Source organism: Marinifilum sp. D737, assembly GCF_026672275.1.
GTDB lineage: Bacteria > Bacteroidota > Bacteroidia > Bacteroidales > Marinifilaceae > Marinifilum.
On record NZ_JANQCD010000003.1, the window covers coordinates 1 to 115,343 of the forward strand.

Sequence of the window (115,343 nt, forward strand, 5' to 3'; positions counted from 1 at the left end):
GGGAAGCTTCGTCCCGAAATAGAATTTGTAAGCATTTGGGAGCCAAATGCAACAAAATTCATAATCGGGAGAGAAGATCACCCCGCCGCACTTAAGGTTTTCAAGTAGAAGTAGTTTGGGCTTACACGCCCTAGTCCCGATAGCTATCGGGATTTTGCTGACTTTTTTATCAATGAAAAAAGTCAGAGCCTGTCCGGCTTGAGGACTATAAATAACTAAACCAATACAATAATGTTATCACAAATACTAAAAAACAATCAACACCTCTTTACCGATATTTTCCCATTCAACTTAAATCAAGAGAAGCATCACCTGCTCGATCTTTCCATCGATAATGAATTCCTCTATTCCATAGACTTAAGTTCTGTAGAGACATTGCAGCAATACATTTCGGATTGCTTAAGGCAGACTGGCGCCAAATATGCCATTGGCGGATACAACGAGGACAGGTTGATTTATCGCAAGAGCAAACACTTTGGCGAGGGCGAAGATGCACGAAGCATTCACCTGGGAACCGACGTTTGGTTGGCAGCCAATACCAACATTGCAGCACCTTTGGATGGTAAAATCCATAGCTTTAAAAACAACCATGCCTTTGGCGATTATGGCCCAACCATCATATTAGAGCATTGTGTAGAAGGAACAACTTTCTATACCCTGTACGGACATCTCTCTGTTGAATCGCTGAAAGGGAAAAGTGTAGGACAAGAGATAAAGCAAGGCGAGCTTTTTGCCGAACTGGGCAACGACCAGGAGAATGGCAATTGGCCAACCCACCTGCATTTCCAGATCATAGCCGATATGAATGGGTGTGAGGGAGATTTTCCGGGCGTTTCCAATCAAGCCGATCGAGAAAACTACCTCAACACCTGCCCTGATCCCAATTTGATTTTGAGATTGAAGTGATTATATCACCAATGGGGAGCGTATTAAGTGCTTGATTCACTGTTTTTCTGACAAAAGGAAATGGCAAGTAGTCGATTGCCCTAAAAATTAAGTTTATACAGAATGTTAAGTTTTGTCCTGTGCTACGAATTATGGGGTGTGTAGCACATTTATTTTCCTGTATTAAGAAAACCTTAATAATATGGTAAAGTTGAAAATCAACCTTACATTCTATATAATTGCTATAAATGATTCTTAATAAATGATAAAGTGTTTGTTAATCCTGATTAAAGGTTTTGAGTAGTGAAACCGTTATGGAATTTATTGGTTAAGTGCGAATTGATAGGGTAGTTTTGTAATGGTCTTATTTGGAATTAGGATGGATTGGTGAATGGGGTTGGGTGTTTTTGTTTATATGGTTAATTTAGAATGATTTAATTAAATAGATGATTGCTAGTTGTTTCTTCTAAAATTGTACAAATGAAAAGCGTATTAATCTCGATTGTTTTCTCTGTGTTTGTATTCCAATCCGCAACAGCACAAGACTACAAACCCACTTACTTTGAAAAAGCGGAATTGATTGAAGACTTATGGTTTTTACAAAACAAGGTGGTGAACATGCATCCCTTGATTTTAAATGAAGTATTTGCATTTGAGTGGAGTATGCATGGAAATATTGTAGAAAAACAAATGCCCGATAGTATGTCGATCAACCAATTTTATGTGCATATGGCCAGGTTGTTGGGCGAATTGGAGGATACTCATACTGGCATTTCATTCCCATACAGCGAAAGAAAAAAGTACATGATTGATGGAGGAGGGCTAAGCATGCCTTTTTCCATAACAGTCAAGGATCATAGGTTGTATGTAAACGAATATTTTGCTGAAGATCGCTCGCTTGATATTGCAGGCAAGCAAATATTGGCAATTAACAACATTGCTTCGGGTCAGATTTTGCAGGACATGAGAAATACAGTAGGAGTGAGAGGTCGGGAATGTGGAGATCGATCTGTAGAGAAGATGTTTGCCATGTCTTTCTGGGCTTTGTATGGCGAAAGTAATGTTTATCGCCTAAAGCTAATGGGAGAGGATACACCGCTTGCCATAAATGGAGTTAGCAATGCCAAATACTTCGAATTGAAGAAAAAATACGGATCTTGGCAAAATCCCGAGAAGTATCACCTGGCTTTTTCAGATGATCAACAAATTGCAAAAATGAGCATTGCCTCTTTTTATGGTGATGCGCAATACAATCAATTTTTGAAAGATGCTTTTCAAGAGATAAAAAGCAAAGGCAGCAAGCAGTTGATTATTGATGTTAGGAATAATCCGGGAGGCAGAAGTCGCGCGGTAGATAGTTTGCTGAATTACTTAACGGATAAAAGCTACTCACAATACAAAAGCATAGGAATTAGGGTAAGTGAGGAGCTGAAAGCAAACTACAAGCAAAAGCGACCTGAATTATATACTCGTATCGAAAAACTGCCCAACGATACTTTGTTCTATATGGATAGTACTGCCTATACCTACAAACCCAATTACAAGGAATCGGCCTTTACCGGGGAGGTATATGTTCTGATCAACGCACGATCGAATAGTGCTGCAGCAACCTTTGCAGGTGTGGTAAAAGAGAAGGGTTTGGGAAGCATTGTAGGCAACAAAGCTACAGGTGAAAACATACGTTACTATGGTGATTTCCTGATGTACAAACTGCCTAACACGAAAATCACTTTTTATGTTTCGCCAAAGGAATTTATACAGTATGGTGGCACAAATCTGAACAAGGGAGTTCAGCCTGATGTATTGATTCAAGATTTTGAGTTTAGAGATGAGATTAATTGAGAACATGCTTAGCATGTATTGAAAATAGAACTTTAAAAACCGCCACAAGATTTAATTCTTTGGCGGTTTTTTTGTGTCCAGCTCTCTCACCTCATGTCCCTAGCCCCTTCTTCTCGAGTAGAAGGGGAGTATACTGCAAAATCTTGGCAGCTCCAGTTCCCTCTCCTCGGAGGAGAGGGGTAGGGTGAGGAGATTAAATGGAATGTAATAAGAATCCAAACCATGTTGAACAACATGAATTTACATCTTTCCATTAAGAACAGAATGTCGGAATTTTAATAGTGTAAAACCCACCTAAGAAAGGACCGTGAAGTTGAGACGTTTTACGAGTGTACCTCATAGCTTCGTCTATTAGTCCTCTTTATCTTGCGTTCTGCAAGCCTGCAAAATCAAAAACAATTGCGCTCAAACTAACACTTATCATGGCAAAATTTACCAAAGAGGATGCACTTCGGTATCACGAAGGCAAACGTCCCGGGAAAATCGAGGTGATCCCAACCAAACCACATTCCACACAATTGGATTTATCGCTTGCTTACTCTCCGGGGGTGGCAGAGCCTTGCTTGCAGATCGAGGCAAATCCAAACGATGTTTACAAGTACACGGCTAAAGGTAACCTGGTAGCTGTAATTTCGAATGGTACAGCTGTTTTGGGCTTGGGCGATATTGGTGCTGAAGCAGGTAAGCCAGTGATGGAAGGGAAGGGCTTGCTGTTTAAAATTTTTGCAGATATTGATGTATTCGATATTGAGGTGGACAGCAAGGATGTAGATGAGTTCGTGAAAATTGTAAAAGGGATTGCTCCTACTTTTGGCGGTATTAACCTGGAAGACATTAAGGCACCGGAATGTTTTGCCATCGAGGATCGCTTGAAAAAGGAATTGGACATTCCGATCATGCATGATGACCAGCATGGTACGGCAATCATTTCGGCAGCAGGTTTGTTGAATGCTGTTGAGATACAAAAGAAAAAACTAAGCGATATAAGAATTGTAGTGAATGGAGCAGGTGCATCGGCAGTTGCCTGCACTCGTCTTTACATTGCATTGGGTGTGAAGAAAAAGAACATCATCATGCTCGATAGCAAAGGAGTAATTCACAAATCGCGTACTGATTTAAGTGATATCAAAAAGGAATTTGTTACATCGATTAATGTGAAAACCCTGGAAGATGCCATGGATGGTGCCGATATGTTTTTGGGCTTATCGGTAGCCAACGTGCTAAAACCAAGTATGGTAAAAAGCATGGCCGATAGACCAATCGTTTTTGCACTGGCCAATCCCAATCCTGAAATTGCCTACGAACTGGCAATGAAAACCCGTAAGGATCTGGTGATGGCAACGGGTAGATCCGATCACCCGAACCAGGTAAACAATGTGTTGGGATTCCCATTTATTTTCCGCGGAGCATTGGATGTTAAAGCTACGGGTATAAACGAGGAAATGAAAATTGCTGCCGTAAAAGCATTGGCAAAACTGGCCAAAGAGGATGTTCCTGATATCGTAAATACGGCATATCACGAAATGAATCTTAGCTATGGTAAGGATTACATTATTCCGAAACCACTTGATCCGAGATTGCTGACTGTGGTAGCTCCTGCTGTGGCCAAGGCAGCTATGGATTCAGGCATTGCAAAAGCTCCAATTCACAATTGGGAGGAGTACAAAACTCAGCTGGAACAAAGGTTGGGCAGAGACAACAAGTTGCTGCGAGCTTTAACTGACAAAGCCAAGCGAAATCCGAAACGTGTTGTATTTGCCGAAGGTGCTAATTTTAAAGTTTTAAAAGCTGCACAAACAGTTCTTCACGAGGGAATTGCAGTGCCAATATTGTTGGGTAATCCGGAACACATCCACAAAGTAATTCAAGAGAATGATTTAGATTTGGATGGTGTACCAATTATCAATTGGAGAGGGGCGGAAGAACGCTCAAGAAGAGAGGAGTATGCGAAAATATTGTTCCGAAAGCGCAATCGTAAAGGACTTACCTACAACGAGGCAGTTGATAAAATGACCAACCGAAATTATTTTGGTGCCATGATGGTAGAAACTGGTGAAGCTGATGCTTTCATTAGTGGATCAACATCGAAATATGCCGATACCATTAAGCCTGCAATCCAAACTGTGGGAATCAAATCCGACATCAATCACATAGCTGGTATGTATTTATTGATGACCAGGCAAGGACCAATCTTCTTCTCGGATACAACGGTAAACCCTCGTCCCGATGCTCAAACTTTGGTGGATACCACCTTACTAACGGCTGAGGCAGTGCGCAAGTTTAATATTGAACCTGTAATTGCAATGGTTTCATACTCCAATTTTGGTTCCATTAGAGATGGCAGTCCGGTTCGAGTGCAAAAAGCAGTGGAGATTCTTCATCACGAACATCCGGACTTGATTGTGGATGGTGACATTCAAATGAATTTTGCTTTAAATCCTGAGCTTAGAACCAAAATGTTTCCTTTCTCGAAATTGGGTTGGCGCAGGGTGAATACCATCATATTCCCGAACCTGAGTAGTGGTAATATTGCCTATAAAATGATGCAGGAGATTGGCGGAGCAGAAGCCATTGGACCAATTCTTTTGGGTATGAACAAATCCATTCACATTGTACCATTGGAAAGTTCGGTTCGCGAGATTGTAAATATGGTAACCATTGCTGTGGTAGATGCGCAATAAGTTGAATTAACCCATTAAGCATACTCAGCTTATTAATATTATTTAAACCTGTTGGAATATTTCTTTCTAACAGGTTTTTATTTGCAAACCGTCGGTGTTTCGTTTGAAAAATATTATAGATAAACTGTCTAATGTCATGATAAATAGTGGGTTTAAGAATTGTTAATACCTATATTGTTTAAGGAAAAATAAAACAATACGCTATGTTTAATTTTTCTTAGCTACTGATTGTCAGGTTAAAGTGAAGGTTGATCATGCGAGAAGATACTCTTACCAAAATAACTTAGACTCAATCTAAGTAATGAGGGGGTATATTTGTTCAACTCAGAAAATCTTACGAAATTTTATTTACCGTTTTAAAAATACGAGAAAGAAAAATCTGGTGTTTTTTCGGTTTACATGAAGACAGGACCCAGCTTTATGTAATGAAATTAATTACTACCCAAACCAACTATCATCCGCCCAGGAAAAGCTTTGAGCTTTTCGAGTTTTAATGTGCAAAAAATGAATCGGCATAACTGTTTCCTGTGACCGAGGAAGCGAAGCTGTGCCGAGACATCATATAAAATGAACCAGAGCGCTATACGCTGATGAGATGATTTTAGGGCTTCAACCACCCTACAACCAGAATCATTTTAGATGCAGATCTTTTAATTCACGAGTATAAACCTTAAACTCAATCAACCATGCAAGCCTTAAGAAGGCCTTACTTTTGGCACGCGATTTATACCAAATCGCGTGCAGAAAAGAGGCTGTACAAAGAATTGTGCTCAAAGAATATTGAGTGCTACCTTCCTTTAAAAAAAGAGCTTCGTCAGTGGAGCGATCGAACCAAATGGGTTGAAGAACCATTGATTCGATCTTATTTGTTTGTGAAAGTCAGTGAAAGGGAGTATTACAACGTAATCAATTCTGCTTACGCTGTTGGATATGTAACTTTTGGTGGCAAAGCTGTGCCTATACCTGAACATCAGATTCAGGCTCTTCGAATTTTTCTGGAGGATGAAAATCGCAAAGTAGATTTAAGTCATGAGAATTTGGAAAAAGGAGAATTGGTAGAAATAATGGGTGGTCCTTTCAAGGGAATCAAAGGCGAGATCATTCAAATAAAAGGCAAGGATCGTATTGTAATCCGATTCGATTCTTTGGGAACTTGTGTTTATACTGATATTTCGTTAGACAAGATTAAACAAGTTCAACCCGTCGCTTGATACAAAGAAACTGTTTAAAGTTATCCTTCAGTTTTTTTATATGAATAAATGAAGTCTAACTTCGTTAAATTCTATTTAAATAAAACCACTATTTAAATAAAATTTGCCTGGTTACTCTTCTTTTTCATCGATAAAAAACTCTAAAAACAAATTTAAACAGCTTCTGATTACAGTATCGCAGAAATCAGAAAATTTTATGAGTAAGTTTGAAGTAGTTACCACAATTGGATTGGGGTATATCGGACTTCCTACGGCCTCACTTATTGCTAGAAGTGGGATTCGTGTGCAAGGAGTAGATGTAAATCCAAAGGTAGTAGAGGCAGTAAATTTGGGTGAAATTATTATTGTAGAACCCGATTTGGATGAGTTGGTGCATCAGGTTGTAGAGGACAATTTGCTTTCCGCTTATACCGAAGTTCAGGAAGCTGATGTTTATACCATTGCGGTTCCAACTCCTTTTAAGGGAAATCACGAACCCGATATTTCATATGTAATGGATGCCACCAAGGCAGCAATTCCGGTATTAAAAGAAGGCGATTTATTCATTATAGAATCCACGTCACCGGTTGGAACTACCGAGAAGGTGAGAGATTTAATATATGCCAAACGCCCTGAGCTGGAAGATCGAATATTTATCGCCTATTGTCCGGAACGTGTACTTCCAGGGAATATCATTTACGAGTTGGAGAACAACGATAGGGTAATTGGTGGAATTGATGAAATGTCGACCGAAATGGCATGTGAATTCTTCCGAAACTTTGTGGTAGGAGAACTTCACAAAACAAACTCTCGAACTGCCGAAATGTGTAAGCTGGTTGAGAATTCTTCTCGCGACGTACAAATCGCATTTGCCAACGAACTATCAGTGATTTGCGAAAAGGCAGGAATTAATGTTTGGGAGTTGATTGAATTGGCCAACAAGCATCCAAGGGTAAATATACTTAGTCCGGGTTGTGGTGTAGGTGGTCATTGCATTGCTGTAGATCCTTACTTTATTGTTTCTGAATATCCTTTGGAAAGTCAAATCATTGGTAAAGCACGCGAAATCAATAATTACAAGGCATTTTGGTGTGTCGAGAAAATTAAAAATGCACGATTGCAGTTTCAGTTAGATCGTGGGTATGAACCCAAAATTGCAGTAATGGGATTGGCTTTTAAACCTAATATCGATGATTTAAGAGAATCGCCAGCCATGTATATCGCCAATAAAATTACGCAATCGCAACAGGATGATTACTTAATTGTTGAGCCTAATATTGAAGAGCATCCAAGCTTCCAGATTTGTGATTACCAGATTGCTTTCGATATGGCAGATATGATTGTTTATTTGGTGGCACACAATGAGTTCAAAAACCTTCCATTTTCTGATGAGAAAGTAATTCTCGATTTCTGCGGAGTTACCAATCACCAGGAGAAAATCTTTAATGAAATTCCTGTTGAAATTCCTAAGCCAAGGGAGAACAAAAGGAAGAAGTTAAGATAATACGGCTACTACTTTTTTACCATCTAATGATTAAGAAAATGAGTGATAATAATAAATATAGAGTATTGTTGGTTTTTGGTACTCGGCCAGAAGCTATTAAAATGGCACCTTTGGTTAAGGAGTTTCAGAAATATCCGGAACAGTTTGAAACCATAGTATGTGTAACAGGCCAACACCGCGAGATGTTGGATCAGGTGTTGAATCTTTTCGAAATCGTACCTGAATATGATTTGCAAATCATGAAATCAGGTCAGGATTTATACGATGTTACCAGCCGAGTTTTAATAGGTATGAGAGATGTATTGAAAGTGGCAGATCCAGATTTGGTTCTGGTTCATGGCGATACTACCACATCATCCACAACGGCTTTGGCGGCTTATTATCAGCAAATTCCTGTGGCTCATATCGAGGCAGGTTTGCGTACCAATAATTTGTATTCTCCTTGGCCCGAGGAAGCCAACAGACAGATTACAGGTCGTTTGGCTCAGTGGCATTTTGCACCAACCATAATGGCACAAAAGAATTTAATGGATGAAGGAATTTCAAAAAGCAGAATTGTGGTTACTGGCAATACTGTGATTGATGCGCTTCAGCTTACGCTTACAAAAATACATCGCTCTTCGAAAGTGGTTATGGATATTGTGAATGTGTTGCAAGCCAAAGGAATTTCTACCGGTCGGGTTGCCGAGTGGGTATATCGAACCCGCAAAATGGTATTGATTACAGGACATAGAAGGGAAAATTTTGGAAGAGGATTTTTAAATATATGTGAGTCAATTAAGTTTTTAGCTGAGAAACATCCGGAAGTAGATTTTGTATATCCGGTTCATTTGAATCCTAATGTTCAAAAACCAGTTTATGATATTTTAGGACAAGGAGCAGATTCAGAAAGCAACTCAAATAACAATATCTTCCTAATTGATCCGATTGATTATCTGCCATTTGTTTACCTGATGGATTTATCTTACTTGATACTTACCGATTCGGGAGGCATCCAGGAAGAGGCGCCATTCCTGGGCAAACCAGTTCTTGTAATGAGGGATACAACGGAAAGACCGGAAGCTTTAACTGCTGGAACAGTAAAGTTGGTTGGTACGGATTCTCAGAAAATCATAGAATCGGTTGACTTGTTGTTCCATGAAGATGCAACTTATCGAAAAATGGCTCAGTCCATCAATCCATATGGTGATGGGAAAGCTTGCATCAGGATTGTACAGGAATTGAAAAAAGCATCATCCATTCGGGAACGTATTGTTGCCTAGCTTTACAAAAGCATGTCTGATTTAAAGAGCAAAACCATTAAAGGCGTTTTCTGGAGCTTTGTGGAAAAGTTTGGGAGTCAATTTATCCTTTTGATATCGCAAATTATTTTGGCCAGATTGTTAGAGCCCCGGGATTTTGGTTTACTTGGGATGCTTGCCATTTTTATCGCGGTATCGCAGGCCTTTATCGATAGTGGTTTTGATAATGCTTTGATACAGAAAAAGAATGCTGATCAGATAGATTTTTCAACGGTATTCTTCTTTAATATTAGCATAGGAATAGTTCTTTACCTGATCTTGTTTTTTGCAGCTCCTTTGATTGCTGATTTTTTTAGAACCCCTGAACTGGTGGATCTTACAAGAGTAGTTTGCTTGATTTTGGTGATCAACTCTTTTGGCTTGATTCAATTTGTAAAGTTCAAGATCGACATGAATTTTAAAGCCATTGCACAAGTTGTTGTAGCAGCAAATATTTTGTCGGCAGTATTAGGAGTTAGTTTGGCATTATTGAACTTTGGAGTATGGGCTTTGGCTGCACAGGTAATGGGTATATATGTATTTAGAACCCTATTGTTTTGGATCAGGAGTTCCTGGCGACCAAGTCTGGTTTTTTCAATCAAGTCATTTAAAGGTTTATTCAATTTTGGATCGAAGTTGTTGTTGTCAGGATTGATTAGTCAGACGTTTGAAAACATTTATTTGCTGGTAATTGGTAGAATGTTCTCAGCTACGGCATTGGGATTTTACGATCAGGCTAAAAAATTTCAGCAAGTACCCGTTGCTACTTTGGCACAGGTTGTTGGCAACGTTACATTTCCTGCTTTTTCAAAAATTCAGGATGAGGATGAACGCCTTCGAATGGGATTCAGAAAACTCATTAAGCTTTTGGTCTTTATCAATTTTCCATTAATGATTGGACTGGCTGTAATGGCTGAACCATTGTTTTCAATTGTTTTGGGAGAAAAATGGATGCCATCTGTTCCTTACTTTCAACTCTTGTGTATTGCAGGTATGATCTACACATTGCATTCATCAAACCTGAACATTCTTAAGGTAAAAGGACGATCCGATTTATTTCTTTACCTGGAAATCATTAAAAAAATATTTGTTGTATTGGCAATTGTTATTGGCTTGCAATGGGGAATAATGGGATTAATTATTGGACAAATAGTAACCTCTTTCATAAGCTTTTTTATCAATGCATATTATACGGGGAAATTAATTTCCTACTCAACCATCAACCAAATTAAAGACGTGAGTCAAACCTTTTTAATCACTCTTGTGACTGCTGCAGTTATGAGCATTGGTTGGTTAATACAAAATCAGATTCTTTCACTCTCTTTTCAGATACTGGCAGGTATCGGTACATACCTACTATTGGCTTGTGCTACAAAACAAGAAGCAGTTAGCGATGGTATTTTAATTCTTAAAGAACTTAAAACCTGAATTTGATTTAAAATCAGTTTAGGATAATACCGACACGAAGATGGAAAAACGTAAAATATTAGTAACAAGACCTCAATTGCCACCTCTTAACGAGTTTATTCCTTTATTGGCTGACATTTGGGATAGCAGATGGCTTACCAATAATGGAAAATATCATCAGGAATTTGAAAAGGCGTTGGCAAACTACCTGGGAGTTCCCTATGTTGTATTGTTTGCAAATGGCACCTTGGCTTTAATGGCTGCGCTGCAGTGTTTAAGAATAAAGGGAGAAGTAATTACCACACCTTATAGTTTTGTGGCCACAACGCATTCATTATGGTGGAACGATATCAAGCCTGTTTTTGTAGATATAGAGCCTGACTATTGCAATTTGGATCCCGAGAGAATTGAGGCTGCCATAACACCGGCAACTACTGCCATTCTTCCGGTTCATGTGTATGGTAATCCTTGTGAGGTAGACAAAATTCAGGACATGGCAGATTACTATGGCTTAAAGGTAATTTATGATGCAGCTCATGCCTTTGGAGTTCGATTAAAGGGGTCAAGTGTTCTGAATTATGGAGATTTATCCATTGTTAGTTTCCATGCTACCAAGGTATTCAATACCATTGAAGGGGGAGCAATTATTTGTCATGATATCAAGACCAAGAAGCGATTGGATTACCTTAAGAATTTTGGAATTGCGAACGAAACCACAGTAGTTGCTCCGGGAATTAATGCTAAAATGAATGAATTGCAGGCGGCTTATGGATTGTTACAATTGAAATATTTCGATACCGTAATTGATGGACGCAAGCATATCACAGAAAAGTACAAGAAAGGATTGAAGAATATTCCTGGAGTAAGATATCTGGATGAACCACAGGAGGTAGATTACAATTATTCTTATTTTCCAATATTTATTGAGGAGTCGGAATTTGGCAGAAGTAGAGATGATTTGTTTGAAGAATTAAAGAAAAATGGAATTTATGGACGAAGATATTTTTACCCATTGATAAGTGAGTTTCCAACCTATAGAGGTTTGCCTTCGGCCAAAGGCTTAGATATTGCCTATGAGGTATCAAGGCAGATTATTTGCTTGCCTTTGTATCCTGATTTGGCAGACGAAATCGTTGATTTGATCATTTCCATTATTTCTGAAATGGTACAAGTTGATTCAAATAAAGTACCAGTAAAGGTTCTGAAAACCTATAAAGAGAAAAGAAAATTCCCTAAAGAAAAATAAACGAGTCTTATGGACAAGCCTTTGGTAAGTGTAAAAACCATAACCTACAATCACGAGAAATACATTGCTCGGTGTATTGAAGGAATCTTGAATCAGAAAACAGATTTTGATTTCGAATATATTATCGGCGAAGATTGCAGTACGGATAAAACTATGGAGATAATACAGGAATATGCTGTGAAATATCCTGATATTATTCGAGTAATAACAAGTGAGCAAAATGTAGGAGCAACTATTAATGATCAAAGAACGGATGATGCCTGCAGAGGGACATATGTAGCTTTTTGTGAGGGTGATGATTATTGGACTGATCCTTATAAATTGCAGAAGCAGGTTGACTTTCTGGAAGCAAATCCTGATTATGGATTGGTCCATACCAATTTTTCATGTCAAAAAGGAGATAAATTCTTAAGAGGGGTTAGAGATGGTAAGAATTTGCCGTGTGGAAATGTTCTTTCAGATTTAATAAGAGGGAATCACATTGCCACAGCATCGGTTTGTATGCGAAATGATTTGTTGCAGACCATTCGAATTGGAGAACCAATCAGGAAGCACAATTGGAGAATGGGTGATTATCCTTTGTGGATAGAATCTGCTGCCAGGATGAAAGTTCATTATTTGGCCGATGATACCATTACCTATCGTATTCATGGAACGTCTGCTACTCATGGACTGGATGTAATGGGAGATTTCAGGTTCTTTAGTGATCGATATGAGATTAAGAGACACTACATCAAGAAGTTTGGATGTGAAGATTTAGAACCATTTATCAACAAGATGTATCATCGTGAACTGCTAAAATTTGCGATATTCTTGAAGGATGAGGATTTGAGAGAAAAGTGTCATCAGTTTTTTAAGGATTCATCGGTTGGAGAAAGCTTTCCGTATTTAATGCTTTCGCAATATCCAATATTCGATTCGCTGTATTGCTTTGTATATACTACCCGTAAAAAATTGAAAATGGTAGTTTGATATCTTATGAGACCAAATTCGTATCAAAAATTGGAGAATCAGGTAAGAACCTGCGAATTTCCACTTCCGGGAAGTGTTGCGATTATTCAACCTTATGTATTTCCTTATTTGGGATATTTTCAATTGCTTCACGCTGTTGAGAATGTCGTTTTTTACGATGATGTAAACTTTATTAAACGCGGCTGGATCAACAGAAATCAAATACTGGTGAATGGAAAGGAATTCATGTTTACCATTCCTTTGCGGAAAGCAAGTCAAAACAAACTCATCAATGAAATTGAGCTGGTAGAAAAGCAATTGTTTATTCAAAAATTTCGTCATCAACTAAAGTTAGCATACGCAAAAGCACCCTATTATCACGATGTTAAGGAGGTAATAGAATCTGTATTTGTTGGCGATTATTCAAATATAGGAGATCTTGCCATTGTAAGTATTCTTGCCGTTTACAGGTATTTGAATATGGATTTGAACTGGATGAAATCATCCGAAGAGTTTCGCGAAACAAAAGGACAAGAAAAAGCGGATAGATTGATTCATATCAGTAAGATGCTTGCTTGTGATACCTATATCAATCCGGTTGGAGGAAAATCTCTTTACCACAAAGATTATTTTGCAAAGCATAGCATAGATTTGGGCTTTATAGAATCGGGAAAAGTGAATTATAAGCAATTTGAAAATGACTTTGTTCCATACCTTTCAATTATTGATGTACTGATGTTTAATAACAAAGCCGCGGTGATAGAATTGTTGAACAATTTCAAAATCGGATGATTTAATTTCTGATCACATCATGCAAAATCAAACAAAAAAAATACTAATTCTTGGGGGAACCTCCTTTCAAATTCCTTGCATTAAATATGCAAAGGCCAAGGGCTTTCATGTGATTACTTGTGACTATAATCCAGATAATCCCGGACACAAATATTCCGATGAGTTTTATAATGTTAGTACCACGGATTTGAAGGCGGTTTTAAAATTGGGACGAAAGTTGGAGATAGATGGTATTTTGGCTTATGCATCAGATCCGGCAGCACCTACCGCAGCTTATGTGGCAGAGAAAATGGGATTGCCGGGAAATCCATACAAATCGGTTAAGACACTTTCCGAAAAGGATTTGTATAAAAGCTTTTTAAGATTAAAGAAATTCAATACGCCATCGTACGGAGCTTATGGAAGTTTAAAGGACTTTTCGGGTTCCAGTGATGAATTCAGGTATCCTATTATTGTAAAGCCAGTTGACTCCAGTGGGAGCAAAGGGATTAGTGCTGTAAATGACTTTTGGGAAATGGATAAGGCAATTGATTATGCCATGAAATTCTCGCGATGTAAGAGGTTTATTGTAGAAGAGTTTATTGAAAAGAAATATCCGCAATTGGATGGGGATATTTTTGTATATGATGGTAAAATTATTGCATACTACCTGGGAGACCAGCGGAACGATGTTGAGGTAAATCCCTTTGTTCCTTCAAGTATTAATTACCCATCCTTGTTACCGGAACACATTCATGCTAAAATACAATCGGACTTGCAGCGAGCTATTGATTTGCTGAAAATAAAGTTTGGTGGCTTTAATATTGAAGTGATTGTAGATGAAAATGATGAGGTGTTTTTGATTGAGATTGGCGCGAGAAACGGAGGCAATTGTATTCCGGATATCATTAAATGTGCCAGTAATGTTGATATGATAAAAATGAGCGTGGATGCTTGTATGGGAGAAGAGCCCAGAATCCACAACCGTAAGGATATTGATAAGTTTTATACGACATATGTAATTCATTCCAATGTGGATGGAAAATTCAAATCGGTTAAGGTTCATGAAAATATAAGCGACTATGTTCTTGACATCAGGTTGATGGTTGAAAAGGGTGGGGATGTCTTCACGTTTAAGGGATCGAACTGTACAGTTGGAATTGGACTTCTGGAATTTCCAAACCTTGAGATACGCAACGAAATGATGGATAAGATTGAAGAATTTATAGCAGTTGAACTCGAATAGGATATGGTTAGGGCGATTGGTGGATATTTTGAGTTGGAGAACCGATTCGAATCGGAGTACTATCCGAATTTAATTCGTTTAAATACCGGACGAAACTGCCTGGAGTACATCCTAAGAGCTCGAGCATATCAAAAAATATATTTGCCTGAATATTCTTGTGATGCAGTCATGGAGCCCATTTTAAAATTGGGACTGGAATATGAGAAGTACCCAATTAATATGCAGTTGGAACCAGATCAACTTATTGATCCGGAAAAGGATGAGGCCTTTTTGGTAATCAATTACTTTGGATTAAAAGGGAGGTATGTGAACTTTTTGACAAGGCGTATGCACAATTTAATAGTGGACAATTCTCAGGCTTTTTTTGAAGAGCCAGCGCAAGGCTTCGATACCTTTTATTCGGCAAGAAAGTTTTTTGGAGTAAGCGATGGAGCCTATTTGAGTACCGATAGTGCACCATATATGGATTTTAAGCAAGAGGTATCGTGGAAAAGAAGTGAGCACTTGTTGCGAAGACTGGAGAATGGTCCTAATGATGGATATCCGGCATTCAAAAGAAATGAAGCGTATTTGTGTGGTCAGGAGATAAAATTGATGTCGGATTTAACCTACAGAATTCTATCGAGTATCGACTATGCTGCAGTTAAAAGCAGGAGGAATCGTAATTTTCAATATCTACACTTAAAGTTGAAAGGATACAATGGCTTAAGCATTAATGATGCGGATATTGATGGACCAATGGTTTATCCTTTTTATGTGGAAAATGATGATTTGCGAAAAGAATTGATGCTGCAGGAAATCTATACTGCAAGCTATTGGCCAAGTGTAACCCAAAATGTTGAATCGGATAAACTAGAATATAAATTGGCCAAATATCTCATTCCACTTCCTGTAGATCAGCGCTACGGCTTATTAGATATGGATAGGATTTGCAAATTGATCATACAATTGTTGAAGCAATGAAGTATATCGAAATCGCATTTTGGTTTCTCATCTTTTTTGTAGCTTTTTACCTAAAAGGATTTACAGTTGGGGGACAGGAGTTGGTTTACTTGTGGAAACTGCCTTTACTGTTGTTCTTGATCTCGCGAGTAGTTGGTCAGGAAACAAAGCATGCCTTTTTAGTGCTGGCCTACTTATTTGCAGCTAAGAATTTGGTGAATGTATCATTCTTTAAGTTCCCGGTAGATTCTATTATCAATTTTATAAAGTATTTAACCATACCGATTTTTGTGCATTGGATTTACCTTAATATTAATAGTGCGAGTACATTAAAAAAGTTAAGGTTGGTACCTGTCTACATGGCAGCCTTTTTTATCGTGTGCAACATTCCCTACTACCTGGGAGTGTTTGCTGCACCAGTAACCACAATGTTGTGGATGGAGGACACACAAATTGATGGATTAATTGGAATGCTCGGAGCACCACATTATACGTCGGCAGTGCTGGCAGTTGCAAGTGTAGTGCTTCTTGATTTTGTGGTTAATAAAAGAGGGAACTTTAAAGTGAATTTTATCGTGATTCCCATCCTGATTATAGGTGTGTTTTTTCTTTTTAAAACCTATACAAGAACAGGTTGGATGATGTTTTTGGTTGGTGTTATCGTTTTATTTGCCAGAAAAGTATCTTTTAAAAACTTAGGGAAAATTGCTGTTTTTGGAGTACTGATGGCAATTGGTTTGTCGGTATTGTTTCAAACCAACGAGGGATTTCGAAGAAGGATCATGGATGAACGGGCAGGGCAGGAAGACAAATCGGCTTATGAAACTGTAGGATCTGGTCGTATACAAATAGCTGATATTTATCTGACCAATCTTTATGAAAGCAACTTTGTTACCTATCTGTTTGGCATGGGAATGGAAGAATCGATGCGAAGGTATGAACAGAAAGATGGCATGCCTTTATTTGCTCACAATGGATTTATTCAAACTTTAGTTGACAATGGAATTATTGGTTTCGTGTTGTATATGTTATTTCTGATCACACTTTACAGGGCCATTGCAGGGGCCGAAAGTAGTCACAATCAATTGACAATGGCAATGTTTTTTATGTTTCTGTCATGTTTGGCTACTCAGCAAGCCAATTATTTTCTGGTGGATGTATTTCTTTCCATTTACATTGGAATTGCTTTGATTGAATCAAGGGTAAATCATTATATCGATTTTAAAAGGAAATCTGACATTTACAAAAACATGAAGCCCTCATATCCTTTCTATAAAAGATAAGATCACATAAATGTATAGCTTTAGTTTAATTACATTAGAAGACCTTCAGCAGATTGAGTATTCCAGTAAGTTTCCGGGGACTCAGACTTCTTGGATTTCAGATTGGTATCATACTTTCAAAAAGCATAACGATAATCATTTCGGGCTTGATAAAAAAGCTTACATCCTTACTGCTTATGAGGGAAATAAGTTGGTTGCCATTGTACCTTTACTGAGGCTAACGCGAACCTATTTCAAATACTTTAAATTACAGTTTCTTGAATTTCTTGGGCAGCAATGGTCAGGAATGGGGCATGATATTATTGTAATCAGGGAGCTAGAAGCTGGTTTTGTTGAAGAGCTGTTCTATTGGATCAAAAGAAACATTTCCTATCATTTTATATTTCTTAAATATCTACCATCGGGTAGTAGCTTAAAATCTAAGTTTCGTTTTTATCGATATGCGGGAGCTCCGTTTGTTCAAACATCTTCTTTTTCCGATTACGAAAGGTTTCGATTAAAAGTGTACTCCAGAAAATTCAGAGAAGATCTTCGCAGAACCTATCGAAGAATTAAAAGAGATGGATTTAAAATGGAGGTAGAACAACATGAAATTAATGAATACAGTTTAGCGGCCATTAGAAATATTTCTGCAAGTAAAACTACTGATGGGAAAAGTGATTTGTATGAGAACAAACTCAAGGAAGATTTTCATTTAAAGATATACAGGCAAAACCCATCAAAAGTGGTTTTTATAAAGTTTAATGGTGAAGCTGTAGCTTATGGTACTTTGATAGATATTAATGGACAAAGGATTGGTGTTGATTCGGCTTTTGATAGAAAATTCAGAAAATATGGAGTTGGAATTCATTGTATTGACCAGATAATTCGTGATGGCTTTGATGACAAGGTTCAAAAATTATCATTCGGATTAGGAATGGATACCTATAAGTTTCAGTTTACCAATTGCATAGAAGAGTTTTTTATGTGCTATGACTTTAAAATCAGATTGAAGTCGTTATTTGTGTTGCCTTATTTTCATTACCGTATAAAAAAAATGAATCAGGATGTTTCTGCAGTTATGGAGAGAAATAAGCAGCAAGCAAAACCTGGATCAGAGAATGATAAAACCTCTAATGACAAATTCAATTTTGTTGAAAGTGTTGAGATATAGATTATTTATTGCTCGCAACGAAGTTTAATGCCCTAGGTTCTAATGTATCGTTTCGAAACCATTTCGATTGAAGAACTCGAAAATTTTGAATACAACACCAATTGTCCTAGCTGTAGATTCGAATGGATTTATAGTTGGTATCAGGTTTTTGAGAAAGTGGAAAACAATATTGTTGGGTTCAAAAAGAAGCCCTTCATCATTCTTGTTTATAAGGAGAACAAGTTGGTTGCAATTGTTCCATTATTAAAATTAGTAAGGATATACTTTAAGTGTATTCGCATATCCTTTCTTGAATTTTTTGGTCAGCAATGGTCAAGTTTAGGGAATGATATTTTATTAGTGGGGGAAGTTGATAAACTCTTATATCGTGAATTAAAGCGTTGGATCAGTAAAAACATTTCCTATGATTTCATTTTCTTAAAGTACATACCAAAGCAGTCCGAATTGGTCAAGAGTTTCCGATTGTTTCATTATTCAGTTGCTCCCTGTCTGCAATTAAATAGATATAAAGAATATCAGGATTTCAATAAACAAGTATACTCTAAAAAGTTTAGAGAAGAACTTAAACGTACCTCAAGAAAGTTGGCAAGAGAAAATTTAGAGTATACCATAGAGGTTAAAGAAATTAATAAGGAAAATTTAAAATTGATTAAGCACATCTCAAAATCAAAGGAGATAGATGGCAAAAGCTTTTTATATGCCAACTCAGAAAAAGAAGCATTTCATTTAAGTATTTATCAGAGTTTTCCATCTCAGATGATATTGCTAAAGTTAAATGATGAGATTGTTGCCTATTCTACCTCAATTGATTGGCAAGGGAAACGATTGGCAATTGATTCATCTTTTGATAGGAGATTTCGAAAATATGGTATTGGAATACACTGTGTTGATTCTTTTATCAGGAATGCATTTGATGATAAGATGAAGAAATTATCATTGGGTATGGGACATGATTCTTACAAGTTTAGGTTTTGTGACGATATGGATCAATTTTTTATGTGTTTTGATTACAAAATCAGTTGGAAATCATTATTGGCTTTGCCCTACTTTAAGTACAGATTAATTAAAATAGACAAAGAAGTACAATCAAAAATCCAAAAGATATCCGCAGTCATACAAAAAAATAAGCAAAAGAGTAGAAGCAAGGAAGAATTAGAAGTAAAAACGAACAATCAAACCTCTAATAATAGAAAAAATATTACTGAGCGTATTGAAATGTAGAATGGTATAATATCTAAAGAGTTTAAACCCTAAAACCTAATGTATAATTTTAAAACCATTTCAATTAAAGAACTTGAGAACTTGCAATACAAAGCAAATTTTCCTAGCAATAGATTCGAATGGATTAATAGTTGGTATGAGGTTTTCGAGAAAGTGGAAAACAATGTAATAGGCTTTCAGAAGCAGGCTTATATTGTAACTGCTTATGAAAACAACCAATTGGTAGCCATTATTCCTCTTGTAAAGCTAATTCGTAAGTTTTGTAAATGTATAAAGCTCGAATTTGTTGAGTTTCTTGGACAGCAATGGTCCTGTATTGGACATGATTTAATTGTGCTAAAAGAATTAGATTCTAGTTTTATAAAGCAGCTTCTTAGCTGGATTAAAAAGAACATTCGCTATCACTTCATTTTTTTCAAGTATGTTCCTAAAAAATCGATTCTGACAAAAGACTTTAAAATGTATCGATATTCGGGAGCTCCCATGATTTGTATTTCGGACTACAAGGATTATAATGAGTTTGCCGAAAAGGTTTATGCAAAGAAGTTTCGGAAGAAGTTAGACAGAACCTTACGAAAGATTGAAAAAGATGGATTTCGTTTAAGCTTGTCCTACGAGGAAATCAACTCATCCAATTTTGAGACCATTAAAAGAATATCGAAATCAAAAATGCTGGATGGAAAAAGCTTTGTATATGATGATGTAAACAAGGAAAAGTTTCATAAAAGTCTGTACAGTAAGTTTCCATCGCATGTAATGTTTGCCAAGTTTAATGATTACCCGGTTGCCTATGTAGCAAATATAGATTGTGATAATGCAAGGATTGCCATTGATTGTGCTTTCGATCGCGATTATAGAATTTATGGAGTAGGCGTTCAGTGTATGGATTGTAACATTCGAAAGTCATTTTCGCTGAACAAGGAGAAATACTCTTTCGGAGTTGGCATGGATGTATATAAGTTCCAGTTCACAAAAACAGCAATGCCATTTTACATGTGTTTTGGCCTGCAGAATAGACTGAAATCATTTTTAGCAAAGCCATTTGTTTTGTATAGAGCAAAGAAATCAGATATAAAAGCCAAACAGGAATTTGAAGGAGTAGAGGAATACATATGAAGAAATTAATTGCCAACATATTGGGATACCTATTGCTGTTGATATTTGGTAAAACCGCTTTAAAACAGTTCGATAAGCAAGTGTTATCCATCTATTTTCACGATCCGTCGCTTGTCCTTTTTAAAGGAATCATCGGTTTTTTATTTTCGAAAGGCTTCAGGTTCATTTCGGAAGAAGAATATTTTCAGATCATAAATGGAGAGAAAGATGTAAAAGGAAGAACTGCCTTTATTTCCTTTGATGATGGCTGGAAAGGCAATTTAAAATTGATTCCAATTCTTGAGAAATATCAAATACCAGCAACTTTCTTTATTCCCGTTCGACCGGTAATAACAGGAAACTTTTGGTGGGAGTATGCAGCTAAAGTGGTAGAGGAAAATCAGCAATTTAAATCAGTTGAAGAAGTAAAGAAATTACCAAATGATAGTAGGATGCAGTTAATCCGAGGTGCAGCTGCCAGATATGATTTAAAGAGATCTTGTATCGAACTTTCGGAATTAAAACGCTTGAGTGAAAATCCATTCATTACAATTGGATCTCACACCTATCATCATCCGATTACTATAAAATGTTCGGATGAGGAGTTGGATTTTGAGTATCGTGAATCAAAAAAAACATTGGAAGAGTGGTTGTCGGTAGAAATTAATTCATTTTCCTTTCCCAATGGCGACTATAACCAAAGAGATTTGGATTTGCTGAAGAAGTACAATTACAAGATGGCTTTTACTGTAAATCCTGAATTGAATTCGAACTTCATTTCTGAGTTTCAGATTCCAAGAGTCTCCATCAATTCGAATGGAGGAAAATATGAGAACATTGCGCGCATGCTTCGGGTTTGGCACAAATTTGTTCAGCCGCTGCAGCAAAAGCAAGCATTGCTATTCAATCCTAAATTATCAGGAAGTTAAAATCATTTAAGCGGATGAAAGAGATTCTATACATAGCACCAGGGAATCAGAATTCAAAAGGGGGAATTGGATTGTGTGTAAACAATTATTCAAAACACATGTCCAACTTTAAGGTTTTGGTTACGCATCGGTTTAAGTCCAAATTGATAAATTCCTTGTGGTTCCCAATTTGTATTGTGGAGTTGTTGTGGATTTTGATTAAAGATCGGGATATTAAAATTCTTCACATTCATGGGGCATCGAAAGGTAGTTTTTACAGGAAGTACATACTTTATGCATTTGCAAGAGCATTTTCCAATAAGAAAATCATCTACCACATACATGGAGGTGGGTTTCGGGACTTTTACCTGGGATCGTCAAGGTTTATTCAGCGTAGAATACGATATGTAATTAATACTGCGGATATGGTGATTTGCTTGTCGGAAAAATGGAAGCACTTTTACACCAGTGCCTTTAAGCCAAAACGGATTAGAATCTTAAATAATATGATTCTTCCTCCGCTTAACACAGAGCGAAAGCCATCCAATGATAAATTTAGCTTGTTATTCCTGGGATTAATTGGTGACAACAAAGGCATTTTCGACTTGATTAAAATTATTGCAAAAAACAGGAGCCAATTTGAGGATAAACTGGAGCTCGTGATCGCTGGAAATGGGGAAGTGGATCGATTGACCAATACCATTTCGAAATGGAAGATGCAGGAAATCATTCATTTTAAAGGTTGGGCCAACGAAGAAAAGAAAGAAGAGTTGTTCCGATCATCGGATGCATTTATTTTGCCATCCTATAAAGAAGGTTTGCCTTTGTCCATTCTTGAAGCCATGAGCTATGGTTTGCCTATAATATCAAGTAAGGTGGGAGGGATTCCAGATTTGATTCACAAAGGGAAAAATGGAATACTTGTGGTTCCCGGTAATCAAAGAGCCATTAAAAATGCAATCGTCAAGTTGATGACAAACCAAGCTCTTTGCAAAAACTACTCACAAAATTCAACAAGAGCAGTTGTTGATTTTTATCCAGATCATGTATTAAAAACATTATTCTCAATCTACCATGAATTACAGGGGAATAAGGGATTACTTTTTGAGCAAAATTAAATTCGGTATCGGGTTTGAAAGGGAATTGAAAAGAATAGAGAAGCTATACTCAATTAGTGAATCCCAATTGTCAGAATTAAAAAACAAAGAATTTGTAAAGCAGTATCGAAATGCCTACCTAAATTCCAAGTTCTACAATGAGTTGTATCGAAAGCATGGCTTAAGTGTACATTCGGTAAAATCGATTGACGACGCAGAAAAAATACCAATCATTACAAAAGATGACATTAGGCATTGTGTTGATGATTTGTTGACTACAAACCGTTTGTTTGTATACAAGGCCTTCACAAGTGGAACCACTGGTTCGCCATTAAAATTGTATCGCGATTATCAGTCGGTTTGCAAGGAATACTCCTACGGATACTATTTTCAGAATATCCATGGATACGAGCTGGGCGATAAGGTGATATCCATAAAAGGAGATTTGGACAAGGATAAGATTTCGAGGTTTGACAAGGCCTTGAATACATTGCATTTATCGAGTTATAATCTGAACGAAAAGAACATCCTAAAGTATTATGAATTGATTAAGGAGTTTGAACCCAAAGTGGTTAAGGCTTATCCTAGTTCATTACAGATTTTATCGACAGAACTGTACAAAAAAGGATTGGATTTGTACATTCCGATTGCATTTACTTCATCTGAAGTATTGCACGATTGGCAACGACGAATTATTGAAAGGATACTGCATTGCGAAGTGATAGATTGGTATGGAAATTCGGAGCAAACCATTGCTTTGGGACAGGTAAAAGAAAACTTGTATCAGGATGTTCCATTGTATGGGCATATTGAGGTAAAAGAAAATCACATCATCACTACGGGATTCATCAATAAATCATTCCCACTAATTCGTTACCAGGTAGATGATATCATCGAGTTAAAGTGTGATGCGAGTTGTATTCGTTGTTGCACCGAACGAATAATGGGTCGCGACAATCAATATGTAAGGTTAAAGAATGGGCAGCAGGTTGGCTTACTCGATCATGCATTTAATTTCAACAACATTAAAAATATTCTGGCTGCACAAATTGTTCAGAAAGTGCCAGGTGAAATCGATTTGAATATTATACCTGATTACAATTTTACAGAGCAAGATAAGGTAGAATTGCTAAAGAATCTTACACAGTTGGTAACAGAAGATTGTAAGATTCATTACAATGAGATAACAGAGGATCAGATCATAAAAACAAAGGCTGGTAAGTTTAATTTGATGGTTTCCTATTTGGATACCAAGGATAAGGATGCTACGGCAAAGGAGATTTTGAAGGCGATAGATACAGCTTAAAAGATTTGTAAACCACGAATTTTACAGATTACACGAATAGATTCATATTTTGGTTTATGTGAATTGTTTGATGATTTATAATTCGTAAAAATTAGTAAAATTCGTGGTTCATACAAAGATAATTCGTAATTAGTTGATGATATGGCAGTACAGTTAATAAAAGATTTGATTGCCTATAAAATAAAATTTGGCAGAGCATTCGAGCGTGAATTGCGACGGATTATTGAACTGGATCAAATGTCTAAAGCTGAGATTTTAGAATTGAAAAGTGAGGAGTTTGTGAAGCAATATCGTAATGCTTATACCAATGCTGAATTCTACAAACAATTCTACAAAAAGCATGGATTGAATCTTTATTCAGTAAAAGATTTGTCTGATAAGAACAAACTACCAACTATTTCGAAGCTGGATGTTCGTAATCATGCCAAAGCGATGTTGACTAAACCAAAATTGTGCGTATTTAAAGCTTATTCGAGTGGAACAACAGGTACACCATTACAGGTTTACAGAGATTTTTCATCTACAATAAAAGAATATGCTTATGGTCATTTTTTCCAGCAAATGCATGGCTATCATTTGGGTGATCCGGTTGTATCCTTACGGGGAACTTTAAACCGAAATACATTTTCCTATTTCGATAAAAGCAATAATGTATTGTATTTGTCATCCTATCACTTAAAGTCGGAAAGAATTGATGAATACTACAAGCTGATAAAAGATTTTAATCCCAAGGTAATTAAGGCCTATCCGAGTTCCATGCACATTCTGGCTACCGAATTGCACAAGAAAGATTTGAGTTTAGGCATTCCGATTGCATTTACATCATCGGAAGTATTGCATGGATTTCAGAAAGAGATTGTCGAGAAAACACTGAATACAAAAATATACGATTGGTATGGCAATGCAGAGCAAACAGTTGCGCTGGGGCAGTTCGAGGATGAATTGTATCGTGAGTTTCCATTGTATTCCCATACCGAGTTCGAAGATGATCATTTGATTACCACAAGCTTTATCAACTCTGCTTTTCCATTGATCCGTTATCGTGTTGATGATGTGGTGCAATTGGCTGATTGTAGCAATGGTATATGTGTGATCAAAAAGATTGAAGGCAGAGACGATGATTACATTGTTTTAAAAGATGGTCAACGAATTGGTCGACTTGATTTGGCCTTTAAAAAAGCTAAGAATTTGTTAGCAGCTCAAATTGTGCAAGATGAACCTGGTATTATTCGGGTAAACCTGATTCCGGATAAGAGATTTGATAAGAGAGATTTGGATGTAATAGAATTGAACTTGCGCGATTTACTTGGGGATGAATGCATGATTCGTTTTGATAAAATAGAAACAGATCAGTTGATTAGAACAGCCAAAGGGAAATTTAACCTTGTAGTTTCCCAGCTTAAATGATTGTAAGGAAATTTTTTGAAAAGGATTAAACGCTAAGGCGCAAAGACGCAAGGATATAAATGTTGCAGGTTAAAACTAATTTTCTCGCAGATCAGCGCATTTTACAAGGCAGATTTACGCGGATTGAATTATGATGCGGTTCATGTTGAGTTATAAATATTGCACAGCGCTGCTGCTTAAAGCATTAAAAAAGGCCAACTAAATTGTTATAGGTGCAGAGCATCGTAATATTTATAGAAAGCAGATTTTGTAGAAGAGATAGGTACAGCGTACCGTTATATTCCGCCATCAATATCAATGAAAAATTATTCAGAGAAAATACTAGTTATAGGTGCAGGACCCCAGGCCTTGTTTTTGGTACGGGAGTTTAGCCGTTTGAATTATCATGTAATTCTGGTAGGCAGAAAAAACGAAATTGCCATGCATTCGAAGTATGGGGAGAAAAAAGTAATTCGTAGCGAGGAGCATTTGGTGTTGGAACTAAATTCATTGGCAAATACTTATCCCAAGTTAAAAGCCTATATCGCAAGCGGATTTTACTTGGCTTTTTTGATGAACCATTTCCCGCGCTTCTTTCAGTTGTACAAGGTAATGCCGGGACATAAAGTGTCGATAGAACAATTGATGACCAAAAGCAAAACTTACAAGCTGGCAAAAAAAGTTAAGGTATTGTTTCCCCGGACTCATGTATTGATAGATGTAGAAGATCAGAAGCTGGTAAATCAACTCAATTACCCACAAATTGTAAAATGGAACAGGGATATCTTTCTATTCACAAAGCCAAGGTTTAAAACCCAATTGATTGAAAATGTATCAGAGATGATTGATTTGCTCAAAATATTAAGTGAGCAGGAAAAAACATCGCTAATATCACAAGACTTTTTAGGTGCGGATTTAAAAAACAATTTTTCCTATGGCGCTTATGTATATGAGGGAGAGGTGAAACTGGATATTTGTGTAAACGAGGTTCGTCATTTCCGATCGGGCGTTTCATCGGTGGTTGAGGAGTATCTTGGAGCTTATGCCAGGGAAATAAAACAACAAGCAGAGGCAGTTCTGCAGCAAACTAAGTTTACCGGCTTTTTAGATGTTGAGTTTAAAATAAGAGATGGACAATTGTATTTGCTTGAAGTGAACCCTCGACCTTTTGGTTTCATTAAAATCATGAAGAAGAAATATCCTGAATTGATTCCTTATGTAATGGGGCATAAGTTGATTGCTTATAAAAATCCGAAACCAGTAAAATGGATTAATGTACTTCGCGATATGGTATTAATTCTAAAGAATCCAGGTGAGGGCTTTCATATGTTAAAAGTTCTGTTCGATTTTAACAAACGAACCTTCGATGTTTGGGATATTCATGATCCTTTGCCATTCTTTTATCAGATGAAGAGGTAGTTAATGTTCATGTAATGAATGTTTTATGTCTTTCTGGAGATGTGGGTGGAATTAAAATGAAACAGACATTTAATGCATGAAACGGAAGTGTTAAAGGATAAAACGGCAATGTAAATGAATGAAACGAGCATGAGAAAGAATAAAACACAACGTGAAGAGGACAGGATAGAACATGAAATGTATATGTAGCCAATGTAAGAGGGTAAAACGAGACTGAGAGAGAATGAAACGAGCATGTAAAAGGACCAAATAAGAGATGAAATGAAATGGATCAGGCGTTTAATGGATCGGATGAATGATGAAATGAAACGGATTAGATTGTAAATAGATCCAGCACGAGATGTAAAGGTATGGTATGAATAAGTTAATGTATTGGTTCGAACTTGAAGTGTACTTGTTATTGAGTACAAAATGTGTTTTAGAGGTAAAGATTGCAGAGATTGTCCATTGAGAAAAAAAATATACAGGAATGATATCATTGTGTTTGACCTTAGACTATGAGTTATTTGGATCGGGAAGAGGCAATGTGTTTACGCACATTATAGAGCCTACCAACCGTTTGCTGGCCATTTGTTCTACGTATGGAATGAAGCTTACCATATTCTTCGAGGTGGTAGAATATTGGAAACTGAAGGAAGTTTATGAGAGTGGTGAATCGATGGGATACGAAAGAAACCCTGCCGAATCCATGGCCAATCAGATTAAGAAAGCTCATCAGTTGGGACATGATATTCAACTGCACATTCATCCGCAATGGGTTGATGCCCAGTATGAGGACGGAGAGTGGAAATTGAATATGGATTACTGGAGATTGCCAGAAGTGCCGGATCAGGCCAATGAGCAAATTAGTATGGGCTTAAGCGAATTGATTCGCAAAGGGAAAGAGGAATTGGAGGGGATTCTTCAACCAATAAAACCTGATTACAAGTGCAATGTGTTGCGGGCAGGTGGATACAATATCGATCCATCGGAACGATTGTTGAAAGCATTAAAAGAGAATGAATTTATAGCCGATAGCTCGGTTTATTATGGAGGCAAAGCCGAGAGTGAGCTGTCGAAATACGATTATACCTGTGTAAAGAAGGAAACTCCTTATTGGTTTACCAATGGCTCTTTGTTAGCTGTCAGCAAGAATGAAAAGGAGTTTGTAGAGTTGCCTGTTTTTGCAAAAAGAATCAGAAGAATTTCAAAATACGATTTGGTGAGGATTTGCTCTGCTTTAAAGAACAAGGCGAATTCTATTGAAAAGTTTAAGAACAACAGTACTAAAAAAACGAAATGGGAAACCATCCAATTCTTAATGAATAAAGAAGCCGTTACCTGGGATTTTTGCCTGTTCTCGAAATCGAAAATGCGGAAGTTCTTTAATGCAGCTATCAAGATCAGGGAAAACTCTAAAGCATCCTTTCATCCTTTTGTATTGGTAGGACATCCAAAAGATTTCTACTACTCCGATGCCATTGAGTTTTTGGCCAAAAAAGCATCAGGAGGAAAGTTAAAGTTTTTAACGATTGGTGAAGCCATTGTTCAAATTAAAGAAACACACAAGCAGAAATGATAGCACAAAGTCTCGAAAAACTACGAGTATATATAGAAGACCAAGAATACAAAGGTTGGGATCCGTATGACGGATTAAACTCCAAACTTTTTCAGTCGATTCCTTTTTTGAACAAGAGTCGACTAATGAGGTTGATATGGATTCAGGCCTTTAAAAGAAATCCAATGAATTTCCGGGATCTTGCAGGGATTAAGAAAGCTTATAATCCTAAAGGTCTTGGTTTATTTCTTAGTGGTTATTGTAAGCTTTATCAGCTTGATCGCACACAGGAGGTAAGATCCCGGATCCTTTTTTTAAGTAAAAAGATATTGGAATTGCAGTCGACAGGATGGTCGGGAGCATGTTGGGGATACAATTTTGACTGGCAAGCCAGGGCATTTTTTCAGCCCAAAGGAACACCTTCGGTTGTGGTTACTTCATATGTTACCAACTCCTTATTGGATGCCTACCAAATATTGGGCGATAAAGAATTATTGGAAACAGCCATTAGCGCAAAAGATTTTATTTTGAACGATTTGCATCGCAGCTACGATGGAAATGGCGATTTTTGCTTTTCCTATTCACCTCTGGATGAAACAAGAGTATTTAATGCTTCATTGCTGGGGAGTAAAACTTTAGCTCGAATTTATTCCATTACCAAAGATGAGGTATTGGCTGAGGAAGCAAAAAAGTCAGTTCAGTTTAGTATTAATTATCAGCACGCAGATGGATCGTGGGCATACGGAACTTTGCCTTATCATCAGTGGATTGATAATTTCCATACTGGATTTAACCTGGAGGCCTTAGCCGATTACCAGAAATATACCGAGGATGAATCCTTCCATGAGAATATAGAAAAAGGGCTGGAATATTACCTGAATCATTTCTTTACCGAAGAGGGTATTCCTAAATACTTTAACAGTTCTACTTACCCTGTAGATATCCATTGTCCCGCACAGTTGCCAATCACCTTAAGCAAGATAGGTGCTTTTCAATCGCAGAAGGAATTAATAGATCGGGTATTGAATTGGACCATTTCAAACCTGCAAAGTTCTGAAGGATATTTCTATTTCAGAGCAGGGAAAAGCTTTAAAACCAAAATACCATACATCCGATGGGCTCAGGCCTGGATGTTTTTGGCCTTATCAACCTATTTATTAGAAACCTTAAAAACACCGGAATATGAGAAAAAGAGTTACAATAATGAATTCGCCGGTTGATGTTTTAACAATGCGCGAAACCATTGATATTATCGATGATTCGATTCGCGAAAAAAAATCAATTCAACACATTGTGGTTAATGCAGCCAAGCTGGTTAACATGCAAGAGGATGAAGAATTGTATCAGTCGGTAGTTGATAGTGATATTATTAATGCTGATGGAATGGCTGTGGTATGGGCTGCGAGTTTGTTGGGTAAACCATTACCCGAACGTGTGGCAGGGGTTGATTTAATGCAAGAGCTTGTCATTCTTGCTTCTGAGAAAAAGTATAGGATTTTCTTTTTTGGCGGAAGGGAAGAGGTCGTTTCCGAGGTAGTTAGAAAATATACTACGGTATTTGGAAAGGAAATTATAGCAGGATATCGCAATGGATATTTTAAAAAAGATCAGGAAGCCAATATTGCAGCTCAAATTGCAGAATCGAAAGCTGATATCTTGTTTGTAGCCATTAGTTCACCAACCAAAGAGATTTTTTTAAACACCTATAAAGACAGATTGAAAGTTCCTTTCATCATGGGTGTTGGAGGATCGTTTGATGTTGTTGCAGGCAAAGTAAAAAGAGCACCTGTTTGGATGCAAAAAACAGGTTTGGAATGGTTCTACAGATTCTTGCAAGAACCCGGAAGAATGTGGAAAAGATATCTGGTAACCAATTCGCTATTTATTTACTATGTATTGAGGGAGAGATTTTCAGTGAACAGTAATCAGTAATCAGTAAACAGTGAACAGTAATCAGTAATCAGTAAACAGTAAACAGTTATCAGTTGCACGATTAAAATGCAGCTGCCAAAGCGTAAAACAATATAAAACAAGCATAAATAAATTCACTTTATAACCTTAAATAAACCGAGCATGATCAAAGGAAGAGAAAAAACACTGGCAAGGATAAGCACCATAGTTCAGGTTGCTTTATCCTTAGGCTGCTATTGGTTTGTTGCCTGGGCAACAAACAATTATATGCGGCCAGTTGAAATAGCTGCTCACGATACCAATATTGTTTATTTAATGATTATCGCAATATGGTACACTCTTATTAAAGAATTCAATTTGGGAAAGATGCTAAGGGTAAAAACCTACTCCGAATTGTTTGCTGAATATTTTGCAATGGTATTCATCAGTTCAGGCTTGTTGTATCTGGGAAGCTTGTTTTTAACCGATACTGTTCCTGTATTAATTCTGGCTTTGTTTGCTTGTTTGAATATGGCGGTTTTGTTCAGTTTTAGAATGTTGAGCTATACCATTTTCAAGAAAATTAGAGGAAAGGGATATAATACGCGGAATGTATTGATTGTAGCTGATGATGAATCATACCTGCACTTTATTGATAGAATGTTGTTTATTCGCGATTGGGGATATCGTGTTTGGGCAATCATGTCTGATGGGAAGCACATCAAAAACAAATACGATTCGCATGTAAGAGTACTGCATGAGCATTTTCAATTGAATGAGATTATTGATGCCAATGTAGTAGATGAGGTGATTTACTGTAAGGGAAAATTTAATAACGACGAAGTGCGTGCTTTAATCTATGCCTGTTCGGAAGTTGGAGTAACCTTTAGGGTATATTCCGAGCTATTAAGTGTAGTTAGTATGCGTTCTCATTTGACTTACTTTAAGGAACTTCCATTTTTGACTTTTGCGAACAATACCAAAAACTACTTTGCTCTAAAAGTAAAGGAAATTCTCGATTTTGTATTCTCATTCTTCATTGTTGTTTTGATTTCTCCGGTGTTACTAGGCATAGCCATTGCAATTAAAATTGAGGATGGCGGTTCCATCTTTTTCAAACAAGAAAGAGTTGGCTTAAACGGTCGATTGTTCAAGTGTTTAAAATTTAGAACCATGGTTGAGAATGCAGAAGCTCTTCGAGTGAAACTGGAAAATATGAATGAACAATCGGGACCTGTTTTTAAGATTAAAAACGACCCCAGGGTTACTCGTGTAGGAAGGTTTCTGCGCAAAACTTCACTGGATGAACTTCCACAATTCTTTAATGTATTAAAGGGAGAGATGTCGATTGTAGGTCCTCGTCCTCCAATTCCTTCTGAGGTTCAGCAATATCAACGTTGGCAAAGACGCCGTTTGAGTATGAAACCAGGAATTACCTGTATCTGGCAGGTTTCAGGAAGAAACAACATTCCTTTTGATGAGTGGATGAGATTAGACATGATGTACATCGATACCTGGTCATTAAAGCTTGATTTAATGCTTTTCCTTAGCACTATTAAAGTGGTTCTTACTGGGGATGGGCAGTAGGCTGTTATCAGTAATCAGTTTGCAAAAAATTGCAGCTACCCTGATTTCCCTTTCAGGGGGGATTCAGGGGGGTGTAATTCATTCGAAATATTATTAGTTACCAGAGAGAATTTAAATAAGATCTCCTGCTGTTTATTCTCTCAATTCTTTTTGTAAGGCATCCTTTCTTACCAGTATGATCAGGTAATATCTGATTCATAATTTAATCCCGATAACAATCGGAACCTAAAGAAATACATAAAAACCAAGACCATGAATAAAAAAATTATTACCCTAATGAGCCTTGTTATAGTAATGGGTCTCATTTCCTGTCGATCAAATCAAGATCTCGTTTATTTGCAAGATGTTGATGCTGAAGTTTTGGCTCCTGAATTTGTAATGAAGGTGCCTGAATACAAGATTAAAACCAACGATAACCTGTTCGTTAGTATAAAGTCGATGAACCCAGAAATAAGTCAGCTTTACAATCCTGCTCAGGCCATAGGAGGTCAGCAAGGAACACAAAACCTTTATAGCCAATTGCCCGATCAGTATTTGAATGGATACCAGGTAGATTCCAATGGGAACATATCCTTGCCTATAATTGGAAGCATTGGTGTTGCAGGATTAACACAGAAAGAAGCTCAGGAAAAAGTGCAAGAACATGCCGATGAGTATTTGAAAGATGCAAGTGTTAAAGTGAAGCTTCTGAATTTTAGAGTGACTGTTATGGGAGAAGTAGCAACTCCCGGAGTTTATTACAATTATAATAGCAGCTTAAGTATTCTGGAAGCACTAAGTATGGCCAATGGAATTACCGATCATGCCAGAATAAACAGGGTATTGGTAATTAGAACCAACAATCAGGAAAGTAAAACTTACCGATTGGATTTATCGAGTAAGAATTTCCTAAAATCGGAAGCCTTTTTTATACAGCCCAACGATGTGATTTACGTTGAACCTCATAAGATTAAGAATACCGACATGAACTCTAATGTATACAGTTTGCTGCTTTCAACAGTATCAACAGCTGTACTGATTACCAGTTTAATAATTTCCAATTAAGATAGAATTGTTATGAAACGAGCCAAGGAAAACTTCTCACACAGAGGAGTAACCAAACTGGCGAGTTCCTCGCGATAGTTATCGGGATGGCAATTAAAAAGTAAATTTAAGACATATGAAATACGTAGATGAAGTAATGGACTATTTCGACAAGAAGGATAGTCCTGACGTAAAAGATTTCCTCTACAGGATTTTATCTAAGTGGAAGATATTTGTAATCTGTGGAGTATTAGGGATTTGTATTGCCTATTTGGTGAGTAAATATTCAACCTCTGTTTATATGATGCGAAGTAGCTTGTTGGTGCATGTCGATCCTGATGAGACAAGTGCAAAGCAGATGTTTGAAGGGTATCAACTGCGAGATAAGGCAAACATTCAAAATCATGTAGAAATCTTAAAGTCCTTTACCATAAACCGTAAAGCAATGGAGAACCTTGGCTGGATAGAGTCCTGGTACAAGAAAACGTGGTTTATGGACAAAGGATTGTATCGAAATGAGCCTTTTGAAGTCATTCAACACGAAGGTACAAACCTTACCGATATACCTGTTTTTATTGAACAGGTTGATGGTCATACCTATAAAATAATAGTTGATGGCGAATCTGAATACAAAGGTGATGAAGTGAAGGTGAAGTTTGAAAAGGAAGGGTTTTTTAATCAGGCTTTTAAAAACAAGTACTTTCATTTCACGATCAAGCCTAAGAAAAAGAAAGTAGATCAGGAAGCGAATCATTACTTTGTGTTTAATGATTTGGATAAGCTTACGCTGAAATACATGGAGAGTATGGTAATTACGGTTGCCGAGAAGAAAGCCGAATTGATTCATCTGAGAATAGATGATTCAGAACCTGCTCGAGGTGTTGATTTTCTGAACGAACTGAATTGGGTATACCTGCAGTTTAGGTTAATAGAGAAAAACAAAAAGTCAGAAAATACAGTTCGATTTATCGATTCACGATTGGAAGGGATTGTGGATTCCTTGCAGTTAGCTGGTCAGAGTTTTACCAATTTCCGTTCCAGAAACAGGATCGTAGACCTTGGACAAGAAGCAGGGGTGGTAGTGGCTAAGATGGAGGAGTTGGAAACCCAACTCTCTCAAGCACAGATCTCATTGGAGTATTATAAAAATTTACTTCGAAACTTGGGAGATGCCAATCAGATGAAACAAGTGGTTGCTCCTTCGGTTGCAGGAATAACCGATCCAACTCTGGATGCTTTGGTAACAAAATTGACGGATCTTTATGGAAAGCGTGAGGTGCTTTCATACAGTGTTCAGGCAAAAAATCCAAGTTTGGTTATTTTAAACAAGGAGATAGATGTGATTCGCCAAAGTTTGGATGAAAACCTAAAATCTTTGGTTGCCAATTCCCAAATTGAGGTTTCTAGCCTAAGTGAACGAATGTCGAAGGTGAGAGATCAGTTGGCTAGAATGCCTAAAAATGAGCAGAAGTTTATTAATATGAAGCGCAACTTCGATTTGAACAATGAGTTGTATACATTCTTGCTCAAGAAGAGAGCTGAAGCTGCTATTGCAAAGGCTTCGAATGTTTCTGATACTCAGATTATTGATCCTGCACGATTGGCCACGATTATAAAGATTAAACCGAAACTTGCCATTAACCTGTTAATTGGGATGTTTTTGGGTTTGGGATTTCCTTTTTTGATTATTATCCTACAAGAGTTTTTCAATGATAATATTCAAAGTAGGGAAGAGTTGGTGAAGAAAACACATTTACCTCTTTTGGGAACCATTGCTCATAATCGTTATCCAAATAATTTGCCTGTTTTCCATCAGCCACGATCGGCAATTTCGGAGTCGTTCAGATCACTTCGAACCAACTTGAACTATGTTCTTCCCGATCAGCCAACAAAAATAATTGGGGTTCATTCAACCATTCCTGCGGAGGGTAAATCATTTGCCACGGTTAATTTGGCCAGTATTGTTGCCATGAACAACAAGAAAGTATTGTTGATAGGTGCGGATATGAGGAAGCCTAAGGTAGAGAAAATGTTTGATTTAGAGAATAAGGTTGGTTTAAGTACGTATCTAATTCGATACAATAAATGGCAAGAGGTGGTGCAAAATACACACATTAAGAATTTGTATTGCGTAACTTCTGGTCCTGTTCCTCCTAATCCTGCAGAATTGCTTGAAAATGGACGTTTGGAGATGTTTTTAAATGCGGTAAAAGGTAAGTTTGATTATGTGTTTATCGACAATGCTCCAATATCAATGGTAACAGATGGCTTTATTACTGGAAAGTTAGCAGATGCCAATCTGTTTATACTTCGACAAGGATTTAGTCATAAAGAGCAAATCAACTTTGTGAACCAAATCGCTGAAAGAGGAAGCTTGGATAATGTATCCTTGATTCTAAATGATGTAACATCAAATGGAGGATATGGGAACTATACCAATGGGGAAGGATATTATTATGAGGAACCATCGCCAGGAATTGTTCGAAAGCTATGGGAAAAGGTAAGCAACAATTAAAATAAACAAAGGTTCGAAAATTTTCGAACCTTTTTCTTTTGCATAATCTTAGAAAGCTAAGATTAATTCTATAAATTTAAAGGGAGTATTATTCCCTTAATAAGAAATTCATGATTATTGCTGTTGATTTTGATGGAACCATAGTGCAACATAAATACCCTCAAATAGGAGATGAAATTCCTTTTGCAATTGAAAGTTTACTTGAATTGCAAAAAGAAGGACATCAGCTAATTCTTTGGACATACCGAACAGGTGCTTTACTGTATGAAGCTGTGGATTATTGCGAAAGCAAGGGTTTAGAGTTTTATGCTGTTAATAAGAATTATCCCGAAGAGGAGTTTGATGAAAGTGTAAGTCGTAAAATTTATGCCGATTTGTATATCGACGATAGAAATATTGGGGGAATTCCTGATTGGGGAAATATCTACAACATGATTTCGACAAAAGAAGAGGTATACCCACCAGAGAAAAAATCAGGTAGTTCGTTTACCCGATTTCTTGATAACTTATTTGGTGAATAGAAGACAGAAAAAAACTTAGACTACTTTAGAAAATTTTCATTTGACGAATGTTTTTGCTGATGGCTGTCTGCTGAAGGCTATAATTTATCTTGAAACTTGAATCTTAATTTTCTTCTTCTTTACTCTTTCGTTCTTCAGTTTATTGGCAAGCTTATTTCCTAAACCTCTCTTTACAGCAACGAAAGAAGTATGATCCAGCACATCAATTTTTCCAAGTTCGTCTTTTTGTAAGTTTCCTTTTTTAAAGAAGAATCCAACCAAGTCTACTTTGTTGATTTTCTCCTTCTTACCTAAACCAATATAAAGGGTTTCCCAAATGGGAGCGTTGGGGATTTGCACTTCACTTTTAAGAGAGAAAAACGGAATGTCATCAGAAATAAATTCTGGAACTTTTTCTTCTTCGGCCAATACAATAAATGAATTGCCTTTTGCATGCATTCTGGCTGTTCTACCATTTCTGTGAATAAATGCTTCCTCTACTTTTGGCAATTGGTAATGAATAATATTTTGAATTTCAGGGATATCCAAGCCTCTTGATGCCAAATCGGTAGTGATTAACAAGTGGTTGCTACCATTGCGGAACTTGATTAAAGCACGTTCTCTGTCCGCTTGTTCCAGCCCTCCATGAAATATATCACAACTGATATTTTGTTCCTTTAACAAATCAGCAATTCGTTCAACTGCATCTCTGTGATTGCAGAATACCAAGCCAGGTTGATCTCCAACAGTACAGATTAGTCTGTACAAAGCATCCAATTTGTCTTTGTCATCAGCTAACACCTTACGTTGTGTTAAGGCAATGGCCTTTTGCTTTGGCAGAAAGTTAATTTCCTTAGGAGAATTCATTCGTGCAAACTCTGGAATTTCAATTCCCTGAGTAGCCGAGGTAAGAACCTTTTTAACACTTCGAGGCAAAGATTTAATAACCTCAGTCATTTCTTTTTGGAATCCCAATTCAAGGGCCTTATCAAACTCATCAAGAATCAGAAACTTAATTCCTGAAGTGTCAAAATTCTCTCTGCGAATGTGATCGGCAACTCTACCAGGTGTTCCGATTAGAACAGAAGGTGGATTTTGCAAATTGTTCTTTTCAATTCGCATAGAGTGACCGCCGTAGCAGCAATTCACCTTATAGGAAGTTCCCATATCTTTAAAAACAGATTCAATTTGCAGAGATAACTCTCGAGCAGGTGAAAGAACAAGTGCCTGAACTCCTGTTTGATCGGAATTTAGATCTTTCAGCATTGGCAAAAGAAATGCTAGTGTTTTTCCGGAACCAGTAGGAGATAATAGAACTAAATCATTCGATTTAACCCACGATTTGGCACAAACATTTTGCATCTCATTCAGTTGCTGAATGCCCAGCTTTTTTAAAATATCCTCAGTTTTTATTTGCATGGCGCAAAGGTAATAACAATTGGCAGTAAACAATGATCAAAGAAGAGTTATCAGCTTAAAGTATAAAGTATAAAGTATAAAGTATAAAGTATAAAGTATAAAGTTGCGCAGCGTGAGGAAATATAAAACTTTGCCTACTCATTGCCTTTTCTACCTTTCTACTGTTGAACTTTTCAACTATGCCTGTAACAATTAAATCAATTTTAATTAACTTATTTGAAACATCTTCAGGCAATGTCTTTTGTAAATTGGCGTCAACGAAACTACAATTAAAAAATTATGAAAGCGTATAAAGAAGGAATGTACAGAATTGAGGTAATTAATCTTGAAGGTGATGTTGTTTACTTGAGTCTTGACTCATTAAAACGATTTTGTGAAGAATCTTTGCCCGGAAATTTACCTGAGGATGCTTACACAGTAAGAATTACTGGCAATGATGATTATTTATTTGAGAAGTTGTTGTTGGCTGAAGAGAGCTAGGTTTCGATACAATCAAATTTTTTTACCAATGGGAAATGTGTTAGGTTTGCGTTATAGATTATCGCTTACCTAAAACATCATGACCAATAAATCATCACTTTTAAATTCATATAAAAAGCAAAAGCAATTAAGAGAATTAAAGGCAATTTTGCCAGAGGTTTTTGAAGGAGGAGTACTGGATATTCAAAAGTTGAAAGCTTTTGTTGGTGAAGATGCTTTTATTGATCATGCAAACTATGAACTTTCATGGTACGATAAAAAGTTAGCACTTGATTCTGCCAAAGCAAATTGTGATGCAGAGCTTGTTTACGTAAAAGATCGATCGGTTTTACCTAAAAAATCGAAGAACCTGTTTATTGAAGGGGATAATCTGGATGCTCTCAAGCTTCTTAGGAAGGATTACCAAGAGAAAATAAAATTGATATACATCGACCCTCCTTACAATACGGGTAAAAACTTTGCATTTAGCGATAATTACCATTTGGCAGCAGATGATTATCTTGAATACCTGAACCAATTTAATATTGGTAGGGTTGATGAACTTACCCAACACAGAATTGAAAGTGGAGAAGTTCATACCCAATGGTTGAATATGATTTTCCCTAGATTGATACTTACCAAAGACCTTTTAACCGATGATGGAGCCGTGGTAATTTCGATTGATGAATCGGAGAAAAATAATTTACAGTTGATTTGTAATGAGGTGTATGGGGAAGAGAATTTTGTAGCTTGCTTTATTTGGGAGAACAGAAGTATTAGCAATGATTCGTCCAACTTATTCTCAACAATTCATGAGTACATTCTTGTTTATGCCAAGGATAAATCAAAGCTAAAGTTCAAGGGAGAAGAAAAGGATTTTTCGAATTACTCCAATCCCGATGATGATGCAAATGGAGAATGGATTCCCGATAACCCAAGCGCTGCAAGTGGAAATGAAAATTCAAGATTTCCGATTGTGAATCCCATCACCAAGGAAGAATATTTGCCGCCCAATGGAAGGTATTGGGCTTTTTCAAAGGCAAGAGTGGAAGAGTGGACGAAATCAGGAAAAATGGTATTTCCAAAAGAAAAAGGAAAGCGATTTTTACTGAAGAAATATCGCAATGAATTGAAAAGTGAGAAAAAATCACTCTCATCAATCATTACCGATATTCCAGGCTTAAAGGGAACAAAGGAGCTGAAGGAATTGTACCCCGAAGAAATACCATTTAAACATCCGAAACCTACTGATTTATTAATATTTCTTTTCGACCAGTTGTCGGGCAAGGAAGATATTGTGTTGGATATTTTTGCAGGCTCGGCCAGCACAGCTCATGCGGTTTACAAAATGAATCAATCACAGGATTCAAATCGAAAGTTTATCTGTATCCAAAAGAATGAAAAGCTTGTTGCGAATACTGCAGGTTACAAATTGGGATTTTCTTCGATTAGTGATATTGCAATCGACAGAATTGGAAGAGCAGGAAAATTGCAGTCTGTGAATAATTCTGGTGTAAATTATTTTAAAATCGAATATTCAGAGTAAATATTACTGGAATATTTGAACATTCTCCGCAATTTCGACTAAATCTTAAGCTGCAATTCAGAACATTCAGTTTTATTTACTTAATAGGTAATGCAAGGCTTGAATTTAAGGTCAAGTTTTTTTACTTTGTGTGAGGCTTTTTTACAGATGTCTATTAATTAAATCTGTAGAAAAGAACAGTTTAGATTTTCAACAAAAACAACAAACACATACATCATCATGGCTAAAATGAAAGCTCTTGTAAAATCCAAGCCAGAAAAAGGTCTTTGGATGGAAGAAGTAGATATTCCTGAAGTAGGAGTAAACGACGTTCTTGTAAAAATTAAGAAAACTGCAATTTGTGGTACCGATTTACATATTTATAAGTGGGATGAATGGTCACAGAATACCATCAAACCAGGAATGATTATTGGTCATGAATATGTGGGTGAAGTAGCACAAATTGGAGCAGGTGTTACTGGTTTCGAAATTGGCGATCGTGTAACAGGTGAAGGTCATATTGCTTGTGGACACTGTCGTAACTGTAGAAGAGGTCGTAAGCATGTTTGTGAAAATACGGTAGGTATCGGTGTAAACATCGATGGTATTTTTGCTGAGTATGCTGCTATTCCAGCATCGAATTTGATGAAAATGAGCGACAAAATTCCTGATGAGATGTTAGCCATTATGGATCCATTTGGAAATGCGACTCACACAGCTCTTTCATTCTCTTTGATTGGTGAAGATGTATTGGTAACTGGTGCTGGATTAATTGGTAGCATGTGTGTTGCTGTAGCAAAATTTGCAGGTGCACGATATGTTGTTGCTACGGAAACCAATCCTTTCAGAATTGAGTTGGCTAAGAAAATGGGTGCAGATCGCGTAATCAATCCAATGGAAGAAAGTTTGGATGATGTAATCAAGGATCTTGGTATGATTGGTTTCGATATAGGTTTGGAATGTTCTGGTGCTCCAGCTGCTTTTAACGATATGGTTGGTCACATGTACAACTCAGGTAAGATTTCATTATTAGGAATTTTACCATCACAAACTACTGTGAACTGGACTGATATTATTTTTAAGAGTCTTCAGTTGAAAGGAATCTATGGTCGTGAAATGTACGAAACTTGGTACCAAATGGAACAAATGTTAATGAGTGGTTTAGATCTTTCACCTATGATTACTCACCGCTTTAAAGCTGATGAATTCCAGAAAGGTTTCGAAATTATGGAAAAAGGAGATTGCGGAAAGGTAATCTTGGATTGGGAATAAAATTTACCATCAAATGATATAGAGAAGCTCGGTTTTATGCCGGGCTTTTTTTTCTGAAAGTCTTGAAAAGTTTGAATAGTGGAAAGGTAGAAAAGTGGTAAAATTCAATGGACAATACAGTGATGAACTGATGTTTAGTTCCAGTTCCACATTCACACAATAACAAAATTACACAATCACGAAAACTTTCATTTCTGATGGTGATTCGCATTTCATCATGAAAGTTTTTATGCATCACATTTAGCTGTCAAATTGTTGTAAAGTCAAAAAAAATCTGGAGAAGTCGAATGGTTGAAAAATACAATGTTTGAGATGTAAAGAGCAAACTATCTACATTTATTGGGTGTATTACTTTGCAATTAAGCTTTCTGTACATAGCTGTTGTAGAGAGTTTGCAGAAACCAAAAAAAATTACAAGCTTTGAGCACCTAATTCAAGCATGAGAACCACCGATAAGTACATATGCCAATTGTTATCTACTGATAATAAGCAGGGAATGAATCTACTCTTTAAAAAGTATTTTGAATCTTTAGTGATTTGGGCTGATACTTTTTTAAACGATATGGATCAATCTCAAGATTTAGTGCAGGAACTTTTTGTTGGCATATGGAGGAAAAGAACTTACCGAAATTGGAATCCTGATAAACTACCTTCCTATTTACATGTTGCTGTCAAGAATTCATGTTACAATAAGCTTAGAAAAGTAGATGTACTCAAGAATACTACCGAGATTGAGAACTTTGATAAAGTCTATGAAGAATTTGAATCCAATAAAGAAGAAATTGTAGCCAAAATTCTGGAAGAGGTAGAAAAATTACCAGAAAGAGGGCGAGAAGTGGTGAAATGCATTTACCTGAAGGGAATGAAATATCAGGAAGCTGCAGATGAGTTGAATGTCTCGATACAAACGGTAAAAACCCATTTGGTGCGCTCTCTTAAAACACTTAGATCCAGTTCTGAAAAGCTTGGAGATTTCTTTCTTCTTTACTTTTTTTCAGAAAAATAGAAATTCTTGTCAACCGTTTTTCGTTTTTTCCTGTACTTGTAGTGAAAGTGCACTTAATTTACAGGAAAACAAATGAATATTACCGATCAAAAATATCAGGAAATTGTAGATTACATTTCAGGAGAACTCAATGAGGAGGGTAGGAAATCTATGGAAACATGGATCAATTCTTCTGAAGAGAATCAAAAGATCTACGAAAAGATTCTGAAAAAATCTTTGTTTGTGCTTTGGAGTTTAAAATCCAACCAGATTGACACGGATAAAGAATTGAAGAAATTCGAGAATCGACTTAATTCTCGTGTTCGTCGTATTTTCTGGTTTACAGCAGCAGCCAGCATTGCAATTATTTTAGGTTTTTCAATTCCATTTCTGTGGAATGAGTATCAGGAAAATCAAGAGTTGATTTCTATGAATCAATCGATTCAACCAGGAAAGAAAGGAGCTCAATTGATCTTATCAACAGGAAAACAGGTAGCTATTGAAGATCAGAGCAAAAGGATTAAAGAAAAGGATGGTTCATTTATTCACCTGGATGCGAAAACTGGACTGGAATATTCTAAAGGTGAAAGAAGCTCGGGTAAGTTAATTTACAATACACTAAAAACTGATCGGGGAAATGAGTTTAGCATGCAATTGGCCGATGGAACCAGAGTGTGGCTGAATGCAGATTCAGAGTTGCGTTACCCGGTTCAGTTTACAGGTAATATTCGAAAAGTATACTTAAAAGGAGAAGCTTATTTTGATGTAGCCCATGATGAAAAGAAGGCATTTATTGTGAATTCGTATAATCAGGAAGTAAAAGTATATGGTACGGAGTTTTGTATCAATGCCTATAAGCAGAGAGAGATAAAGACAGTATTGGTAACAGGTTCGGTTGGTTTAAGAGCCAATCCTACAGGTGAGGAATCCAAACTAAAACCCGGAGAGTTGGGCCTGGCAGATGTAAAAGCAGGAACAATCGAGATAAAAAAAGTAAATGTACGACCATACATTGCCTGGAAAGATGGCGACTTTGTTTTCGAGAACGAATCCTTGGAAAATATCATGCTGCGATTGGAGCGTTGGTACAATGTGAAAGTGTTTTACATGAACGAAGAATGTAAGGATTTCCGTTTTTCCGGTGATATGAAAAGATATTCTAATGTGAGAAGTTTGTTGTATTACATACAGGAAACCTCAAATGCTAAATTCGAAATCAATAAAAATACCATTGTCGTAATGGCTAAACAGTAATAAAAAAACGGAAGGATTTGCAGATCTTTCCGTTTCGAAATCAATAATCGAATAGATACTTGGCGGTCTCTATTCAAAAGTTAACTCATTTCAATACAAAATTATGAAAAAAAACCAATTGTTGGTGCATTTCCAGAAAAGGAAATGGCTAAAAATCCTATTGGAAATGAAACTTGTACTTTTTTTAACATTGGCACTCTCCCTAAGTGCAACGGCAGGAGTTTACTCGCAAAACCAGCGAGTTAGTTTCGAGTTCGAAGATGCTACAATTTTAGAGGTGCTTAACGAAATTAAAACTCAAACAGGATTGAGTTTTATTTACAACGAAGACAAAATTCAGGAGCTGGATCGTGTTACTGTTGATGCTTCAGGTGATACTGTAGAAAACATTCTGGATGAAATCTTTAAAGAAAGCAATTTAGAATGCCGTTTTGAGGAAAATGTGATCATGCTTGTAGATCGAAAACCTCAACCTGTAATCGAAGTAGAACAAGAAAAAAAGGAAATCAAAGGAAGGGTAACCGACAATCAAGGGGTGCCACTGCCTGGAGTATCTGTTGTAATTAAAGGAACTTCGGTTGGTGTTGCAACTGGTATTGATGGAAACTATGCTATCGTAGTTGAAAATGACAATGCAGTATTGGTATTCTCATTTGTGGGCATGATGCCACAGGAGGTTGCTTATACAGGGCAGGTCGTTCAAAATGTTACCCTTACTGTAGACTCAGAGCAAATGGCTGAGGTAGTTGTAACCGGATACCAGTCTATTTCGAGAGAAAGAGCTTCAGGAGCTTTCGAAAAAGTTGATTCGGAAGTTTTGGATCAAAAGTCAACTTTAAATGTAGTAGATAAGTTAGAGGGACAGGCTTCAGGTGTGCTATTCGACAATGAAGGGAATATTACCATTCGAGGAATTAGTACAATGAAAGGAAACAACAAACCTTTATATGTTGTTGATGGATTTCCTATTGAGGGTGATTTGGAAACCTTAAATCCAAATGACATTGAAAGTATGACTGTTTTGAAAGATGCTGCTGCGGCATCTATTTGGGGAGCTCGTGCTGCGAATGGTGTTATTGTAATTGTATCAAAGAAAAATGCGAAGAAAGGGAAGCCTGTGGTAGAATTTTCTTCAACTTTATCCATTGCGGATCATCCTGATTTAAACGAGTTGCCATTTGCTTCAACTGAAAAGTTTTTAGAAGTAGAGAAATTTCTAGCCGATAATGGCTGGCAAAATCTTCCATCGGGCGCAAATCAATATCCTATTACGCAAGGAATGGATACTTACTTAAAATTGAATGATGGTCAGATTACCCAAAGCCAGGCAGATGCTATCATTAATCAATTTAAAGGAGTTGATGTAAGAGATGAATTTGCTGATTTGTTCTTAAGAAAGTCTGTTCGCCAGCAATACAATCTTGCAATTAGTGGAGCAAGTGATCATAGCAATTATCGTCTGTCATTGAGTTATGATGATAACAAAACATATTCCAAGGAAAATAAAAATGATCGTTTAATTGCGAATTTAAGAATCAATACGAAAGTTACTGATCACATTAATGTGAATGCTGGAATTTCCACTACCTTAAGAAATCAATACAACAATGGAATTGGAATTCAAAGCGTTCTTGGTGCTCCACAGTACCAAACAATTGTAGATGCCAACGGAAATTACATTCCTCAGCCACAATCTTACTATCAACCAACGAAGGAAAGTTTGGTTGCACAAGGTTATCCATACAACTGGGATTATAATTTGTATCAAGAATTTCAGAATAAGGACAATACTGTACAGCAAAAGGATATTCGTATGAATGTTGGTGTAAATGTGAAACTTATAGATGACCTTGATTTTGAAGGAAGATATCAGTATGAGTGGGGAAATGAGGAAGGTGAGAACCTATATAACGAAGAGACTTACAGGGTTCGAAGTCGAGTGAACTCATTCACTTATATTGAAGACGGAAATATCATCAGCAATTTCCCAAAAGGTCATATTTTTAGTCAGTCTTTTACAAAGTATAAAGCCTTTACTACCAGAGGGCAGTTGAATTTTAATCGTGCATTTGATGATAACAAACATCAGCTAAATACTCTTGCAGGTATGGAGATCAGAAAATATACAAGAGAGAGATCTTCATACAGTAAATATGGGTACGATCCGCAAAGTTTGCAATATATCAGTGTAAATCACAATGAGAAATATACAACTGCCATTAGCGGAAGAAAGAGAAATATTGGGGATGATACTTCATTTGGTCATTTGGAAGACCGTTTTGTATCCTATTATGGAAACATGGCCTATACCTACAACGATAAATATACCTTAACGGCAAGTGCACGTTTGGATGATTCGAACTTATTTGGTGCAGATTCGAAATATCGTAATGTTCCACTTTGGTCAACAGGTTTGAACTGGCAGATGCATAAAGAAGATTTTATCAATCTGGACTTTGTGAATCGTTTGAATTTTAGATTAAGCTATGGTACTAATGGTAATGTTGATAAAAACACCAGTCCCTATCTGATTGCTGAAGTTGCAAAGGATTATAGTGATCAGCATCAATATGCATACTTGAAAAACCCTAAGAATCCGAATTTGCGATGGGAGAAAACAGCGGTTGTAAATGTTGGTATTGATTACTCATTGTTTTCGAATAGGTTATCTGGTTCGATTGAATATTATTCAAAAAATAGTACCGACTTATTGGGGAATGTATCATTGAATTCAACTTATGGATTCTCAAGTGCATTAATGAATTTTGCCGAAATGAGCAATAAAGGGATTGATGCCAGTGTGAATGTAGGTGTTTTGAATAAAGGTGTAAAATGGAATAGTATTCTGAATTTTAGTTACAATAAGAACAAAGTTGAAAAGGTTGAAATGCCTGATGAAACAGTGTCTAGTTATATTGGGGGAGTCGCCAGAGTAGGAAAACCATTGCATTACATGTATAGCTATCGTTGGGCTGGATTGTCGAATGAAGGAATGCCTCAAATTTATAATGAGAATGGTGAAGTGATTAATCATGAAACCCCATTAGAAGATCCAAAGGCCTTAAAATATGAAGGAAACTTGATTCCGAAGTTTTATGGAAGTTGGACAAATGTGATTAGTTATAAAGGTTTTTCTTTAAGTACATTGTTCACTTATAAGTTTGGTCACAAGTTTAGAGTGCCTACCATTAACTACTCAGATTTAAATTCTTCTTTAAATAGAAACTACGTACATGAGGATTATGTGAAGAGATGGCAAAAGCCAGGAAATGAGGCTCAAACAGATATTCCTGTTCTGCCAACAGATTTTAGTCAAATAGGTAGTTACTTTAATAGTTATACCCAATTATCAAATAATAGGGTTGAGAGTGCTTCACACATTAGATTTAAAGAAGTGATTTTGAACTATGAATTGCCTAAGAAGTTTGTGGAACCTTTAAAATTAAGAGCTCTGAATATTGGTGTGCAGGTTAGAAATTTGGGGGTTATAACATTTAATGATTCCGGTTTAGATCCTGAATATGTACCTCGTGTTGTACGCAATCAAAGTCTTTCAGGTATGCCTTTAAAACCAGAATATACCTTTAGCTTGAAAGCTACATTTTAACTGTTAATTAAGAGGTCAATATAATCGATCTTTTAAAATAGAAAAAATGAAACGAACATGAATTTTATCAAACTAAAATACTTACAGAAGTAGGAATAAAATTCATCGAGAGTTCCTCCCGATAGTTATCGGGATGGCAACGAAAGAAAATTTTAACAGATGAAACGATCATGTAAATTTTAATCTTAAAAATTACACACAGGGTAATGATTAAAATTTCTTGAGATCCCGAAAACTTTCGGGACCATGTGACAACTAAAAGATAATTTAAACACATGAAAACATACATATACATATTCGCATTACTGATGCTATTTACATCATGTGATGATTGGTTGGATATCAAGCCAAAAGGAAAAATCATACCACAAAAGGTAGAGGATTACAGATTGTTAATGGATCAAGCAAGATCAAGAGGAGAGTCGGTTGGTGTAGTTGAGAGTTTCGGAGGAGATCTATACTTGAGTGATGATGTTGTTATTACCGATGATCGATTCGAAAGCAAGTTTAGTGAAAGTATAAGGAAAGCATACACTTTTGCCGATCATATTTATTTGGAAGAACAGGAAGATCCAGATTGGTCAACAATTTACAATCAGATCTACATGTGTAATATTGTTATTTCGGAAGTGAAGACCTCAACAGGAAATGAGGATGAAAAGAATCAATTGTATGCTGAGGCAATTGTGCACAGAGCTTATGCTTACCTAAACCTGGTAAATTTATATGGGAAGCATTATAATCCATCAACTGCCGCAACCGATTTAGGAGTTCCTTTGCTTCTTGAGCCATCTATTGAAGGAAGTTTGGAAAGATCAAACGTGAAAGAGGTGTATGATTTAATTTTAAGCGACTTAGATGAGGTATACGCTGATTTGCCTGATGTTCAGGGACAATCTTACCGTCCATCAAAGGCTTCTGCCAGTGCACTTTTGGCAAGAACATACTTGTTAATGGGGGATTTTAACAAAGCATTCTCGAATGCGGATGCATCTTTATCGTACTATGATTTCATGTACAATTACAATGAATTGCCAAAGAATGCATGGTATGCCAATATGGTTGATTTACCAGACAACTATGAGAACAAAGAACAAATCTTGTGGAAAGAACCACAAAATTCGTATCAATTGATTTATCCAAGTCAGCAATTGAAAGATTTGTATGATATGGATAATGATTTGAGATTTGCGGGTATGTTCGAAACAGAGTGGTTTCCGCCTTATGCCGATAAGATATTTTTGCAAGAGTATTTGGTAGGGAGAACATGTGGATTGTCTGTTCCTGAAATGTTACTAATTAGAGCAGAATGTAATGCAAGAAATGGAAATGTTGGTGATGCAATGTCTGATGTGAATTTAATACGTCAAAACAGAATAAAGACAGAAGCTTATACCGAACTAACAGCTACTGATGCTGCAGATGCTCTACAAAAAGTAAAGCAGGAGAGAAGAAGAGAGCTTGCCTTTAAGGGGGCAAGATGGTTTGACATTAAGCGTTACAATGTATATGATGATGCAAACATCTCTATCGATCATAGCGTAGTGGGAGAGTCGCATATTTTATCACCAGGAGATAATAAGTGGGCTCTACCAATCGCAAGAAAGTACATCTTAAAAAATCCTGAAATAGAACAAAACCCTCGTTAGTAGAAAACCATAGTAGCCCCGAAATGAATCGGGGCTAATTCTCTACACCCTACCTGCCTAAGAAAATTTTGACATTAACTAAGAATAAATGAGTTGAGTTCATTTGCCTCGGAATTCTTGTAATAAATTATTATAATGGTAATGAAAAAGATTTTAATACTACTCGTAGCCACATTCATGTGTGGTGGCCTATTTTCACAAGGTATCGAGTTCGAACATGGAACTTTTAATGAAGCTTTGGCAAAAGCAAAAAAAGAAAACAAGTTGGTTTTTATGGACTGCTACACCAGTTGGTGCGGTCCGTGTAAGTACCTTGCCATAAATATTTTTCCACAAAAGGAAGTTGGAGATTATTTCAATAAGAATTTTGTGAATGTAAAAATGGATATGGAAAAAGGAGAAGGCATTCCTTTGTGTAAGAAATATGGCGTTAGTTCTTTTCCAACACTACTTTTTATCGATGCCAATGGTAAAACGGTACACAAGTTAGTTGGAGGGATGCCAGCCGAAGATCTAATTAAAGGTGCAAAAGCCGCATTGAATCCGGAAATGCGCATTGGAGTACTTAGAGCCAAGTACAAGAGCGGGAACAGAGATCTGAAATTCTTAATGACATATTTGAATGCGGTAAAAGCCATATATGACAGGGAGACGATGTCTGTTGTTGCCAAAGAAATAATCAACAAAACCTCTTTGGCGAAATACATGAACAAAGAGCAGTTCTATGTGATTTCGGCAGCTAAATTTCCTTACGGATCAAAAGAGTTTGAGTACCTGTTAAAGAATAAGGATAAAGTAAAAGAGCTGACAGATGATTACGGATATGCAAGGCTATATGGAGGCGTTTACCAAAAGCACTTCCAACAGTTTGCCAAGGAGTGTAAGAGCTTAAAAGAATTGAATGATGAAATCGACAGATGTCATAAGGAATTTCCTATTGATAATTTAGAGCATACAAAGAACAATTTTAAGTATACCTATTATATAGCAAACGACCAATTGCAAACATGGTATGATCTTAAAATCAAAGAAGCAGAAGCATCAAAAGGCAATAAGGGAAATATTTTTTCTTATCATAGCATATGCGATGAGATTTTACGAACTCCAAAATTGGCTGCATCAGAGAAGATTGTAAATGATTTTATCAAGATTGCTCAAACATTTGCCGCCGACAGAGAAAGTGGAATCATCATGGGGAATTTAATGTTGGCAAAACTTTATCTGCAGAAGAAGGACAAAGAGAAAGCTACAAAGGCTTTTGATATTTTCATCGCTGAAAATGACAAAGCTGGTGGTAACAATACACATCCTACTGTAACGCGGTTGAAAGAAGCAATTGATAAATTGTAATAAGGGGGTGTCTATCTTATCGACTACTTGTAAATGATATAGAGTAAACTCAAAATTATTCTGAGAGTATAGATGAAATAGATAAGTTGATTAGTATATCGAGCAGCCACAATTAGGAGTGGCTGTTTTTTTATGTTCTCATGCAGACGGGATTAATCCTTTCTCTGCTTATGGAGTAAGTTCGTGGGACAGTGCCATAAAAAATATCCAACAAAATTACTGTCTTCATTTTGTTGGATATCGTCAAATATTATATTTCCAGTTCCAGTTTACAATTTATTGAAATATAAAACTGGTAACTCTTTAATTTTTAAGTTCTCTTTCGAAAGCCAAACTAAAATTAAGCGCTCGGCAATAAAGCCATAAATGCGTTGGTGATAAGAGCTGTATCCCGTTAGGTCAACTCTTTTCTCTAACTCAAACAAGATTTCGAATAACCATTCCATATAGCGATCGAATTCTGGCTTCTTCATTAAAAACATGTTACAAGCATAGATTTCATTCTTATTCATCATACTATTAAATGCTTCGCTGTATTCAGGAAACTTTTCCTTGATGATATCGCCCACGATATTCAAATCATTATTGGGTCTTCTAATTGCATATTGCTCACTTACGCTTCGTTTTAACAATCGCAACTCAGGTAAGATAATGTCATGGTCTTTGAATATCTCCTTGGCAGTGGCAAGATCAAGAATTTGATCTCTTCTTTTTTGAGAATCTTTGGCGTAAATTACTCCTTTTCTCTTTTTACCCAAGCCAATCAGGAACATCATTTTTTGCATTAACTTCTCGCACCACGATTTATCGGTTTTCGAGAAATATCTGCGGTAATGTGACAATCCAATATAGTCATCTTTGGCATTTTTCCACATCCAATACATGCCTGTAGCTTCGCAAAATGAGCCATTTTTATCAGAAATATTATCACCTGTATCGTCACCAATCATTCCCAGGTCAACTTTCGACATTCCTTTTCCTACATGTAAAGGTTCATACAAGCTATCCTTGCTAAGTTGTTTGGTTGCTTTGTGGTAAGCTACATATATCTTCATTTAACTATTCTTTATTTTGACTTCTAATTTTGTATAGATTCTTAAGCAATTATAAAATTTCTTCTGCCTTATTCAAGGCCGAGGCAATTACCTTATCCATGTCGTAATATTTATACTCTCCAAGGCGGCCGCCGAAAATTACTTTCTCATCTGCCTCACCTAAGCTCTTGTACTTTTCGTATAAGGCATTATTGCGATCATCGTTGATTGGATAATATGGTTCCATTCCTTTTTCCCAATCCATTGGATATTCTCGGGTAATTACAGTCTGAGGCTGAGTGCCAAACTCAAAATGTTTGTGTTCAATGATACGGGTAAATGGCACTTCTCTTTCGGTATAGTTCACTACGGCATTTCCCTGGTAGTTATCACAATCCTCTTTTAATTCATGCTCAAACTTTAAACTCCTATACTCAAGTTGACCGTACTGATATTCGAAATACTGATCAATTTCGCCGGTATAGATGATTTTATCAGCAATGGATTTGTAATATTCTTTGTTTTCCAGGAAATCTACTCCCAGTTTTACTTCAGCTCCTTTTAGTAAATTTTCAACCAACACATTGTAGCCTCCTTTAGGGATTCCCTGGTATGGATCGTTGAAGTAATTATTGTTGTAAGTAAATCGGAAAGGTAGTCTTTTAATAATGAATGCAGGAATCTCTGTAGCTGGTCTTCCCCATTGCTTTTCGGTGTATCCTTTGATCAGTTTCTCATAGATATCTTCACCTCCAAGAAACAAAGCCTGTTCTTCCAGGTTGCTTGGTTCAGTATCCTTATACTTTGCTCGCTGTTTATCAATTTCAGCTTTTGCTTCATCAGGTGTGATGGTTCCCCACATCTGGTAAAAAGTATTCATATTAAAAGGAAGATTATAGATCTTTCCTTTATAATTGGCTAAAGGAGAATTTACATAGTTATTGAAACTCGCAAATTGATTCACATACTCCCAAACTTCTTCATTGCTGGTGTGAAATATGTGAGCACCGAATTTATGTACATTAATTCCGGCACGTTTTTCGCAATAGGCATTACCTGCAATATGGTCACGTTTTTCAATGACCAATACTTTTTTCCCTTTTTTTATCGCTTGCTGAGCAAATACTGCACCATAAAGGCCTGCTCCAACAATTAGAAAGTCATACATCCGCATTCAATTTATAAACCGTATAGTAAGTACCATTTGATTTAAGCAAATGACGCATTTTACGGTCTGAGTCTATTAATTTCGTCGCAAGATAATCATAAAAAGGTTACCTACCAGTAGGTATTCAAAAAGATCACCTGCCAACTCTCTATTTTTAATGGGAGGTATCCAAAAGAATCATAAAATTCAATAAAACAATGAAGTCTGACTACAGTGATTTTTTTAAAAATTACATTTTTACCTATTACTTCCCATAATGGGATATACATGATGATTGCTTATAATGACTTTGTGCTTACTAATTAAATGTTATTATAAGTTCATATTAGTAGAGTAGATTTTGAAATATAAGAGAAGTGAAAACATAAAAAAAGGAAAGATCTCCCATTTCGAGGTCTTTCCTTTTTAATTCAAACACAAAATGATTTATTGTCAATTCAATTGCCTATTTCTTTTGCGGCTTTTGTGTTTTTACTGAATCCACTTTGTGGGTTTTATGTACTTTCTTCAAACTATCAATCGAGATGTAATTGATTCCGGTAGAATCTACAATAATACGAATACCAGTAGTTTTTGAACTTACAATGGTATCGGTACTTGCACCCAGAATTAACTTACTGCCATCCGATAGAATCAGTGTAGCTTGTTTTTTTCCAGGTTTAATTTTTTCTTCCCTATTTGCCAGCACATTTTTGCTTAGTGGCATACAAAAGGCTAATAGAATGAATACAACAGCAAGTCTTTTAATACTTGTTTTGCTGCCTTTACTCGCATTCTCATTGTCGCCTTTAAAACCCATTGCACTATTTGCTGCGGCAATCTCACTCTTCTTCATTTTTCCCCCTTAGCGATTAAGCTGTTTATTTCTTTTTAATAATTACAATACAATAACAGTCGATTGTTAGAAATGGGTGAACGAAAAGGAAAATTTATTTGTTAAAAAACCTTTAATTTTATTTTTTGAAAGTAGATTGTGCGATTTAAGTAACAATTTGATAGTTGTTTGAGTGATTTACACACGTACAAGAAAACTATTTCTTTGATGAATATTTATACTCATTTCCATTCGTATCTACCATAGGAAGTCTTTTGTTTTTCCAAGCTGCCAATCCTCCTTGTAATTTTAACTTATGCTTAGATTTTGGTTTGAGTTGTGAATATATACCAGGTTCAAATATATATAACTTCTTTTGACTTAAGGGGGTGTTAATCAGGAGATAATAATGGTTTTGCAAGGAAAGGTTTTGTTTATTAGGTTAATGTTTATATATTAGCATTCCCCCCTTCCCAGATAAAGTTTCTTGACAACAGGTTAATCTAAACTTGTTAAAAGCTTAGAGAAAAAGAAACCCGTGACAGATGATTACAGAAGAGAGATTACTTAACCAAAGAATTGCTGAACGTGACAAAAACGCTTTTCGATTGCTGTTTGATACATACCATGCACAATTGTTTCGTTTTGCCGAATGTTATGTGTGTTCTCCAGATATAGCTGAGGATATTGTTCAGGAAGTATTTATAAAACTATGGGAAAATCCTAAAATAAAGATCTCCAGATCGCTTCGTTCTTACCTTTTTTTTATGGTGAAGAATGCTTGCATTGATCATTTACGATCTATGAAGCTTGAAGATAAAAAGAAGTTGAAATTGGCAGAAGCACAAATTGTATCAGAATCAATAAGTGTTAATATTGATTCTGAAGTAAGTTTAAAAATTAAGCATGCTATTGATGAGTTGCCAGCACAATGCAAAGAAGTTTATTGCTTGTCAGTATACAGTGGATTAAAACATGCCGAAATTGCCGAAGAAATGGGTATTTCGGTAAATACTGTAAAAGTGCATGTATTTAGGGCAAAAAAAATATTAAAGGAGAGACTGTATCATTTAAAAGAATTGTTGATGTTATTTACTCACTTAATTACCAAGAATAAAAAATAGGTTTAATATATATTCACAACAATACAAGGGTTTACAAGTTTTTAAATTTTATTTTAAAAACTTGTAAACCCTTTTTTTTTTTCTTCGTCTTAAGAGTAATCTAACATTACCAACCATTTGTATAAGATTTTAAATCAGTAAAAATTTTAAATGAAAAATCTGGATTTAGACATTCTTCGAAAAAAGTTGGATGGCAAATTAACTTTCTCAGAAGAGAAAGAATTTCAAGAATGGTTGATGGCATCGAGAGAGAACATTGCGTTTTTCAATCATATGAAAAACTATCGAGACAAATCAATGGAGGAAGTGAGTTTGGAATCAGTTCCGAATACAACAGATTTGTTTATGAAAAGGTTGAATCGAAGGTCGCATAAAGCGTTCATTAATAAAATGCTTAAATATGCTGCAGTTGTTCTATTGCCATTATCAATTGGAGTTGGACTTTGGGTATACTCCAATAATGAAATGAATCAATCTTTGGTTGATCAAAATCAGATTAACAAGGAGGATATAAATCAAACGATTTTAATAACCTCCAATGGGAATACATATAAATTGGAATCGGGTGTAGAACAGGCTGTTGTGGAAGATCAGGGAGTTAAAATCAGAAAATACCTGAGAGCAGGTTTGAAGTACGAAGAGCAAGAAGGCATAAAAGCTAAATCAGTTGCTTACAATATGCTTCATACATCAAAAGGAGATGATTATCAGCTTGAACTTTCTGATGGGACGATAGTTTATCTGAATGGCGACTCTAAATTAAAATATCCTGTAAGTTTTGGAGATAATGAAAGAAGAGTTCAATTACAAGGAGAGGCATTTTTTGATGTGAGTAAAACCGGGAAACGATTTGTTGTTGAGGTAGATGATATGGAAGTAGAGGTCTTGGGAACTCAATTCAATGTAATGGCATATGAGAATGAAAATTCAATACAAACCACATTAGTTAGTGGTAAAGTAAAAGTTTCAATTAACACTAATGGTATTGATGAAAGTTTAATGCTTGAGCCAGGAAATCAGGCAATTTGGAATCATAAAGAAGGGGAGTTAGGATGCAAGAAAGTTGATACAAAACTATATACCAGTTGGGTTAATGGATATTTTAGATTTGAGGATCAACGATTGGAAGATGTTCTGAGAACAATAGCCAGATGGTATGATATAAAAGTATTTTATCATAATCCTGATTTAAAAAACAAGAGGTTAAGCGGAAGATTGAATAAATTGAAAGGATTGGAAGTGATTTCTGATATGATTGAAAAGGTTTCTGATATAGAAATAGAAGTTAACAACAAAGTTATTGTAGTAAGTATGAAAGAATAAAAAGAAAAACCGGAAACTGCGCCAACACTTTCCGATTTATACTCAGATAATGAATACCGTGTAGGGTATTCCATGTTTAATTACCTATTTACAAATGTATGAAAAAAAACCTTTGTGAGAATCCATTTGCCTTTTTTATAAGGTGGATGAGAATGTTACGTACAATGAGAAATGTGATGGTGTTAATTGTTGCATTTGCATTTCAAGCGAATGCAGGCATTTTTTCGCAGAGTCGGATTAGTGTACATCTTACCAATTCCGACATTGAAGACTTAATTAGAGCCATTGAAGAGCAAACCGAATTGGATTTTTTGTATGATGCATCTAATTTTAAAGGCATTAAGCCAATTTCGGTGAATGCTCAAAATGAATTGGTAGAAAGAGTGCTGGATAAAGCACTTGAAGATACTGGTTTATCTTATGAGGTGGAACACAAAACCGTTTTGATTAGAGTGCAGGAACGAAATGCAAATACTGCTGCTCAAGAGAAAAGAAAATTGAAAGGTAAAGTTGTAGATGAAAACAATGTTTCTTTACCTGGGGTTTCAGTAATCATTAAAGGATCAAGTATTGGTACCACTACCAATATTGATGGAGAATATGAAATCTCTTTGGATGATAAACCAGGTCAAGTTTTAATTTTTTCTTTCATTGGATTGGAAGCTCAGGAAATTAACATTACCAACCAAACTTTTTTAAATGTTACTTTAAAATCCTCCACAGAGGACTTGGAAGAAGTGGTTGTGACCGGTTACCAAAAGATTGACAGAAAATTATTTACCGGATCGGCAGCTAAAGTAAAGATAGAAGAGGTTAAACTTGATGGAGTACCTGATGCAAGTAGGGCATTACAAGGAACTGTTGCAGGTGTTGAAATTGAGAATGTTTCAGGTACTTTTGGAGCTGCTCCGGTAATACGCGTAAGAGGTAATGCTTCTATTAATGGTTCCAATAAACCGCTTTGGGTAGTCGATGGAGTTGTAATGGAAGATGCCGTTGAAATTACTAACGAAGATCTTACTTCAGGGAACCTCAATACTATTCTTAGTTCAGCTTTAGTAGGTATAAACCCTGAGGATATTGAATCTTTTCAGGTATTGAAAGATGCTTCAGCTACGGCATTGTACGGTGCAAGGGCCATGAATGGAGTAGTTGTAATAACTACCAAAAAAGGAGTGGCGCAAAAAACAAGGGTAAACTACACATCAAGTTTTACTGTAAAGAGCAAACCAACCTATTCGCAATTCGATATTATGAATTCCGGGTCGGAAATGGAAGTTTACCAGGAATTAAATGAAAAAGGATGGTTAGGCATTGCCGAAGCTGCTATAGCACGTTCTCATGGTGCAATGGGTAAAATGTATGATAAAATTGCCAAACGTGAACTGGAATGGGGGCCAAACGGATCAATCAATTATGATTATTTACAGTCATACGCCGATGCCAATACCGACTGGTTTGATGAATTGTTCAGAAATTCTTTGCAACAGCAACATTCGGTATCGATTAATGGAGGGAATGAAAAATCAAAAGTTTATGCTTCGGTTGGATACCTGAATGATAGCGGACAAACCATTGCCGATAATGTAAAAAACTACACAGGGCAAATTAAAGCTGATTTTAAACTTTCCGATAAAGTAAGAGTGGGTTTAAAATTATCGGGTAATGTGAGAGATCAAAAATTGCCGGGATCGAAAGATAGAGAGTTTAATGCTGTTGACGGGGTATATGAAAGAAACTTTGACATTAACCCTTTCAACTATGCCCTTTATACCAGCAGAAGTACCCGCCCAAGGGACGAAAATGGGAATCCTGAATTTTTTAGAAGAGATTATGCACCTTTCAATATTTTGCATGAGTTGGATCACAATTATGTGGATGTTGATGTGAATGAATTGATTTTCCAGGCAGATTTAACCTACAAGTTCACAAAGAACCTGAATTTTAAATCTGCAGTTCAGGGGCGTTGGTACGGAAGTAAGGCTGAACAGACCATTCATGAAAACTCAAACCAGGCTGCTGCCTATCGTGCTGATGATCCGTTGTTTCGGGAAAAAAACAGATACTTGTTTAGCGATAGAACTCATCCCGAGAAGTATCCATACTCTGTATTGCCCCAGGGTGGTTTCCTGAAAACTACCGATCACTCCCTGAACAGTTATTACATGAGAAACAGTATCGACTGGTCGTTTACAAAGAATGACAGTCATGTGTTTAACTTCCTGCTGGGACACGAGATTCGTTACAACGATCGTGTGAAGAGCTATAATGAAGGCTGGGGATATTTGTTCGATAAAGGAGGTTTGGTTGTTTCTCATCCCGATTTTGTTAAATTCTTAGATGACAGAGGTCTGGATTATTTTTTTAGAAAACCTACCAGGGGACGCTATGTAAGTTTCTTTTTAACCGGGGCTTATTCGTACATGGGAAAATACATTTTGAATGCTACAGCAAATTATGCCGGCGACAACAGAACAGGAAAATCGAGAAATGCCAGGTATTTACCAACCTGGAATGTGAGTGGAGCCTGGAACATTAGCGAAGAAAACTGGTTCGACAAAAGCGGTATTGTTGACATGCTGAAAGTAAAAGCAACTTACGGTTTATCGGGCGATAACCCGGTAGGAGCCAGTGGTGCCTTAACTTTATATGGAAGTGAACCATTGCGCCCAACTCCTGCAGACAGGGAAACTGTATTGGTAATCGATGATCTTGAAAATGGTGAATTGACATTTGAAAAGCTTTACGAATTCAGTGCCGGTATAGAAGTGGCTTTGTTAAAAAACAGAATTTATGCCGAGTTTGAATACTACAGAAGAAACTCGAAGGATCTTTTGGGAATTGTTGAAACAAATGGAGTTGGTGGTATTCAATACAAGTATGGTAACATTGGCGAGATGAAAGTGAATGGATTTGAAGCAACCTTAAGAACCATGAATATTGAAACGCCTAACTTCAAATGGTCAAGCATGTTTACCTTCAGTTACGGAAAAGATAAAATTACCAAGTGGGAAAACCGTGCACGAATTGGCGATGCAGTTCAAATGTTGGGAACCAATCTGAAAGGTTACTCACGTGGTAGTTTATTCTCCATTCCTTTTGCGGGTTTGGACTCAAACGGTGTGCCCAGGTTTTATGGCCCCGATGGGAAAACTACGCAGTATGTAAACTGGCAGGAACGCGAGGATATTGAAAAATACCTGAAGTACGAAGGACCAACCACTCCAAGGGGATATGGTGGTTTGACCAATAGCTTCTCGTATAAGAATTTGTCATTGAGTTTCTCATTAATATACAGGTATGGAAACAAAATAAGGCTCGATAATGTGTACAGTAGTTCTTATTCAGATTATCAGGCTTTACCTGGCGAATTGATTAATCGCTGGCAATTTAAAGGCGATGAGAAAATAACTAAGATTCCTGCTATTCTTGATATCTCAGAAGCGGAAAAACTCGACGAAGCCGGCTTAAATCCGTATGAGCTTTATAACATGAGTACCGAGCGTGTCGCTGATGGAGACTTTATTCGGTTGAAGGATGTGAAAATCAGCTATTCTTTTCCTAAAAGAATGTTGAAAAAAACATTCATCGAAGGAGCCAATCTTAGTCTGCAGGCTTACAATTTATGGTTGTTGTATTCCGATGATAAACTAAATGGAATCGATCCTGAATTCTACCAGTCGGGAGGTATTTCCTTGCCATTGTCGAGAACCTATACTTTTTCTTTGAATCTTAAATTTTAATCAATTATGAAGTTCGTAAAATATATATTGATTATTGCAGTAAGCCTTATGGGATGGAGCTGCAATGATTACCTGGATACAGCTCCTGATGAAAGGCAGGAGATAAAAACTCTTCAAAATGTTGAGGAGTTGGTGGCAAATTCATACTCTGATGCTTCTTATTTGTTTTTGGAATGGATGACCGACAATGCAGTGGCACTTGCCAAAAATGATCAGGAAGAATGGATGACTCAAAACTTTATGTGGCAACCTGTTACTGCCAACGAGGGTCAGGATACCCCAACTTGGTTTTGGACGAGATCCTATGCCGCAATTGCCCATGCCAACCAGGCATTGGCTTCCATCGATAAAGTACCTGATACCAACAATGCCTATAAAAAAGCAATTAAAGGAGAGGCTCTTTTATCGAGAGCATACAACCACTTTTTGCTGGCAAATGTGTTTTGCCAGGCTTATGAGGAAAGTACAGCAGCTTCCAGTTTGGGAATTCCTTACATTACAGCTCCCGAAACAAATTTGGTTGTAAGCTACGAGCGGGGAACTTTAAAAGAGGCTTACGACAAGGTGGAAAAAGACCTTTTGGAGGGGCTTTCATTAGTGTCTGACGAGTTTTATTCCGGATCGGGAAAGTACCATTTCAACAAAGGTGCTGCTTATGCTTTTGCTTCTCGTTTCTATTTGTTTAAAGGCGATTACGAGAACTGCATAAAATATTCCAACAAACTTTTGGGCGAAGGTGTTGTGGCACCTGTATTTGTACGTAATATGGAGCAGGTGTTTACAGGTACAAACTCTACTCAAATTGCAGACAAGTTTACCGATCCCAACAACGTAGCCAACCTGTTGAATGTGAGAAAGGAATCCTTTGCACTGAGAGCTTATCGCGGCTATCAGTCAAGCTACGATGTGATGGATGAGGTATTTGTCAACATTTGGGGAGTTACAGATTTTAGAGATTCCAGATGGGGATGGGGAGATGCCAGGGCACAACCCAAATATAAGGAGCGATTTAAATTCACAACTGCAACTACAGGTTATGGATATCACATTCAGAATGAGCTCAGGACTGAAGAGGTGATATTTAATAGAATGGAAGCTTATGTAATGACTAATGTTGCCGGAACAAGCGAAAATTTAGACAAGGCCCTTGCTGATTATAATGTTTTGGCAGCCAAATGTTATGAGGGTTCCCCGGTTTTAAAAGCCGAAGACATTACGAAAGAATATGGTGCATACGATGCTGCTAACATGATGAAATTCATCATTGCGGAAAGAAGAAAGGAATTGCTTCGCGAATCTATCCGCTGGTTCGATATCAAACGATTTAAGATGAGTATTACCCATACATCAGTAACCAAAGAAAGCAGCACCCTGGAGGCCGAAGATCTAAGAAAAGCAGTACAGATTCCGCAAGGAGCAATTGCCAGGGGAATTCAGGCAAATCCCCGTTAACATTTTAAAATGGTTCAATTATGAAAAATTTACGATACAAAATAAAAGTTTGGGGATTGGCATTGTTGCTGTCTCCCATATTCTTTACCTCATGTGACGACGATGAGAATACCAAATTTATTCCGCCAAAGCCTGAGGTATCAAACGATACCATTGATGTTTACCTGCAAAAAAACATGCTTGATAAATACAATACCGCAGTTCGCTGGAAATGGGAAGATCGCTTTATTGATGACGATTATTCTGCTACTCCCGTTAGAAGAGATGTGGTAATTCCGGTTACCAAACTGGTAGAATATTTATGGATTGACCCTTACCGTTCGCTGGGAGAAGGTGGTAAAGCCTTTGTAAATAAGCTGTTTCCTCCTGAGTTGGTTTACATCGGATCATATATTTATAAGGAAGATGGTTCAGTACTTCTTGGCTATGCTGAAGGAGGAGCTCGTATTACACTCCTGAATCTGAATGAGTATGATTTAACGAATAAGAATTGGCTGATAAATCCGGGTGGAGGGATACTCTCAACAGTTCACCACGAATTTACTCACCTTGTTCACCAGAATTTTGGTATGCCCGTGGGCTTTAATACCATATCGGAGAAATACAATGGCGAAGGCTGGCACAATGGAGTGAGTTTGGATGATGCCATTAAACTGGGAATGGTACGAAATTACGGTACTGCCAATGAGTATGAGGATTTTGCAGAAATTGTTTCTCATTTCCTTACCATGCCTAAAGCCGATTTCGAAACAAAGTTTATCAAGCAACAAAGTACCGATGGAATTACAGATCCCAATACAATTGCGAATATCCGGGAGCTGAACGCAGGAAGAAAACTGATTGCAGAAAAAGTGAGCCTTGTAGCCGATTTTTATAAAAACAAGTTTGATATCGACTTGTATACCTTGCGTGATACTATGGAAAAGCGGATCAATTACGTAGTTACAAACAATAAAATTCCGGAATAATGAAACAGAAACTAATATACCTATTGATTCTTATGGCAGGAGTTTTTAACGCTTGCGACAATAAGGATACCGAGTACATCTTCGATAAAAGCATTAACGAACGTTTTGCCGAACTAAAGGCAAATTACAATGCCAAATTAAGAGCACCCGAGAACGGATGGGTTGGCTATTACAATGCAAATGAAAAGGCAGGAGCTTTTACTCTTCTATTAAAATTCAGAGATGATGGTACAGTAATTATGAACTCCGATTATAGAGGTGGGACAACCAACGATACCATTACGTACAAAATTGTAAAGAAACAGGACATTACACTGGTATTTGAATCGTGGTCGGTGCTTCATGCAATTTATGAAACCAATAACAACGACTTTGGTGGTGAGTATGTGTTTAACATTAGCCAGGTTAAGGATGATGAGGTGACACTAACCAGTAAAACCGATAATGGATATGGCGACGATGAAGTGACTGAACTGGTTTTAAAACCCGCATCCGTGAAGAATTGGGATCTGAGTGATGTGTATCAGAGCGAGAAAAATTTGATTGGTGGATCAAAATCGGTTTTCAGAAGTTTTAAAGCTGCAGAAACTCCTATTGCTGCGTTTACTTACCTGGCCTCAGAAAGATCAGCATTTATCTCCTACATTGAAAATGATACTACAAAAACGGTAACGTCTCCCCTTAGAATTACACCCAACGGATTTTGTTTTATTAAAGCCCTTACCATTAAGGGCAAAACGCTTGAATGTTTTACCTACGATACCGAGCAGGAAGTTTTTGTTGATAAAACAAGTGGTGTTAGCCTCGGACACGATTTGGTCCCGAAACTTCCTTTGACTCCGTATGAGTTTGGAAAGAAAGGCAATGCCAGGTACAATTATTTGGAAGAAGGGAAATCGAGTATAGCATTCGTTAAATTTTATAAAGAGTATACTGCCTCTATGGAAAAACAAGGTATAACCATAAGCAGAGTGTACATGCGATCTTTAAACAAGAATGTTTCATACTTCCATATCTATACCAATTTAGGAAATGTTTGGTTCGATTTTACTTATAAAATAAAGGACGATGGACGTGTGTATTTTACCTTAACGGGTGATACAAATGCCGGAAGTTTGGCTCCTTTGTTTCAACCACTACTTGATAAGTGGTTGAATACGAATGGACATTATATTGAAGGAACAGGTGGTTTATTGAATTATCCAAATGGAACCTTCTCCTTAATCAATGCAGACGATCCTTCATTGAAGATTAATTTTTATGATTTTTAGATTTAGAAATTAGTAATGTGGTTAATTATTTAGACTAATGCCTCTGCAAAGCCCCTGCTTTCTGCAGGGGCATTTATTTGGAATTGAAATTATACAAAATACCCACTGCTGGTGCCAGTGTTTTTTCCCTCGTACCTGTTTACAGAGAAAATATAAATTGTTTATGCTGCATTGATCTGTGAGTGGATATTTTTCTTTTGGCCAGGGGCTAATAGCTAAAAGCTTGTTCGATTGAGATTCTTAGGCCGAACTCAGGTTAATATATAAACTCACATTGAATGGTTTTGAAGTGGTATTTTTTCATCTGTGCTTTGGATACGGGCTTATCAGCGCCTATTATCAGCGCTTATAGTAGGCACAGATGTATTCATCGTATTTTTAGGTAGTGGATGGTACCGATTTTTTGAACAATGATGTTTCGGAATTGATCTGACAAAACATCTATAATGCTACTTTGCTTTTGGTAACTTTAAGGCGCTTCTTTAATTATGTAGGAGGGGTGCAGGTAAAGTTTTCTTAGTGAATTAAAGTTTAAATGTGATGTATATTCGAGTTTACCAATCTATCAACTCTTTTTTGGTTTGAATAAGTTGATTTCTTTCTCGAGAAATTAATTTGATTTCCTTCTTCAAAAAAAACTTCTATTTTTGCTTGCGATAACCCACTATTCTAAATAACCACATGCCCGAATCAAAAGACATTTTGGATGAATTGTTGCGTAGCGGAAGTCGCAAAGCTTACGAGGCATTCTTTAAGCATTACTACCAGGATTTGTTCTTGTGGGCCAATAGCATACTAAAGGATAGCGAGGCAGCAGAGGATGTGGTTCAGGATTTTTTCATCAGTTTTTGGGAAAAGAAAAGATACAAATCGGTTACCTCTAACCTACAATCATACATTTATCGTGCTGTTAAAAATGCGTGTTTGAATTATTTGCAACGCGAAAAAAAGTTAATTCACGATATCGAGTATCTGGAAGAAAAAGAATCAGCTCCCAAAGCCAATGAGCAAAGTATTGAGAATTCCCAACAAATTTATTCTGCCATAAACGAACTTCCTGAAAAATGTAGAGAGGTGTTTATGCTTTGCTGCGTAAGTGGTTATACCTACAACGAAGCCGCTGAAGAACTGGGAGTATCCATGAATACAGTCAGAACTCATATGGTTCGTGCATTTAAGATGTTGCGTGAAAAACTAAAATCTCCGCATTTGTTCTATATGCTTTTCTTTCATAAATAGCAGTCAGCTACAAGCTACAAGATGCAAGCCTTAAGAAAACAAACTGGTGACAATTGTTCAGAAGCTAAAATATAAACCTGAGTTCGATTAAAAATATATGCCACAGAAAGTCAGATTTATTCAAGATTTGATTTAAAAATTAAGATATAATATCGGGATATTTTGAGGGATTTTTAAAGTAAAGATTGGATGAAGATGACTTTTTAAAGAATTTGTTTGCTTTTGGCATAAATTCCCTCAAATTCTCTTTAAATATCCCGATACTCATTCGAAAATTTGAGGAAATTTCTACTCAAAATCAATTCAAACTGTGACCATATTTATAATCGAACTCAGGTTATAAGAATGAGGGACTGTGTTAGGACTTTTAACCTTTGCTCTGCGATTCGATAGCTGTCCAGAAAGCTTTCGGGAGAAGTTGAAGCCATTCCTTTTTTACCATACCATTCATAACTCATCATTTATAATTCATTATTGGTTTATCTTTCATCTAATCAGAATTTTATATCTTATGTATGGCCTTTTTTTGAGAAAGTCAAAAAAAAGTTCTGAATCTTTTCACATCAATTCAAAACAGCCTTGTCTTAAGGGTGTATACAAGATATCTATAGATTGATTAAAAACTACAAATGGAAGAAAGAATTATTGATATTATTTCCAGGTCACTAGGGGGACAAGCCACTACCAGCGAAGAGAATAAGGAGTTGGAAGCATGGTTGAGTGACAATGGAAATAAGCGCTTTTACAAAGGTATGCAGCAGTTTTCTGCAGAAGCCAAGGAGTCGCTAAAAGCTCGGGAGGCCAATGTTGATCGTGCATTCGAGAAGCATTTGGGCAAAATGAAGGAAAGCCGAAAAATATTACGTTTGCGTACATTCAAAAAAGTGTTGCCTTATGCTGCGAGTATTTTGTTAATGGTAGGTTTGTTCTCGGTGATGATGTATCTTGGACATGAAGATTCCGGGATTTCTCAGGAAGAACAATGGTTGACAGCCATGGAGCCAGGTTCGAACAAAGCTGAGCTGGTTTTAGCAGATGGTAAAGTCTTGGATTTGGATGCTAATCGCAAGAAAAATTCAATTAAAGAAAAGGATGGAACTGTAATTAATAATACAGGTACAGGTTTGGTTTACGATGCCAGCAACAAGGCAAACGAGTTGATAAGTTACAATAGTTTGGTTGTGCCGCGCGGGGGAGAGTTTCAGTTGGAATTGGAAGATGGAACCAAAGTGTGGGTAAACTCGGATACCCGATTGAGATATCCTACAAAATTTCCAAAAGATGAGAGAGTCGTTTTGTTGGAAGGTGAAGCCTATTTTGAGGTGAGTAAGGACAAGAATCGACCATTCATTGTAAAAACACAGGGAGTGGATGTAAGAGTACTAGGTACTCAATTTAATGTTTCTTCTTATGTTGATGATGAAAGCATACAAACCACATTGGTAGAAGGTAGCGTGGCTGTAGTGGATCGTAAAAATCCGAAGACAAATTTATTGCTTGATCCCGGTTATCAGGCAGTATTTTCGAAGAATGCAAGAGACATAGAAAATAAGAAAGTTAAGGTTGAACTGTATACTTCCTGGAAAGATGGAAAATTTGTATTTGAGCAGTCAAGTCTATATGATATTATGAATAAAGTTTCACGTTGGTACGATGTAAAAGTGTTCTACCAAAATAACGAAGCAGGCGATATCAATTTTACCGGAACATTAAAACGATATGAAAGCTTAGACCGATTGTTGGGCATGATTGAGAAAACAAACGAAGTGAAGTTCTTCTTTAAGGACAATACCATAATCGTTCAGAAACAATACTAAATAATTAAGATCCCGATAGCTATCGGGAATAAATGATGAACTATTAATGCCTAAACCTGAAAAGATGAATTGCTAGTGGCTAATGACTGGTTACTAACAAAACCCAATATATAGAAACAAAAAAACGGGTTTGCTACCAACAAACCCGAAATGATAATAATTACCGTATTCATCGCTGAGTGGAATCAATAGATGAATACATATGTGTAACTGTAATCCTTACAAATTTATGAAAAATTCATTTGGAATTGCCTTCTTTTTAGGAAAAAGAAGGTGGAAGAAAACTTTAATGCGTATGAAGTTACTTACGATGTTGATGCTGATAGGTGTTTTACAACTGTCGGCAAATGTGAGAGGGCAAAATGCGTTGGTGAACATGAATATGCATGACGCAAACCTAATCGAGTTCTTTTCGGAAATCGCAGAGCAGACCGATTATGAATTTCTTTACAATCATGATTTGATTCTTAGCAAAGAAACAGTAAGTCTGGAAGTAAATCAGGAAGATTTAAAAGAATTATTAGAAGATGTTTTACATGAGCGCGATCTGGATTACCAACTGGACGATAATGTAATCATTATTTCGGAGAGAGAATTTGTTGCTCCAGTGGTTGAAACCACACCTGTAGTTCAAGAAAAAACAGTAAAAGGAAAGGTTACTGATGGAACAGGGACTGCTCTTCCGGGGGTATCTATTTTAGTAAAAGGTACATCAATAGGAACTGCAACGGATATCGACGGAAACTATACCCTTACTTTAGAGGAAGGTAAAAAAATATTGGTATTCTCATTTATAGGAATGCTTGCTCAGGAAGTTGCTTTTAGCGGACAAGAAGTAATAAATGTTACTCTTTTTGCTGATACGGAACAAATGAGTGAGGTTGTAGTTACAGGTTATCAGACTATTAAGAAAGGTCGTGCGACTGGTTCATTCCAGATTATCGATAACGATGAGCTGAATAATGTAGCTTCGCTTGATCTCACACAAAAATTGCAAGGTATTGCTTCAGGTGTGAAAGTAACCCGTGAAGGCGAAATCTTGATTCGTGGAAAGGCGACATTATCAGCAGAGTCGAAGCCATTAATTGTTGTAGATGGTTTCCCTTGGATGGGAAATTTAGCTGAGATCAATACCAACGATATTGACCAGATTACTGTACTGAAGGATGCTGCATCAACTTCTATTTACGGTGTACGTGGAGCTAACGGAGTTGTAGTAATCACAACAAAAAAGGGTGATAAGGATTCAAAGTTAAGAGTAAATTATACCAACAGCTTCACATTAAGCGAGAAGCCAAACTTAGATGATTTGGATATCATGAATTCCAAGCAACACATCGAATTGGAATGGGATTCATACAAAGCTGCAGGTTTGTCTACTTTTCCGTGGTATAATTTTAAATCTGAAGTGGGAGAGATTTATGCAGCAATGCAAGATGGTAAGATAACCGAAGAGGAAGCACTATCTCAGGTGAATGAGATGAAGCAGTACGATAACCGTTCAGACATTGAAGAACTATTCTTCAGAAGAGAGATGACTCAAAAGCATACGGTTTCTTTCGACTATGGTAGTGAGAAAAATCAATTTTATGCCTCTCTTTCTTTTGATGAGAACAAGCAAAAATGGAAAGGAACTGAAGGAAATAACATTGCTTTTACATTGAATGACAACTTCAAGTTTAATGGAATGTTTGCTTTGCGTTTAAACATGTTTGGTAACTACAGAACAAACAAAAATAATGGTCAATTCGCTTCCATGACTCGTCCATATGTACGTTTTCTTGATAATGAGGGGAACTACCTGGAAGAAGCTTATGGATCTTATGACAAAGCAACACGAACTTATAATGAAGAAACATTAGGTCTTTTAAGTACTTCTTACAATCAGGTTCAGGAACAACGTTTAAAAGATAAGGAGAGTAAAAATAACAGTATTTCTACAAATGTAAGTTTTGACATAACACCTTTAAAAGGTGTGAAATTAACTACTTCGGTTGGTTACAATGTAATGAATGGGCGTAGTGAAGATTTCTGGCACAAAGATTCTTACAAGGTGAGAAATTATGTGAACCGATTCACCGAAGTGGGAGGAAACCAGGTTGTTCCTTACGGTCACATTTTAAGGTATAGTGATACCTATTCTGAAAACTTAACCTTGAGAACTCAGTTGAGCATCAATAAGGAATACAAAGATTTTGTATTCAGCTTGAACGCAGGTTTGGAGAGAAACTCATTTAAAACAGAGGCTGCTTTAAACAATACTCGCTATAACTATCACCCACAACGCTTGACAGAATCTATAGTGGATTACAAAAAAATGACACAAGGATTCTTAAATGCAACATTTAATTGGGCATCAGAGTGGTCAACTCCTATGAACAGTATTAATGAAGACAGATACCTGTCATCCTATTACATTGGAAGCATTGGGTACAAAGGAAAGTATGACTTGTTTGGTAGCTGGCGTTTGGATAAGACAAATTTATTTGGACAATCATCAAAGTATCGCGATCAGCCATCATGGTCAGTAGGTGCTAAATGGCAATTGAGTGAAGAGAAATTTTTCGATATTGACTTTATTGATCGTTTGGGTATTAAAGCATCTTACGGACTGTCTGGTAATGTTGAGAAGAATACATCTCCATTTTTGATTGCATATGCAGGGACAGATTACTTTTCAGGGGAACCTTCTTTGTCTGTTGCGAATCCTGAGAATCCTTTATTGGGATGGGAGAAATCATACACCACCAATATAGGTGTTGATTTTGCCATGTTCAATAACAAAATAAGTGGTTCACTTGAATTTTATAACAAATTTACAAAGGACGTATTGGCTCCTGTAAATGTTGATCCAACAACAGGATTTGGAGGATCGTTCTGGTCTACTTTCAGCAAGAACAATGGGGAAATTATCAACCGAGGTATCGATGTTAATATTGCAGCAAATATCTTGAAACGTAAAGATTTTAGATATGATGTGAATTTTAATTTCTCATACAACTACAACAAAGTTCAGAACCTGGACAAAAGTGCATTGACAAAAAGTGAATACATTTATGGTAGTGCTTTGGAAGGACAGCCAACAGATTACATTTATGGTTATAGAAATGCAGGTCTGGATGCTGAAGGGGAACCACAGGTATTTAACAAGGATGGAGAGAAAATTTCATGGAAAAACATGAGTTCTCTAACCACTGAAGACGGAAAATTCTTTGGTAGAAAAACTCCTCCTTACTATGGATCTTTGACCAACTCATTTACCTGGAAGAATTTCACTGCAGATGTGTTTATTACCTATGATTTAGGTCACTATGTTGCAATGAATTCTTATCCTGCTGCCAATAGAAACGCTTCAGGTAACAACATCCACAAGATTGTTGATGAAAGATGGAGAGCACCAGGCGATGAAACTAAAACTCGTGTTCCTAAATTGGATTATACAGCTTATAGCTCACAGGATAGAATTCAGGCTACCTGGAACAGTGATTTCAACATTGATAAAGCAGACGTGATTAGATTAAAAAGTATCAATCTAACTTATGATTTTACCTCTTTAATTAACTCTAAAATGATCAAGAGTTTGAAAGTAAGAGCAGGCGTGGAGAATCTATGGCACTGGACAGCTGCTGATAATGATAAGATCTATGACAACAAGATTGGAAATAGTGGCTATAGTACAGGTCTGGCTTACGTTAGAGACTTCTATTTTCCAGAGTTTAAAACATTCACATTTGGTTTGAATATGACTTTTTAATGGTCGTACTCTAAACACGAAGTGAATAGATCTAAATTGTAATAAATTAAAAAACAAAGAAATGAAGAGATTCATATATATATTGGTTATGGCAGTAATGTTTGCGAGCTGTGATGACAGTTATGTAGATGTGTTGCCAAAAGGAAAGACAATTCCGGAAAATACGGATGACCTGGCATTGTTGTTGAATAGTACAAATGATATTAACTCCGGAGGAATGAATTTTTCATCCCAGGCCGATGACATTATGATTCCGGATTCAAAAATTCCATTTACCGGGGTTTCTGAAATGAATGCTTATACCTGGCAGGATTTCCTTTTCACCGATGCAGAGCAGGATGAGGATTGGGTAAACTTTTATAGGATTATTTCACGTGCAAACTTTGTCCTTCAGAACATTGATACCTATGAAAAAGGGATTGAATATGATGTTGATTATACAAAGGGGCGAGCCTTGTTTATCCGTGCACATGCTTATATGTATTTGGTAAATGGCTATGGCAAGCATTACAATGCTTCTACAGCATCTACAGATTTAGCTGTCCCATTGTTATTGGAAATGAATATTAATGAGCAGCACCCAAGAAGTACTGTACAACAAGTATATGATCAAATCATAGCAGATTTAAATGCTGCCATTCCATTGTTGACAGAAACATCTAAGCACAGAACATGGGCAAGCAAAGCATCCGCCTATGCACTGTTGGGTAGAGTTTATTTGTATCAGGAAAAGTATGATTTGTCACAAGAGAATTCAAAGAGGTCGTTAGATATCTATAGTACAATAAAAGATTACAATACCTTATCATTTGCAAGTGGCAAGAATGCAGCGAAAGGCGTTCTGGGCTATGATTCGAACAAAATGAATAATGTAGAAAATGTTTACGTACAGGAACCCGGTTGGTACAGAACAGAACTTTGGTTGTCAAACGAGTTAATAAACACTTTTGATAAGACTAAGGATTTGAGATATTGGTACTTTACTTCGGATTCTACATCAACAGGAGAGTATTTGGATGGTTTACACATAGTAACCACGGATGGTCAGGTTGCATTTGCCGGAATTAAATCAACCGAGGTGTTGTTGAATTATTGTGAGGCCTTAATGAAGCAAGCTACTCCAAACAGAACGGAAGCATTAACTTATTTGAACAAGTTGCGATTTAATCGTTTTGACGCGGCTAGCTATGAAGATTTTGCAAGTACTGATAATGCTGTTGTGCTTGATGAAATCATGCAGGAAAGAAGAAGAGAACTTCGTTTAACTGCTTACCGTTGGTTCGATATGAAACGTTTGGGTTTAACGACTTCTCGTACTGTAAATGGAAAAACATTTACCCTTAAAGCAAGATCGAATAACTACGTTTGGGCCATTCCTTTAAATGTGATGGCTTTGAATGATCTGCTGGAGCAAAATCCTCGAGGATTATAAAACGCATTTACAAAGGAGCCATTGTGCTCCTTTGTTTCTTTCTCAATAACTACACTTTCTAATACAACTTATTCATGCTTAGGGCATGAACAGGGACGATATACTCTTAATTGAATAAAAAATAACCAGTACACCTGTACTCTAAAACAAATTATAATGAGAATATTAGTTGCATTCATACTTGTAACCGCACTGTTTTCATGCGGAGAAAAAAATAAGTTTATTCTAAAAGGACACATTAAAGGCATAAAAAATGACAGAGTTGTTTTGGCAGCTTTTGATAGAAGTAGTCGCACTGTTAGGGGAATTGATACTGTAGAGGTTTTGGATGGACGTTTTACCTTCAAAAAGCCATCTTTAAAAGTTGATGCTTACATGATTCAGTTGTTGGACTCTAAACTGAGTTTAGGTGCAATTTTAGAAAATGGAGAGATTACATTAGGAGCAGATATCAAAGATGCTCAGCATGGCTACATTCAGAAGTTATCATTGAGTGGTGCAAAAAATCAAGCTTTGGTTGAGAGATTTCAAGGAATGAAGGATGAAATTTTCAATCAGGATAAATACTCAAAATACAAGGAGTTAGCATCAAAGCTAAGATCTGCAAAAGATCATGATGAATATGTTGAGATTAACGAAAAGATCAAACAATTGGCTCCTAATTTGGAGAACGAAGTTAAAACAGCACAATTGGATCTGATTAAAAACAACATTGACCAATTTTTTGTGGTACAGGTTTTCCCATCTCTTACGAATATAGCAAGCCTTGAGCATATTAAAGAGCTTTACACATTGCTACCGGAATCTTCGAAACAGCATGCCAATGTTGTTGAAATGATGGAGGATATCAAAATTAAAGAAAGCATTCAAGCAGGAAAAGTAGCTCCTGATTTTACTTTGAAGTCACCAGAAGGAAAAGATGTAAGCCTTTCTGATTTGAGAGGTAAGTATGTATTGATAGATTTTTGGGCTTCCTGGTGTAAGCCTTGTCGTGCCTCTTTCCCTCACATGAAAGAGCTGTATGAAAAATACCACAAGAAAGGATTTGAAATTTTAGGAGTAACCAACGACAGCAACCACAAAGCCTGGAAAAAAGCAATCAAAGACGATGAAATTCCATGGTTGAATGTGGCGGATGAATTTCCAAAGAATCCAGCTCCTGCAAGAGTGATATCGGAATATGGAATGGATTATTTGCCATCTACTGTGTTGATTGATAAGGAGGGGGTAATCATTGCCAAATTATTGCATGGTGATGAATTGGATAAAAAATTAGAAGAGCTATTTGGATTTTAAAGCAAAAAGCAATGAGATCAATACTAATACTACTGCTTGCTACACTAATTATGAGTTGCGGCAAATCAGAAAAGCATGATGGCTATATTCTTAAAGGAGAAGTTAAGGGTATTGCAGATGGTAAAATTGTACTTTCCTTTTATGACAGGGAACAATTAAAAGTTGTAACATTTGATTCTGCCATGATAAAAGCAGGAAAGTTTGAATTGAAAGGGAAGGTGGATTACCCACGCGAACTGAGTGTAAAAGTAACGCCTGGTGATGCTATGTTTTCTTTATGGATTGAAAACTCTCAGATCTCTGTCAAAGGTGATATGAAAAAAGCACAAGCAGACCAATGGGGTAGAAAAACATTACCAGTGGTGATTGAAGGAGGAAAAATACAATCGGAAAAGCAAGCTTATGAAGTCTTGTTGAAGCCTATTATGAAGGAGCAAGAACCATATACATTAGCTTATAACGAAGCAAACATGTCCTATATAAAAGGAATGAAGGCCAAATTGCCAGAAGAGGAGTTACTTGTACTTAAAAATAAAGCACAAACGGCTTACGATGCATTAAAACCATTTTCAGCCAAAAGGAGTGCGGTGAATCAGAAATATATGGAAGATCATCCCAACTCATTTGTGACAGCCAACATTTTAAAGTGGTCAATGTCGCATATGAAACCAGAGGAAGCACAAGCAAAATATGATTTGTTTTCTGAGGAGATCAAAAACAGCCCATTGGGAAATGAGATACAATTGGAAATCAAAAAGAATCTTTCAGGTGCTCCAGGTAATATGGCTGCAGGTTTTCAAAAGAAGGATATCAATAACAAGGAGATTAGTTTGGAAGAGTTTAAAGGACAGTATGTTCTGCTTGATTTTTGGGCTTCCTGGTGCAAGCCTTGTAGAGCGGGAAATCCTCACCTGATTGATTTGTACAATAAATATCATAAAAAAGGAATTGAATTTATAGGTATAGCCAGCGATGACAATAATATTCCAGCTTGGCATAAGGCGGTTAAAAAAGATCAAATTGGAATTTGGAGACATATCTTAAGTGGTACCAAGGATCAGGGTGATGATATTGGCAGTTCTTATGCAATTCATACACTTCCAACAAAAATATTAATCGATTCCAATGGAAAAATAATTGGACGTTATGGTGCTGATGGTGACAATGATGAGGTTATGGATAAAATGTTTGAGGAGCTATTTGGTAAGTAAAACGGTTTTGTTTTATGATTGGGATAAAATGCTGGTGGTTAATTCTGCTAGCATTTTTTTATAGTTGGAATATGAAACAGGCGAAATGGTGAAAAAGAGGAAAAGAGGAAAAGAGTAGGAATGTACAATTAATGAATCTAAAAGTTTGGAAGCTGGCTTAATAAATGAGTTCTCCCCTTTGAAAGGGGAGATGCCGACAGGAGAGGGGAGCATTAAGATTAAATAGTTAAGACCAAGTCAAGGGGTGACTATGTACGTTTTTTAATTCAGTCACCCCTTGACTAGCAAAGATTGACTTTTACCTTCTAAAGTTAATTAAGGTTAAAAAATCAATTTCTATTCACACATTTTACAATTTAATGTGTCCTAAGAGTATAAATGAAATTTAATTACCACAAAATTTAACTCAAAATGAAAAAGTTATTAGGAGTAATGCTGGCAATTTTCTTTTGTAGCAATGTATTTGCACAAGGAATTGAATTTGAGCATGGAACTTTTGCAGAAGCCTTGGCAAAAGCCAAGAAAGAGAATAAAATGGTTTTTATGGATTGCTACACAACCTGGTGTGGTCCATGTAAGATGTTGGCAAAGAATATTTTTCCTCAAAAAAAGGTAGGAGATTATTTTAATGCACATTTTGTGAATGTTAAAATGGATATGGAAAAAGGAGAAGGAATCGAACTTCAAAAGAAATATGGAGTGAAAGCATATCCTACCTTATTATTTATGGACGCAAATGGAAAAGTTCTTCATACCAAAGTTGGTGGATCTGATGCAGAAGGGTTAATTGAAGAAGCTAAAATTGCTGGAGATCCTTCAAGACAAATTGGAGCATTGGTGAAAAAATATGAAGAAGGAAATCGCGATCCGAAATTTGTAGCTCAGTATGTAAAGGCTTTGTATGCAGCATACAAGAAAGAGGAGATGTTACCTGTAGGTAAAGATTTTATAGCAAACTGTCCGAAAGAAAAACTGGTTAATGTTGATGCCTTTACTGTGATTGGTTATTCTGAAGCGTTGGAATTTGGAAGTGAAACCTATAAGTACATCATTGCCAACAAAGAAAAGTTTATTGCTGCTGAAGGAATCGGTCAGGAGAATTATGATGGTGTTGTAGGAGCTGCAGTGAACAAATATATATCTGGTATTGCTACAGCAGGAACCATTGATGAATTAAAATCTGCAATTGAAGGAGCTAAGAAAGATTTTACAACTCCACAGCAAAAAATGATGGAGGACAACTGGTATTCTACATACTATTTGGCGCATAAAGAGTATGATACCTGGTTCAACAAGCAGATCGCATCGGCAAAGGAAACTTTGAAGACTGACAAGAGAATGGGATCAAGTATTTTAATCAATACCACTTACCGTGTTGCAATGGATCCTGCTTTCGAAGGTGCTGGTCTTTATAATAAAGCAATTACAGCAGTAGAAGATTATCTGAAAGAGGATCGTGAAATGTTAGCTTGTTACTATTGTCTGGCAAGTTTGTACAAAAAATCAAAAAATAAGGCGAAAGCATTGGAAAACATCAATGCATTTATATCTAAAAATGCTAAAAAGGGCGGTAAAAAAGACCAACGTGTAATGGCATTAAAAGAAGAAATTGAAAAAATGTAATTGAAAAATAATTTATTGATTATTTTTAACAACTTAATATGTGGTTTGGCAAATCAGATAGGGGAGTTAAGCCACTTATACCCAATCAAAAAAAACAAATTTATAAACTGATCTGATGAAAAGAGCAGGATTAAAATGATTATTAAATATATAAGACAATAATTATTTTGATCTTGCGGCTTACATCCGACAAAAAAAGAAACTCTAAACGGATGAAATTTAAATTAAACCTACTAGTTGTCCTGGCTGCCATGCTGGGAATGTTTGCATGTAACAACACCAAGAAAGAAACAAAATCAGGAATGATTTTATCAGGTACCATTACTGGTGTTGCCGATGGTACAAAACTGGAACTAGCGCATTATACTGCTGGCGGTATGCAAAAAGATACTGCAATTATCAAAGAGGGTAAGTTTGAAATCAAAGGAGATTATCCAATTCCTACTTTGTGTTATTTTGCAATTGCGGAAACCAATACTTATGCACAAATCTATGTTGAAAATGCTCCTATAAGCGTAACTGCTGATGTGAAAGATTTCGCTAATATGAAAGTTACAGGTAGTAAAGAGCATGATACTTATGCGATTTACCAGAAGGAAAGCAATGAAATTCGAGCAAAGTATAAAGACATCATGGCTCAGCTTTATAAACCTGGTAACACCAAAGAGCAAGCTGAAGAATTAATGAAAAAGTTAGAGCCTCAGCAAAAAGAAATTGAAGCTTTAAATGAGAAGTTCATTAAAGAATATCCTGCTTCTGCTCATGCTGCAAGCCTTGTGGTTAGAGAACTTTCCGGCAAGAACTATAAGGAAGCTCAGAAAATGGTTGCTGCAATGGATCCTCAAATTCAAAAGAACGCTACTATTATTAGTACCCTTGCAGAAATGGCTAAAAAAGGAGAAAAAGATGTTAGCATTGAAGAGTTAATGGCCAATGTGAAGAATACTTCTTATCAGGTTGATAAGAACTTTAAAGGAGAATCTTTAACAAATATCATTTATCTGGGAGTATTTAAAAATAATAACATTTGTGCTTTAAAGAAAGATGGAAGCATTCAGGTAGTTAATCCAAACGGAAAAGTTTTAAAAACGATAAAACCAACTTTTAATGGTCAGGCTTCATCGTTAGCCATAGATACTGATAACAATATTTATTTGCTATGTGCTATTCAGGAAGAAGTAGAGAAGAAAGTGCGTGGTAGAAAAATTAAAAGAATGATGCCTAAATCAGTAGAGTGTGTTGTTCTTGACGAAAATGGAAAGGAAAAAGCAAAGTATGTTTTGAAAGATGTAATTACAGCAACTGGAGCAAGAATAATTGACAACAAGCTTGTAATTGCTGATTATAGAGGAGCAAAACTTGCCATGTTTAATAAAACTAACGGAGAAGCTGGTCCTGTAATGAAAGATATGCGTCCATGTTGTGGTATTCTTGATTTCTCGGTAAATGCGAAAAATGAAATTTTGGTTGCTAACCTTGGAGCTTTCCGTGTGCAAGGATTTAATTTTTCTGGTGAAAGCATTTTGACATTTGGTCAGAGAGGTAAAACATTGAATGATTTCCACGGATGTTGTAATCCTGTTTCAGTAGCTTCATTAAATAGTGGTGCTATTGTAACGGTTGAGAAAGACCCTACACGTATTAAGGTATACAGTAATGCTGGAGCAAAACAGATAGCTGGAATCGAAGAGTTGGTAAAAGGTTGTTCCTATATTCCAATGATTTCTGATACTAAGGATAATCTTTATTTGGCTTCTGCCGAAAAAGGAATTGTTAAGTGTGTATCAGTGAACTAGAATTGATAAGAAAATATAAGGAAAAGAGCTATTCGAGAGGATAGCTCTTTTTTTTTTACAAGTTTGTTCACCCAAAAACTAAAAATGATTGTCTATAGTATGTAAGCTAAAAAAAACGGGAATTATCATGATTGAAGTGGAGTACAGGCCTGAAATTGGGTTGTTAGATGTAATGATGACTGGAAAAATACAATTTTCTCAAATGAAGGAATATTGTTTAAACCTTTTAAATGGAGTGACTGTTGCCAATGGTGTTAGAATATTAGAAGATGCAAGTTTGGCAGAGCTGCAATATGATGTTGATGATGCTAAAAAATTAGGTTTGATTATGGAATCGGAGCTGGGGCAGCATTTATTTGTTAGGCACGCTTTGATTAGAAGAAATCCTCTTGATACAGCATTTGGAATGATTCGAATTCAAAATAATACTTCTGATCGTTATCAATTAAAGGTATTTTCTACTCCCGAATATGGAAGAAATTGGTTGTTGAATGAGAATTAAAATATGTAACTATTAACACCTAAATAAAATTACTTTTAATAAAGTGAATGTTAGCAGGTATTTTTGTCAGATTTAATGCCTGCGTCATAGCAAATAGCCAAATCATTTTAATGATTTGGCTTATTTTTTATCTTGGTTTTACCAGTAAATGTTTAAAGTTTTTTATTTAGATGCAATCTATCTAATCTGTTTTTAGTCCAATTTATTTCCTTAAAAATCTATTTAATAGTAATGCTTTAAGGTTTTGTAAAAGTCTAATATACATTTGTTTCCGAGATTTGTGTTTGTGTGTGTTTTGGGTGTGATAATTCTATAAAAAATACATTCTTAAACTAAGGATTGAATATTGCAAAATATATTTTTTAAAGACATACTTTGTAATGCTATGTATGATGTATATCTTTGTATTCTAAGATTTATAAAAATCTTCGTTAAGCTGAATAAAAAGATATTGAAATAAGAATACTCATCATGAATAAGAATAGATCCAAGGAATATGATGTAATTATCATCGGAGGGGGAGCAACAGGTGCAGGGACAGCGCGGGATTGTGCGATGAGAGGATTAAGTGTATTGCTGGTAGAACGTCATGATTTTGCCACTGGAGCAACAGGAAGAAATCATGGTTTATTACATAGTGGAGCCAGATACGCAGTAACCGATCATGAATCGGCAGCTGAATGTATTGAGGAAAACATGATTCTCCGAAAAATTGCAAACCATTGCATCGAAGAAAACAATGGACTATTTCTTACTCTGCCAGAAGATGACATTGCATTTCAGTCTCAATTTGTAGATGCATGTACAAGTGCAGGGATTTCAACAGAAATAATAGATCCTAAACTGGCACTTCGTATGGAGCCATCAGCTAATCCTGATATAATTGGAGCAGTTAAAGTGCCTGATGGATCGGTTGATCCTTTCCGTTTGACCATGTCAAATGCATTGGATGCCAAATTGAAAGGCGCCGATATTTTAACTCAGCATGAGGTTGTTGATATTTTGAAAGATCAAGATCGTGTGAATGGTGTAGAATTATTCGATCATGCGAAAAAGGAAAAAGTAAAATATTACGGAAAAATTGTTTGCAATGCAGCTGGTATTTGGGGACATAATATTGCCAGGTTTGCTGGAGTTAACATCAATATGTTTCCTGCAAAGGGGTCTCTTCTGATTTTTGGTCATCGTGTAAACAAAATGGTTTTGAACAGGTGTAGAAAACCTGCCAATGCGGATATACTTGTTCCGGGAGATACCATTTGTTTGATTGGAACCACATCAGAGCGAATTCCAATTGAAGAGATAGACAATATGTATGTTTCCAAGGATGATGTGGATGTGTTGATAAGAGAAGGAGTAAAGCTTTCGCCATCCTTGGCCACTACACGTATCCTTCGTGCTTATGCAGGAGTTCGTCCATTGGTTGCGGCCGATGATGATCCAAGTGGAAGAAGTATTAGTCGTGGTATTGTACTGATGGATCACAAGGAAAGAGATGGCCTGGAAGGATTCATTACAATTACAGGTGGTAAACTGATGACTTATCGCTTAATGGCTGAAGAAGCAACAGATTTGATCTGTAAAAAATTAGATGTCGATAAGAAATGTGAAACGGCCAACATTCCACTACAGGGATCTGAAAAAAGTGATGAAACATTAAATAATGTAAGCCAGAAAGTTTACTCAGTTAATGGTATTACTCAAAAATCGGCAAAGGATAGACATGGATCATTGGCTCATAAAATAGCCAAAGGTGATGAGAATGAAGATTCCATGGTTTGTGAGTGCGAAGGTGTTTCGATTGGGGAAGTAAAGTATGCAATTAATGAATTGCATGTAAATAACTTGATTGATTTGCGTCGTAGAACTCGTGTTGGAATGGGAACTTGCCAGGGTGAGTTGTGTGCTTGTCGTGCAGCAGGTCTTCTTTGCGAATCGATGGAAGAGCCAGGGAAAGCAAAAGATGATTTGGCGAACTTTCTTCAAGAGAGATGGAAAGGGATGTCGCCAATTGCATGGGGAGAAACGATTAATGAAATTCAATTTACATCTTGGATTTACGAAGGGATATATGGATTGAAACCAGATAACAATTAAGCAAGAGTATGAAATTTGATAACATAATAATAGGTGGTGGGTTAAGCGGACTCACATGTGGAATTAAATTGGCGGAGCAGGGAAAAAAATGTGCGATTGTTTCATCTGGTCAAAGTGCAATTCATTTCTTTTCGGGTTCTTTTGATTTATTGGGTAAAGCAAATGGAGAAGAGGTTACAAACCCTTTGGAAAGCATGAAAAGCTTGCCTGAAAATCATCCATACAAAAGGGTAGGATTAGATAAAATAGAACGATTAACAAATGATGCTTTGCATTTGTTGGTTCGTTCGGGTTTAAATTTAAATGGTCAAGCCGATAGAAATCACTATACTTTAACGCCTATGGGTGTAATGAAACCAACTTGGTTGACTTTAAGTGATTTTACCAGTTTCGATCAAAAGGACAGTTTCCCATGGAAGAAAGCGGTGATCCTAAACTTTAGTGGATTTCTTGATTTTCATACACTCTTTATTAAAGATGGATTGAAAAAGCTTGATGTTCAAGCACAAATCAAAACTGTTTCGATGAAGCAGTTTGAAGCAATTCGTAAAAATCCTAGCGAAATGCGTTCAACAAATATTGCGAAAGAATTTGATAAAGAAAATGCTATTGAGGAATTCGCTCAGAAAGCAAATGTCCTAAGTGATGGATTTGATGTGGTAATTCTTCCTGCTGTATTTGGATTATTTAACAAGACAATTGCAGATAAGCTAAAAGAGAAAATCGAAAAGCCAGTTCTTTTGTTACCAGCCATACCACCTTCGGTTCCAGGTATTCGAACACAGATAACCTTGCGTGAAAGATTTCAGGAATTAGGCGGAACCTACCTGTTGGGAGATAATGTTGAAGAAGGAGTTTTTGAAAATGGCAGGTTATTGGAGATTAGAACCAATAATCATGGAGATATAAAATTTGAAGCAGACCAATTTATTTTGGCAAGTGGAAGTTTTTATAGCAAAGGAATTGTGGCAACTCACGATAAGTTATACGAACCAATTTTTGGTTTAGATATTGATGGCGATAGCAATCGTGAAAAATGGTTTGATGAAAAGATCTTTAACGATCAGGCGTTTATGCATTACGGTGTAAAAACCGATCAGAAATTTCGAGCGTTGATGAATGGTGAACCTGTAGAAAATTTATATGTGGCAGGTTCTGTGTTGGGAGGAGCAAATCCTCTTAAAGAAGGAAGTGGAGCAGGTATAAGTTTACTTACATCTCTTCATGCGGCTGAACAAATTTTAAAATAACAGGACAATGAAAAAGGAAATATTTGAACCATATAACGTTAGTGATAACAACTTTGAACAATGTGTCAAATGTACAATCTGTACCGTTTATTGTCCGGTATTGGAAGTAAATCCTGATTATCCTGGACCAAAACAATCGGGGCCCGATGGGGAGAGAATGCGATTAAAAGATCCAGCGTTTTATGATGAGGCTTTGAAGTTGTGTTTAAATTGTAAGCGCTGCGAAGTTGCTTGTCCTTCAGGAGTTAAAATTGGAGATATTATTCAATCTGCTCGCATAAAGTATAGCAAGAGCAAACCAAAACTTCGCGATATGATTCTTGCGAATACAGATATTGTAGGAACCATGGCGAGTACATTTGCTCCAATTGTGAATACAGCAGTTGCGCTGAAGCCAGTACGTAAAGTAATGGATAGTGTGTTAAAGATCGATCATCATCGCATGTTTCCAAAGTATACAGGTTTGCGTTTTGAAACCTGGTATCGCAGATATGCAGAAAAGAAACAGCAAGAGTTCAAAAAGCATGTTAGTTATTTTCATGGCTGCTATGTGAATTATAACTTCCCTCAGCAGGGTAAAGATCTGATTAAGGTAATGAATGCTGCAGGTTATGGTGTACACCTTTTGGAGAAAGAAAAATGTTGTGGTGTTGCATTAATTTCTAATGGATTAATAAAACAGGCAACCAAACAAGCCAAACACAATGTTGAGGCATTCAAGAAATCAATTGTAGATAAAAAGATGCCAGTGATTTCAACATCATCAACTTGTATATTTACCATTCGCGATGAATACCCTCATTTATTAGGAGTAAAAAATGAGGAAATAAGAAATGATAGTGAATTGGCGACACGTTTCATATTCCGATTGATTGATGAAGGAAAATTGAATTTGGTATTTAAAAAGAATTACAAAAAAAGAATCGCATATCACACTCCTTGTCATATGGAAAAGTTAGGTTGGTCTATTTATTCCACTTCGCTTTTAAAAATGATACCGGGAGTTGAATTGGTTCAGCTTGAGTCACAATGTTGTGGGATAGCAGGAACTTATGGATTTAAGAAAGAAAATTATCAAACATCACAGGAAGTTGGTAAGCCTTTATTCGATCAGATAGAAAACTCTAAGGTTGATTTTGTTGCTACAGATTGTGAAACCTGTAAATGGCAAATAGAAATGTCAACATCTAGCAAAGTTCAGCATCCGATATCTATTCTGGCAGAAGCAATAGATGTGGAAGCTACAATGAAGCTATGGCAAAAATAAGCGTGTAGCAGAGCAAAATATTTTATTTTTAAGTTAGGTTAATGCCGTAATTATTGGATTATTTCGATCCACTGATTGCGGCATTTTTTTTGCATGTAAACATTCTTTTAAAATTAATACTGATTTACAGGTTTGATTTGGGTAAAAAATAGGAGAATCCCTACTTGTGAAATTCAATGTGGTAATCTATTTTTAACGCCCAATATTACGGACAACTTTAACCTATACCAATAAGATTTAAAATGATCTTGGTATAGTGCCGATATACATTTTAAAATCATTTAGGAATAGTTTGCCTGGATTTATTATAGGGAGATGCACTAAATGATTATTTAAAATGATAATCGGTATTAAAACAAAACTAAATAAAGAAATTAAATGAGTGCAGAACAAGTGAGTACGGGAAAAGAAAAGTTCTCAAGAGCTTTTTGGGTGGCCAATTCTGTTGAGCTTTTAGAAAGAGCAGCATACTATGGAGTTTTCATTGTAATAACCATATATCTTTCAAGGATATTAGGCTTTACTGATATCGAGGCAGCAATGATATCAGGTTTGTTTTCAGCAGGTTTGTATCTACTACCTACATTTAGTGGCGCTTTAGCTGATAAAATGGGTTTTAGAAAAGCTTTGTTGTTGGCTTTCACATTACTAAGTATTGGTTATGCAGGATTAGCAATATTACCAACCATGTTAGAAGCTGCTGGTTTGGTTGAATATACCGAAGTAACCAAGTTTACCGGATTAGAAAAAACCAGTTGGAAATGGATGATTGTACCAATTGTTATTGTGATCATGGTTGGGGGATCGTTTATTAAATCTGTAATTACAGGAACAGTAGCCAAAGAAACCACAGAATCGAATCGTGCAAGGGGATTTTCTATTTTTTACATGATGGTAAACATCGGTTCATTCTCGGGAAAAACCATTGTAAAACCATTGCGTGAAGCTATGGGGAACGAAGGATTGGTAAACCTAAACTTCTTTTCTGCAGCAATGACCTTGGCAGCAGTTTTTGCGGTATTCTTCTTCTTTAAGACTTCAAAAACAGAGGGTGAAGGAAAATCATTAAATGAGATTTGGCAAGCATTAACAAGAGTAATTGCGAATGGTCGTTTGGTTGCGTTAATTCTCATTGTTACAGGGTTCTGGATGGTGCAGCATCAATTGTATGCAACCATGCCTAAATATGTATTGCGTATGGCAGGTGAAGGAGCTTCTCCATCATGGTATGCCAATGTAAATCCATTGATTGTAGTACTTTCGGTAGGATTGGTTACTCAATTAATGGCAAAACGTACTGCACTTCTATCCATGACCATTGGGATGTTTATTATGCCAGTTTCTGCTTTGTGTATGGCAGCTGGTAACTTACTAAATGTAGAGTCTGTTGATTTGGGATTGTTTAGTATGCATCCGGTAGCATTTATGATGATTGTAGGTATTGTATTCCAAGGATTGGCAGAATCATTTATCTCTCCTCGATTCCTGGAGTACTTCTCTTTGCAAGCTCCTAAAGGTGAAGAAGGTTTGTATTTAGGATTTAGTCACTTGCATTCTTTTGTATCTTCCATTTTAGGATTTGGATTATCAGGTGTTCTTTTAACAAAGTATTGTCCTGATCCAACACTATTTGATAGTAGAGCAGAATGGGAAGTAGCATCGGCAAATGCACATTACATTTGGTATTATTTTGTTGGAATTGCTGCAGTATCAGCAATTGCCTTAATCGTTTACGGTAGAGTGACTAAAAAACTAGATGCACAGAAAGCTGCATAATAAAAGCAAAATATAATAAATCATAAACCGTCTCAGTTGAGGCGGTTTTTTTTGTAAATTTTGTGAATGTCTTTGATTGATATGCTTGGAGCCGTGTGGTTTTTGGAAGAGTCAGGATGAAGTAAAATGTGGACACCACAAAATAGCATGAGGATGACATGAGTGTAATTGAGGACAATAGAAATATTTGTAGTATGGGACTTGAGTTGTGTTGTAAAGGGTTGAAAAACAGCGGAATGAATGTAAGAGGTCATGTAGGTAGATTGACTGTAATTGTAATGACATTTTAATTTGAAATTTTCACTTTATAAGATTTTTTGCATCTTTGACCAACCTATATTAACCACTTAAGAAAACTTAACCCTTGAAAAATCATACCCAAAATATTGATTTTCTGATTAGAAGACTATCTGTTGATTCTGATGAGCGTGCTTTAGATGAGCTTTTTCATATTTATTACGATAGGCTTTTAACAGCATCTTTTGTATTGGTGAAAAGCAAAGATTTGGCAGAGGAGGTTGTTGCTGATGTATTTTATCAAGTCTGGCAGAATAGAGAGAAGCTACAGGAAGTGAAAAATCTTGATAATTATCTATTTATTAGTGTAAAGAATCGTTCCTTAAACTGTATCAATAAAGAGCAAAAGGTTGGTAAAGATTCTATTGATGAATCAGTCTCGAATAAACTAAGCGAAGAAAATACAGCCGAAGATGTAATTATTGCAAAGGAATTACAAGATAAGATTACCCAAAGCATTGAAAGTTTACCACCCAAGTGTAGAGAAGTTTTTCTGATGATTCGTTTTGAAGGCATGAAGTATAAAGAAGTGGCTGAAACACTGAAAGTATCTGTAAATACTGTAGATACACAAATGGGTATTGCCATAAAAAAGCTAGCAGAAATGATTGGCTACAAAGGTAGAATGAAAAAAAGATAATTTTTTTCATTTTTTTTTAGTGGAAGCTTAAAGAATTACTGTCTTAAAATTGAACTACAAGAATACAATGACGGAAATGGATAAAATAAATCAGTTAATAGCAAAGCAGTTTGCTGGAGAAATCTCTGAAAAAGAGGCTGGCCAATTGGGGGATTGGCTTAAAGCTTCATCAGAGAATGAAAAGCTATTTAATGATTTAAAAGCGGAGTGGGAGAATCTGGACTTGAAAAGCTCGATTTCAGATAAATCACGAGTTTTAAATAATGTAAAATCTAGAATAAAAGCGGAAGAGCAAGATAAAAAAGTAACAAAGAAACTTTTCAGTCGTTCCTGGTATCATATTGCAGCTTCTGTAATTGCTTTAATTTCGATTTCAGCAATTGCATGGCATCAAGTTCAGGATCCTTTTTCAATTCTAAACACAATGGGTTACGAGGTGAACGAGTGTAATCCTGGTCATCAAAAAGAATTAATGCTTGCCGATGGAACTCATATTTTTTTGAACGGAGATAGTCGTATCAAGTACAAAAGGAATTTTACGGGTAATGAAAGAAATGTGTTTTTGCAGGGAGAAGCTTTTTTCAATGTTGCCAGAAACGAGCAAAAACCTTTTGTGATTGGTCTAAAAAAGGCAGAAGTGAAAGTTTTGGGAACTTCGTTTAATGTTAAGGCATATCCGGAAGATAAAAAAATGGAAACTTCGGTATTGACCGGAAAAGTTGCATTTACTCATACTCAGGGAATGTTGAAGAAGAAGCAGGAAAGTATGTATTTGGTGCCAGGACAAAAGGGAGTTGTTGATCGTAGTAATAAATCCTTTGATAAGTTACAGGTTGATAACGAAAAGGATGTGGCTTGGATAAATAAGAACTTGCACTTTGAAAACACCACTTTATTAGAAATAACCAGAGCCTTATATAGAATGTATGGTGTGAATTTTAAATTTACAGATGGCAGTCTGAAAGATTTAAGAATCACAGCAAATTTCGAAAATGAAAAATTGGAAGAAGTCATTAAAATTCTTGAAATGACCAGTGAATTTTCATATAAAATGGAGAATAACTTGGTTATATTAGGAACAAAAGGTGATTTTTAATGGACTAGGTGTTTTAAGTAAACACAAAAAAAATACCAAAGAATGGCAGTTCTTCGGTATTTCAACTAACATGTAGTAAATTTACTTGTCAAGTAAAAATGTAATTGAAACAAGCGCAATTGCTTCAACTAGCATTATGTACGACAAAATTAGGAAAAAATATCGATTCAGTACAAACAAATTTTCAACTGTTTGTAAAATATCTGTTATTAATAATGGATGTAAGGTATTGGTAGGCTTAGTTTTCAAGCTTTTCCTAGTTGTAATTTCTTTCGAATCTTATTCCCAGTCCATACCAATTTCTTTGAATTTGATGGGACAAAGTATGCCATTTGAAGATTTTTTTCAGGAAATTGAATCGCAGACTAATGTATCCTTTGTTTATAATACAGATAGAATTAAGGGATATTTTGCCAATATTCCGGATAAAGAGGCTCTTCCTCTTGAAGAATTGTTAAGTCTGGTGCTTCATCCACAGGGATTTTCATTTGTTCTGTATCAGGATAAAATTATTATTAGAAAATCAAGTGGTCAAGTTCCTGCTACTAAATTGAAAGCTGCAAATCCAACAGATGTAGCTCAAATGGTTAAAGTTCAGAAAATCATGATTGGTAGAGTTCTTTGTGATGAAGATGGTCTCCCCATAGTTGGTGCATCTGTTAAGGTAAAGAATGAAGCTCGAGGAACAGCGAGTGATAAAGATGGTTACTATACATTAAACTGCTTGGTTGGGGATACAATAATTTTTTCTGCAATTGGTTTTAATAGTAGCGAGACTGTAGTTGGTCTTAAAATGATTGAAGACATTCGATTAAGTACCGATGTAATTAACCTTAAAGAAGTGAATATTATTGGCTACGGTGAGGAGGCCAAAGAGGAACAAATAGGTGCGGTAAGTTCCGTTACCAATAGCATGACCGGAGAAGTTCCTAATAATTTGGATGAGACCTTGGCAGGTACTGCCAGTGGGGTGTGGTTTCAAAAGAGTTCTGGTGTTCCTGGAAGTTCATCTACCATTGCTATTAGGGGAGTAACCTCATTACAGCCAGATGCCAATAGTCCATTGATTGTAGTGGATGGGGTTCCACTGTTTAATACAGAGGAAGGATTGAGTCGGATAACTTATCAAACTGTATCGGGTGGTCAGGCATTTGGATTGTTTGATAACTACGTTTACAACGATCTTAGGGAAAGTACATTCTTTCAAAAGAATGGATTAAATGTAGTAAATCCTGAGGACATTGAATCAATTAGTATATTGAAAGATGCTTTCTCGACTTCCATTTATGGTTCGAGGGGAGCAGCAGGGGTTATTCTGATTAATACGAAACATCCTGAAAAATTTGGCTTAAAAGTTAATCTGTTAATGGAGACAGGAATTTCTAAACCTGTTAATAAACCTGATTTGATGAATGGAGAAAAGTATTCATCGTTTTATTCCAACTATTACAGCCAGCTTAAGAAAAAAGAAGTTGTTTTTCCTAATGATATTAATACCAATTGGTACGATAAAGTGGTGCGAAATGCTACAAGTAATAAATTGGCTTTGTCCATACAAAATAAGAAACACAATGGTTTTTTATACTTTAGTTTTTCTCATTTAACTCAGGAGTCATATGTAATTGGGGCAGATTATAAAAGATATACTGCAAGATTTAATTTTCAGCAAAAAATCAATAACCGATTTTTAATAGGATCTAATATATCGCTGACAGCAGAGAAGAATAATTCCTTATTGGCTCCAAAAATTTATCGTGATGCAATATTAAAAGCTCCTAATTTGCCAATATATAATTCAGATGGAGGATTTAACTTTTCTACTGAAAGAAATCCATATGGTGATTATACTGAGAATCCAGTGGCAATGGCTCTAAATGATAAAGGAGAAATACTCGATAACTATATCATTGCGAATGTATATACGGATTTACAAATTGTGAATAATTTGTCATATCGTTGTGACCTTGGAGTTAATTTCATTGAAACGGATGCTTTGTCATCTTATCGGAATAGTTATCAAAATGATGAGAAACTAACCATTGAAACAGATGGTTATTCGAGAAAATATGTAATTACGAATACATTAACTGGAAATAAGTCATTTGGAGATCATAAGCTAAAGTTTGTTTTAGGGCAGAGTTTTGAACATTCAAGACAAAAGGAAGAACAATTAAATTATCAAAGCCCATATAGAATTAATAATCGAAATAGTTATGAATTAACTGATTATTCCACAAGTAAGAGAAAGCATGCCTTGGCATCTTGGTTTGGAAGATTAAATTACAATTACAAACAAAAGATTTTTACAGGAATAAGTTACAGAATTGATGGATCATCTCGTTTTAACAAAGACAATAGATATCAAATATTCCCAGCCTTTTCAGCAGGATATATTGTTTTAAATAAAGAAGGGGAAGAGATCATCAATAACTTAAAACTGAGAGCAAGTTTCGGTTATTCAGGAGTGGAACAATCCACATATACCTATGGAGCCTTAAGGACTTACGAACCTCATCAGGACGAATTGACTTATGGAAATAAGAACATTATTACAGAAGCAAGAAGCTCAAGTTTCAATTTGTCGTGGGAGAAAACTGAGAATTTTGATGTAGGAATCGACATGAGTCTACTGAGCAATAATGTTCATCTTAACTTAGATTATTATTCTAAAAAAGTAAATAACTTGCTGTTGTTTACGGATGTACCTGCAATATCTGGTTATACAAAACAATGGGTGAATGTTGGTGCAATGAAAAATACAGGAATAGAATTGACTTGCGATGCCAAAATTCTAGGTGGAGAATTAAGTTGGGATGTGTTTCTTACTGCTGCTTATAATCGTAATAAGGTATTGGAAATTAATCAGAATGGTTATGAAGTATGGGGGGCAGATAAGGCATACAAATATTTTGAGGAAGGAAAGGAAGCAGGGCAATTTATGCTATATCAATGGGAGGGTGTAAATCCTGAAAATGGAAATCCATTATGGCGATATGCTGATGGTACTTTAAGAGAGACTCCTCCAACTAATTTAAATGATAGAAAAGCTCTGGGCTCCGGAATTCCAAAATATTCAGGAGGTGTTAGTAATATAGTGTCATATAAAGGAATAGAATTTAGTGCTTTTTTAGTTTTTGCTGAAGGAAAAAAACTAATGAACGGTACAGCTGCAATATTAAATACCTACACAACAACTGAAGTGAATAATTTATCAGTTGATGTTGCAAATTACTGGAGAAGTGAAGGGGAAATAAATAGTCGTCCGGCTTTATTTAATAAATCCATCACAGCACAGAATAATTATACCACCAGTCGAACAAGTTCAAGATTTTATGAAGATGCATCGTTTATAAGATTGAAAAAACTTGTGTTGGCTTATAATTTTCCGATGAAATTCGTTAAGAAGTTAAAGTTGGATAAAATTAAATTGTATGCTCAGGCAACCAATTTATTTACCATTACCAACTATTCTGGATTAGATCCGGAAGTAAGTGCTTTTGGAGTTTCATCACTCTTGTCAGGATATGATGAGATAACGATGCCTCAGACTAAAACATACAGTCTTGGTTTGCGAATTGGTTTTTAAAATAAATTGTCAAGTAAATAATCAAAAATGTAGTAAATGAAAATGTTACCCTGTCTGGCAGGGCATGGTAATCCTTTCATGATTTAGTTACAAATATTGGTCTGAATTGAAAGTAATATCAATCAATAGATTGGTAAGTGGGGATGTTATATGCCTCTAAAATACAGGTTGATTTTTGTTATTGGTTTGATAATTAATGAAGTATTCTTGGTTTTGTTCACAAGTGATGGAGTAGAAACTACTTTTTAAATGAAGTGAATCAAGCCAGTAAAAAGTTTTGAATTAACTCAAATAATAACCTAAAATTAAATTTTATGAAAGTTTTTAAAAACTCTTGGAATGTTGTATTACTGCTTTGTGCAGTTGTGTTTAGTGGAGCTTTAAGCTCATGTAGCGATGATGAAAATTTAAGTGACCTAACCGGATTTTTGTCTTTTGGTTTTTCAGATGAAGCATTAAAAGATTATGAATTCACCATTGGTGATAATGGTATAATTACCAATCAGATTGCCTTACCTTATGGATTTGATGCATCTTCGTTAACACCAGTTTTTTCAGCAGTGCCTTTATCTACTGTTTATGTTAATGGTGTTCAACAAACTAGTGGCTCCGAATCCATTGATTTTTCGAGTGAGGTAGTTTATAAAGTTGTAGCAGAAAATGGAACAAATCAAGTAAGCTATACTGTTGTTGTTAATGTAGCAAAGGATATTACAGCTTGGTCTAACTTGGCTCCAGATGCTAAATTCCCGGATTACACATCTTTAGTTGGTTTCAAAATTGGAGAGAAGTATTTTGTTATGGGAGGTAAAAAAGGTGCTTCAGGTATTGGAGGACACACCTACGGAATTCATTCTTCAACCGATGGTACTGAGTTTTCTGCAGTAAATACCAATATTTTCAAGGAGTATGGTATGGGATTAGGTGCCGCAGCAGTTAAACATGGTAACAAGCAGTTGTTAATCGGTGGTTATACGCCATCTGATTATGAAGTTTGGGGAGAGACTGGTAATGGTTACGGAATCAATACTGTATGGTCGTCGGAAGACGGAGAAACATGGACCAAAGTAAATGAAGGTGCTTCGGATGAGCAGAAATTTACAGCCAGAACCAATGCTTCTGTAGCTAATTTGAATGGTGATCTTTACCTAACGGGTGGATATTCTGTAGGTTTTGGTGCTCCTCAAGGTGCCATGAATGATGTTTGGAAATCTACAGATGGAGGTGCTACCTGGTCAACATTAGATGCACAATTCGGAGAAGATTTTGTAGCAAGAGCTGATAGTAAATTAATCGTTTACAAAGACGAATTGTATTTAATTGGAGGAAGAACAAAATTCCCATATAATTATTTCAATGAGATTTACAAGTCTGCTGATGGTATAAGCTGGACAAAAGTTGATGTAGCAGCTCCGTTTGCAGCTCGTGCAAGTTTCTCTTGTTTTGTTTACAATGATAGAATGTATGTTCTTGCCGGTTTAGGTAATAAGGAAGTTACAGAAGGTGAAACAACTACTTCGGTTGACGTATTCTACAATGACCTATGGGTTTCAGAAGACGGTGGTGTAAACTGGACAGAAATGAAAACAGGAGCACTTCCTGAAGGATTTGCTGCAAGATATGGTCAGGCAATTGTTGTTGACGGAAATACTATTCACATCTTTGGAGGTAATGGTCAAGACACCGAAGGTAGCGCAAAAGTATATACTGATGCCTGGAAAGGTACATTGAACTAATCAATTGGAGAGTCTCGTTAAGGGCGGGACTCTCATTTCTATCAAAAGCACAAATTATTGGCAGATGATTCGTGTTGTGCAGATTATAATGGTTTGCATTAAATAGAGCCTATAGAATAGGCATTTCAGAGAACATGTAGTAAATCTCATGAATATGAATAAGATATTGGTCATGTTGCTGGCTATAATGACTATGCTTGGAGGAAATCTTCATGCTCAATCATACAAAGCGCAGGAACTTAAGACAAAAAAAATAACAGGTACTGTTTTAATCAGTGAAGACAAATCACCGGCCATTGGTGCTACGGTGATTGTAAAAGGAACTACCAATGGTTCTGCTGTAGATTTCGATGGAAAATTTTTGATTACAGCAAATGAAGGAGATATCTTGTTAATATCTTCGATTGGATATGTTTCGCAGGAAATTAAAGTGACACAAAAATCACATTATAACATTTTGTTGAAAACCGATAATGTGGCATTAAAGGAAATTGCAGTTATTGGTTATGGTGTTCAGGAAAGAAGGGATTTAACAGGAGCAGTGACTTCAATTAATCTTGAGGCATTAGAGCAACCAGCTTTAAGTATCGATAATGCATTGGCAGGACAAGTTGCCGGTGTTCAAATTAACTCTAGTAGTGGAGCACCCGGAAGTGCTACAGCAATTACCATTCGAGGAATTACATCATTAGATGGGGATAATAATCCACTTTTTATCATTGATGGGGTACCTGTTTATGGTGTAGGAAGTCATTCAAGCACTTCCTTTTCACAAGGAAGCATTGCAGCAGTTGCAATTGGAGGAAATAGTGCTTCTGGACAAATTGGAGCCAATTCCGAATTTGAAAGAAACCCATTGGCCAATCTGAATATGGATGATATTGAGTCCATTGAAATTTTGAAAGATGCTTATGCAACAGCAATCTATGGGTCACGAGGTGGAGCTGGTGTTGTATTAATCACAACAAAACGAGGAAAAAAAGGTCAACCTAAAGTCAATTTAAATATCTCAACATTGGTAGCAGAACCTGTTGGTGTACCAGATGTTTTAAGTGGAGATCAATATGTTGATTTTTACAATGCTTATGAAGGTCCGGATAAAGACGGGAATTATCGTTTTAATAAGGGGCTAAATACAGATTGGTTTGATCAGGCAACAAGAACAGCCATTACTAATAATATATCAGCAACAGTATCTGCAGGAACAGATAAAAGCACTTACTTTTTATCATTATCATATCTCGATCAGGATTCTTATGTAATTAACAATGATTTTAAAAGATATACATCAAGAATCAATTATGAATACAAGTCTAGTGAGAAATTTAGATTTGGTAATAATTTGACATTTTCTTATACAGATAACAACTCTTTAAATTCAGGTAGTGTGTATAGAAACTCTATTCTTGCTAACCCTAGTATATCTGTAAAAGATGAAGATGGGATGTATAATTTTGTTGAAAATAAGCAATCTCAAATTAATCCTGTTGCAACAGCAAAAGAATCGATTAACTATGTGAGAGATAGTAGATTGATTGGTAACTTGTATGCAGAATACAAGGCCTTGCCATGGTTAACTTTTCGTTCAGAATTTGGTATTGATTTGATGGTATCTAAAGCTTATAATAAAAATATGGCTTATGAGAAGATTGATAGAGAAGGGAATGCCAATCAGACCAACATACAAAATATGAAATATGTGTTCAACAATACAGCTACAATTTATAAAGAGCTAGGCGAACACGTTTTTAATGGGGTAATCGGACAATCGTTTGAAACATCAGATGAAGATATTGTAAATATTAGCGGTGAAGGTTTCCCTACGAATGACGTTTTAAGTATAAGTCAAGCCGATAAATCAAAGGTTGGTCAGGCAGTGCGAAGAGAGTGGGCAATGATGTCATTCTTTGCAAGAATGAACTACCGATGGCTAGATAAATATATGGCAGGTGTTACCTACCGTATTGATGGTTCATCTCGTTTTAATAAGAATGAAAGGTACGTTGGTTTCCCTTCGTTCTCATTAGGTTGGAGATTTTCCAAAGAACAATTTATGGAAGCCTATACTTGGGTTACTGATGCAAAAATTCGAGCTAGTTTGGGATTTAGTGGAATTTCAGGTTCAGGTGGTTATTATGGTCATCAAGGGCAATATGTATTGAAAGAGCACGCACCTAAATATGGTAATAATAATATTTTAGAAGTTGAACAGCCTAGTAATCCTGATTTGAAATGGGAGAAAACCAAGACCCTGGATATCGGATTGGATCTTACTCTTTTTGGTGATAAAGTTCAATTCACTTTTGATTATTACAATAAGAAAAGTGTAGACATGTTGATACAATCTTCTGTACCATGGTACTCAGGATATTCAGGTCAGAAGCAGAATTTGGTAGATATGACAAATAAAGGTGTGGAATTCTCATTAAATACTTTGAATATTAATAAGGAATTTAAATGGAGCACCAATTTTAATATTGCAAAAAATACCAATGAGGTTACAAATCTGAATGTAGATGGTTCGTATAAACCGGGTGGTGCCGAGACAGCTTATGCCTTTTATCAGGTTGGGGAATCCGCTACAGCATGGTTTCTTTATGATTGGCATGGAGTGGATCCTTTAACAGGTAATCCTTTATGGAGATATTCAGATGGAAGCATCTCAACAACTCCACCAGCTTCAATTATGGGAAATGCTACTACTGATAACAAGTTTGTTATGGGTGATCGCATGCCTGAATTTACTGGAGGTATTACTAATGTTTTCTCTTATAGGAATTTTGAATTGAATACGATGTTTGCTTTTTCTTATGGAGGAAAAATTATGAATGGAACAAGAGCTGAATTGCTTACCTATTCAGATCAGAATTATCGTAATTTGAGTCGTGATATTTTGGATGAATGGATTATTGCAGGTCATAAAACCGATATTCCAAAGAGGAATAATAAGTCTATTGTTAAAACTGGATTTGGGGATGGAAAGACTGACTATACGGTAAGTAGACAGTCAGACAGATTTCTTGAAGATGGCTCGTTTATTCGCTTAAAGAATATTTCGCTAACTTACCGCTTTAATCCAGAGCGAATTCGTAGAATAGGACTTAGAAGTTTAGCACTGTATTTAAAAGGATCCAATCTGCTTACATGGACAAAATACAGTGGTCCAGATCCTGAAGTGAGTGCATTTGGGTCATCAGCAGCATATGCTGGAAATGATGAATTAACGATCCCTCAGCAAAAATCAATTCAGGTTGGAGTTAAAATTGGACTTTAAAAATGAAAGAGATGAAAGATAGAAAATACAATAGATACGGATTGGCAATTGTTGTTCTGGCTTGTCTACTTTCAGCTTGTGATAAGCAACTGGATCTAGCACCTGAAGATACAACTGTAGAGACAGAAGTATTTCAGTCAGAAAGTTCTGCAGAATCTGCACTAATGGATGTTTACAATAAAACCTTTGAGGCCAATAATGCTACCTCTTATATATTTGGTGATTTTTCAACAGACTTGTTGGTAAGCAAAAGCGATTACTATGATCTTGTAAACTCAGGAGAAATTCCGGTTGATGATAGTTACTTTGTTGGTGGTTCATGGGAAAAATCTTATTCAGCAATTAATGTTGCCAATGTAATTATTGAATCTGCTCCAAAACTTGGTACTTACAGAGAAGAAGTTATCAGGCAACATGTTGCCGAAGCTAAATTTTTAAGAGCTTATAACTATTTAATGCTTCAAAAACTTTTTGGAGATGGCGCCTTAACGGGAAAAATGAATGGTTTAGGTTTACCTTTGCAATTAACGCCATATGAGGGAATCAAGTGGAATGCCAGTAATGCCATTACTCGTTCAACAGTTCAAGTAACTTACGATCAGATTATTAAAGATTTAACGGAGGCATTGCCTGATTTGAATGAAAACTATAAAGATGACTTAGAAACTCGAGCACGCGCAACCAAAGGAAGTGTTCATGCTTTATTGTCAAGAGTATATCTTTATATGGGAAATTTTGAAAAGGCTGCCAGTGAAGCTGCATTTTTAATTGGGAATGAAAACTATAGGTTAAGTGCTGATTTAAGATCTGTATTTCCAATGAGTAGTGGATATGATGTTAGTTTAGATGCGGAATACATCTATGCAATTCCATTAACATGGAACAATGGTGATCATCAGTTTGGGACTCATTTTTATGCTTACTATCATAAATATTCTATATATGCTGCCGATGATTTCTTGGCAAAATATACAGATACGGATCAAAGAAAAACCAAATTAATTTGGCAAGCTTACACCAAGGGGCAAAACCCAACAAAATTGACAACGGCCAAATTTAATAATGATCGAGGAAGAGATAACATTCCAATGATTCGTCTTTCTGAAATGTATTTGACCAGGGCCGAGGCATTGACCAGAACTTCAGGAATAAACCAAGAATCAGTCAATCTGTTAAATGTTATTGCAAGTAGAGCAGATAGTGAATTTACCAATTATACTACTGGAGATTTTGCTAATGCAGATGCTTTAATTGACAGAATTTTATTAGAGCGGGAATTGGAGTTGTGCTTTGAAGGTTTACATCGTTACGACCTAATTCGAACAGGTAGAAAACTGAAGAACAAAGATCTTCCGGAAAACAAATATGTGTTGCCAATTCCTAAGCGAGAAATTGAAATCACGAAGGGAAGTTTGGTTCAGAATCCCGGATACTTATAGAAGGAATCATCTCAATTCAAAACTAAATCAAAAATTTCATAGTCTAATAATTTGTTGAGAGTAGCCTGATCATAATTCAGGCCTCTCTTGGCAAGACTATATCTCTATTCTTAAAACTCAAGGAATGAATACTAGATTATTATCAATTGTATTGGTGATTCTGTTTTCATTTTCAAACAATATCATGGCAAATAGCCTGACTGATGAAAATGAAGTTAAGGGAATCAAATTCGATCATTCAGATTGGAGTACAATTTTAAAAAAAGCAGCTGATGAGCAAAAAATGGTCTTTATAGATTGCTATACCACTTGGTGTGGCCCTTGCAAAATGATGGCCAAAAATACTTTTACTCAACAAGAAGTTGGAGAATTTTTCAATAAGAATTTCATTAATGTGAAATTGGATATGGAAAAGGAGCCTGGGATAAGTTTAAAAACAATTCTTGGAGTAAATGCATACCCAACATTGGTGGTAATTAATGCAAAACAAGAAATCATCCACAAAGCTGTTGGAGCACTTCAGAAGGAAGAGCTGTTAAAGTTTGCCACTGAGGCATTAAAAGGAACAGGAACTCTTTCAAGCTATCATGCAAAATACAAGAAGGAGGGAGTAGCCAATAAAAAGTTTGTTCTGGAATACTTACAAAAACTTGAAGCTGCTAATGAAAAGGAGCAACTGACTAGCGTAATCAACCGTTATTTTGAGCAATTGGAGAAGAAGGATTTACTGGAAAAGGAAAACTGGAATCTTCTTAAGAAGTACGTTGAGTCTATTTACAATAAAGCCTTTCAGTTGGTGCTAAATAATCAGTCGGATTTTATTGAAGTTTTTGGACAAAAAGAGGTGGAGGACAAGGTATATTTCACTTTCCTGAGAGAAGGTAATCAGCTTTGTGACAAGAAAGAGACTGGCGATTTTGTTTTGAATCAGGAGAAGAAGAAGAGCTTTCTGAATCAGTTGAAAATGAATGAGGTAAAAAACAAAGATGTGATAAAGGCTTATTCCGAGATTTCAATCACAAGAAGTTTGAAGGATTGGAAAGCATATATCGACATTATTACCGAATATCTAAAAAAAGACATCATCGACAAAAGTGCAATGTCTTTGTACAATTATGCCTTACCAATCGAAAGAGCAGTTCAGGACAAAGAGTTGAGAGCTAAGGTTGCAGAATGGTGTGATATGAGTATGAAGATAGAGGGGATAAATCCAGGCTTTGCAAATGCTTTTCAGCAACTGAAAAGTAAGTTAGTCGAAAAATAGGGAACCGGCTTGGATCTTTACTTTGAGATCTAATTTGGATATACTTTAAACAAAAAACCTACTAATAATAAAAGGAACCAAATGAAGAAAGTATTTACATTATTGACAGTGGCACTAATGGTCCTTTTTCTGTCAGGAAATGTTGAAGCTCAAAACCGTGAGGTAGAATTTGAACATGCAAGCTGGAAAAAGGTATTGAAAAAAGCCAAAAAGCAAGATAAACTGATCTTTGTGGATTGTTATACATCTTGGTGCGGACCCTGTAAGATGATGGCCAGAGATGTTTTCACGCAGGATCATGTTGCTGATTTCTTCAACAGCAATTTTGTGAATTTCAAGATTGATATGGAGAAAGGGGAAGGCCCTGAGTTGAAACCGGGATGGAAGATTAATGCCTATCCAACATTCTTGATCATCAACACCAAAGGAGAAGTCATCCACAGAATTGTAGGAGCTTATGGAGCAGATGAATTCATAGAGTACGTAAAAGAAGCTCAAACGGAAGATAAGAACTTCGCAGCTTTGTCTAAGGCTTATGAAACAGGTAATAGAGATGGAGAATTCATGTTTTCTTACCTAAGAGCATTGCGTTTGGCCAATCTGGGTAAAGAAGAAGCAAAAAAAGCAAAGAAGTACGTTGCAAGTTTGGCTAAGGATGACTTGTTAAAAAAGGAAAACTGGAATATTATCAAGTATTTCATGAAAGAGCCTTTAACTGAGGAATTTAGATTTGTTCTTGCAAACAGGAATCGTTTTGCTGAAATACATGGACAAAAAGAGATTGATGACAAGATCTACAATACTTTCAGTAAGAAAATCGAATCATTTCAATACTTCTATCCAGGAAATGGAAGAGAGTACGACAAAGCTGGTTTTGACAGAATGATTCAAGATCTGCAAACTTCAGATTTTCCAAAAGCAACAGAATTAATTGCAATTGCTTTAAAGAACGAATATCAAAGACAAAATGATTGGAGCAAGTATGCTACTGTAATTGATGGAGCAATGGATTTTGCTTTGTTGAAGAACTACGAAAATCAGTTCGGTTATTTCGATTCAGCAGCATCTATGATTGCAAATGTTACTACAGATAAGGAATTGTTGACCCGTGCACTGCGTTGGGCAATTTATGCAGCAGAGCAGGAAGATAGAGTGGAGCATAAATCAGGATATCTGGCAACCAAAGCAAAATTGTTGGAATTGGTCGGAAATGCAGAAGCTGCAAAAACTGCAAAAATGGAATCTGACAAAGCAGACAAAGCAGCAGAGAAGGCTGGAACCAAAATTATTTCGATTCCTGCTATTAAAATGGGAGGAATGAAACCGGCAAAGAAGAAATAAGAAGTTTTAAGTGAAAAATATAAAGAAGGTTTTAGAACAAAAGAAGTTTGTCAAAATCTTTAAAAATATTCGATACTAATTATTCATTATTAATTAAAAAGATGAGAACAATATTAATCGCACTAATCAGTGTAATGTTATTTAGCTGTGCACAGCAACCAAAAGACAATACCATCACCATTAAGGGAAAGGTGGAGTTTCCTGATAATAGCTATAAGATGACAATTGTTAAGAGAAATGGTTTTGAAAAGACAATAATTGATTCGGTAGAGTTAAAACCAGATAACACCTATGAATTCAAAATGAACGTAGATCAACCAGGTGTTTACGTTTTAGATTGTCAAAAATGGCAGTCGGTACGTTTCTGGGCTGAAGATGAAGATTTGGAAATCGACTTTAGAGGAAGAGATACTGCAAAAATCAAGATCAAGAACCCTCCGTTTGTATATATAAAAGGTGGACCAAACAATGAGGTAATGAACTTGTTATCATTCAACAGCTATCGTTCTTACCAGGGGATGATTGCTGCAGGGAAAGTAATATATCAAGCTTCAAAGTCGGATAGTAAAGAATGGAAAGAAAGTGCTGCCCAGGGGTATAACAGAAACTATGTGCAAAGTGATGCATACATGCGCTACGTGGCCAAGCACTATGCCGATCGCAATTCAATTCTTTCAGTCTTAGGTTCATTAAGAAAAGAAAGTGATAAGGAACTTAAAGAGAATATTATTAAGACTCTGGAAGCAAAGAATCCAAATTATCAGCCATTATTAGATTATAAGAAGGAACTGGCAGAGGCCAAAGCTGCAAGAGAGAAAATGATGGAAGGTAAAGTTGCTCCTGATTTTTCATTCCCAACTAAGAATGGTGACAAGAACTATGGACCAAAGGATTTCCGAGGAAAGTACGTATTGATTGATTTCTGGGCGTCATGGTGTGGTCCTTGTCGTCAGGAGATTCCTCACCTAAAGAAAGAGTATGAGAAATACCATGACAAAGGATTGGAAATGCTTAGTGTTTCTATTGATCAAAGCAAGAATGCATGGATGAAAGCGATGCGCAAGGAGAAAATGCCTTGGCCACAGGTTCAAGCACCAAAGGCTGGTAAAGATATCATGAAAGAGTATCAATTCTCAGGTATTCCATTTATTGTTCTTTTAGACAAAGAAGGAAAGATTGTTGGAAAGAATTTAAGAGGAGAGAAGTTGGAAAAACTTTTGGAATCTATTTTCCACTAGAACAGGAAAACGTTTATATAAAGTACATATTAGTAGGGCAATTAAAATCTGTAATTGCCATATTGAAAGGGGGAAGTCCCAATTGCCCTTACTGGTAATTGGGACCTTAACTTAAACAAGAAGATATGAAAAGATATTTGATTTTATTAGTAGCTGTATTTACAGTAAGTTTAAGTACAGCCTTGGCTCAGAGTGCAATGACAGCAGCTACGAAACTTCCACCAACGCTTCAGCGAGAAGGAGTTGTTAATGCCAGCCCTGATGAAGTATGGAAGTTAATTTCAGTTTTAGATAAGGTAGATGAATACAATTCAGAGTTTGTAAAATCTGTAGAGAAAGAGGGAGACGGTTACGAAGCATATCGCTTGGTAAAAATGACCGATGGAACAGAAAGAGGTGAAGAAGTAACGGTTTTTGCAAAAGCTGCTAAAAGGATTTGTTTTAGGTCAGAAGATTCTCAGTATCCGGTAGAATATTATGTAGTGAATTACTACATCGAACCATCAGGTAAATCGAAAACCAAGTTGAGATTGGAATGCTATTTCAAAGTAAATAATGGAGCGCCTAAAACAAAGACATTTAAAGCAATTGGAAAAGAGCTTTCAATAACTCTAAAGGGGATTCAAAACTATTACAACAAGTAATTGGTCTTGATGTTTGTGTGACAATAAAGAATAGTATAAACCGTCTCAGTTGAGGCGGTTTTTTTATACATTAATTTACAAAGGTTAATTAAGCTTAAAAAATGCAGCTTGGTTTCACCCTATTTAGTATTACTATTGTCTTAATAACAGGAAGAATAAACATTAATATTAAAGAGGGAGCTCTTTTATAAGTAAAAAATAAGGATATGAAAAGTAAAATTGCAGTACTAATAGTGCTAATGTTAAGTGTATCAGCTGGTTCATTTGCTCAAATTTTAACACCAGCGAAATGGACTGTTGAATTGTCTAAGAAAGACATAAAAGTAGGAGATGTAATCGAAGTGGTTTTTAAGGCAAAGATTGACAAAAGCTGGCATGTTTATTCGAATGATTTTGATCCGGATTTAGGACCAATCTTAATCGAATTTGATTTTGAAAATCATGCAAGTTACGAGCGTATTGGAAAAGTTAAGCCAATTAATGCCCATAAGAAATACGATAAAATTTGGGAAGGTGATGTAAGTTATTTCGAAAATACTGCGGAAATGCGTCAAAAGATTAAAGTGAAAAGTTTACCATTACATGTTGAGGGAACTTTTGATTTCCAAACATGTTCAGACCAAACAGGACAATGTGTTATGGGGGATGATGAGTTCGATTTGAATTATCCTTCAAAGTAAATCAAGTTTATATTAAAGTGAAAGACTGTCTTTTTAGACGGTCTTTTTTTTGTATGTGCAAATTCATACTATATCTCACTAGCAAAACAGATGAAAAAATTACCTGTAATTATTTCCTCTTGGTTAATTAAGGTTAAAAATAGACCTTCTCATTCATCCGAATTATAATATTTGTTGTCCTTAATATAGTACTGTGAAAACGCATGAATTAAGGAGGATTGCAGATCATGAAAACGTATTTTATTTAGAGGGATTATGAATAATGTAGAAAATCACGTTTTAATTCATCCATTTTTACAGTAATAGTGTCATATAGGCAAACATTTAGAGTTGTTGATTGCATTTCCTGAATAGAAAAGTGTTCCTTTTTTTATAAGTTTGGACGTTTTTGAATTAACAATATAGGGGTTTTGATCTGTTAAATGAAAACAGGTGATAGGGGAATCCGATGTAGTATATTAAAGCTTAATAACATGAAATCACTAATTAAATTATCCGCAATTGCATTGTTGATCAGTGTGTTTGCAGCGTGTAACGAGAAGCCTAAAAAGGAAGAGAAGAAAGATGAAGGGTTTGAGGAAACCGCATTTATGCCTTGTTGTGGCGAGCCATCGTCTAATGATAAGGTATTAACTATTAATCTTGCATTAAACGATACGTATTGCAAGAAAACTGCATGTGCTTGTATTCACGATATTGCAGCAAGAGAGTATGAGGAATTGCAAAAGCAATTGATGGAACAATTTAATATTGATTTGCAGATTACCTATTATATGGAGCCATACATGATGGAAGATCAATTAAAGGCAAAAATTCATGATGGAGTGATTACAAAGCCATGGCATGCTTTCATGTTGATGAAAGAGAATCACCTTCGTTATGAAAGAATTGCTGATATTCTTGATGTGTATGATAAACAATGGTTAACTGGTGTTTATTTGGTAAGAAAAGATTCAGACATTAAAACCATGGCCGATATCAACGGAAGAACATTGGTTGCAGGTCAGGAAGATGCTTATGAGAAATTTCATGCTCCTTTACGTCAATTGGAAAACATGAATATCAAGCCTGGAAAAATTTACTATAAAGCGAGCTGTTTGGAAAGTATCAACGAGCTAATGGATAAAAAAGCAGAAGTAGCTATTGTATCTGACTATGTAATGTCGGCAAGTTGTGCAGTAGATGTTGCCAGCGAAGATGATTTTAGAGTGATTGGAGAAACTGAAAAAATGCCATTGTGTTCTGTAGTGCTAGACCGTAAGAAAATTTCGAAAGAAGATGCAATGCGTTTCCAAAAAGCATTATTGGCTTTATCAAAGGATAAATCTCCGGAAGGAATGTTAAGCGCAGGCTTTGTAAAACCTGCATCATGGATTCCAAATCCATACAAAAAACCAATAGCACAAAACTAACTATTAATATGACTGAAAAGAAGAATTGGGACAGACGTAGCTTTTTGCGTAAAGCTGGTCAGGCCACTTGTGCTCTTGCACTTGGAGGGATTGCCTACAGGATTGTAGGTCAACATTTAAACGAAGAAACTGCAGGTCCACGTTCAAGATATGTTTGGCAGATAGATCCAGACAAATGTACCAATTGTGGTAAATGTGAAACAGGATGTGTTCGCACACCTTCGGCAGTAAAAGCGGTTAATGATCAGAAAAAATGCTCTTGTTGTGTTGTTTGCTATGGCCACATTAAAAACAAGCAAATCGAATCGGAGAAAATCATGAGTGATGGAGAAAGAGTTTGTCCGTATGATGCAGTAAGCCGTAAGAATTTCTCAGGAGGAAAAGATGGATATTTTATATACGATATCGACCATGACAAATGTACCGGTTGTGGTAAATGTGCAGAAGCTTGTACCGATAAAGGAACAAAGTCAATGTTTTTGATTATTCGTCCTGATTTGTGTTTGAATTGCAATTCATGCGATATCGCAAGAATTTGCCCTGAGGATGCAATTGATCGTTTGTACATCGGGCCAGAGGATGATTTTAAAGGAATTTACGAGTTGGAGTACGGTCAAAATGATATGAATGAATATGGAGCTTAAAGGATTAAAATTAAATATGAGAGTAGTTATCGTTATTGCATTTGCTCTGGTTTCTTTGGTAGCTTCTGTAAATACAAGTATGGCTTTGCCTGTTCCTCAGGAGCAAGATTGTCATAGTGTTGATGATTTGAGTAGAGGTAACATTCGTGAGTTTAAGGACAATTACATTCCAAAAGAATTCTTTCCAACACCTGAATACATGGTATTTGTAGATTTGGGTGTATTACTATTATTGCTTTTAATTGGTGTTTTCTTTGTTTGGAGAAAAAAATCACAAAAGGCTATGACTGTAATGGCCATTATCACATTTGCCTATTTGGGATTTATACGTGGAGGATGTGTTTGCCCGGTTGGAGCCATATCAAATACTACAATGGGTTTGATTACTCCGGCAGAAGTTGGCCTGGCTAGTCTAATCATTTTTATGCTTCCATTAATTATAGCATTAATTATCGGACGTGTATTTTGTACATCAGGATGTCCATTGGGGGCTGTGCAGCATATTGTACAAAAGTCTAAGAAGACAATTAAATTGCCTAAAAAATTAAATAATGCACTAAAAGTAGTACCGGTACTCATGTTAATTGCAACGGTTTATTTTGCAATTCAGAGTGCATGCTTTTTTGTTTGTGAGGTGGAACCTTACAAGGTGTTGTTCTTTACAGGACAAACCTGGTTCGAACAAGGTTTGGCATTTATTTTAGGACATCCCATGGAACCTAAATTTTTGATTGCATTTGGTATTGGAACCTGGTTGTACCTGATCGCAATTCTTGTCTTGGGTTATTGGGTGCCACGTCCATTTTGTCGTTTCTTATGTCCTTATGGTGTATTGTTGGGAGTGGTTTCATTCTTTTCATTCAAGCCAAGAAAAATAAAAGATGATAACTGTGTGTATTGTGGCATGTGCGAAAAGGTATGTCCAACGCAAGCGATAGCTATCGATAGAAAAAACAAATATGCTTACGTTTCGAATTACGATTGTGTACAGTGTAATAAATGTAATAATGTTTGTAAGAAAGATGCTTTTTAAATGAAAGTATCATGATCAAATATATGAACCATCCTTAGGGATGGTTTTTTTGTATCTGGCAATAAAATTACATCAGTTTGAAACCCCAAATGGGCTAACTATTTACAATTTTCAAGTAATAATGGCATGAAAACTACAATCAGTAAAAAAAAGTAAAAAAAAATCATTTTTTTTTCACAGTCAATTTTTATCTAATCTGGATTGTAATTGAAATTCCTAGCTCTAGATAATCAGTGAGTTTACAGATTTTAAAATGAACAATATAAATAATTGATTGTTTTTTAGATGCCTGTTAATGTGCTAATTATTAACGTTAATTAACGATATTTTTTACTTATTTCGTTCACCCATTTAGAGATTTTGGTTGTCTCTAAAGCAAAGGTTAAACCAAAAAATAATCAACTAATCAACCCAACAGGTTGGAATCTTATAAAAATAAGCTTGCAATCAGTTAAGACTAAAAAGAAACAGATGAAAGGTAAAATTACAATTCTAGCCATTTTAATGATGGTTTTTAGCGGACTTTCTTTCGGGCAGATGATAGAGCCTACCAAGTGGAAAGTGGAGTTTTCTAAGAAAGATGTAAAAGTAGGAGACGAATTAGATGTTGTTTTTAAAGCAACGATTGACAAAACCTGGCACGTTTACTCGAACGATTTCGATGCGGATTTAGGTCCGATCTTGATCACTTTCGAATTTGCAGCAAATTCAAGTTACGAAAGAGTAGGAGAAGTAAAGCCGGTTAATGCTCACAAGAAGTATGATGAAGTTTGGGATGGTGAAGTAAGCTACTTCGAGAATGAAGGAGAGCTACGCCAAACCATTAAGGTAAAAGAATTGCCTCTTCATGTTGCCGGTACTTTCGAATACCAGACTTGTTCTGATGAAACCGGACAATGTGTTATGGGAGATGACGAGTTTGATTTGAAAATTGGTGAAGCAAAAGAGAAAGCTGCTGTAGCAGTTGCTTCTTCAGATGGCAATGATAAGGAAAGTAAAAAAGGTTTATGGGCAATTTTTATTGCTGCATTTGTAGGTGGATTGCTTGCGATTGTTACACCATGTGTATTCCCAATGATTCCAATGACAGTGAGTTATTTCATGCACTCAGGTGGTGGCAATAAAGCAAAAGGTAGAATGAATGCTTTTTTCTATGGTTTCTCTATTATTGCAATTTATACTGTAATTGGAACAATTTTGGCCGTAGTAATGGGGCCTGATTTTGCAAACTTCCTAAGTACTCACTGGGTTCCAAATATTTTGTTCTTCTTAATATTTGTGATTTTTGCCTTTTCATTCTTTGGAATGTTTGAAATTACTATGCCAAGCTGGATGGTGAACAAATCAGTGGCAAATGAGGATAAAGGTGGTTTCATGGGATCTTTCTTCATGGCATTTACTTTGGTTCTTGTATCGTTCTCATGTACTGGTCCAATTGTAGGTTCAATTTTGGTAGCATCAGCAGGTGGTGAAGTATTAATGCCAATTATTGGTATGTTAGGATTCTCATTAGCATTTGCATTACCATTTACATTGTTTGCAATTTTCCCAGGATGGTTGAACAATCTTCCAAAATCAGGTGGATGGTTGAACTCAGTAAAGGTTGTATTGGGTTTCTTGGAATTGGCACTAGGTTTAAAATTTTTGAGTGTTGCCGATCAAACCTACCACTGGGGAATTTTAGACAGAGAAGTATATATCGCAATCTGGATTGTAATCTTTACATTATTAGGATTTTATTTGTTAGGAAAACTAATGTTTGCTCACGATAGCCCATTGAAGAGTATTAGTGTGCCACGTTTGATGTTGGCAATTGCTTCATTCTCATTCGTTGTGTATATGATTCCGGGTATGTTTGGAGCTCCATTGAAAATGTTATCAGGTTTTACGCCTCCTCAAGCTACTCATGACTTTAACCTAAGTCAAATTGTACGTGATAATGCAGGTGGTGGCCCAGTTCATAAAGCAAGCCATAAGGCAAAATACGCTGACTTTTTACATTTACCTCATGGATTGGAAGGTTATTTCGATTATGATGAAGCTTTAGAAGCATCGAAACGCGAAGGAAAACCAATTTTTGTAGATTTTACTGGACATGGTTGTGTAAACTGTCGCGAAATGGAAGCAAATGTATGGTCCGATCCGGCAGTATTAAAAAGATTACAGGAAGACTTTATTATAGTTGCTCTGTATGTAGATGATAAGAAAAAATTACCAGAAGAAGAATGGTATGTATCTGAATACGATGGTAAGAAAAAGAAAACCATTGGGAAGCAAAACGCAGACCTTCAAATTCGTAAGTACAATGTAAATGCTCAGCCATATTACGTACTTCTTGATGAGAATGGTAATGATTTAACAACACCAACAGCTTACGATTTAGATGTAAATAAATTTGTGAAATTCCTTGATGAAGGAAAGGCAAACTTTAAAAAAAAAGTAACAGTTCAGAACCTTAAGTAGAGCTTTTATATAAAGGTAGTTTAGATTAGTTAGAGAAGTTTTCATTTTATAGATGAAAACATAGTTAGTAAGGATAGATATTGATAGCAGGAGGAAAACTCCTTCTGTTATCAGATCTATAAAAACTAAGGCTACCAAAATCAAAAATTACAACAACAAATACTAGTTAGTGGTTATGAGCAGGGCAGTAAAGAACTTTACCCCAATATCTGATCTATAAACTCCCTGCTCACTCCCTTTTATCATTAGAAAACCAATTACCAAAAAAAAACAGTTTTAAATTGAGAATACGCAAGTATTGTAAATTCAATTTAAGAATGTTGACTCGAACGGGCATATCTCTCGAAATGATTTTGAGAAAAACTAAAAAACAACAAAATGAAGAAATTCTTATCCTTACTCGTAATGAGTGTGATTTTGTTCTCTGGTAACTTTAGCCAGGCGCAAAATACTACAACAATTCCATTAAATCCCAAGGTAAAGTATGGTAAGCTTTCTAATGGAATGACTTATTATGTGATGCACAATGAAGAACCAAAAGACAGAGCAAGTCTTTACTTTGTGCAAAATGTAGGTGCAATTTTGGAGGAAGATGCACAAAACGGTTTGGCTCATTTCCTGGAGCACATGGCTTTTAATGGTCTTGAAAATTTCCCGGGTAAAAATATGTTGAACTATCTTGAAAAGAACGGGATCAAATTTGGTAGAGATATTAATGCTTACACATCTCAGGATGAAACAGTATATAACATCAGTAACCTTCCTACTGGTAATGAAAATTTAATAGATTCAGCTTTACTTGTTCTTCACGATTGGTCGGGAGGATTGTTATTGGAAGCTGATGAGATTGAGTCGGAGAGAGGTGTAATTCACGAAGAATGGAGAACCAGAAGAAATTCTCGTTTTCGTATCAATTCACAAACCCGACCTGTAATGTACAACCATTCTCAGTATGCCAAGCGCGATGTAATTGGTGATTTGAATGTGATCGATAATTTTGAACACAAGCAATTGCGTGATTATTATCACAAATGGTACCGTCCGGATAACCAGGCGGTAGTCGTTGTAGGTGATTTTGATGTGAAGAAAGTTGAAGCAAAAGTGAAGTCGCTTTTCTCAAAAATTCCAATGCCAAAAAATGCTGCTGAAAGAGTATACTACCAGGTAGAAGATAGCAAAGAGACACAATACGTATTAGCAAAAGATAAAGAAGCTAAATCTGTTTCTATCAATTGGATCTTCCGCAAGCCAGCTTATACTACACGCGATGAAAATTACATGCGTGAGAGTTTGGTACAAGGTATGTTCAATACCATGTTGAATAACCGCTTGAAAGAGTTGATGCAAAATCCGGAATGTCCTGCAGTGGGAATGCAAGTAGGTAATTTCGGAATGTGTCGTACAAAAGAGGCCAATTATCTTTATGTAGCTCCTAAGGAGAATAGAGAAATTGAGGCGTTCGAAACATTTATGACTGAATTTGCCAGAGTTCAACGTTTTGGCTTTACTGAGTCAGAATTGGAAAGAGCAAAGACTTCCTTTTTAAGAAGTTATGAATCATACCTACAGGGTAAAGATAAAATCTCAAACGAAGATTGGGCTCAAACTTTCCAGAAGCACTATTTAAGTGCTAATCCTGCTCCTTCGGTAGAATGGGAAGTAGAATTTGGACAAAAAGCGATTCCATCGATCACTTTATTGGAAGTGAATTCAATGTTGAAAAACTATGGAAATATCAACAACAGTGTTTTTGCATTGAGTGGTCCTGATAAGGAAGAAATCAAATACCCAACAAAAGAGGAACTATTTGCTTCTGTTAAAAAGGTGATGACTTCAAATATTGAAGCTTATGCTGATGAAACAGGTGATGCGCCATTGGTGACAGATGAATTAAGCGACAAGAAATTTGTATCAGAATCACTTGTAAAAGGAACCGATGCAAAACTATATACGTTAGAGAATGGAGCAAGAGTAGTTGTTCTACCAACTGATTATAGCAAGGATGAAATCTTATTCAGCTCTTATAGTTTTGGGGGTAGTTCACTTCTTGAAAGAGAAGATTTAGAATCTGGAGATGTTGCAACAATGTTAGCGAAAATCTCAGGTGTAGGTGAATTCAATGCCATTCAGTTAAGAAAGAAATTGACAGGTAAGATTGCAGGAGTAAGCCCCGAGTTGGGTTCGTTTACTGAAGCTTTCTCAGGATCAGCTTCTCCAAAGGATTTCGAAACCATGTTACAGTTATTGTATCAGTATTTCGAGCATCCAAGATTCGATGAGAATGTATTCCAGGCACAAATGGGAGCAATCAAAAACAATCTTCAAAATGTAAAAGCTGATAATGGGAAAGCATTACAAGATACAATTGGACAGATAATGGCTAACCACCATGAACGTGCATTGATGTTCAATGAAGAGTTTGTAAGCAATATCGATTTCGAAAAGGCTAAGAAAATCTATTTGGACCGATTTAAAGACGCAAGCGACTTTACATTCCTATTTGTAGGGAATATCGATGAAGAAAAGCACTTGCCTTTAATTCGTAAATATATTGGTAGTATTTCTTCTGAGAATCGTGAAGAAAACTGGATTGACAGAAAGGTTCGTATGCCAGAAGGAAAATCTCAGAATATTTTCGAAAGAGAAATGCAAGTGCCAAAAACAACAGTATTCCTTTCTCTTAAAAATGAAATGAAATACAATCTTGAAACAAGAATGTATGCAAGAGTTGTTGCAGAATTGCTTTCGAAAAGATATATGGAAACCATACGTGAGCAAGAGGGTGGAACCTATGGTGTTGGTGTTCGTCCATCAATTAGCAAGCGTCCATACGAAAATGTTGGTATCTCAATCAATTTCGATTGTGGTCCGGAAAAACAAGAAAGATTAAGAGAATTGGTTTACCAGGAAATTGATGCCATTGTAAAAACAGTTAATGAAACCGATCTTGAAGAAATCAAGAAAAACTACATAAAGAACAGAGCTGAAGCAGTAAAAGAAAACAGCTTCTGGTTGAGTGTAATTCAATCATCATTAATGAATAATGAGCCAATTACTGATACTGAATCTTACAATAATCTTGTTGAAAGCATAAGTGCTAAGAAAGTAAAAGAATTTGCTAAAAAATTATTTAAGAAATACGATTCTGTAGAGGTTGTAATGAACCCTAAAGATTTGTAAAACAAAATCAATAGTCTGTTTTGGTTTAGTTTTGGATCGGTCGGAGGTAAGGGGCTGGCCGGTCCGTTCTTTCATCTAACAACAATTAACCACCCAAAAAACAAAAACAAACAACTAACATTTAATTTTAACTCTAACTAATGAAAGAAGTATTCTTGCAAAAGCTGAAAGAGGAATTCGTTCCAGCTCTTGGATGTACAGAACCTGTAGCAGTTGCTTATGCAGCAGCTAAAGCTCGCGAAGTCTTAACATTACAACCAGAACGCATTGAGTTCTTTGTAAGTGGAAACATTTTAAAAAATGGAATGGGTGTAGGAATTCCTGGTTCGGGTATGGTTGGATTAACCATTGCCGGAGCACTAGGAGCTTTAGGTGGTGATCCAACAGCGGGACTTGAAGTATTGGACGGCATCAGCAATGATGTTATGGATATGGCAAAATCTTTTGTCGATGAAGGAAAAGTTTCAGTGGATGTAAAGTATGATGTACCTAAATTATACATTGAGTGCATTTGCCACAGTGGTGATAATACAGGCCGAGTAATTATTCAAGACCGACATACAAACATTGTAGTCATTGAAAGAAATGGAGAAGTAGTTTATAGCAATGCATGCGATTCCGATGATAAAGGAGGAGCTGACTTCTCTCAATGGAGCTTTGAAAACATTTACAATTTTATCCATTCAGTTGATATTTCAGAGATCCGTTTTATCGAAAAAGGAATCAAGCTAAACAAATCGATTGCTGAAGAAGGATTAAAAGGAAACTATGGCCTTCAGGTTGGCAAGTCGATGTTGTTGAATATCAAGAAAGGTTTATTGTCTTCTGATATCATGAACCGTTCAATCATGTTAACAGCTGCAGCTTCTGATGCTCGTATGGCAGGCAGTACCATGCCGGTAATGTCGAACTGTGGTAGTGGTAACCAGGGGATTAGCGTTACACTTCCTGTTGTTGTTGCAGCGGAAGAGTTAGAGGTAGAGCACGAAAAATTATTGCGTGGTCTTGCCTTGGCACTATTAACCACGATCTACATGAAATCATTTGTAGGTCAATTGTCTGCTTTGTGTGGCGTATTGCTTTCTACTGCTGGTGCTGGATGTGGAATTACTTACATCATGGGAGGAGATTTCCAACAATTGGGTATGACTTTGAAAAACATGACAGGTAGTGTAACAGGAATGATTTGTGATGGTGCAAAATATGGCTGTTCACACAAGATTTCGGCAAGTGTTAGTGCTGCCATTCAATCCTCTTTATTGGCAATGAACCACAATGTACTAAATGGAATGAATGGTATTATCGATGATGATGTTGAAGCAACAATCAGAAATATTGGTCGCCTGGCAAACGAAGGAATGGAAGTTACCGATGAGGTAATTTTGAAAACCATGTTGGAGAAAATGAAAAAAGTATCATAAGCTACACCTGAATATTTTTATTAAAATTAAGGTGATAAAATATTGATTTAAGATGGATGTGAAAGAGAATAATATTGAAAAAGTAAAGTGTTTGATTATTGGTTCAGGACCTGCAGGTTATACTGCAGGGATTTATGCTTCGAGAGCTAACTTGAACCCTGTAGTTTATGAAGGATTGCAACCTGGTGGACAGTTAACAACCACTACCGAGATTGATAACTTTCCTGGATACCCGGAAGGAATTAGTGGTCCGGTAATGATGGGAGAGCTAAAAAAGCAAGCAGAAAGATTCGGTTGCGATTGCCGTTGGGGAATTGTTACGGATGTTGATTTTGAGCAAAGACCTTATAAAGTAACTGTTGATGGTAAAACTGAAATAGAAGCTGAATCGGTAATTATTGCAACAGGAGCAACTGCCAAGTATTTAGGATTGGAAAGTGAAGAGAAATTTAAAGGTTCTGGTGTATCGGCATGTGCTACCTGTGATGGATTTTTCTACAGAGGAAAAGATGTTGCTGTTGTAGGAGGTGGTGATACTGCTTGCGAAGAGGCTTCATACCTTGCAGGTCTTTGTAATAAAGTATATTTGGTGGTTCGTAAAGATCACTTGCGTGCTTCGAAAGCAATGCAAGAGAGAGTTTTCAAAACAGAAAATATCGAAATATTATTCGAACACAATACCAAAGAATTAACTGGAGGAATGGGAGTTGAAGGCTGTACTTTGATGAAGAAAGCTGGTACTCCTGAAGAGGAAGAGGTTAAAATTGCCATTGATGGATTTTTCCTGGCAATTGGACACCATCCAAACTCTGATGTCTTCTCAAAATATATAAAAACTGACGATCAGGGCTACATTTTAACTGAAGCAGGAACTCCTAAAACCAATGTGGCAGGAGTATATGCTTGTGGTGATGTTCAGGATCCGGTATATCGTCAGGCAATCACTTCTGCAGCCTCCGGATGTCAGGCAGCTATGGAAGCTGAAAGATATTTGGCTGAATTGAACTAATACAGTCTTTCATAATTTAAGTGTAAGTTTCAGCAAAGCAGGCAAGCTCTCCAATTTATTCAGACATGTTAAATGAGCTTGCCTCTTTTTAAAAGATGATAAGAGATAAAGAGATCTTATAAGATTGAATATGTTTAACTACTAAATAACTAACCTAACAAAATGATGACAAATCCCCTAAGCAAAAGAATTGTAGGCATTTCCAGTTTAATAGGGAATACGCCTTTATTAGCTATTGAGTTTACTTACAAAGGAAAAACTCGTACCATTTATGCCAAAGCCGAATACCTGAACATGACAGGTAGTATTAAGGATAGAATGGCATTTCATATTCTGCAAAAAGCCTACAAAAGCGGAGCTTTAAAAGAAGGTGATCGCATTATAGAAGCAACCAGCGGTAATACAGGAATTGCCTTTTCAGGAATTGGTCGTGCAATGGGTCACCCTGTTACCATTTATATGCCCGACTGGATGAGTCAGGAAAGAATTAACCTGATGAAAAGCTATGGTGCAAACATACAGCTGGTAAGCAAAGATGAGGGAGGATTCCTTGGAAGTATTGAGATGGCCAACAAATTAGCCGAAGAAGACGAGAATACCTTCTTGCCACGTCAGTTTTCCAACTGGGACAATTGTGAAGCACATTACAACACAACAGCTCAGGAATTGTGGTGGCAATTGAAATACAGAAACCTGGTGCCTGATGCATTTGTCGCAGGTGTTGGAACAGGAGGAACTGTGATGGGAGTTGGTAAATTCCTAAAAGAACAGAATCCTGAAATCAGAATTCATCCTCTTGAGCCATCTAATTCACCAACCATGTCCACCGGATATAAAGTTGGAAAGCATAGAATTCAGGGAATTTCCGATGAGTTTATTCCTTCCATCGTAGAGTTGGATAAATTGGATGAAATTGTAAGTGTTGATGATGGTGATGCAATTGTCATGGCACAAAAACTTTCTTCTGTATTGGGTATTGGAATTGGCATTTCATCGGGAGCAAACTTTTTGGGAGCACTTAAAATTCAGGAAGAATTAGGAACAGATGCAGTAGTGGTTACTGTGTTTGCTGATGATAATAAAAAATACCTGAGTACCGATTTAATGCGCGAAGAGCCAGTAAAAGAAGATTTTATGGCACCTGGTGTTGAGCTTCATAAGTTCCGTGCATTTAAACGAGTTTGTCACACTTGTTGTGATCCTACCGATTGTGTAGAAGGAAATTATCATGATGCATATGAAATGGTAAAATTACCATATTGTCCAAGAAGAAATTAATCAATCTAATTTCCATATCTTAAACCTCTGCCTGCGTTGACAGAGGTTTTCTTTTTATTGTTTGAAATAGCTTTATTTTATTCAACTTCAATTTGAGAAGCTTTTTGTGCCAATTGCTGTGTAACTTCGGCAATATTGTAAAGCAATACCAACTTTTGACGGTGTGTTCCTCTTTCTGTTTTTTCCAAGGTATTCCCCAGCTTTTCCAGCACAATCTCAAGATCTTCATAGGGGCAATTCGAATCGTTTCTTCTTAATGATTCAGCAACTACCAATAGTTCCTTTTCCACCTCCTGGTACATCAATTGCAATTCCTCATTCATATAATCAGGAATGTTACGATGTGCACCCAAAGCCGATAAATAGGAAAGCAATGCATGGTTGAGATAGGTAATGGAAAATGCCCTTTTCTGCATTTTCTGCTGGCGTTTTGGTTCCAGTTTCATTCCCCTCCAAGCCATAGACAGAGCATTGTCAGCCTGATGAGCCTGATATCTTGAAATTCTATAAGTCAGCAAATCATCCTCGCTGGGTGCTTTGTGCTCCAATAAAATCTGATTAAAGTAGGTGTGATTTTTCTCTACTGCACTTGCCAGTAGGTTCGGAAGTTGTTTGTATTGCCAATCGGGCCACATGAAACGAACCACGATAATAGCCAGCAATGCTCCAATTACTGTATCTATTATTCTTGGAATCATTACCACAACGCCCTTATCAGCAATCAAGTTAAAAGCTGCGATCACAAATATGGTAACAAAGATTACCGAAACAGCATAATTATTTTTCAGCCAGGCAAAGAAAAAGTAGGCGGCAATTAACAATAGAACCACTTGTCCTCCAACAGTAGGAAGTATTTGAACAATACTAACCCCAAGCACCACACCTGTTATGGTTCCCAGGATTCTCTGGAATAGTCTTTGCCTGGTTTCGCTATAGCTAGGCTGACACACAAATAAACTGGTTAATAAAATCCAGTAACCTTTTTCGATATCAAAAGCCAGCATCAAAAGGTAGCCGATAAGGAAACAGGTTGACAAACGGATGGCATATTTGAATTTTGGATGATTCCAATTTAGTTGATTGGTAAATCGTTTCCACAAACTGCTTGAATCCTTGTCGACTCTTGGCAATAAGCCGGAATCTACGTTAAAATTCATATTTTGTAAGGAAAGATGCGACTGATTAAGGTTCTGAAGAAGCAAACCCAAATCATTTTTGTTCTCATTCTTCTTAATCACCTTTAGTTGCGCTTGAATGGCATTGATGGTCCACTTTAAGGAAATGGGATGATGATATTCTGTTCCCATCAGCAGGCTTTTCGATACTTCGTGTGCAGCCAGTGATAATTGTAACATCAACTGTCCCAGACCTTCCAAAACCTCGCGATTATCAGCATCAGCACTCAATAAATCATAACGCTCATGACTCGAAGCGGCTCTTTCGTGAAGACTTTGTAATAGAATAAACTTGTGAAGATACGGACGAAGTTGATTCTCATCATTCATCGCATCGCCATAACTGTTCAAAACATTTTTACAACGGCCAATAGAGTTTACCACCTTAACATTTAAGGAAGCCAATCCTTGCCTGGTCTTTTTCTGTATGGATTTATCACTGGGAAATAATTTCGATTTTTCTTTTAGATACAAAGAAAGATTTTCGAAACCATCGGCCAATTGCTCCTCTAACAGTCGTGCTGGGTGTAAATACAGCAAGATCAATGACAATAATCCATAGCAAAGTGCACCTGTAGGCAATAAAATGATTTGAGCATACCAATTCGGAGAAATTTCGGCACCCAGCATGGTATAAATGGCTACAAGCAAAGCTCCAAAGGTAATGCCTCGGTATCGTTCGCCCAGGCCACCAACCAGGATAAAGGTAATGGTAGATCCTACCAAACCAATGCCAAATAGAATAGGGTAGGGCAGTAAAATCTCGACAGAAGCAGAAGAAATCACAAAACTAAGAATGGTAAGCAGCAAGGCTTTCACCCTTCCTTTAGGATGGTCATCGGTTTCGGATAAGGCACCAGCCAGTGCACCCAAAGCCAAAGTAACACCAATAAAAGCCATCTTAAAGATTACAAAAGGAATCAACAAAGCTCCCATAGCAATGGCTGCTTTTAGGGCCAATAGCCTATTGGGATATCGCCATAGGTTTTGTATCCAGAATTCGTACCATTGTTTGCCTTGAAATTGGCTAACTCTTAATTTGTTTTGCATGAATCTAACAATTTGAGGAAGCAAAGATACAAACTCAGATTAGTAATAATATTATAATTTTCAGAAGTCTTTGAGTTAGTTGGAATTACAAACGATTGCAA

Annotated in this window: 80 protein-coding genes; 75 read left to right on the forward strand and 5 right to left on the reverse strand. The window is 36.3% G+C overall.

The window, feature by feature from the left end; all coding sequences use genetic code 11:
- The first annotated feature begins 231 nt into the window (after positions 1-231).
- From NQ163_RS03360 to NQ163_RS03495, 28 genes are all read left to right on the forward strand, one after another.
- Positions 232-906, forward strand: a complete 675-nt coding sequence (locus NQ163_RS03360) for a peptidoglycan DD-metalloendopeptidase family protein (RefSeq protein ID WP_268188872.1) — start codon at positions 232-234, stop codon at positions 904-906.
- A 459-nt stretch (positions 907-1,365) separates the two neighbouring features.
- On the forward strand, positions 1,366-2,727 hold the full coding sequence (locus tag NQ163_RS03365; protein WP_268188873.1) for a S41 family peptidase: 1,362 nt from the start codon (positions 1,366-1,368) through the stop codon (positions 2,725-2,727).
- Between the two features lie 422 nt (positions 2,728-3,149).
- A complete protein-coding gene (locus NQ163_RS03370; protein WP_268188874.1) occupies positions 3,150-5,408 on the forward strand; it encodes an NADP-dependent malic enzyme in 2,259 nt (752 codons plus the stop codon).
- Positions 5,409-6,094: 686 nt separating this feature from the next.
- Positions 6,095-6,619: a UpxY family transcription antiterminator gene (locus NQ163_RS03375; protein WP_268188875.1), complete on the forward strand. Its 525-nt coding sequence runs from the start codon at positions 6,095-6,097 to the stop codon at positions 6,617-6,619.
- A 196-nt stretch (positions 6,620-6,815) separates the two neighbouring features.
- Complete coding sequence (gene wecC / locus NQ163_RS03380) at positions 6,816-8,102, forward strand: UDP-N-acetyl-D-mannosamine dehydrogenase (protein WP_268188876.1); 1,287 nt, start codon at positions 6,816-6,818, stop codon at positions 8,100-8,102.
- A 38-nt stretch (positions 8,103-8,140) separates the two neighbouring features.
- Positions 8,141-9,364 carry a non-hydrolyzing UDP-N-acetylglucosamine 2-epimerase gene (wecB, locus tag NQ163_RS03385; protein WP_268188877.1) on the forward strand — a complete coding sequence of 408 codons (1,224 nt, stop codon included), beginning with the start codon at positions 8,141-8,143 and terminating at the stop codon, positions 9,362-9,364.
- Between the two features lie 12 nt (positions 9,365-9,376).
- Positions 9,377-10,810: an MOP flippase family protein gene (locus NQ163_RS03390; protein WP_268188878.1), complete on the forward strand. Its 1,434-nt coding sequence runs from the start codon at positions 9,377-9,379 to the stop codon at positions 10,808-10,810.
- Positions 10,811-10,850: 40 nt separating this feature from the next.
- Entirely contained in the window at positions 10,851-12,035 is a 1,185-nt protein-coding gene (locus tag NQ163_RS03395) for a DegT/DnrJ/EryC1/StrS family aminotransferase (protein ID WP_326493314.1), read from the forward strand.
- Between the two features lie 9 nt (positions 12,036-12,044).
- Complete coding sequence (locus tag NQ163_RS03400) at positions 12,045-13,007, forward strand: glycosyltransferase (RefSeq protein ID WP_268188879.1); 963 nt, start codon at positions 12,045-12,047, stop codon at positions 13,005-13,007.
- 6 nt (positions 13,008-13,013) lie between these two features.
- Positions 13,014-13,778, forward strand: coding sequence for a WbqC family protein (locus tag NQ163_RS03405; RefSeq protein ID WP_268188880.1), 765 nt, complete (start codon positions 13,014-13,016; stop codon positions 13,776-13,778).
- A gap of 19 nt (positions 13,779-13,797) precedes the next feature.
- Positions 13,798-15,003, forward strand: coding sequence for an ATP-grasp domain-containing protein (locus NQ163_RS03410; protein WP_268188881.1), 1,206 nt, complete (start codon positions 13,798-13,800; stop codon positions 15,001-15,003).
- Between the two features lie 3 nt (positions 15,004-15,006).
- Complete coding sequence (locus NQ163_RS03415) at positions 15,007-15,966, forward strand: hypothetical protein (protein ID WP_268188882.1); 960 nt, start codon at positions 15,007-15,009, stop codon at positions 15,964-15,966.
- Entirely contained in the window at positions 15,963-17,228 is a 1,266-nt protein-coding gene (locus tag NQ163_RS03420) for an O-antigen ligase family protein (protein ID WP_268188883.1), read from the forward strand. Before NQ163_RS03415 ends, NQ163_RS03420 begins: the two co-directional genes overlap by 4 nt.
- A gap of 10 nt (positions 17,229-17,238) precedes the next feature.
- On the forward strand, positions 17,239-18,381 hold the full coding sequence (locus tag NQ163_RS03425; protein WP_268188884.1) for a GNAT family N-acetyltransferase: 1,143 nt from the start codon (positions 17,239-17,241) through the stop codon (positions 18,379-18,381).
- A 42-nt stretch (positions 18,382-18,423) separates the two neighbouring features.
- A complete protein-coding gene (locus NQ163_RS03430) occupies positions 18,424-19,602 on the forward strand; it encodes a GNAT family N-acetyltransferase (RefSeq protein WP_268188885.1) in 1,179 nt (392 codons plus the stop codon).
- A gap of 39 nt (positions 19,603-19,641) precedes the next feature.
- Complete coding sequence (locus NQ163_RS03435) at positions 19,642-20,718, forward strand: GNAT family N-acetyltransferase (protein WP_268188886.1); 1,077 nt, start codon at positions 19,642-19,644, stop codon at positions 20,716-20,718.
- Positions 20,715-21,626 (forward strand): polysaccharide deacetylase family protein, encoded by a 912-nt coding sequence (locus tag NQ163_RS03440; protein ID WP_268188887.1) that lies wholly within the window; start codon positions 20,715-20,717, stop codon positions 21,624-21,626. Before NQ163_RS03435 ends, NQ163_RS03440 begins: the two co-directional genes overlap by 4 nt.
- Before the next feature lie 14 nt (positions 21,627-21,640).
- Positions 21,641-22,723, forward strand: a complete 1,083-nt coding sequence (locus tag NQ163_RS03445) for a glycosyltransferase family 4 protein (protein WP_268188888.1) — start codon at positions 21,641-21,643, stop codon at positions 22,721-22,723.
- Positions 22,710-24,008, forward strand: a complete 1,299-nt coding sequence (locus tag NQ163_RS03450; protein WP_268188889.1) for a hypothetical protein — start codon at positions 22,710-22,712, stop codon at positions 24,006-24,008. Before NQ163_RS03445 ends, NQ163_RS03450 begins: the two co-directional genes overlap by 14 nt.
- A 141-nt stretch (positions 24,009-24,149) precedes the next feature.
- Positions 24,150-25,415, forward strand: coding sequence for a hypothetical protein (locus tag NQ163_RS03455; protein WP_268188890.1), 1,266 nt, complete (start codon positions 24,150-24,152; stop codon positions 25,413-25,415).
- A 297-nt stretch (positions 25,416-25,712) separates the two neighbouring features.
- Positions 25,713-26,813: a hypothetical protein gene (locus tag NQ163_RS03460; RefSeq protein WP_268188891.1), complete on the forward strand. Its 1,101-nt coding sequence runs from the start codon at positions 25,713-25,715 to the stop codon at positions 26,811-26,813.
- A 469-nt stretch (positions 26,814-27,282) separates the two neighbouring features.
- A complete protein-coding gene (locus NQ163_RS03465; protein ID WP_268188892.1) occupies positions 27,283-28,371 on the forward strand; it encodes a hypothetical protein in 1,089 nt (362 codons plus the stop codon).
- On the forward strand, positions 28,368-29,570 hold the full coding sequence (locus NQ163_RS03470; protein ID WP_268188893.1) for a hypothetical protein: 1,203 nt from the start codon (positions 28,368-28,370) through the stop codon (positions 29,568-29,570). Before NQ163_RS03465 ends, NQ163_RS03470 begins: the two co-directional genes overlap by 4 nt.
- The gene (locus NQ163_RS03475; RefSeq protein ID WP_268188894.1) at positions 29,533-30,282 is read left to right on the forward strand and encodes a WecB/TagA/CpsF family glycosyltransferase; all 750 of its coding nucleotides are present in this window, start codon (positions 29,533-29,535) and stop codon (positions 30,280-30,282) included. The genes NQ163_RS03470 and NQ163_RS03475 overlap by 38 nt, the downstream gene beginning before the upstream one ends.
- 141 nt (positions 30,283-30,423) lie before the next feature.
- Positions 30,424-31,827, forward strand: a complete 1,404-nt coding sequence (locus tag NQ163_RS03480; protein ID WP_120239101.1) for a sugar transferase — start codon at positions 30,424-30,426, stop codon at positions 31,825-31,827.
- A 252-nt stretch (positions 31,828-32,079) separates the two neighbouring features.
- Positions 32,080-32,871: a polysaccharide biosynthesis/export family protein gene (locus tag NQ163_RS03485; RefSeq protein WP_268188895.1), complete on the forward strand. Its 792-nt coding sequence runs from the start codon at positions 32,080-32,082 to the stop codon at positions 32,869-32,871.
- A gap of 115 nt (positions 32,872-32,986) precedes the next feature.
- Positions 32,987-35,365 (forward strand): GumC family protein, encoded by a 2,379-nt coding sequence (locus NQ163_RS03490; protein ID WP_268188896.1) that lies wholly within the window; start codon positions 32,987-32,989, stop codon positions 35,363-35,365.
- A 110-nt stretch (positions 35,366-35,475) separates the two neighbouring features.
- A complete protein-coding gene (locus tag NQ163_RS03495; protein WP_268188897.1) occupies positions 35,476-35,886 on the forward strand; it encodes a BT0820 family HAD-type phosphatase in 411 nt (136 codons plus the stop codon).
- Positions 35,887-35,970: 84 nt separating this feature from the next.
- On the opposite strand, the gene NQ163_RS03500 is transcribed toward NQ163_RS03495, so the two are convergent.
- Positions 35,971-37,284 (reverse strand): DEAD/DEAH box helicase, encoded by a 1,314-nt coding sequence (locus tag NQ163_RS03500; protein ID WP_268188898.1) that lies wholly within the window; start codon positions 37,282-37,284, stop codon positions 35,971-35,973.
- Positions 37,285-37,563: 279 nt separating this feature from the next.
- On the opposite strand from NQ163_RS03500, the gene NQ163_RS03505 reads away from it, so the two are divergent.
- The 8 genes from NQ163_RS03505 to NQ163_RS03540 all read left to right on the forward strand — a co-directional run bounded on the left by NQ163_RS03505 (position 37,564) and on the right by NQ163_RS03540 (position 49,385).
- Positions 37,564-37,764: a hypothetical protein gene (locus tag NQ163_RS03505; RefSeq protein ID WP_268188899.1), complete on the forward strand. Its 201-nt coding sequence runs from the start codon at positions 37,564-37,566 to the stop codon at positions 37,762-37,764.
- 79 nt (positions 37,765-37,843) lie between these two features.
- Positions 37,844-39,289 carry a site-specific DNA-methyltransferase gene (locus NQ163_RS03510; protein ID WP_268188900.1) on the forward strand — a complete coding sequence of 482 codons (1,446 nt, stop codon included), beginning with the start codon at positions 37,844-37,846 and terminating at the stop codon, positions 39,287-39,289.
- A gap of 219 nt (positions 39,290-39,508) precedes the next feature.
- The gene (gene tdh, locus NQ163_RS03515) at positions 39,509-40,540 is read left to right on the forward strand and encodes an L-threonine 3-dehydrogenase (RefSeq protein ID WP_268188901.1); all 1,032 of its coding nucleotides are present in this window, start codon (positions 39,509-39,511) and stop codon (positions 40,538-40,540) included.
- 439 nt (positions 40,541-40,979) lie between these two features.
- A complete protein-coding gene (locus tag NQ163_RS03520) occupies positions 40,980-41,546 on the forward strand; it encodes an RNA polymerase sigma factor (protein WP_268188902.1) in 567 nt (188 codons plus the stop codon).
- Between the two features lie 72 nt (positions 41,547-41,618).
- The gene (locus NQ163_RS03525; RefSeq protein ID WP_268188903.1) at positions 41,619-42,779 is read left to right on the forward strand and encodes a FecR family protein; all 1,161 of its coding nucleotides are present in this window, start codon (positions 41,619-41,621) and stop codon (positions 42,777-42,779) included.
- A 103-nt stretch (positions 42,780-42,882) separates the two neighbouring features.
- Positions 42,883-46,386, forward strand: a complete 3,504-nt coding sequence (locus NQ163_RS03530; RefSeq protein ID WP_268188904.1) for a SusC/RagA family TonB-linked outer membrane protein — start codon at positions 42,883-42,885, stop codon at positions 46,384-46,386.
- A gap of 275 nt (positions 46,387-46,661) precedes the next feature.
- On the forward strand, positions 46,662-48,035 hold the full coding sequence (locus tag NQ163_RS03535; RefSeq protein ID WP_268188905.1) for a RagB/SusD family nutrient uptake outer membrane protein: 1,374 nt from the start codon (positions 46,662-46,664) through the stop codon (positions 48,033-48,035).
- A 141-nt stretch (positions 48,036-48,176) separates the two neighbouring features.
- Positions 48,177-49,385, forward strand: coding sequence for a thioredoxin family protein (locus tag NQ163_RS03540; RefSeq protein ID WP_268188906.1), 1,209 nt, complete (start codon positions 48,177-48,179; stop codon positions 49,383-49,385).
- A gap of 269 nt (positions 49,386-49,654) precedes the next feature.
- On the opposite strand, the gene NQ163_RS03545 is transcribed toward NQ163_RS03540, so the two are convergent.
- The 3 genes from NQ163_RS03545 to NQ163_RS03555 form a co-directional block, all read right to left on the reverse strand.
- Complete coding sequence (locus NQ163_RS03545; protein WP_268188907.1) at positions 49,655-50,440, reverse strand: DUF4422 domain-containing protein; 786 nt, start codon at positions 50,438-50,440, stop codon at positions 49,655-49,657.
- Positions 50,441-50,489: 49 nt separating this feature from the next.
- Positions 50,490-51,587, reverse strand: coding sequence for a UDP-galactopyranose mutase (gene glf / locus NQ163_RS03550; protein ID WP_268188908.1), 1,098 nt, complete (start codon positions 51,585-51,587; stop codon positions 50,490-50,492).
- Positions 51,588-52,032: 445 nt separating this feature from the next.
- A complete protein-coding gene (locus tag NQ163_RS03555; RefSeq protein WP_268188909.1) occupies positions 52,033-52,422 on the reverse strand; it encodes a hypothetical protein in 390 nt (129 codons plus the stop codon).
- A gap of 524 nt (positions 52,423-52,946) precedes the next feature.
- Between NQ163_RS03555 and NQ163_RS03560 the strand changes: the two genes are divergently transcribed.
- The 39 genes from NQ163_RS03560 (at position 52,947) to NQ163_RS03750 (ending at position 113,017) form a co-directional block, all read left to right on the forward strand.
- Positions 52,947-53,525, forward strand: a complete 579-nt coding sequence (locus NQ163_RS03560) for an RNA polymerase sigma factor (protein WP_268188910.1) — start codon at positions 52,947-52,949, stop codon at positions 53,523-53,525.
- A 150-nt stretch (positions 53,526-53,675) separates the two neighbouring features.
- A complete protein-coding gene (locus NQ163_RS03565) occupies positions 53,676-54,848 on the forward strand; it encodes a FecR family protein (protein ID WP_268188911.1) in 1,173 nt (390 codons plus the stop codon).
- Between the two features lie 98 nt (positions 54,849-54,946).
- A complete protein-coding gene (locus NQ163_RS03570; protein WP_268188912.1) occupies positions 54,947-58,591 on the forward strand; it encodes a SusC/RagA family TonB-linked outer membrane protein in 3,645 nt (1,214 codons plus the stop codon).
- Positions 58,592-58,597: 6 nt separating this feature from the next.
- Positions 58,598-60,043: a RagB/SusD family nutrient uptake outer membrane protein gene (locus NQ163_RS03575; protein ID WP_268188913.1), complete on the forward strand. Its 1,446-nt coding sequence runs from the start codon at positions 58,598-58,600 to the stop codon at positions 60,041-60,043.
- 20 nt (positions 60,044-60,063) lie between these two features.
- Positions 60,064-61,011 (forward strand): substrate import-associated zinc metallohydrolase lipoprotein, encoded by a 948-nt coding sequence (locus NQ163_RS03580; protein ID WP_268188914.1) that lies wholly within the window; start codon positions 60,064-60,066, stop codon positions 61,009-61,011.
- Positions 61,011-62,282 carry a DUF4302 domain-containing protein gene (locus NQ163_RS03585; RefSeq protein WP_268188915.1) on the forward strand — a complete coding sequence of 424 codons (1,272 nt, stop codon included), beginning with the start codon at positions 61,011-61,013 and terminating at the stop codon, positions 62,280-62,282. The genes NQ163_RS03580 and NQ163_RS03585 overlap by 1 nt, the downstream gene beginning before the upstream one ends.
- A gap of 681 nt (positions 62,283-62,963) precedes the next feature.
- Positions 62,964-63,521 carry an RNA polymerase sigma factor gene (locus tag NQ163_RS03590; RefSeq protein ID WP_268188916.1) on the forward strand — a complete coding sequence of 186 codons (558 nt, stop codon included), beginning with the start codon at positions 62,964-62,966 and terminating at the stop codon, positions 63,519-63,521.
- Between the two features lie 629 nt (positions 63,522-64,150).
- On the forward strand, positions 64,151-65,338 hold the full coding sequence (locus NQ163_RS03595) for a FecR family protein (RefSeq protein ID WP_268188917.1): 1,188 nt from the start codon (positions 64,151-64,153) through the stop codon (positions 65,336-65,338).
- 229 nt (positions 65,339-65,567) lie between these two features.
- Positions 65,568-69,092: a SusC/RagA family TonB-linked outer membrane protein gene (locus NQ163_RS03600; protein WP_268188918.1), complete on the forward strand. Its 3,525-nt coding sequence runs from the start codon at positions 65,568-65,570 to the stop codon at positions 69,090-69,092.
- A gap of 61 nt (positions 69,093-69,153) precedes the next feature.
- Positions 69,154-70,524, forward strand: coding sequence for a RagB/SusD family nutrient uptake outer membrane protein (locus NQ163_RS03605; RefSeq protein WP_268188919.1), 1,371 nt, complete (start codon positions 69,154-69,156; stop codon positions 70,522-70,524).
- Between the two features lie 156 nt (positions 70,525-70,680).
- Complete coding sequence (locus NQ163_RS03610) at positions 70,681-71,820, forward strand: redoxin domain-containing protein (RefSeq protein ID WP_268188920.1); 1,140 nt, start codon at positions 70,681-70,683, stop codon at positions 71,818-71,820.
- An 11-nt stretch (positions 71,821-71,831) separates the two neighbouring features.
- A complete protein-coding gene (locus NQ163_RS03615; RefSeq protein ID WP_268188921.1) occupies positions 71,832-73,031 on the forward strand; it encodes a TlpA disulfide reductase family protein in 1,200 nt (399 codons plus the stop codon).
- Positions 73,032-73,442: 411 nt separating this feature from the next.
- Positions 73,443-74,654, forward strand: coding sequence for a thioredoxin domain-containing protein (locus NQ163_RS03620; protein WP_268188922.1), 1,212 nt, complete (start codon positions 73,443-73,445; stop codon positions 74,652-74,654).
- 212 nt (positions 74,655-74,866) lie between these two features.
- Complete coding sequence (locus NQ163_RS03625; protein WP_268188923.1) at positions 74,867-76,450, forward strand: DUF4369 domain-containing protein; 1,584 nt, start codon at positions 74,867-74,869, stop codon at positions 76,448-76,450.
- A gap of 88 nt (positions 76,451-76,538) precedes the next feature.
- On the forward strand, positions 76,539-76,952 hold the full coding sequence (locus NQ163_RS03630; protein ID WP_268188924.1) for a hypothetical protein: 414 nt from the start codon (positions 76,539-76,541) through the stop codon (positions 76,950-76,952).
- A 471-nt stretch (positions 76,953-77,423) separates the two neighbouring features.
- A complete protein-coding gene (gene glpA, locus NQ163_RS03635) occupies positions 77,424-79,049 on the forward strand; it encodes an anaerobic glycerol-3-phosphate dehydrogenase subunit A (RefSeq protein ID WP_268188925.1) in 1,626 nt (541 codons plus the stop codon).
- A gap of 8 nt (positions 79,050-79,057) precedes the next feature.
- Positions 79,058-80,299, forward strand: coding sequence for a glycerol-3-phosphate dehydrogenase subunit GlpB (gene glpB, locus NQ163_RS03640; RefSeq protein WP_268188926.1), 1,242 nt, complete (start codon positions 79,058-79,060; stop codon positions 80,297-80,299).
- 7 nt (positions 80,300-80,306) lie between these two features.
- Complete coding sequence (gene glpC, locus NQ163_RS03645; protein ID WP_268188927.1) at positions 80,307-81,566, forward strand: anaerobic glycerol-3-phosphate dehydrogenase subunit GlpC; 1,260 nt, start codon at positions 80,307-80,309, stop codon at positions 81,564-81,566.
- A gap of 378 nt (positions 81,567-81,944) precedes the next feature.
- Positions 81,945-83,342 carry an MFS transporter gene (locus NQ163_RS03650; protein ID WP_268188928.1) on the forward strand — a complete coding sequence of 466 codons (1,398 nt, stop codon included), beginning with the start codon at positions 81,945-81,947 and terminating at the stop codon, positions 83,340-83,342.
- A gap of 158 nt (positions 83,343-83,500) precedes the next feature.
- Entirely contained in the window at positions 83,501-83,632 is a 132-nt protein-coding gene (locus NQ163_RS03655; protein WP_268188929.1) for a hypothetical protein, read from the forward strand.
- 74 nt (positions 83,633-83,706) lie between these two features.
- On the forward strand, positions 83,707-84,279 hold the full coding sequence (locus NQ163_RS03660) for an RNA polymerase sigma-70 factor (RefSeq protein ID WP_268188930.1): 573 nt from the start codon (positions 83,707-83,709) through the stop codon (positions 84,277-84,279).
- Between the two features lie 76 nt (positions 84,280-84,355).
- The gene (locus NQ163_RS03665; protein WP_268188931.1) at positions 84,356-85,375 is read left to right on the forward strand and encodes a FecR family protein; all 1,020 of its coding nucleotides are present in this window, start codon (positions 84,356-84,358) and stop codon (positions 85,373-85,375) included.
- A gap of 136 nt (positions 85,376-85,511) precedes the next feature.
- Positions 85,512-88,961: a SusC/RagA family TonB-linked outer membrane protein gene (locus tag NQ163_RS03670; RefSeq protein WP_268188932.1), complete on the forward strand. Its 3,450-nt coding sequence runs from the start codon at positions 85,512-85,514 to the stop codon at positions 88,959-88,961.
- A 314-nt stretch (positions 88,962-89,275) separates the two neighbouring features.
- Positions 89,276-90,697 (forward strand): Kelch repeat-containing protein, encoded by a 1,422-nt coding sequence (locus NQ163_RS03675; RefSeq protein ID WP_268188933.1) that lies wholly within the window; start codon positions 89,276-89,278, stop codon positions 90,695-90,697.
- Positions 90,698-90,851: 154 nt separating this feature from the next.
- Positions 90,852-93,971: a SusC/RagA family TonB-linked outer membrane protein gene (locus NQ163_RS03680; RefSeq protein ID WP_268188934.1), complete on the forward strand. Its 3,120-nt coding sequence runs from the start codon at positions 90,852-90,854 to the stop codon at positions 93,969-93,971.
- An 11-nt stretch (positions 93,972-93,982) separates the two neighbouring features.
- Positions 93,983-95,410 (forward strand): RagB/SusD family nutrient uptake outer membrane protein, encoded by a 1,428-nt coding sequence (locus NQ163_RS03685; protein ID WP_268188935.1) that lies wholly within the window; start codon positions 93,983-93,985, stop codon positions 95,408-95,410.
- Positions 95,411-95,534: 124 nt separating this feature from the next.
- Positions 95,535-96,674, forward strand: coding sequence for a thioredoxin family protein (locus NQ163_RS03690; RefSeq protein WP_268188936.1), 1,140 nt, complete (start codon positions 95,535-95,537; stop codon positions 96,672-96,674).
- An 81-nt stretch (positions 96,675-96,755) separates the two neighbouring features.
- Entirely contained in the window at positions 96,756-98,015 is a 1,260-nt protein-coding gene (locus tag NQ163_RS03695) for a thioredoxin family protein (protein ID WP_268188937.1), read from the forward strand.
- 101 nt (positions 98,016-98,116) lie between these two features.
- Positions 98,117-99,253, forward strand: a complete 1,137-nt coding sequence (locus NQ163_RS03700) for a TlpA disulfide reductase family protein (RefSeq protein WP_268188938.1) — start codon at positions 98,117-98,119, stop codon at positions 99,251-99,253.
- Between the two features lie 125 nt (positions 99,254-99,378).
- Positions 99,379-99,897 carry an SRPBCC family protein gene (locus tag NQ163_RS03705; RefSeq protein ID WP_268188939.1) on the forward strand — a complete coding sequence of 173 codons (519 nt, stop codon included), beginning with the start codon at positions 99,379-99,381 and terminating at the stop codon, positions 99,895-99,897.
- 206 nt (positions 99,898-100,103) lie between these two features.
- Entirely contained in the window at positions 100,104-100,577 is a 474-nt protein-coding gene (locus NQ163_RS03710) for a protein-disulfide reductase DsbD domain-containing protein (RefSeq protein WP_268188940.1), read from the forward strand.
- A 473-nt stretch (positions 100,578-101,050) separates the two neighbouring features.
- Positions 101,051-101,989, forward strand: a complete 939-nt coding sequence (locus NQ163_RS03715) for a phosphate/phosphite/phosphonate ABC transporter substrate-binding protein (RefSeq protein ID WP_268188941.1) — start codon at positions 101,051-101,053, stop codon at positions 101,987-101,989.
- Between the two features lie 8 nt (positions 101,990-101,997).
- Positions 101,998-102,633 carry a 4Fe-4S dicluster domain-containing protein gene (locus NQ163_RS03720; protein WP_268188942.1) on the forward strand — a complete coding sequence of 212 codons (636 nt, stop codon included), beginning with the start codon at positions 101,998-102,000 and terminating at the stop codon, positions 102,631-102,633.
- Positions 102,617-103,666 (forward strand): 4Fe-4S binding protein, encoded by a 1,050-nt coding sequence (locus tag NQ163_RS03725; RefSeq protein ID WP_268188943.1) that lies wholly within the window; start codon positions 102,617-102,619, stop codon positions 103,664-103,666. The genes NQ163_RS03720 and NQ163_RS03725 overlap by 17 nt, the downstream gene beginning before the upstream one ends.
- A gap of 471 nt (positions 103,667-104,137) precedes the next feature.
- The gene (locus tag NQ163_RS03730) at positions 104,138-106,129 is read left to right on the forward strand and encodes a protein-disulfide reductase DsbD family protein (RefSeq protein WP_268188944.1); all 1,992 of its coding nucleotides are present in this window, start codon (positions 104,138-104,140) and stop codon (positions 106,127-106,129) included.
- Positions 106,130-106,507: 378 nt separating this feature from the next.
- The gene (locus NQ163_RS03735) at positions 106,508-109,309 is read left to right on the forward strand and encodes a M16 family metallopeptidase (protein ID WP_268188945.1); all 2,802 of its coding nucleotides are present in this window, start codon (positions 106,508-106,510) and stop codon (positions 109,307-109,309) included.
- Positions 109,310-109,449: 140 nt separating this feature from the next.
- Positions 109,450-110,730 carry an L-cysteine desulfidase family protein gene (locus NQ163_RS03740; protein WP_268188946.1) on the forward strand — a complete coding sequence of 427 codons (1,281 nt, stop codon included), beginning with the start codon at positions 109,450-109,452 and terminating at the stop codon, positions 110,728-110,730.
- A 52-nt stretch (positions 110,731-110,782) separates the two neighbouring features.
- Complete coding sequence (gene trxB, locus NQ163_RS03745) at positions 110,783-111,739, forward strand: thioredoxin-disulfide reductase (RefSeq protein WP_268188947.1); 957 nt, start codon at positions 110,783-110,785, stop codon at positions 111,737-111,739.
- A 165-nt stretch (positions 111,740-111,904) separates the two neighbouring features.
- Complete coding sequence (locus NQ163_RS03750; RefSeq protein WP_268188948.1) at positions 111,905-113,017, forward strand: PLP-dependent cysteine synthase family protein; 1,113 nt, start codon at positions 111,905-111,907, stop codon at positions 113,015-113,017.
- Between the two features lie 77 nt (positions 113,018-113,094).
- On the opposite strand, the gene yccS is transcribed toward NQ163_RS03750, so the two are convergent.
- Positions 113,095-115,242 (reverse strand): YccS family putative transporter, encoded by a 2,148-nt coding sequence (yccS, locus tag NQ163_RS03755; RefSeq protein WP_268188949.1) that lies wholly within the window; start codon positions 115,240-115,242, stop codon positions 113,095-113,097.
- Positions 115,243-115,343: the final 101 nt, after the last annotated feature.

Coding starts and splice junctions, on each gene's coding strand:
- NQ163_RS03705 (WP_268188939.1), top strand. CDS start 99,379: ATGAAAAGATATTTGATTTTATTAGTAGCTGTATTTACAGTAAGTTTA.
- NQ163_RS03590 (WP_268188916.1), top strand. CDS start 62,964: ATGCCCGAATCAAAAGACATTTTGGATGAATTGTTGCGTAGCGGAAGT.
- NQ163_RS03430 (WP_268188885.1), top strand. CDS start 18,424: ATGTATCGTTTCGAAACCATTTCGATTGAAGAACTCGAAAATTTTGAA.
- NQ163_RS03700 (WP_268188938.1), top strand. CDS start 98,117: ATGAGAACAATATTAATCGCACTAATCAGTGTAATGTTATTTAGCTGT.
- NQ163_RS03605 (WP_268188919.1), top strand. CDS start 69,154: ATGAAGAGATTCATATATATATTGGTTATGGCAGTAATGTTTGCGAGC.
- NQ163_RS03555 (WP_268188909.1), bottom strand. CDS start 52,422: ATGAAGAAGAGTGAGATTGCCGCAGCAAATAGTGCAATGGGTTTTAAA.
- yccS (WP_268188949.1), bottom strand. CDS start 115,242: ATGCAAAACAAATTAAGAGTTAGCCAATTTCAAGGCAAACAATGGTAC.
- NQ163_RS03470 (WP_268188893.1), top strand. CDS start 28,368: ATGATAGCACAAAGTCTCGAAAAACTACGAGTATATATAGAAGACCAA.
- NQ163_RS03575 (WP_268188913.1), top strand. CDS start 58,598: ATGAAGTTCGTAAAATATATATTGATTATTGCAGTAAGCCTTATGGGA.
- NQ163_RS03475 (WP_268188894.1), top strand. CDS start 29,533: ATGAGAAAAAGAGTTACAATAATGAATTCGCCGGTTGATGTTTTAACA.
- glf (WP_268188908.1), bottom strand. CDS start 51,587: ATGTATGACTTTCTAATTGTTGGAGCAGGCCTTTATGGTGCAGTATTT.
- NQ163_RS03540 (WP_268188906.1), top strand. CDS start 48,177: ATGAAAAAGATTTTAATACTACTCGTAGCCACATTCATGTGTGGTGGC.
- NQ163_RS03615 (WP_268188921.1), top strand. CDS start 71,832: ATGAGATCAATACTAATACTACTGCTTGCTACACTAATTATGAGTTGC.
- NQ163_RS03655 (WP_268188929.1), top strand. CDS start 83,501: ATGAGTGTAATTGAGGACAATAGAAATATTTGTAGTATGGGACTTGAG.
- NQ163_RS03400 (WP_268188879.1), top strand. CDS start 12,045: ATGGACAAGCCTTTGGTAAGTGTAAAAACCATAACCTACAATCACGAG.
- NQ163_RS03480 (WP_120239101.1), top strand. CDS start 30,424: ATGATCAAAGGAAGAGAAAAAACACTGGCAAGGATAAGCACCATAGTT.
- NQ163_RS03650 (WP_268188928.1), top strand. CDS start 81,945: ATGAGTGCAGAACAAGTGAGTACGGGAAAAGAAAAGTTCTCAAGAGCT.
- NQ163_RS03465 (WP_268188892.1), top strand. CDS start 27,283: ATGATATCATTGTGTTTGACCTTAGACTATGAGTTATTTGGATCGGGA.
- NQ163_RS03455 (WP_268188890.1), top strand. CDS start 24,150: ATGGCAGTACAGTTAATAAAAGATTTGATTGCCTATAAAATAAAATTT.
- NQ163_RS03500 (WP_268188898.1), bottom strand. CDS start 37,284: ATGCAAATAAAAACTGAGGATATTTTAAAAAAGCTGGGCATTCAGCAA.
- NQ163_RS03720 (WP_268188942.1), top strand. CDS start 101,998: ATGACTGAAAAGAAGAATTGGGACAGACGTAGCTTTTTGCGTAAAGCT.
- NQ163_RS03600 (WP_268188918.1), top strand. CDS start 65,568: ATGAAAAATTCATTTGGAATTGCCTTCTTTTTAGGAAAAAGAAGGTGG.
- NQ163_RS03545 (WP_268188907.1), bottom strand. CDS start 50,440: ATGAAGATATATGTAGCTTACCACAAAGCAACCAAACAACTTAGCAAG.
- NQ163_RS03570 (WP_268188912.1), top strand. CDS start 54,947: ATGAAAAAAAACCTTTGTGAGAATCCATTTGCCTTTTTTATAAGGTGG.
- NQ163_RS03370 (WP_268188874.1), top strand. CDS start 3,150: ATGGCAAAATTTACCAAAGAGGATGCACTTCGGTATCACGAAGGCAAA.
- NQ163_RS03510 (WP_268188900.1), top strand. CDS start 37,844: ATGACCAATAAATCATCACTTTTAAATTCATATAAAAAGCAAAAGCAA.
- NQ163_RS03675 (WP_268188933.1), top strand. CDS start 89,276: ATGAAAGTTTTTAAAAACTCTTGGAATGTTGTATTACTGCTTTGTGCA.
- NQ163_RS03460 (WP_268188891.1), top strand. CDS start 25,713: ATGAAAAATTATTCAGAGAAAATACTAGTTATAGGTGCAGGACCCCAG.
- NQ163_RS03405 (WP_268188880.1), top strand. CDS start 13,014: ATGAGACCAAATTCGTATCAAAAATTGGAGAATCAGGTAAGAACCTGC.
- NQ163_RS03560 (WP_268188910.1), top strand. CDS start 52,947: ATGATTACAGAAGAGAGATTACTTAACCAAAGAATTGCTGAACGTGAC.
- NQ163_RS03740 (WP_268188946.1), top strand. CDS start 109,450: ATGAAAGAAGTATTCTTGCAAAAGCTGAAAGAGGAATTCGTTCCAGCT.
- NQ163_RS03730 (WP_268188944.1), top strand. CDS start 104,138: ATGAAAGGTAAAATTACAATTCTAGCCATTTTAATGATGGTTTTTAGC.
- NQ163_RS03585 (WP_268188915.1), top strand. CDS start 61,011: ATGAAACAGAAACTAATATACCTATTGATTCTTATGGCAGGAGTTTTT.
- NQ163_RS03395 (WP_326493314.1), top strand. CDS start 10,851: ATGGAAAAACGTAAAATATTAGTAACAAGACCTCAATTGCCACCTCTT.
- glpA (WP_268188925.1), top strand. CDS start 77,424: ATGAATAAGAATAGATCCAAGGAATATGATGTAATTATCATCGGAGGG.
- glpC (WP_268188927.1), top strand. CDS start 80,307: ATGAAAAAGGAAATATTTGAACCATATAACGTTAGTGATAACAACTTT.
- NQ163_RS03750 (WP_268188948.1), top strand. CDS start 111,905: ATGACAAATCCCCTAAGCAAAAGAATTGTAGGCATTTCCAGTTTAATA.
- NQ163_RS03685 (WP_268188935.1), top strand. CDS start 93,983: ATGAAAGATAGAAAATACAATAGATACGGATTGGCAATTGTTGTTCTG.
- NQ163_RS03595 (WP_268188917.1), top strand. CDS start 64,151: ATGGAAGAAAGAATTATTGATATTATTTCCAGGTCACTAGGGGGACAA.
- NQ163_RS03580 (WP_268188914.1), top strand. CDS start 60,064: ATGAAAAATTTACGATACAAAATAAAAGTTTGGGGATTGGCATTGTTG.
- NQ163_RS03360 (WP_268188872.1), top strand. CDS start 232: ATGTTATCACAAATACTAAAAAACAATCAACACCTCTTTACCGATATT.
- NQ163_RS03610 (WP_268188920.1), top strand. CDS start 70,681: ATGAGAATATTAGTTGCATTCATACTTGTAACCGCACTGTTTTCATGC.
- NQ163_RS03440 (WP_268188887.1), top strand. CDS start 20,715: ATGAAGAAATTAATTGCCAACATATTGGGATACCTATTGCTGTTGATA.
- NQ163_RS03710 (WP_268188940.1), top strand. CDS start 100,104: ATGAAAAGTAAAATTGCAGTACTAATAGTGCTAATGTTAAGTGTATCA.
- NQ163_RS03695 (WP_268188937.1), top strand. CDS start 96,756: ATGAAGAAAGTATTTACATTATTGACAGTGGCACTAATGGTCCTTTTT.
- NQ163_RS03435 (WP_268188886.1), top strand. CDS start 19,642: ATGTATAATTTTAAAACCATTTCAATTAAAGAACTTGAGAACTTGCAA.
- NQ163_RS03505 (WP_268188899.1), top strand. CDS start 37,564: ATGAAAGCGTATAAAGAAGGAATGTACAGAATTGAGGTAATTAATCTT.
- NQ163_RS03520 (WP_268188902.1), top strand. CDS start 40,980: ATGAGAACCACCGATAAGTACATATGCCAATTGTTATCTACTGATAAT.
- NQ163_RS03565 (WP_268188911.1), top strand. CDS start 53,676: ATGAAAAATCTGGATTTAGACATTCTTCGAAAAAAGTTGGATGGCAAA.
- NQ163_RS03445 (WP_268188888.1), top strand. CDS start 21,641: ATGAAAGAGATTCTATACATAGCACCAGGGAATCAGAATTCAAAAGGG.
- NQ163_RS03485 (WP_268188895.1), top strand. CDS start 32,080: ATGAATAAAAAAATTATTACCCTAATGAGCCTTGTTATAGTAATGGGT.
- tdh (WP_268188901.1), top strand. CDS start 39,509: ATGGCTAAAATGAAAGCTCTTGTAAAATCCAAGCCAGAAAAAGGTCTT.
- NQ163_RS03490 (WP_268188896.1), top strand. CDS start 32,987: ATGAAATACGTAGATGAAGTAATGGACTATTTCGACAAGAAGGATAGT.
- NQ163_RS03530 (WP_268188904.1), top strand. CDS start 42,883: ATGAAAAAAAACCAATTGTTGGTGCATTTCCAGAAAAGGAAATGGCTA.
- NQ163_RS03735 (WP_268188945.1), top strand. CDS start 106,508: ATGAAGAAATTCTTATCCTTACTCGTAATGAGTGTGATTTTGTTCTCT.
- NQ163_RS03670 (WP_268188932.1), top strand. CDS start 85,512: ATGTACGACAAAATTAGGAAAAAATATCGATTCAGTACAAACAAATTT.
- NQ163_RS03665 (WP_268188931.1), top strand. CDS start 84,356: ATGGATAAAATAAATCAGTTAATAGCAAAGCAGTTTGCTGGAGAAATC.
- NQ163_RS03725 (WP_268188943.1), top strand. CDS start 102,617: ATGAATATGGAGCTTAAAGGATTAAAATTAAATATGAGAGTAGTTATC.
- NQ163_RS03625 (WP_268188923.1), top strand. CDS start 74,867: ATGAAATTTAAATTAAACCTACTAGTTGTCCTGGCTGCCATGCTGGGA.
- NQ163_RS03375 (WP_268188875.1), top strand. CDS start 6,095: ATGCAAGCCTTAAGAAGGCCTTACTTTTGGCACGCGATTTATACCAAA.
- NQ163_RS03415 (WP_268188882.1), top strand. CDS start 15,007: ATGGTTAGGGCGATTGGTGGATATTTTGAGTTGGAGAACCGATTCGAA.
- NQ163_RS03420 (WP_268188883.1), top strand. CDS start 15,963: ATGAAGTATATCGAAATCGCATTTTGGTTTCTCATCTTTTTTGTAGCT.
- NQ163_RS03620 (WP_268188922.1), top strand. CDS start 73,443: ATGAAAAAGTTATTAGGAGTAATGCTGGCAATTTTCTTTTGTAGCAAT.
- wecB (WP_268188877.1), top strand. CDS start 8,141: ATGAGTGATAATAATAAATATAGAGTATTGTTGGTTTTTGGTACTCGG.
- NQ163_RS03535 (WP_268188905.1), top strand. CDS start 46,662: ATGAAAACATACATATACATATTCGCATTACTGATGCTATTTACATCA.
- NQ163_RS03715 (WP_268188941.1), top strand. CDS start 101,051: ATGAAATCACTAATTAAATTATCCGCAATTGCATTGTTGATCAGTGTG.
- NQ163_RS03425 (WP_268188884.1), top strand. CDS start 17,239: ATGTATAGCTTTAGTTTAATTACATTAGAAGACCTTCAGCAGATTGAG.
- glpB (WP_268188926.1), top strand. CDS start 79,058: ATGAAATTTGATAACATAATAATAGGTGGTGGGTTAAGCGGACTCACA.
- NQ163_RS03680 (WP_268188934.1), top strand. CDS start 90,852: ATGAATAAGATATTGGTCATGTTGCTGGCTATAATGACTATGCTTGGA.
- NQ163_RS03525 (WP_268188903.1), top strand. CDS start 41,619: ATGAATATTACCGATCAAAAATATCAGGAAATTGTAGATTACATTTCA.
- NQ163_RS03690 (WP_268188936.1), top strand. CDS start 95,535: ATGAATACTAGATTATTATCAATTGTATTGGTGATTCTGTTTTCATTT.
- trxB (WP_268188947.1), top strand. CDS start 110,783: ATGGATGTGAAAGAGAATAATATTGAAAAAGTAAAGTGTTTGATTATT.
- NQ163_RS03365 (WP_268188873.1), top strand. CDS start 1,366: ATGAAAAGCGTATTAATCTCGATTGTTTTCTCTGTGTTTGTATTCCAA.
- NQ163_RS03410 (WP_268188881.1), top strand. CDS start 13,798: ATGCAAAATCAAACAAAAAAAATACTAATTCTTGGGGGAACCTCCTTT.
- wecC (WP_268188876.1), top strand. CDS start 6,816: ATGAGTAAGTTTGAAGTAGTTACCACAATTGGATTGGGGTATATCGGA.
- NQ163_RS03495 (WP_268188897.1), top strand. CDS start 35,476: ATGATTATTGCTGTTGATTTTGATGGAACCATAGTGCAACATAAATAC.
- NQ163_RS03390 (WP_268188878.1), top strand. CDS start 9,377: ATGTCTGATTTAAAGAGCAAAACCATTAAAGGCGTTTTCTGGAGCTTT.